We start from the raw sequence: 113,048 nt of genomic DNA on the forward strand, positions 1-113,048 counted from the left end.
CGCGTCCACCACAGGTGTCGCAGGGGGTGTCACGGCAGCCGACACCTCGGGCGTCGGCGCCACGACAACGGCGTCGGCCGCCGCGGGCGCTGCAACGGCCGCCGCCTCTGCAGGCGCCTCAACGGTAGCCTCGGCAGCGGGGGGCGTCTCCACCACAGGTACCGCTGCCTCCTGAGCCTGTGCCGACGCTGCGGCAAGTCCAAGTGACAGCAGCCAGAGCGGCGGCAGCCGGCGCACGGATGCAGTGCAGCGGGCAGCGGTGTGCCGGGTATTCGAGGGAACGATTCGCATGTGGTGTCCTTACGAGTGGGTTTCCATGTCGGCGCCACAGGGCGCCACGCGTCGTACGTAAAGCGCCCGCGGGCACTCTGCCCGCCGGCATCAGGTGCTACAGGGATCGAGAGCGCTGCTCCTGCTCGCGGGCGAGCGCGGCCGCGGGGTCCTGCTGGGCGACACTGGCGGCCAACTGCTGGCTGCTCTGTGCCAGCGGCTGCTGTGCCGCCTGTTCGCGCTCGACCGAAGCGCGCAGCATGGCCGGGTCACCCAGCGCGCCCTGCACGGCAAACAACGTGCGGCCGTCGTTGCCAGCCAGGAGATGATCGATGCGCGACATCCCCGCCTTCTGCGCGCTCAGCGCCAGTGCGCCGGCAGCATTGTCCAGTTCCTGCACGCTGCGCAGACCGCTTTGTGGTCCCATCTGCTGCAGATGGTGGCGGGCGCCCTGGAACAGGGCATGCCCCGGCGCGCCAGGCTGCGACATGTCGCGCACGGTGGCCTGCTGGGCCGGCGCCCCGACTTCGCCCCGCTCCAGCCGCGCCATCACATCAGGCGTCAGCTTCTGCTGCCACACCTCGAATCGCTGCTGGCGGGCCTCGATGCCGTTCAGGCCACCATTGATCGCGCGCGTCGCTTCGCGCACGTCCTCGCGCGCCGCTTCCGGCACCCGCGTCTGCCACTGCCACACGGCAATGCGGCCAGCGTGCTCGGGCTGCGCGGCCAGTTCCGGGTGGTTCACCAGGTCCAGATCCAGCGCCTTGCCGGCACGCTCGTAATTCTCCTTGCCGACCAGAGGCAGATAGCCACGGCCGTGATACTTCAACGCATCGCCAGGCGCGTCATTGCCCATACGCCCGCCATACATCAGTTCGGCCAGGTTCTCCGGCCGACCACGCAGCGCCTCCTGGCGCGCGCTCTCAAGCGCACCATTGCCATTGCGCCACGCCGCTTCCACCGGGATCTGCGAGATACCCCGGGTGAAGTTGAAACTTTCATTGAGCCGGCTCAGGCCACGGGACTCGTGCCCGGCCTGCGCCATGAAGTTGGCCAGTTCCCGGGACGAGGTCATGCCGGCCTCCGTGGCCTGCCGCAACAGCTGCGACTCCCTATCCTGCGACACGGTGAAACTCCTGCTCGATCATCGTTGGATACTCCCGCCTCCTCACCGGCATGGCACTCAGGGCAAGCTGACGTCGGCGACGACGGACGGATCGAAATCCTCGAACCGCACCCGGCCAAGTTCGGCAGCCGAGAAGTCACGCGTATGGGTGGCCTCGGTCTCGGTGTCGACCACCCTGCGCTGCACGCCATGCACCCAGCACGCCTGCTCGGCAGGTGCATACCGGAACGTGTAGACGCTGCTCCAGCGTTCGCGACTGCCGCCGTTGGTGATCACACTGAACGCACCATCCTCGATGGTCACGTACGCGAAGGGATCGCCGGCAATGCCTCCCCGGGTGGAACACGGCACCAGCTTGTCGTTGCGCGCCGCCAACTGCCATCGGCCCGTGGCGTCGCCCAGCAGCAGCAACAGCACCCGGTTGGGACCGTGCTCGCCGGGCAGCAAGCCCTCCGGAGGAGGTTGGTCGATCACCAGCAGCTGGTCCTGGAAACCATTGCCAGTCAGATCACCGCGCACGGCTTCCAGCAGGTTCGCGCCGGACGGAACGAACGCCAAGGCATTGTCCATGTGTACGCCACTCCCCTTCTCCATCCCCTGCAACTCCTTCAATCCCGTCCTGCCAGTTCCCGAGCGGAGGCCGGAAACGGGGCGATGCCTCGCACGTGTCCTGCGGCCGCCATGGCGGATGATAGCCCCGAGCCCACGGCAACCGCGATGGTGGCAAGCGTCACCCGCATCGCGGGGGGACACAGTCCTCATGGACGGAAAAGCTCCTGCGTTCGATGGCACCGGCGCGCCGGGATTTTGACGCGCACGCAGCTTACTTCGAGGAGGCAGCGCTCGTCGAAGGGGGCTTGGGATGAAAAGCGCACTTGATCACAGAAAAAGCGCGGTTAACGTGAATGGATGCCTACCCGCCCCTGACGTCGGGCACCGCGCTGGAGTGTGCCCGGGCGTTCAAAACCGGGGGGACGTCGTCCTTCCGCTAAGACTGGTAGTGCGCAGGCACGGCGCAAGCGCGAGCGCGTCGCGGTCGAACGCTGACCGTTGCACGCCCCTTCCGGTCCGAACCACAACTGGTCGATGGACTTCGTGTTCGACGCCCTGGCCAACGGCAGGCCGATCAAGTGTCTGACTGTGGTCGACGACTGCACCAAGGAGGCCGTGGAGATCGCGGTCGCCCGCCGCATCAACGGGCAGGGCGTGGCCGACATCCTGGAAACGGTGTGCCACTTCCGCGGCTATCCGGCCATGATCCGGACCGATCAGGGGCGGAGTTCACCGGACGAGCTCTCGACCAGTGGGCCGTTGCCAACGGCGTGAAGCTGCTGCTGATCCAGCCTGGCAGACCCACCCAAAACGCCTACATCGAGAGCTTCAACGGCAAGTTCCGCGACGAATGCCTCAACGAAAACTGGTTCACCTCACTGGAGCATGCCAAGGCGACGATCTCTGCTTGGCGACGCGATTACAACGAAGTACGCCCGCACAACTCGCTAGGCAAGAGCGCCCCCACCGAGTTCGCCGCCTTACTCCGCGAGCATGGATCCCTTGCAACCACGAACCCGGGCGATAAGCTCACAACCACGGACTCTACGAAGTAGACCTTGGCCCTAACGCAGGGGGCAGGTCAAATTGAGTTGACAAGCGAAACATGAGAGCAGGTAAACCTAAATTCTTCCAGCAATTGCAACCTGCGGCGCCTCACTGACTACCACTCAGAACGACTGGAATTCCGGTTCGCTGCATGCCGAGTAGATCACCTTACAACCTTCACTGCCGCGCTTAGTGCAAAGCCCCATCGCCAATGAAGTCGCGGCAGAGACAGATTCAGCGCGTCCAAACGTGGAACCGCCGAATGCGCTAGTTCGGGGAGAGACCAGCGCGACGCATTGATTCTTGTAAGTCTGAGTAACCTTGCAATCCGATGCCCCGTGCTGACTACAATTGGCCAAGGCCTCATTTGAGGCGTCAGCCTTTCTCACTTTTCCGACTGACACACCGACGTCACCATTGGAAGCCATGGCAATCGCGCCCCAAGTCTTATTCCAGCGTCCTGTTTGGATAGGGCCCGTCTGACCCGATCCCGCGTCCCCTCCCGGGATCGGCGCACACCCACCAACACCCTGACCTCCGATTGGATACTGGCCTGGCGGGCAACGCCCTTCAGCACCAGCAACGGGCGGGAAGCCAAGAAATAGCATGCAAGCTGCAGCGCCGAAGATAAGCGCACATCGGCGGCCAAGTATCGAGACCATATCGTTAGACCCTCAAACTTCCCATCAGCCGTTGTTCTTTGCGAGACCAAGACGCCCCGAGTCCACCACCGCCGAACCCGGCGATGAACTACCGCCAGTCACTCGCGAACCAACAACCTGCTCGGTAGTGGCACCATGTGTCCCGCCCTTCTCTGGAGCCGGAGGCGTGTAGCAACTACCCGGCGGCTGCCCGCTCGGCCCGGCGCCTGCGCCACCGGGCTACCACCTATCTGCGAATATGCCATGAAGCTACCCAAGGTGCCCTGGAAGAACATGGCCGCCATTGGGGGCGCAGTCAGAATCAAGGTCGTCAGGATCAATCCCATGCCGCCCTGCTGCATCGCCTGACTGGTCATACCGTCACTGGACGCGCCCATGAGCGGGAACTTGTTCACAAGCGCTGTCATCCAGAACGAGGCCGACACGCGGATCACCATGTCCAGCGCGATCGAGACCATCGCCGCCGGTACCGCCATGGAGAACATGGTTCCAATACCGTAGAACAGCCATCGCTGGAACAACTGCTTGGTCTGATCGAACAGCAGGCACAGAATGAACAGTGGTTCCAAGCCAATGAACAAGGCCATGGCGACCTCATACAGCAGCAACATGGAACCTGCCGTCACTGCAGGTCCGCCCGTGCCCAGGCCGATGAACCACATCGCACGGGTCTTGTCAGCCTGCAGCTCGGGATCATTGAGAATCTTGATGCCATCGATGCTGGACAGCGCCACCTGCATCCAGGCAAGGCTCTTGTCGATTTGCGCCTCGGGCTTTTCATCCTTGCCGGTCACAACGTGCGTGATCAGGCCCTTCACGTCTTCCGTCAGGAATTCATGGAGGTCGCGACCGAACATGCCCATGCTCGTCGCCACCGCCACGATCAGGGCCGTGAGCGTCACCCGCAGCACTCGCCCCCAGAGCCGTCAACGACGAAAAAGTTCCTACGTTTGAGGGGGCGATGCGTCAACATTTTTGACGCGGGCGCATCCTCCTTCGAGGACAGATTGCTCGTCTAACGGGACTTGAATTGAGAAGCGCTCTTGATTGAAAAGAGAGCAATTACCATGAGTGGCTTCCTACGCGGCTCAAGCGCCAATCAGTAGTCTTACCTAAAGACAGAAACCCCTAACGCGTCAGATTTTTTGGCTTGCGGCTCGTTCTACCAAGATTGTTCTTCGAGCGTGGAGCCGAACTCCCGAGCTCAGCTTCGGAAGTTCGCCTCATAATATCCCAAGCTACTCAGATCCATCTGCCAAAATGCAATAGGCGGTGGACGTCGGATGTATCAACGCAGCTCCCCGGCGCCCATCCACTAGAACTCCTGGAATTCAGGTTCAGCGCAATTCTCGAAGATCACTTGGCAATCGCTGCCCCCACCATTCTCACATTGTTTCAATGCACGGGCTTTTGATTCTTCAACTGTCGGCGAGCTACTGAAAAGAGTTCCCCCTGCCCCCGACTTGGGCACCACTGCAACCGCGCACTGATTCTTATAGGTAAAAGCAACTTTGCAGCCGCTAACCCCTCCTCGCGCACAGACTGCTTCGGCCTCTTTCGCAGCCAAAGACTTACTCTTCTTCCCTGTCGATGCACCAGATGCGCCGCTTGGGGATAGCGCAATGGCACCCCAAGTCTTTATCCAACGGCCGGTTGCTTTGGGCCCAGTGTCCGCAGCAGCTGCGCCACCAGGCATAGGAGCACACCCACCAACACCCTGACCACCGATGGGATACTGGCCAGGTGGACACCGCCCCTCTGCCCGGACCGACTCAGACGTGAGCGCAGCACCCGCCACCACAATTGCTGCGACCAAATATGCTGCCATTGAACGCCTGATCATATGGAAATCTCCTAACACCAAAAGCAGAGAATTTTACTTAACGGGCAGATCCGAACTTCCCGTCGGTCAAGCTATTTCCATCCTTAGCCATTGGAATGACAGGCGTGCTTGCACGACTTGTACTATTGCTATCGACATGCCCACCACTCGCCGAAGGCTTATCCGGCGTGTAGTAACTACCCGGCGGCTGCCCATTCGGGCCCGGCGCCTGCGCCACTGGGCTGCCACCTATCTGCGAATATGCCATGAAGCTGCCCAAGGTGCCCTGGAAGAACATGGCCGCCATTGGGGGCGCAGTCAGAATCAAGGTCGTCAGGATCAATCCCATGCCGCCCTGCTGCATCGCCTGACTGGTCATGCCGTCACTGGACGCGCCCATGAGCGGGAACTTGTTCACAAGCGCTGTCATCCAGAACGAGGCCGACACGCGGATCACCATGTCCAGCGCGATCGAGACCATCGCCGCCAGCACCGCCATGGAGAACATGGTTCCAATACCGTAGAACAGCCATCGCTGGAACAACTGCTTGGTCTGATCGAACAGCAGGCACAGAATGAACAGTGGTCCCAAGCCGATGAACAGGGCCATGGCGACCTCATACAGCAGCAACATGGAACCTGCCGTCACTGCAGGTCCGCCCGTGCCCAGGCCGATGAACCACATCGCACGGGTCTTGTCAGCCTGCAGCTCGGGATCATTGAGAATCTTGATCCCATCGATGCTGGACAGCGCCACCTGCATCCAGGCAAGGCTCTTGTCGATTTGCGCCTCGGGCTTTTCATCCTTGCCGGTCACAACGTGCGTGATCAGGCCCTTCACGTCTTCCGTCAGGAATTCATGGAGGTCGCGACCGAACATGCCCATGCTCGTCGCCACCGCCACGATCAGGGCGGCGCGCGCCATGTTGGTCACAAGGATCATCATCGAGTCCCGGCTGCGGCCGGTGACGATCCGATAGCCCTTTACCACTTTTCCACAGCGCAGTAGAAGAACAATTGCCCACTAAAGAAGGTGCACGAGTCGCAATGCAACCTTGATGAAGTCGTTCTCGCTCAACTTCTCGCCGAGCGGCTTCTTCAGCCGCGCGTTCTACCCCAGGCTCTTGAGCAGCTTGGCTCAGGTACGCTCATACCATCAAAGATGTCACGGCAGTCATGAGACTAGAACGACTCAAAGATCGGCTCAGAACAATCTGTATAAAGAACTTTGCACTGGCCGCCACCGATGTCCGCGCAATGGGACAGGACTCGATTTGCAGCCTCCTCCTTGGAGCCTGCAACCGAATAGGAGACACGGCCCTTACTCCCCCTCTCGGGATCAGCATATGCAACACACTGGTTCTTGTAGGTAGTTCCGACTTTGCAATCTCTAGCGCCATGGCTTGCGCAACGGGAAAGCGCCTCGGACGCAGCTTCCTGCTTTGAACGCCTTCCAACCGAAGCCCCCATATCACCTGTACTTACTGCGGTTGCAATAGCTCCCCAGGTTTTGATCCAGCGGCCAGTCGCGACCGGACCACTCGACCCTGCATCGCCTCCACTAGAGCCCGGTATTGGCGCACATCCACCAACCCCTTGGCCGCCAATCGGATATTGTCCGGGCGGGCAGCGCCCCTCCGCTTGAGCATCTTCTGTCACAAGCAAGAACAAAGCAGAGCAAATCCAAAAGAGGGAGATCACAATGCGCTTCACGTTAACTCTCCAAATACGCCTGAATCACTATCTACCAGGATGAGCAGCTCGCTGGCCAGTTTCCGCTATCTTTGTCGCATCCGACTGCGGCAATGTCATGCGGCTTGTTGACTGACTACTGTAGTCACCGGAGTCGACAGTTCGTCCCTTCTCTGGCGTCGCTGGCGTGTAATAGCTACCCGGCGGCTGCCCACTCGGGCCCGGCGCCTGAGCGACGGGGCTGCCACCTATCTGCGAATATGCCATGAAGCTACCCAAGGTGCCCTGGAAGAACATGGCCGCCATTGGGGGCGCAGTCAGAATCAAGGTCGTCAGGATCAATCCCATGCCGCCCTGCTGCATCGCCTGACTGGTCATACCGTCACTGGACGCGCCCATGAGCGGGAACTTGTTCACAAGCGCTGTCATCCAGAACGAGGCTGACACGCGGATCACCATGTCCAGCGCGATCGAGACCATCGCCGCCAGTACCGCCATGGAGAACATGGTTCCAATACCGTAGAACAGCCATCGCTGGAACAGCTGCTTGGTCTGGTCGAACAGAAGGCAAAGAATGAACAGTGGTCCCAAGCCGATGAACAGGGCCATGGCGACCTCATACAGCAGCAGCATTGAACCTGCCGTCACCGCAGGGCCACCCGTACCCAGGCCGATGAACCACATCGCGCGGGTCTTGTCAGCCTGCAGCTCGGGATCATTGAGAATCTTGATCCCATCGATGCTGGACAGCGCCACCTGCATCCAGGCAAGGCTCTTGTCGATCTGCGCCTCGGGCTTCTCGTCCTTGCCGGTCACAACGTGCGTGATCAGGCCCTTCACGTCTTCCGTCAGGAATTCATGGAGGTCGCGGCCGAACATGCCCATGCTCGTCGCAACCGCCACGATCAGGGCTGGCGTTCGTCTCTTGAATCAACAGGGCCATCATTGATGAGCCGATATCCCTTCAGCACGTACCACGAAGTGAGCCCAAGCTCAACAATCCAATTCTCGCTCATCGTATACGCGTCGTCAGAAACGCGTACCTCGCCACTCAATCCCGGGGCAATGCTAGATGCAGTCTCTGATCCGCTGTCATTCATCTTTCCGGCACCACGCAATCAAGCTACGGAAGCATGCGGATTCGCCCCTAATCCAGCCACCTGAGTCGGCGCACGACTATGGGGCACCTAACCATTTCGATCTGGCTCACATTCAATCGAGCCGGACGACCACAGACCCGCTATAGGACTTCTAGAATTTCTCGAAGATCGGCTCAGAGCAAGCGGAATAGACGGCAGCACAATCGCTTCCTCCTTTCGAGGCACATAGCCGGGAGGCAAACTCCTTAGCACTCTCGATCGTCGCGCCGGTACCAAACTGCGTGGTTCCATCTGTACCCGAGCTGGCTACAACGGCAGCCACGCATTGATTCTTATATGCAATTGTGACCTTGCATCCCACTCCGCCGGATTCAGCACAATTCCTCTGCGCCTCTTCAACAGCCTCCGTCTTCCGTACTCGCCCTGTTGAGGTGCCAGAGGCGCCCGAAGGCGCCAACGAAATTGCGCCCCAGGTCTTGATCCATTTACCCGTCGCTCTAGGCTCACTGGTCGCTGCACCTTCGCCTCCGGGAATCGGTGCGCAACCACCGACACCCGGGCCTCCGATGGGGTACTGCCCCGGAGGACACCTCCCCTCAGCGTGAGCCTCAAAGGCCGATGTAGCGATCATGAACACCAACGGCGCTAGCAAATGAATGATTCTCATCAGGCAACTCTCCTTACACAAACAACGCGAATCTCCGCGAACTAAATAGGCGCCTTGGCAAATCGGCCTGTATCCGACTGCGTATCGGCAACATGTGTAGATCCACACGCAGAGTAGATAACGGTACAACTGCGCCCTTTGCCTTCGGCCTCACAGAGCCGCAGTGATTCTGCCTTCGCATCGCGCTCATTCGGCGAGCGATACGCCACAGTCTTCACGTTCATTAGGCGAACATAACCAATCACCGGTCCGGCTAGTGCAACGCACTGATTGTGATATTCGAGAGCAATTTCACACTCTTGCCCACCCATCCGCCGACACTCAGAGAGCGCTAGAGACTTCGCTTCTCGCTTTGATTTTCTGGCCTCCGCCACACCAATCGCCAAAACCTGACTTGTTCGACGACCCGCATCCTGGGCTAGCGCACCCCACCGGGTTTCCCATCTACCCGTTGGCACCGGGCTACCACTCTCAGCACTGGCTTGTCCACCAGGCATGGGCGCACAACCGCCCACGCCCTGCCCTCCAATTGGGTACTACCCCAGTGGGCAACGCCCTTCTGCCGACGCCACGTTAGAAATGACAAGCAGAAAATGCATTGCAAAGCACTTCATGTACCCACCTCTACCATTCAATCTGCTTCAGGAAGCCAATGGTCTGCTCGTCAGTGAAACGCTTCTTCATGTCCGTCCTCGGTATGGGGACGGACTCTACTTAAGTTAGGCTGGCCCTGAAAACCGGGGGCAGGTCAAAACGGCCAACCAAGTCTGGTCGATGGACTTCGTGTTCGACCGCACCGCCGAGGGCCGGGTGCTCAAGGCCCTGACCATCGTCGACGATGCCACACACGAGGCGGTGGCGATCGAGGTGGAGCGGGCCATCTCCGGCCACGGCGTAACGCGGGTGCTGGATCGGCTGGCGCTGACACGGGGTCTGCCACAGGTGATCCGCACTGACAACGGCAAGGAGTTCTGCGGCAAGACGATGGTGACGTGGGCGCACGAGCGCGGTGTTCAGCTGCGCTTGATCCAGCCAGGCAAGCCGAACCAGAACGCCGACATCGAGAGCTTCAACGGCCGCCTGCGCGACGAATGCCTCAACGAGCACTGGTTCCCGACGCTGCTGCACGCCCGCACCGAGATCGAGACCTGGCGACGGGAACACAACGAGGAGCGACCGAAGAAGATCTTGGGCGGCCTGACCCCGACCGCCTATGCCCAACAGCTGGCGGCCAAAGCCGCTACGATGAAACCCGGACTCTAAAGAGCCCCGCCACTCAAAACCCGGGGGGCCGTCGAAGTGACTAGTGGCGACACCCAACCTTACCAACTAGATCTGCTGTGCCAGCTCACCACCAATGAAGTGGGCTGATCTTCAGCAGGCCGTTCCCATCACGCAAAGGCCGACTCAGGGATTCCGCCCGTGATTCAACTGACATAGCTCAGAAAGATTCAAATATTGGCTCAGCACAATCCGTGTACAACACCTTGCATTGCCCACCACCGTTCTTCGCACAGTAGGAGAGAACCCGACTGGTCGCCTCCTCTCTTGAGCCGGCGACTGAAATGGAAACTATCCCCTTACTGCCCGGCTCAGGGTCAGCATATGCGACGCACTGGTTCTTGTAAGTTGTATCGATCTTGCAGTCTTTCGCCCCGTGTGTCGCGCACCGAGCAAGCGCTTCTGAGACGGCTTCTCGCTTGGAGCGCCTTCCAACGGAAGCCCCCATATCGCCCGTGCTTGCCGCCCCCGCAATTGCCCCCCAAGTCTTGATCCAACGCCCAGTAGCAATAGGACTGCTCTGCACGCCTTCAGCACCGGAGCCCGGAATAGGTGCGCATCCACCTACTCCTTGACCACCGACCGGGTACTGCCCTGGCGGACAACGCCCTTCCGCTTTCGCCTCACCCGTCATAAAAAAACATAGGAGCAAGCCGGCAGGAATGAAGGGCAATATGTATTTCACACTTTTACTCCGTTATGTGTGGCGGCTATTGATTGCCGGGATGTGCAGCTCTGAGGCCGGTTTCGGCAACCCTGGTGGAATCTGATGATGGAAGAGTTGAACGTGCAGTCGCATGACGATCATGCGCACCACTGTCTTGGCCAGAATGCCCCTTCTCCGGAGCGGCCGGCGTGTAGTAGCTACCCGGCGGCTGCCCGCTCGGGCCAGGCGCCTGTGCCACCGGGCTGCCACCTATCTGCGAATATGCCATGAAGCTGCCCAAGGTTCCCTGGAAGAACATCGCTGCCATTGGGGGAGCGGTCAGAATCAAGGTAGTCAGGATCAATCCCATGCCGCTCTGCTGCATCGCCTGACTGGTCATGCCGTCACTGGACGCGCCCATGAGCGGGAACTTGTTCACAAGCGCCGTCATCCAGAACGAGGCCGACACGCGGATCACCATGTCCAGCGCGATCGAGACCATCGCCGCCAGCACCGCCATGGAGAACATGGTTCCAATACCGTAGAACAGCCATCGCTGGAACAACTGCTTGGTCTGATCGAACAATAGACTAAGGATGAACTGCGCCCCGAACCAATCAACTCAGCGCCAAAGGCAGAAGCTAGTAGACAAATGAATTACAGAACGACGTTTTATCTCCAAGAGTAATCACCTCGCGCTCACGTTGACCGAACCCGTGGACAACAGCGCCCACCCTTGGCGCAACTTCGCCATCTCAAGCGAAAGCGAAAGCGAAAGCGAAAGCGAAAGCGAAAGCGAAAATAGAAATGGCCCACGTCTTAGCGGGCCACCCCTAAAATAAAAAAAGCAGACCTTCAGTATGCAACCAAGCCCAGCCAGTGTCAGGAATCACATCAACGGAAAGACTTGAACTCAGACTCACTACAGGCCGAGTAGATGACGCTGCACTCGGTACCATTCGCAGCCGCCTTACATTGTTCCAATGCGTTACGCCTTGCAAGCTCCAAGGTTTCCGCGCGGGCAGCTATCGAGCTTGCCGAAGTCGCGCCTTTAGGAGTATCCGCAAGCGCCACGCACTGATTGTTGTAAACGATGAGAACCTGGCACTTCTGCCCTCCTCCCAAACGGCATTGATCCAGAGCCACAGAGATCGCCTCGGACTTGCTTTTGCGAGATTCCGAAACGCCTGTAGCGCTGACGACCCTCCGAGCATTGGCGCTGGAGTCTTCCGCAATCGCGCCCCATCGCTTTTCCCACTTCCCAGATGGAGCGGGTGCGGTCGGCGATGACGAAGAATCAGCTCCCCCCGGAATCGGGGCACACCCAAGAACACCCTGAGCACCACCCACGGGATACTGGCCTGGCGGACACCTGCCCTCGGCATATGCCGCTGCAGGAATCGACAAAATCGCCAAGAGCAACAGAGTCTTCATCATCTTCACCTTCAACGAAAAACGGGTCTTCATTTCACCAACGCGTTGCCCAAGGCACCCGGCGACTTGGATTCAACATGCTGATTTTGACCAGAACCCATCACCGAGCGCCCTTCAAGTTGCGGAGAGGGACCACTGGACCCCTGCGATGAATTCTTCTCCTGCGCGGGCGTGTAGTAGCTACCCGGCGGCTGCCCATTCGGGCCCGGCGCCTGTGCCACCGGGCTACCGCCTATCTGCGAATATGCCATGAAGCTGCCCAAGGTTCCCTGGAAGAACATCGCTGCCATTGGGGGAGCGGTCAGAATCAAGGTCGTCAGGATCAATCCCATGCCGCCCTGCTGCATCGCCTGACTGGTCATGCCGTCACTGGACGCGCCCATGAGCGGGAACTTGTTCACAAGCGCCGTCATCCAGAACGAGGCCGACACGCGGATCACCATGTCCAGCGCGATAGATACCATCGCCGCCAGTACCGCCATGGAGAACATGGTTCCAATGCCGTAGAACAGCCATCGCTGGAACAGCTGCTTGGTCTGGTCGAACAGAAGGCAAAGAATGAACAGTGGTCCCAAGCCGATGAACAGGGCCATGGCGACCTCATACAGCAGCAGCATTGAACCTGCCGTCACCGCAGGGCCACCCGTGCCCAGGCCGATGAACCACATCGCGCGGGTCTTGTCAGCCTGCAGCTCGGGATCATTGAGAATCTTGATCCCATCGATGCTGGACAGCGCCACCTGCATCCAGGCCAGGCTCTTGTCGATCTGCGCCTCGGGCTTCTCGTCCTTGCCGGTCACAACGTGCGTGATCAGCCCCTTCACGTCTTCCGTCAGGAATTCATGGAGGTCGCGGCCGAACATGCCCATGCTCGTCGCCACCGCCACGATCAAGGCGGCGCGCGCCATGTTGGTCACCAGGATCATCATCGAATCCCGGCTGCGGCCCGTGACGATCCGATAGCCCTGCACCAGCACCCACAGGGTCATCAGGGTCAGCGCGATGCCGCCGACCCACGTCATCATGTTCTCCATCAAATGGAAGCCGAACTTGCCAATCCTGTCGCGCAGGTAGTCAAGAATCAGCTTGAAGAACACGAAGTCGCCGATCGACTGGATACGCACAGCGTGCTCCATCAGATCCTGGAACCCGCCCGAAAAATCAAAGTTGGCAATCGACCTGATCGTCATTCCTGCAATCCCTTGGTAATACTGCTTTTCCACCGGTGGCGACGCCCATGCACTTGCTCCGCCTACCCCACCGCCGGCCTTAATCGATGGACAGTGCCGTCTTCAGCGCGACGGTCTTCACCAGATCGCTCGCAAGAGTCTTGGTGGGATCACCCTTGAGCGCCGCCTGTGCCACGATCTTCTGGTTGGCTTCCATGACTTCGATGTAGGCGTCGTAGGAACGCATGCGCCCTTCCCAGCTTTGTGCTGCCACTTCCAGATTGTTGGCCATGCGCGTCGCTTCGCTGTCCGAACCCTGGACGTTGCCCTGATCATTGCTGAGGATGCGCAGATCGAAAATTTCCTTCAGGCCCGACTCCATCTGGGGAATGGACTGCACGAGGAACATCACCGAATCGTTGTACTTGCGATTCTGCATCATGCGGATGTTCACGCAGATCTGGGTCTGCTGCTCCTTCATGTCACCGGTCGGATTGAACACAAGACTCTTGAAAAGATCGCCGGGCGAGAAACTGCTCTTGCTGCCACAGGTTTCCGCCACCAGATAGTCCGCAGGCACGGGTACCAACGGCTGCCCCTCCGGCAGGCCGATCTTGCGCATCTGAGCCTGCACCTTCACCAGCGCCTGAGCGTACTGGTCCAGCGTCCTTTTCCAACGCTCTGCCTGCTCGGCATACTCGGCAGCGTCGGCCGCGTAACTGGTGATCGAGTTCTTGTACTCATAGATGGCCTGCATCAGGTTCGAGTAATCAAACACCGGCCAGCCTGCGTTTGCCGTCGTGGTTGCCAACGACATCACGGCGCCCAATGCCAACGCGCTCAGTCGAGTGCTGCGCGGCATACCGGCCTTCTTCCTGTTCTTGCTCAGACTGTTCATCATCGTCTCCATAGTCGGTCGTTCAAGAGCGTCGGGACACCCGACTCATGCCACGGCCTCAGTACTCGCCGTCTTGCCCGAACCCTTTCGATTCTTGTAGAAATCTTCCAGCCACTGTTCCGGCGTGAGCTCGTCCACGGTGATCCGATTGCGGACTGCAGCCGTCTGCAACACCCGATGCATGATGTCGATGTTGTCGGTCGAGGCCGAGATCACCGACAGGATGTCGTCCATGCCACGCAGGTTGAGCTGGCAGACGCTGGACGCATGACCCTGCTTGACCAGGAAGCAGCGCGAGCGCTCGTCCAGGGCGGTAACCACCCTGAACTCGGCCTCGGTCAGCTTCAGGCCGTCCATGTAGTCGCTCTTGCTGGCGTTCGGGTTGGGCAGAAGGATCAGCGTGGCGGTCTGTTCAATCAGCGCGGCGGAGATGTCACTCTTCAGTGCATCTTCCGGGCTCTGCGTTGCGAAGATGCCTAGACCGTTCTGCTTACGGATGGTCTTCTGCTTGTTCTTCGCGAATTCCTTCAGGCCACCCTCGCCGTCCAGGATCTTCCAGAATTCGTCCATCACGTAGATCAGCGGACGACCATCGATCAGCGACTCCAGGCGGTGCAGCAGGTAATTGATGACCGGCACGCGCACTTCGGGGTTGTCGATGATGTCGGTGTAGTCGAAGCCGATGATGTTGGCCTTGCTCAGATCAACGGTGTCGACCGGATTGTCGAAGACCCAGCCCAGCGAATTGCCCGAGGTCCAGCGGCGCATGCGCGCGTACAGCCCATCGTCACCCATGTTGGGCAGGCTCTTCTGGAAATTGGTCATGCTGCGCAGATGCATCGGCGTATCGAGCATGCTTTCCACCGCGCGATAGATGTCTTCTTCCTCGCGGGCGCTGTACTCACGCTTGCCGGCCAGCACCTTGATCAGGTCGGCCAGGAACTGCACGTTGGCTTCGTTGTTCTCGCACTGGAACGGGTTGAAGCCGGTCGGCGCGCCGTTCTCCAGGGCCAGGTAGTTGCCTCCGCAGGCCCGCACGAAGATTTCCGCACCACGGTCCTTGTCGAAGAAGAAGATGGTCGGCGACGGCTCATACTTCTGCACCTGGCTGAGCAGGAAGTTGATCAGCGCGGTCTTACCGGTACCGGACTTGCCGATCACCATGGTGTTGGCGATCGCCTTCTCCCCCAGCGAGTTTTCCGACGGATGGGTCGCGTGGAAGTTGAAGTAGTACGGCTGGCCGTTGGTGGTCTGCAGCGTGGTGACGCAATCGCCCCACGGGTTGTTGTGCTGCTTGCCGGTCGCGAAGTTATGCAGCGGCGACAGGCCCAGGAAGTTCAGCGAGCTGACATTGGCCAGGCGGGTGCGGTAGCGCCAGTTGGCCGGCAGCTGGGAGTAGAAAGACGAGGTAACCGCCAGATCTTCCTTGGTCGACACAAAACCGGCATTGGACAGCTCGGCGCGCGTCGTGGCCACGTTCTGCGACAGTTTGGCCTGGCTGTCGCCGTAGACCGTCATGATGAAGTGGTACTCGCCCAGCACGAAATTACCCGACGACAGCTGGTCCATCGCCTGGTCCAGCTCGACGATCTGGCTGACTGCCTTGTCACCGGAGGAGATCATCATGCCCTTAGTGCGGTCGAGCACCTTGAGCGCGTCCTGACGCCCCATCGGGCTGAACGAATGGGTGATGACGTACTCGTAGTCCAGGTACTTCAGGCCGTTGAGGATGCCCGGGTAAGTCCCCTCGGCATACTCCTTGATGTTCAGGATGGCGCCGAAGTGGTTGGCACCATTGGGGGTATTGATGACGAAGTCACCGGTCTTGGACGAGAACATGTGCCGGCTGACCGGCAGGTAGTCCTTGATTGGTGCCGACAGCACCGGGACCGGCTCGTCAATGCGATTGATCAGGTAGCCGAACAGCTCCAGCGTTTCCGAGAACACCACGCCGTTCTTTGCCTCGTACATGCCCAGGCGGTACGGCGCGTAGTCGCGGATCACGGCCTCGACGTTGCCGGCCAGTTCCATCAGCTTTTCGACTGCCTGCTCCTGCTCCGCGCGCAGCTTGTCCACGTTCGCCGACTTCTCGACGAAGCGCTTACCCGCCACCACGGGGCGATAGATCATGGTCAGGTACAGCTCGTTCTGCATGATGCGCTGCGAGGACAGCATGCCCATGTACTGATCGGACACGTCCTGGTTGAAGCGCTGCTTGTAGTTGCTCTTGCCCTTCAGCGTGCGGCGACGACGGATGTCATGCACCCAGAACGCCACGTTCACGAAGTCGGGAGCACGCAGCGTCTGCAGCAGGCGGTTGAACGTGTTGTGGCGATGCTCCAGCTCCCACTCCTCACGGCCGACGAACGGCAACCCTTCCAGATGCCAGGTCAGCAGGTAGTCGCCGCCCGTGGTCTTGACCACGTTCGGGGCGACGTGCGACGACAATGGAATGAACTCGCTGATGGAGGTGTCTGGGCTGAACATACGACTGCTTCCAAAGAGGTACTGCCAAGAAGTTTCAACAGACCCGACGGGCGCTGGCGCCCGCCGGGCCGGATCCGGACCTCAATCCATTCGGGCCGGCTTGTCGCGGTAATGGTTGGGGTTGAACACCCACATGCCATCGTGTTCCTGCACGTTGCGGACTTTCAGCTTGAACATCAGGCGCAGGCCCAACAGGCGGAAGATCATTTCGTCACGCTTGGCCATCTGCCGCATGATGAAGACCGCCACCGGAATGGTGAGCAGGAACCAGAAGTTCGTGTACATGCTGAGCAGCAGCAACCCACCTGCCACCATGAAGAATGGCAGGTAGGGAACGCCCAGGAACATGGCCGGGCGCGTGCAGCCGCGGAACACGACGTTCTTATGCACTGTAGTACTGGATCGCGTTGTTGATCAGGTAGTACGTCGTGCTGCCGCCGGTGCACTTGCCGTCGCTGCCCTCGCCCAGCAGCATGCGCGCGATCTGACCAGCGGCACCGATCAGCACGCCACCGATCAGGATCGGCGCGACGTCACCGATGCGCTTGTGCGCGAAGGCGATCTGGTAGCCGGCGAAGATCACCGCAATGGTCACGACGGCGATGGAGGCCATGTTCAGCAGGCCGTTGATGTTGGAGAAGAAACCGCAGACCTTCTTGTCGGTGCCGCCGAAGTCGGTGCCGGTGGCGAACACCTGCGGGGCGAACAGTGCGCCAACGAAGATCGTGGCCATCAGCAGGGTCTTCAGCGTGCGCTGGGCCTGGACGAGGTCGAGATTGGATCGCTTCATGGATTGATTTCCTTGTTGATGGACTAACACAACTGAATCGGCCAGCCGGGGGACTGGCCGCACCACGACTTCGTCAGAACACGAAGGCCGCATCCCCTGCGGGAATCTGTTGCACCGGTGCGGCCTGCACCGGCGCGTTGTACGAATTGTCGGCACCCGCCACAGGCTGGTTACGCTCGCTCCAGGGCCGCAGCATCACCGGACCCTCGTTGCCGGCGCCAGCCGCGCCTGGCAACTGTTGCGGCATGGCCATGGCCTGCGCAGCACCCCGCTGAGGCAGCTGCTGCGGCGTGCCGCCGGCCTGCTGCTGCGGATAGGCGGCCCGTTGGCCGGGTTGCGCCTGGGGCTGCATCATTCTGTCCACCGAACCCAGCACCACCTTGGACAGCGCCTGGTCGGCGAGATTCAGCAAACTACCCCGCGCCATCGCCCCGGTGGACGGGTACACGACATAGGCGCGTGCGGGATCTTCGGACGGCACGTACACCGGGCCATTGGATTGAGCAACGATGCGCGCCTGCGCCGGCGAAGCGAGCTGCGGGTGATGCTCGACCTTCACCGCGCGGCGCTCACCTCGACTGACCACGTCGATCGGTGCGACAGCATTGCTGGCAACCTGCTGGCCGCGGCGGATCGAGTCGTAGATCTTCTGCACGTAGCCGTGACGGAAGCCGGTCTCGAAGTTGCCCGAGTAGTAACAGCTGAACGACTTGCCCCAGTCACCACCGGAGCGCTTGTAGCACTCGGCGAGAATGCGCGAACCGGCCTGCAGGTTCGGACACTGCTGGAAGGCCTTCTCGTAGGAATCCAGGCCGTACTTGCCCAGGTTGTAGCGATTGACCTGGGCCAGCCCGATGGAGAAGTTGTAGCCCTTCTCTTCCAGCATGCGCACCGTCGCCAGCGCTTCATCCAACGCCTTGGGCTGCCGCACCAGTGCACCGCCGACCACGCCGATGGCGTAGGGATTGCGCGACGATTCGACGTTGATGACGTGCTGCATCACATCCATCGATACGGCCATCTCCGGGCACGCCATCATTTCCAGTCCTGGCAGCATCCCTCAGCCCTCCTGCCCCTGGGCACGCCCAGGATTGAAGTCGATGCCGGTGATGTAGCGCGAGCCGGCATGCGCCTTGATATGCACCACGATGTCGATGGTCATCATCAACAGCCGCTTGATCACGTTGAACTCCAGGCCCGAACCCTCGGCCGACGCCTTCACCATCAGTGCCAGCTGGTCCCAGGTCTGCTCCGGGCTGCCGGCATGGCAGCTTGTGATCGAGCCCGGGTGGCCGGACGCGCAGTTGCGGATGAAGTAGAACGCTTCGTCACCGCGCAGCTCGGCCAGGATGATGCGCTCGGGCTTCATGCGCAGGCAGGCTTCCATGCAACTCTTGGCCGTGACATTGCTGGTGCTCTGCCCGCCCTTGGAATACAACAGGTGCACCACGTTGGGCTGGGTCAGGAACAGCTCGCGTGCGTCCTCGATGGTGACCAGGCGCTCGTTGTCCGGGATATGGTTGACCAGCGCCTTCATGAAGGTGGTCTTGCCGCTACCGGTCGCACCGGATACCACGATGTTCTTGCGGTACATCACCGCACGCCGGAAGAACTCGGCGTACTCTCGCGAATGACGCAGCTCCAGCAGCTCGCGATCCTGCTCGCTGATGCTGCCATCGCTTTCCAGGATCTGATTGAAGAAGCCGTCTTCGTGATACTGGCTGAGCGACTTGGTGTGCTTGGACGGCAGACGGATGGTGATCGACACCTTGCCTGCATCACATGCAGGCGGAATCACGAACTGCGCACGCTGGCCAGTGGGGAACGTGAGCGACACGACCGGATCGGCATCGGTGATGCGCTGGCCGGTGTTGCTCTCGTTCACCACCGCCGTGCAGAACTGCCGGGCCCGCTCGAAGGTCAGGCTCGGCACGTCCACCCGCTGCCACCCCGCCCGGGTTTCCAGGTACAGCTCACCGGGACGGTTGATGCAGATTTCCGTCACTTCCGGAGAGGTCATGTACTCGGCGATGCCCAGCACTTCGTACTGATAGCGCAGGAAATCGCTGGAGACGAGGGCGAGGGGTGACACTTCGGCGTCCATGATCGTTCGTTGGGTTACCGGCGGGGATGCAGCACGTTGGTGAAGTCGACGTCCTTGGCAACGTAGACGTTCACGATCGTGCCCTGGTTGATGGTGACGGTTGGCGGACGACGGTTGCTGCTGAGTGCCTCGTTGGCCAGGCGCTCCATCGTGCGTGCGGTAGCACTCTCGTAGGGCGACTGCACCGTCATGCCATTGTTGGCGATGGTCGTGGTCTCCGGACCGTGCTCGGCGGCCGCATACTTGAAGGCATCGGAAATCAGGCTGATCATCAGCGCCGATGCGATACGGCTACCCCAGTGCGCGCTGTACTGGCCCGGATGACCGGCGCCACCCAGCTGATCCACGCCCGGGCTGGACATCGCAACGTCGATGCCATTCGGTGTGGTGATGCGATCCCAGATCACTTCCACGCGCTTGCCCATCGGACCGCCGCCGTAGGCGCCATAGATCTTGGAACCCTTCGGCAGCAGCAGGTTGCGACCGTTGATCGAGTACACCGGCTCGGTCAGCAGGCACGAGGTGTAGCCGGCGAGGTCGGTGATGATGCGGGTTTCCAGCACGCAACGCAGGTAGGTGCCACGCACCAGCAGCGCATCGGGGCTTTGGATGTAGGTGGCGCTGGAGACATCCTCGACGTCCGGGCCGCGGCGAACCTTTGCGGGAGCGGTGTTGCCGTTCTGCGCCTGCAGCGTGGCGAGCATGGCCTGTTCGTAGGATGAAGGAGGACCCCCAGCCTGACCCTGCCCTTCACCCATGCCACCCACGCCACCGCCAGACCCGGCAATGCGGCGATCAAGCAGCGAGGGGCCACGCTCGATCTCGCGCTCCTGACGCGTGCCCATCATCGCTGGCGAAATGGCATTGCTCTCCTGCGGCGGCAGCGGTGGCAGCATCGGAATCGGGTCAGCGGGCTGCATCGCCTGCGACGGAACCGGATCCGTCTGCACGGCGTCCGGCAGCGTCGGCGTAGACACGCGCGCAACTTCCGGCACCTTCTGCACGGCATTCTTGTCATCCTGCCCCTTCCGGAACAGCAGGAAGCCCATGGCCACCAGCAGCAGCACGATACCGCCGAGGAACAGCAGCGCCTTGCGGTTCAACCGCTGCTCTTCGGCAGAGCGCAGCTGCGGTGCGGCCGCATCCAGATCCGGCGCAGGCTCGGCCTGGGTCGTGCCGAAGTAGGGATTCGACGGCGCGTCCGCGGCACCCTGTGCGCCGTACGGGCTCTGGCTTTCGTCGCGTCCGTTGTTCGGGTCGTTTCCGGGAGTGTTCTGCTGGCTCATTTCTTCACGTTCCTTCGCAGGCCGACGACGAAGTCGCCGTGGCGGATGACCAGGTACGGGTGCGTCCCGTGCACGATCAGCGTATTGCCTTCAACCGTGGTGTTGACCACGAAGTCTTCACCGTATTCCGTTTCACGACCGAACACCGCCGGGAAGATGCCGGTCTTGTACTCCGGCGAATTCGGCAGTTTCAGGTAGGTGAAACGACCATCGTCGTAGGCGTTGACCGGGATCAGCCACCCCATCTTCTTCGCCTTGCTGGTCGAATAGGAGTAGTTGAAGTTGTACTGCCGGTCCTTGGCCAGTTCCGAGCTCAACAACGGCTTGGCCTCTTCTTCGACCGCTTCCTGGGCGACACCGAACACGGTGTCGTTGGGATAGACGAAGGCGATCTTGTACTGCACGCCTGCACGGCGTGCCTGCTCCAGCTGGCGCCAGTCGGTGGCTACTACCTTCAGTTCGAAGATGTAGGAATGGGTCTCGGTGCGCACCATCATGTTGGTGTCGACGTCGACGTTCTTCGGCTTGAGGTAGAACACGTTCTCGCGACGGGTCAGTTCCCAGCCGCTGCTGAAGCCGGTGCTGTAGTCGAGGATCTTCTCGTTCGGGCTCAACTCGATCTGGGTGGTCAGGCCCAGGCCGGTGCGAACCGGATAGATGCGGTCCTTCTCGTACTCGTAGTGGTCAACCGCCTGCGCCATCGCCGCTGCTGAGAACAGCAACGACAACATCGACAGCAGCGCCAGCGCGCTTCCCCTGATATTTCGACTACTCATCGGTTGCTTGCTCCATCAGCAGTTCCGGTGGAATTGTTCTGCGCCGGCCTCATGGCCGGCTGTCCGGGCATGGCCTGCCCCGGCATTGCTTGCCCCTGCACCGGCTGACCCGGCATCGGTTGGCCCTGTACAGGCTGTCCCGGCATTGCCTGACCCGGTACCTGGCCGTTGGCTGGCACCGCGACCGGCTGGCCGGTGGCCGGGTCGATCATGGTGGCCGCGGCCGGATTGTTGGGATCGTAGACACCCTGCGCCTGCTGCGCGGCCTGCGCGGCCTGCTGCGCCTGTGCCTGCATGGCGCCGTCATCCGGCACCGGCACGCCACGCGAGTAGTCGTTGTCGACGCGGTACTCGGTGACCTGGAACGCCAGCGGATTGAGGATGCGATCCTGCTCGGACAACGCCAGGTTCTGGTTGTACTCGAAGCGCATCGTCACCAGCTGGTTGTCCAGGTAGGTAGAGACGCCGGTGCGCTTGTCCAGCAGGCTGCGCTGGATGCGCACCGAAGCGCCGCGGAAGCTGCCGTTCGGTTCTGCGCCCAGCGGCGTGATGCTGAGGATCTTGACCCGGATCGCGCGTTCGCGGCCATACATCACGAACGGGTTCTGCGGATTGTTGCCGGCATAGCGGACACGCATGGACTGCGCCACCGGATCGGTGGACATCACGAACACCAGTTCCCAGTCACGCAGCCCCATCACCGCCGAGTCGTACGATTCGCGCGCGAGCACGTACTGGGCGACGTTGCTGCGATTGATCGCTTCGTTGGTGGTGATCGTCTCGCCCTGGAAGGTGCCACTCAGGCGCGCGACGGTCGCGGTACCCGTGTAGGCATCGGCCATCACCAGGAACGGCACCTTCTCCTTCAGCGGCAGCATGTAGTAGTAGCCGCCCGCCAGGGCGAGCGACATCAACAACGAGCCCGTGGCGACCCACCACGCGCGCCGCTCGCTGCGGCGCGCCATGTCGGCCACGGTGATCTCGTAGCTGACCGCCTTGGCGACCGACTGCTCGACCTTGGGACTATTGCCGGGATCCTTCTTGCGGAACATGGATTCTTCCGTACTGCTGAAACATCAATGGGCGTGGCACCCCTGCGACAGGCGCGGGGAGCGGCACGTTCGATGATTTCGAGGTGGACTCAGGTGCCGCTGTTGGAATCAGCGCCCTGCGCCGACGCGGTCGGCGTCGAGCCAGCGCTCTGCACAACGATCTGGTTGCCAACGATGGAGACGGAGATGCCCTGCGCCGCATAGGCTGCGGTCAGATCGATCACGGCCTGCTGTGCGTTGGTGGTGTCGATGTTCGAGACCGCGCCATACAGGGTGAAATCCGAGCTGAGGCGGTAGTCCAGCGTGCGCCCGGAATCCTTGGCCCAACGCTCGAGCATGGCTTTGAGCGTGCCATCCATCGGCGAGGCCTGGTAGACGTAGCTGGAGTACAGCGGAATTTCGGTCGTCGTCGCAGCAAAGCGGTTGACCGGCTTCCAGCGGCCTCCGAAATCCGGAGCGGACTTGGTGGCGCAACCGGCCACCATCAGCGCCGCCACTGCGGCGATGGACATTTTCGCGATAAACGCCTGATTCATACGGGCTTCACTTTGACGTACGAAAAAGCAGTCCCGAGCATTGGTCCCCTGGTCGTCCGGCGCTGCATCGCGCACGCCGGAATCGGAGGGACACGCTGTGTGCAGCGCACCCACTCCGGCTCCCCTGCAGCCCAAAGGCTGCCAACCAGGTCGCGGGGCCATCGGCGCAGCCGACAACACATCCGCATACCTCACCAACGTCGAAACCATCCTTGTTTCCATGGCACAAACTCCTGGCCACCCTGCTGCTACATCTTCGACATCCAGCACACACTTCTGGACGACATGCACAGGGTCGCACAACCACGCGTCAATTCCATGTCAGACAAGTCTGAAAATCCATGAACAAATGCCAAATTCTTGACCGAAATCACGAATTCACATTCTTAACTTCGAATCAAATTCACAAATTAAGCGTCGTGAATTAGACGTTCAGCATCGGAACGTCCACCTTCGGCAGCAGCCTCGAAGTGAAGTAGCGGTCCTTGTAGTAGCGGATCTTGTCGCACTTCACCGGATGCGGTATGCCCTCATACAGGAACACCTCCATGTCCGGCCCCATTGCCTTCAGCTCCTGCGGCAGCATCAGCGCGCGCCGTTCCTCGGTGAAGTTGTGGGTCTTCTCGCGGGCATGGGTGACGTTCTTCTTGCGCACCGTGGTGTAGCCCAGCATGTCCGAATAGTCATTGGCATCCTGTTGCTCACGCGGCGCGTACAGGATCTGCAGGGCATGGTTGGTGATGATGGTGCGTGACACTTCCCGGCCGTAGGTGGCGTCGAGCTGGGACATGCTCTGGATGATCGGCAGCAGGCGGATGTTGTAGCCAGCCATGTACGACACCGCCGAGGCGATGATCTCCACTTTGCCGATCGAGGTGAATTCGTCCATCAGCAGCAGGCACTGATACTTCAGGTCCGGGTTGGACTTGGGCAGTTCCTTGGTGTTGAGGTTGATCAGCTGGCTGAAGAACAGGTTGATGATCAGCCGGCTCTCGGCCAGCTTGTTCGGCTGGATGCCGATATAGATGGTCATCTTCTTCTTGCGGACATCGGTCAGCAGGAAGTCGTTGCAGCTGGTGGCCTTGTCCAGCACCGGATTGATCCAGGGATTGAGCGGTTCCTTGAAGGTGCCCAGGATCGAGGCGAAGGTCTCATCGGCCTGCGACAGCATGTTGGCGAACGCCGAACGGGCGTTGGCGCTGAGGAACGGCCGCTCCGACAGGGTCTTGAGGTACTTCTTCAGGTCGGTGCCGTCGCCGGAGGACAGCCGGTACACCGCACCGAGCGTGGGCGTGCCGGCGCCGCCCGGGAAACCGCTGCTGCGCTCGTCGTCCCAGTTCTCGAACAGGTACAGGGTGAAGGCCATGAACGCGTTGCGCGCCTGGCTGACCCAGAATTTCTGGTCCTCGGCCCCGTCCGGATACAGCATCGCGGCGATGCTCATCAGGTCCGAGACGCGGAAGGCCGGATCATCGGAGACGTAGCTGAGCGGGTTCCAGCGGTGCGTGCGCCGATCTTCGGCGAAGGGATTGAACAGGTAGATCTCCTGGCCCTGGCTGGCGCGCCAACCGCTGGTCAGGTCGAAGTTCTCCTGCTTGATGTCCAGCACGACCAGTGATTCGCCGTACTCCAGCAGGTTCGGGATGACCACGCCCACGCCCTTGCCCGAGCGGGTCGGCGCGGCCAGGATCACGAACTGCTGGCCATCCAGGCGCACCAGCTTGCCGCCATGGCTGCCGACCACGATGCTCTGGCCGGTCTTCTTGAACATGCCGTGCTTGGCCAGGTCGGCGCCGGTGGCGAAGCGCGCATCGCCGTGCAGCGAGCGCTTGTCCTTCTTCAGCAGCAGCACCAGGCCGGCCACCAGCAGCACCAGCAGGGGCAGGCCGAAGCCCACGTAGCCAGCCCATTTGATCTTGCCCACGAAGGGCGCGACCTGCGGTTGGCCGATGGCGTGGACGTACTGGTAGTAGGTGTTCCAGGTGAACAGCTGGGTGTCCAGCCCCAGGAACAGCAGGGTCAGATAGCCGGAAAACACGAAACCGAGCAGCAGGGTCGCCAGCGTGATGATGGCGATGAGCAGATACTTCTTACTGGGCAACACCCGAATCCTCCATGATGCGCACGCGGCGCGACGGCCTAGCGGTGGCGCCAGCGCGACGCCTTCTTCCGCAGGTGGTTCTCGTTTTCCAGCCCGGGCTCCTCGCCCTCTTCACGCACCAATTGCAGCAAGCGTTGGCGCGCTTCGGCCAGTGATATCAGGTCGGTCAGACGATCCCCATCGTCGGCGACGACCGCATGGCCGACCACATCGCCGGGAGCGTACACCGGCTCGTAGGACACCGCTACCAGCTGATAGCGCCCACGGGTTTCCAGCACATGCCTGAATTCCTGCATCTCACTCCTCCTTGTCGGGGCAACACTGCGTCCCCTGCCTCGCCATCATGCCCGTGGCAGCGTCATGGGCGCATCCACAACCGCTGCGGCTCTTGCGCGAAACTGTGCGCGGATATCCAAGGAGACTGCAATGGACTGGGTAGCACTTGCCCGTACGCTGGCCACCGAGGCCCACGCGGGGCAGTTCGACAAGGCCGGCCAGCCTTATATCGGCCATGTGGCGCGGGTGGCGGCCGCCGTGCGCGGCGACGATGACGCCGAAGTGGTGGCCTGGCTGCATGACGTGGCCGAGGACTGCCCGGCGTTTGCCGCGCGGATCGAGGTATTTCCGGCGCCGCTGCGCGAGGCGGTGCAACTGCTCAACCGCGATGCGGCTCCTGACGCGGACAGCTACTACGCGCGCATTGCCGCCCACCCGCTTGCATTGAAAGTGAAGCGCGCCGATCTGGATGACAACGCCGATCCACAGCGGCTGGCGATGCTGGACGGGACCACGGCAGGGCGCCTTCGCGACAAATACGCTCATGCCCGGGCGGCGCTGGGCATCTGAGCCCGCCGCGAGGCGGCGCGGAGGGCCGGCGTGTCACCGATCAAACGCTGATTTACCCTGAGTGCTGCTGCTCCTGTTGCAGTGCAGCAGTACAATGGACGGCTCCCCCGCCCCATCGCGCCTCCGCATGAGCCCCAACTCTTCCCTGGCTGCGCGTCTGACGCCCCGCCAGCGCCCCCTGATCATCCTCGCCCTGTCGCTGGGTGGATTTGCCATCGGCACCAGCGAATTCGCCAGCATGGGGCTGATGCTGGAGATCAGCCGCGGCCTGTCGATTTCCGAAACCCAGGTCGGGCACCTGATCAGCGCCTACGCCATCGGCGTGGTGGTCGGTGCCCCGATCCTCGCCTTCGTGGGTGCCAGCTTCCCGCGCCGCAAGCTGCTGTTGGCGCTGATGGGCTTCTACGCGATCGGCAACCTGGCCAGCGCGCTGGCACCGAATTACGGCACGATGCTGGTGGCACGCTTCGTCGCCGGCCTGCCGCATGGCGCCTACTTCGGCGTTGCGATGCTGGTGGCCGCTGCGATCAGCCCTGCCGGCCAGCGCGGCCAGGCGATGTCGCGGGTGCTGCTGGGCCTGTCGATCGCGATCCTGGTCGGCAATCCGTTGACCACCTGGCTGGGCCAGCAGTTGAGCTGGCGCACCGCCTTTGCCCTGGTCAGCGTGCTGGCCATTGCCACGGTGGCGATGATCGCGCGCTTCCTGCTGCCGGACCCGGACGAAGTGCGTACCTCGCCGATGCGCGAACTGCGCGCCTTCAACACTCCCCAGGTGTGGCTGGCGCTAGCGATCGGTGCGGTCGGCTTCGCCGGCATGTTCTGCGTGTTCACCTACCTCGCACCCACCCTCGTGCAGGTCACCGGCGTGGCCGAATCGTGGATGCCGCTGGCAGTAGGCGTGTTCGGCATCGGCGCGATCATCGGCAACATCGCCGGTGGCTGGCTGGTGGACAAGTTCCATTTCAAGGCCGCCGCCGTGGTGCTGCTGTGGTCGATCGTGATGCTGCTGCTGTATCCGCTGGCCGCACAGTCGGTGTGGACCATCGGCCCGATGATCATCACGGTCGGCACCATGGGTGCGCTGGCGGCGGTGCTGCAGACGCGCCTGATGGACGTGGCCGGCGAAGCGCAGACGCTGGCGGCGGCCTCCAATCACGCCGCCTTCAATACCGCCAACGCACTCGGCCCGTGGCTGGGCGGCATGGCGATCAGCGCCGGCTTCAGCCCGGCCAGTACCGGCTATGTCGGTGCAGCCACCGCGATCGGCGGCCTGCTGCTGTGGTGCGTGGCGGTGATGCTGGACAGGAAGCGCAAGACCGTCGCCGCCGGCAACCACTGAAGAACGGACGACCGCATCCACAGGTCAACCGTTCGACTGAGCCGGCTTCGTCGCGCTCCTGACGCGCGATGAACACATTTCGTGGATGTGCATTTGGGCACAGTGCAGCCGACGCCGTTTTCTCGGCCTGCACCGGACCCGCAATGCACCACCCTCGCGCCCCTGCCCGCCACGATGCCATCGCCTTGCAGGCCGGCATGCTGGGCAGCGTGTTGGGGGTGGCGTTGTCCAAGGCCATCGCCTTGTCCGCGTTGGCAGCCGATTCGATGATGGGGATCGGGCTGTGGGTGGTGGCCTGCGCACTGCTGGCTGCCTGGGCGCTCGCAGCCTATCTGGCCTGCCTGGCGCTGAGCCGTCGTGTGTTCGTGCTGATGGTGGCGCTGTGCATGGTGCTGATGATCTGCATCGCCTGACCCAGCAGGGGCCGGACTATCGCGCATTTGTTACAGAATAACAAGTGCAATGGGTCCGATTGTGCATGCCCGGCGTCACGGATTTGAATTCCATGACCATCCTGGCATTACCCGAGGCCACCCCATGAACCTGCAGCCTTCATTCCGCGCCACCCTCACTGCCATCGCTCTGGCGTCGCTCAGCGCCTGCGCCACCTACGACGACAGCGCCATGCATCCGACCTGCCAAGAGTCACCCCATCTGAAGGATCTGCCACGCGAGGTCGCTGCCCGCGAGAGCCGTTGCAACAAGGGTGTGGAAGTGTGGTCGAGCGAGCGCGGCGGCAGTGACAAACCGCTGGACCTGAGCGGAAAGAAAAAGGATCTCTGAAATGGAGCGCTGCCGGTTGCCGCAGCTGTCTTGATCATGTCCATGCACCTGGCTGACTGGCCCATCACAACCGGCGCGCGACGATGAGGTCTCCCCACCCTGTCGAGATTCAGATGCCGGACACTGCCCACCCTGTCATTCGCGCGTTCGAGGCCGTGTTCGATCTGTCAGGGGGCGTGCAGCGCATCACCGCGCTCACGGTCACCTGCCGGCATTGCACATCGACCAGTTCGGCCAGTGAGGACAATCTGGTGCACTTGCCAGGTGGAGCATTGTTCCGCTGCGACGGGTGCGGCTGCCATCAGCCGGTCAGCCATGCCCGGCTGTCGGACTGGCAACCGGCGTCGTTGCTGGGTATCTGAGGACCGCGACGTGATAATGACTGCGGAACAGCGGAAAATACTCCAAGCGATCGCCGCTGCAGAACCGGTGCGCGGTGATGCCGCAACCTGGGCGGTGACCGCCGGATGGGCTGTACAGGCAGAGGACGGGGATATCGATCTCACCGAGGCTGGCCGGGATGCGCTCACCGCGCAGGCAGGTCGTGAGGGCTAGACCCGCCGCTCAGGCCAGCTCCGCCTCCCTTCGCGCTGCGCCGCGATAGCGGCAACCTGCGGAACAAGGGGTGCATCGCTGCCACGTCGGCGGCGAAGTGGCGAGGCCTTCATGTCGGCGGTGTGCAGAGCGTCATGACATGCGCTCGGCTATGCTGCGCCACCTTCCTGCGCCAATGGCGGCCATGCATCCTTTTCCCCTGCCAGTCTCTGCACCTGATCAGCTCGCCTACCGACTGCTGCAGGACAGTGACTGGGCCCGCTCGGCCACTGCCGCAAGCGCACCCGCCGAACTTCGCACGTTACTGGCGATGATCCTGGATTCGCCAGAACCCCTGTGGCTTGCCTGGGGCAAGGAAGACAAGGCGTTCTTCTTCAATGATGCGTACCTGCCCATGCTGGGGGAAAAACTGCACCGCGCGATGGGCAATCGCCTGGAGGATGTCTGGGCGGACGTATGGCCGGACGTGGTGCAGGCCGTCAACGATGCCTTCGCCGGCACCAGCCGCAGCTTCAAGAACCTCCCGTTGATGATGGATCGCGACGGCACGCTGCGTGAAACATTCTGGACGTTCTCCTATTCGCCGCTGCGCGTCGGCTGCGGCAGTGTGGCCGGCATCCTGTGCGTGGTCAGCGAACAGACCGAACGGGTGATCGAGCGCGACCTGCACAGCCGCCAGGTCGCGGCGATCACCGAGCAGGCGCGGGAGGCCCATCTGGAACTGGTGCGCGCCCGCGAGCAGCTGCGGCAGTCGCAGAAGCTGGAGGCGATCGGCCAGCTCACCGGCGGGGTGGCCCACGACTTCAACAACCTGCTGCAGGTCATCACCGGTTCGGTAGACATGCTCCTGCACACGTGGCCGGCAGACGACACCCGGCGCCGCTACATCCAGGCCATTGCAACAGCGTCGGACCGCGCCACCAAGCTGACCGCGCAACTGCTTGCATTCTCGCGTCGCCAGAGCCTGTCGCCGGAAGTCTTCGACCTCTGCGAAAGCGTGCACGCGCTCTCGGATATCATCACCACGGTACTTGGCGCGCGCATCCAGGTGTCGTTGACATTGCCCGATACACCGATGCCGGTACTGCTGGACCGGACCCAGCTGGACACCGCATTGATCAACATCGCGGTCAATGCCCGCGACGCGATCGAGGGACACGGCCGGGTGACCATCGAAGTGGAACGGGTAACCGCCGTGCCTTCGGTGCGCTTCGCCGCGCCGATGAAGGGCGACTTTGCCGCGATCAGTGTGACCGACACAGGAGCGGGCATCGACCCTGCGGTGGTTGACCGCATTTTCGAGCCCTTCTTCACCACCAAGAGCGTGGGCGCTGGGACCGGGCTCGGTCTCAGCCAGGTATTCGGCTTCGTCAAGCAGTCAGAAGGCGAGGTGGACGTGCAGAGCCAGGCCGGCGCCGGTACCCGCTTTACGCTGTATCTGCCACTGGCGCAGGCAGGAGAAACGGCGGAACGGCCGGCGGCGCAATCGGGGCTGCAGCATGGTCATGGCGTCTGCGTGCTGGTGGTGGAAGACAACGTCGACGTGGCCGAATTTGCGGTGGGCGCCCTGCGCGAACTCGACTACAGCGTGGTCCTTGCACGCAATGCGGACGAGGCCCTGGCCGAGCTGGAACGGGATGCCGCGCGCTTCCATGTGGTCTTCAGCGACGTGGTAATGCCGGGCATGAACGGCCTGGATCTGGCCCGTGCCATCCGCGCCCGCTTCCCGGAGCTTCCGGTGATCCTCACCAGCGGCTACAGCGAATTGCTGGCGCGGGATCCTGGCCATGGCTTCACCCTGCTGCGCAAGCCGTACTCATTGAAGCAGCTGGCCTCGGTGATGACCGAGACCGGGCACCGCGCCCAGGCCATGATGGCATCCCCCTAGCGCGCCGTTCACCACGGCAAACCGAACCAGCGTTCCAGCGAAGACTCCAGCCCCGACGTGTCGCCGCCAGCATCGCAGGCCCAGGCCACAATACCGTCAGGGCGGACCAGCACCGCACCCAGTCCCATCGCATCGCGCGCCGTGGATATCACGCAGGTAACCGAGCGTTGCCAGCGCGCAAAGACCGGGCCGAGTGAAACGCCGGTATCGAGCCCCAGCAGCACGCCCTTCCCTGCGCGCAGGAGCTCCCCCATGCGATCGCCATTGGCCAGCTGGACGTCAGGCGCGCTTTGGCCAACCCACGGATGCTCGCCGTTGAACACCGGTGGTTGTGCCACGCCCCACAACCGCTCAGCGAGATAGGTGGCACCGTCGCGGGTCGCGGCCAGGTCGGCGAAGACCGCCGCCAGCGCGCGCTGCCCTGGGCCTGGTCGCATCAACGCCACCTGCGCACGCGACCAGTCGAGCACCCGCGCGCCGATCGGATGGCGCTCCGCCTGATAGCTGTCCAGCAGCGTCTCGGCGGCGTCGCCTCGCGCCACGGCGGCCAGCTTCCACCCCAGGTTCATCGCATCGCCGATGCCGAGATTCAGGCCCTGCCCTCCCAGCGGCGAATGCATGTGCGCCGCATCACCAGCCAACAGCACGCGGCCGCTGCGATAGGCCGTGGCCTGGCGCGCGGCATCGGTCCATGTGGTGGCCAGATGCAACGCGGTGATCGTTGCCTGGCGCCCGGACACCCGCCGCAGCAACGCCTGGGCGGCGTGCAGGTCCAGTGGCCTGCGGTGGCCTGCGCCACCGTCGAAATCGGCCAGCGCCAGCACGCCCGGCGGGTTGAAATTGCACATGCCGTATTTGGTGAACCGACGCCCCGGGGTGAGCACCGACGGATCGGCCAGTTCAACCTGCAGCGTGTACCCGGTGAACTCGGGCGCCGTCCCTGCGAACTCGAAGCCGGAGTGCTTGCGTACCGTGCTGCGGGCGCCATCGCAACCGACCAGCCATCGGCCCCGCATCAGCCCGCGACCGGTCTGCACCTGCATCTGTGCGTCGTGTGCCTGCACTGCCTGCACCGAACAGCCACGCTCGATCTGCACACCCAGCGACACTGCGCGCTCGGCCAGCACCGTCTCCAGCGACTGCAGCTCCACCGCCATCTGGGTGGGTACCGGGGTCGGCAGGCGATCACGCCAGCGCCCGCTGTCCACGTCATCCAGCGCGAACGGAATGCCGGCGAAGTGGCCTCCCAGCGGCCGCGGTTGTGCCAACCAATGGGCGGTGCCGGGCGGCGGTGCGCCCTTGTCCGGCTTCAGCACCTGGCGGGCTGCGACCGCGTCCAGCAGGCCGCGCCGATCCAGCGCTTCCAACGTGGGCGCGTTCAAGCCGCGCAGGCCAAAGGGCAGGCGCTTCAGGGCTGAATCGGGCGACTCAGCCTGCTCCAGCAGCAGGACCGAACAGCCGGCCTGGGCCAGCTCGCAGGACAGGAACAGGCCGACCGGGCCGGCCCCGGCAATGACAACGTCGTACAGCATCAGGTTCCCCCGCCTGCGCCGGCCCGGCGCTCTGGTGCGCACAATGTTACACTCGGTGTACGTTTACACAAGCCAACCGCCATGACCCCGCCCCAAGGCCGTCGCGAGCAACGCAAGGCACAGACCCGACAGGCAATTTCCGATGTCGCCACCGCGCTGATCATCCGGCGTGGCTTCGAGGCGGTGTCGATGTCCGAGATCGCCAAGGCCGCCGGGGTCTCGCGCAAGACAGTCTTCAACTATTTCGCCAGCAAGGAGGACCTGGTATTCGACCGCGACGAGGAGGCGCGGGCGTTGCTGCGCGAGGGCATGGCGGCGCGCCGCGGCATGACGCCGCTGGCCGCCTTCCAGTCTCTGGTGAGGGAGCTGCTCGACAGCGGCCATCCCCTGTTGCGGATCAACTCCGGTGCAGCGGCCTTCTGGGCCACCGTGGCCGACAGTCCGGTGCTGGTCGCGCACGCGCGACGGCTGCAGGCACTGCTGGCCGACGACCTCACGCTGTTGATGGCAAGCGCGGTCGGGCGGCCAGCGGATGATGCCGAGGCACGCCTGGGTGCGGCGATGCTGCTGGCGTCGATGGTGGCGGCCTATCAGGGAGGCCTGGCCAGCCAGCAGGAGGGTGAGGATCCGCGCCAGGCGGTGCTGCAGCTGATCGTACGCGGCGGCACCGGCGTGCTGGTGGCCCTGGCCGGCACCCCGTATACCGACCCGGGCCCGCGTCCATAGTGCATCCGGGGGATAGGTCCCGAAGCACTGCAAATGCTAATCTTTCTCATTTGCAGCCCAGCCTCGTCCCTCATGCCCTTTCCAACCCCGCTCAAGCGCGCCCTCTGCCTGGCGCTGCCCCTTTCCCTGGCTACACCTGCACTGGCTTCCGAGGCCTTCGCTGACACCCCGAAGGACCTGGACAAAGTGGAAGTCCGCGGCCGCGCGCAGACCCTGTATCGCACCAACGATGCGGCCGTCGGCACCCGCACCGATACCCCGCTGGAACTGGTACCGCAGTCGATCCAGGTCGTGCCGCGCGAGCTGATCGACGACCAGGCGGCGCGCCAGGTCACCGATCTGTACCGCAGCATCAGCGGCATCAGCTTCTTCAGCTATGCCGGCGTCACCCTGCGCGGGTTCCGCCAGGAGAACGTGCTCTACGACGGCCTGCGCGGTGATCCCTATGCAGGCTTCTCGGTGCCGCAACTGTTCAATATCGAACGCGTGGAAGTGCTGAAAGGTCCGGCCGGTGCGCTGTACGGCGGTGGTGATGCGGGCGGTGTCATCAACTATGTAACGCGCAAGCCCAAGGCGCGCGCCGAACGCCGCATCGAGCTGCAGGCAGGCGACAAGGACTTCCGCGCCGGATCGATCGAAGGCACGGGCCCCTTGAATGCCAGCGGCAGCATTCGCTATCGCGCCGGCCTGTATGCCGACAGCGAGCAGGGCGTGCGCTGGAATGCCGACAGCGAAAGCGTGATCGGCGATGCCTCGCTGGCCTTCGATGTCGGCCAGACCGGCGAACTGGTGCTGCAGTTCACCGACATCACCCAGAACCTGGGCGGCAACCGCCTGCGCGGCGTGCCGGTGAACGATGCCGGCAGCTTCCTGACCGACCGGCGATGGAACCACAACGAGGCCAGTGACTTCCTCGACATGCGCGCCAAGGTCGCACTGGCGCAGTATCGTTTCGCACCGCGCGACAACCTGGACGTGGACATTGCCGCGCGCTGGTTCAGCAACAACGAGCACCAGATGTACCACGAGCCGATGGGGCTGATTGATCGTGATCGCGACGGCGTGGCCGAGTGGATGACGCGCCAGCTGCGCAACCAGATCCGCGACAACGAGGCCTTCACCGCCAGCGGCAATGCCGTCTGGCGGATCAACACCGGCCGTATCGAACACAAGGTGCTGTTCGGTGCCGACGTGTATCAGCTCGACGCCGACTTCACCGCGCAGACCGCCAACAGCGCCGACCTGGCACGCGGCGCCGGCCCTGTGCGCGGCATCGACCTGTTCAACCCGGTCTATGGCGCGAGCACCTGGCACGACTACAACCTGGCCGCACTACCCTGGCGCAGCACCGCCACCCGCAGCAAACGCTACGGCGGCTATCTGCAGGATGAGCTGGCACTGGGCACGCGCTGGCATGTGCTGGCCGGACTGCGCTGGGATGGCTTCAAGGATGAGGACCGCATGGGTCGCAGCAGCGTCGATGGCAATGCGCTCAGCTGGCGTCTGGGCAGCACCTTTGCCGCCCGGGACGGCGTGAACCTGTACGCCAACGTCGCCAGTGGCTTCGTGCCGCAGAGTGCCGCCAACCAGAATCCGTCGGCCGGTGGGCCCTTCGACGCTGAGCGCAGCAGGCAATGGGAAATCGGCCTGAAATCCCTGCTGGCCGACCGTGTGACCCTGAACATGGCGGCCTACCGCATCGACCGCAGCAACATCGTGCAGGCCACCGGCGAGGTGATCGGCGGGGTAAACCAACTCGCTGCACTGGGCCTGGTACGCAGCACGGGCATGGAACTGGACCTGCTGGCCGACGTGACCGAGCGCTGGGTGGTGAACCTGACCTACGCCTACAACGACGCACGGGTGAAGGATGCCGGACCGAACGGCATCACCAATGCCTCCGGCGACCGCTTCGCCAATGCGCCACGCAACAAGCTCGGCGTGTGGACGCGCTACGACCTGCCGTCAATCAACTCGGCCATCGGCTTCGGCGCCGACCATGTGGGCGAGCGTGTCAGCCTGGATGGGCAGGCGGTCAAGGCATACACGGTATTCGACATGAGCTGGAAGACCACGTGGAAGCAGTGGCAGTTCCAGGCCAACGTCAAGAACCTGTTCGACAAGGTGTACGCGGCCAGCGGCTTCATCGAGCGCAACGGGCATTTCCCGGGCGAGCCGCGGCGGGTGTATGTGCAGGCGGCTTACAGCTTCTGAGAAGGCCTTCCAGCAGAGCCGGGCGCCCGCTCGGCTCTGCTGCGTAACCTCAGCCCATCCGCATCGCAGGGTTGTCACGCGCGTGGACGTCGTTGTCCTGCTGGCGCTGCATGGCCGCCTGCTGTCGTTCCAGGCTGGCGGCCTCGATCTGCCGCAGCGAGTGTTCGACCGGCGTCTGCACTGCCGTGTCCGTAGGCATGACCGCTCGCAGATGCGCGGGATCGCTCATCTCGCCCTGCACCACGAACACGTTGCGGCCGGCCGGATGCTCGGCGGTCTGCGCGCTCAGCAGCACATGGTCGGCCCGTTCAAGCTGGTTGCGACGGGCCAATGCCATCACGCTCGCTACGAGGCGCTCGCTGTTCTCGTCGTGGGTACGCCCGGCGCCGGCATCGATCGCGGCCACGCCTTCGCGCACCTGTTGCATCAGTGCGTAGTCGCGGTGGCCCGGACCAATGTCGGCCAGGCGGGTCGGTGCCTGCGAGAAATCCGGCACGTCGTCCACAGCTGCGGTCAGCGGGCTGCGGGTGATGGTCCGGTACGGGTCGTCCGGGTGGAACTGGGTGCGTTTTTCCTGGCGCTCCAGACGAACCTCGCGCGCGTCGTTGAGCTCGGCGATGCGTGCGGGGTCTGTGATCTCCCGCATCGACATGTGGCCGCCGCCCGCGCTGACACTGGCCCACTTCCTGTCCGCTGCGAAATACATTGCGTAGTAGCTGTTGCCACCGATGACGTTCGGATCGACCGCCGAGCGCCCTTCCAATGCCTGAGTGGCTTCCAGCACGCTCAACCGGGTGAGGTACTGGCCGCCCTTCGCCCATCCCATCTGGCTGATGGCATCAACACTGGTATTGCCTACGCGCGGGCCGCCGGCATAGTCGTTGTTGAGCATGTTGGTCCAGATCTGCTCCAGCTTCTCGGGGCCGCTCTTCTGTTCAGCCGCCTGCAGCAACACGCGCGGCGTCCAGCAGTTGGGATCGAGTTCATGCCGTTCAAATGCGCGGTCGTGAGCCAGCATCACGTCTTTGCCGGGAAGATTCAGTGCCAGGTCGGATCGCCCCTGCTCCATCCAAAACAGGCGTCGCTCCAGGTCCTGGCGCAGAAGCGTCTGCCCAAACATCTCCCATTGGCGCTCGCTCAGCTGCGCGTCGGGAAAGCCGGAGCCCTTGCCTTCCTGATGCCGGGCATACTCCTGTGCATAGCTGTTTGCAACGCGGCCAGGCAAGCTGTCGTTGCGAACCACGCCCAGCGCAAGCGTCCCATAGCCATCCGCGTCCGGCAGCTGCGACAGATAGTTCCAGTACAACTCGCGGTTTCCAGCCTTGGCATAGCTGGCCAGAATCTTGAGATTTTCTTGCGTCAATCCGCCCATCGCCTGCTCCTGAATGCACTCACTTCCGGACCCGGGAGCGCGCGAGAACATCCCGCACCGCATCTTCCATCCGCTTCCAGTCCGCCAGGAAGGCCCGCTTGTAGTTCAGCGAGATGGAAAGCTTGTTCTCCACATCCGAGAAATAGTGGAAGCACCCCGCGGCGGCTTGTCCCTGCTCACTGATGACCTGATCGCCCTGCAGTCGAACGCCGTCCCCCCGGAACGCCGTGTTTTCGCATTTGATGAATGTGGTCAGGTTGCCGTTGGGAGCGCGCGCGATGTACCAGTCATCTTCATAGGCAGGATTGCGGGTGGGCGGTTGTCCATAGCGTGCTTCGTACTCCTTCGAGAAAACCGCCATCCTCGTTTCATCGATGGCGTAAGGCGTCAGGCCCATGACATCGGGCTGCGCAATCCGCAGATCGAGCCGATCCCGAGGATCCTTTCGCTCCACCGACCCCTCCTCGGTGGATGCCTGGTTGGAGGACAAGCGCTCCAATGATGTTTCGATTGGCGCACGATCGATGTAGTCGATCGCCACAGCAATCTCCTTCCGGAAATCATTCGTACGCGGATTGGCCCGGGCGCCCGGCGCCGTCGGCTTCATGTCCGGCCACTCGATGACCAGCGTCACGCCCTCGCCTGGCCACGGTGCGATCTGGCTGTCCAGGTAGTTGGCCGGAATGCGGAAGGTATTCGGCCCGAGCTTCACGTCCACGGGCGCATCGGTATAGGTGTGGCCGTTGATCGTGCGGCCGGTCTGCGTTGCGCCGGACATGGCGGGATTCCCTTCGTGTTCGGTGGACGGTGACCGTGCACATGCGCTGGCGCTCACCGCGACGGCAAGTGCAAGCGTCAGGCAACGGCTCGGGGACATCACGTGCGTGGGCATTCCATTGCAGGGTTCCAGCGCCACTATAAGGAGCCGGGCGTCAACCGAACAGGAACCGCATCGCAGCCCTTCATGGAACCAGGCAGCGCTCTACCTGCAGTGACAGCACTTGGCAGGCGTTGAACAGGCCCTCGACCACGGCGGCGGAGGGACAGCAGGCGGGATCGTCGCTCTCCCGCGCCACATGCGCAGCGTGCAGCACCGCGGTCAACGCCGTGATGCCCGAAATGCTGCGGGTCGCCAGGGCCATGTCGAAGGCGCGGCCGGGGCTCAGGCACATTTCACTCCAGGCCTCGCCATCAGCGCGCAGGTTCCTGCCGTGGCCTGCCAGATGTGCAAAGAATGCCGATGGCGTGACGAACTCGGTGGATTCGCGGAGCGCGTCCTCCAGCGTTTCGGCCAAGGCAGCGGGAAGTTCGCGCACGGCGGCGCCCAGCAGCGCATGCAGGCGGGGATGGTCGGGAAGACGTTCGGGCATGACGGCAACCTCACGATGTGGCCACCTGCAGATGCAAGGTGGCGGACGGTGCGGGTTGGCGTGCCGGATACGTAGTACGAAAGCCGACGGGCCCTAAGACCCCCACGCACCATCCGCCATGAACTGACAGAAGGTGCATTGTCGTGATCGCAACATACGTTGCAACTACGACGCCTTGTACTACGTAAGTTCGGGACGCCAATCCCGGCCACGGCGAATGCCTTGGCGCGGACATGGTTACCGCCCTGAACCGGCGGTGGAAAGCAGGGAAATCCTGATCGATCACGTCGCTACGTTAGTTGCGTCAGTGGATGTCGAGTTGTCCATTGACTGGCGTTCTTCGCCAGCAGGCGACTACCATCGACGCGTACTTTCCGGACGCCCTATCCAGCCGTATACGACATGCGCGCTCGCGGTGCCAAAGACCCGCCGATGGCTGTAGGCATTCGCGAAACCCGCATGCGGCAAGCGCAACGCCGCGCAGCCTTCAGCTATCGCCTTGGGTGCTCTGATAGCCGCGGTAGGTCTCGCCCCACTCGCGCATCGCCAGCAGCACCGGCGCCAGCGTGCGGCCGAACTCGGACAGCTCGTATTCCACTTTCGGCGGCACTTCCGGATACACGTGGCGGATCACCACGCCATCGGCTTCCAGTTCACGCAACTGGCTGGTCAGCATGGACTGGGTGGCATTGGGCACCCGCCGCGTCAGTTCCATGAAACGCCGCTTGCCGGTCATCAGGTGAAAAAGAATGATCGGCTTCCACACGCCGCCGATCACCGACAGCGTGACTTCCACCGCGCAACCGCTTTTGCCGTCCCACCGTTTGCTACGCATGCATACTCCGGAAAACCATAGTACCTACGGAAAATCATCGTTCTTGTTGCAATAGTGGCACGAGCCTAGCATGGCCCCATTCCATCAATGTGAGGCCATCCATGACGTTCAAAGCCCTGCTGACCGGCAAGACGAACAACCAGCTTTCGACCGAGCTGGTCGATTTCGACGAGGCGGACCTGATGGACGGCGACGTCCTGGTGCAGGTCGAGTACTCCACGCTCAACTACAAGGATGCGCTTGCGCTCACCGGCAAGAGTCCGATCATCCGGACATTCCCGCTCATTCCCGGCATCGATCTGGCAGGCGTGGTGCTGGAATCCAGCAGGGCCGACTTCAAGCCAGGCGACCGCGTCGTGCTCAATGGCTGGGACCTGAGCATGGGCCACCACGGCGGCCTGGCACAGCGCGCCCGCGTACGCGGCGAATGGCTCAACCGGATTCCCGGCAACCTGAGCACCCGCGATGCCATGGCCATCGGCACCGCTGGCTATACCGCGATGCTGTGCGTGCTGGCCCTGGAACATGCCGGGGTGACGCCCGAGAAGGGCGATGTGCTGGTGACTGGCGCCAACGGTGGCGTCGGCTCGATTGCGGTGGCGATCCTGTCGAAGCTGGGCTATCGCGTGGTAGCCGCCACCGGACGCCCGGAGCATGCTGAGTATCTGCACAACCTGGGTGCGGCCGAGATCATCGATCGTGCGCAGCTTTCGGAGCCGCGCGAGCGGCCGGTGAGTGCCGAACGCTGGGCCGGCGTGGTGGATGTGGCCGGCGGCCCTACCCTGGTCAACGCCATCGCCGAGACGAAGTATCGCGGTGCCGTGGCCGCGTGCGGCCTGGCGCAGAGCGACGCTCTGCACGGCTCGGTATTGCCCTTCATCCTGCGCAACGTGACCCTGGCCGGCGTGGATTCGGTGAATGCCCCACAAGAGGTTCGCCAGCGCGCCTGGGATCGGCTTGCGACCGACCTGGACCCGCAAAAGCTGGAAAGCACCGTGCAGCAGATCGGCCTCGCCGAGGTGCTGGATGTCTATGAGCAGATCATCCCCGGCAAGGTGCGCGGCCGCATCGTCGTGGATGTGAACGCCTGAGGCCTGTCGCGCTGGCGAGGGTGCAATGCCATCGCTGGCTCACGCGCGCGACTGACCGGAAAACGCAGCGTGCCACGCCAAGCCGCCTTATCATGGGGCGGCAAGGGCGCTTTACGCCCGGTGACGTACGCAAGGCAGTATCTGGATGTCTATGGAATGGCGCCCCTCGGTCTGGGGCCAGCGTGCCACCCGCTCGCCGGACTGGCAGTTGCGGCTGGATGGCGAACAGCTCGCGCTTTTGATCGACGGCAGGCAATACCACCAGCATGTGGCGAACGAACACAGCGTGCGGGTCGTTCGCGGCGTGCTCTGGTCCCGGGTCGAACTGACGACCGAGCACGGTGAAGCACTGTCCGTGGATGGGCTGCCGAACAGCCAGGGCTCCCGGCTTGCCGCTGCCGTTCAGCACGTGCTTTTCGCGCGCTCCAGACGAGGGCGCAAGGCACTGTTTGAGCACGTTCTGGCGCAGATCCAGGCGTGGCTGGCCGAGGCAGATGCGCTTACCGACCGAGGCACCACCGGCCGCCGCTGGATCACGTACGAACAGCAGCAGGCGTTGCTGGCCGAACGCCCGTCCCTGCCCCTCCCGTCAGCCGAGCTGGAGCAGCTGTTCCTCGACGAGGAGGTGCATGACGACCTGCACTCGGACCGCCACCGCATGGCACTGGATGCACTGCACGACTGGCAGCTGGATTGGCCCGCCATGTGGGCGGACGCCAATGAGGCAATGGCGACCCGTGAACTGGGTCTGGCCAAGCCCTTCCTGGACCGGGTCGAGAGCAGGCCGCTGACCGCGGAGCAGGCCCGCGCCGTCATCTGCTTCGACAACCGGGTGCAGGTCGTGGCCGCGGCCGGCTCTGGCAAGACCTCCACGATGGTTGCCAAGGCCGCCTATGCCATCGATCGCGGCTTCGTGGAGCCCGAACGGATCGTGATGCTCGCCTTCAACAAGGACGCCGCCAAGGAGCTGGAAGAGCGCGCGCAGCGATGCTTCGACCGGCTCGGCATGGGCGACACCGTGGTGGAAGCCCGGACCTTCCACGCCCTGGGCCTGTCCCTCATCGCCAAGGCCACAGGGCGCAAGCCCGATATCCCGGAATGGGCGGTCGACGCAACGCTGGGCTTCAACAAGCTGGCCGAACTGGTGGACGACCTGAAGGACCGTTCGACCCACTTCCGCACCCAGTGGGACATGTTCCGCCTGGTGTTCGGACGCGATCTGCCGCCGTTGGGTGCCGACATGATGGCCGATGGTTACGACCGCGATGGCACACCCTACATACGTACACTGCAGGGTGAGCGGGTGAAGAGCCTGGAAGAGTGCGTCATCGCCGACTGGCTGTTCTACAACGGAGTGGCGTACGACTACGAGCGGCGCTACGAGTTCGATACCGCGACGGATACCCACCGCCAGTATCGTCCGGACTTCTACTATCCGGACGCCCGGCTGTATCACGAGCACTTTGCGCTGGATGCCGATGGCCATCCGCCGAAGCACTTTGCCAACTACAGCGAAGGGATGCACTGGAAGCGGCAGCAGCATGCGGCACGCGGCACCGCACTGGTCGAAACGACGTCGTTCGGCCTGCGCAGTGGACAGGCCCTGCAGCATCTTGCCGAGCGGCTGGGTGCGTCTGGTGTCGAACTCGACCCGCACCCGGACCGCGAGCTGCCTGACCAGGGCGCCAAGCCGATGCCGGATGCAGACCTGATTGGCCTGATGCGCACCTTCATTGCGCATGCCAAGAGCAACTGCCTGACGCTGGATGACATGGCGGCGCGCCTGCGGCAGATGCCCGAGGATCAGTTCAAGGAACGCTACCGGCGCTTCCTGGAGATCGCCGGGCCGGTTTTCCAGGCCTGGGACAACGCGCTGGCTGACGAGCGCAGCATCGACTTCGAGGACATGCTCAACATGGCCGCCGGGCTGCTGGAACAGGGCCACTATGAATCACCCTACGATCTGGTGATGGCCGACGAATTCCAGGATGCCTCGCGCGCCCGTGCGCGCCTCTGCCGTGCGCTGGTCAGCCAACCGGGCCGCTATCTGTTTGCGGTGGGCGATGACTGGCAATCGATCAATCGCTTCGCTGGCGCCGACGTTTCGGTGATGACCGGATTCCGTGAATGGATGGGGCATGGCCAGGTGCTGAAACTGGAGCAGACGTTCCGCTGCCCGCAGGCACTGTGCGACGTCTCCAGCCGCTTCATCAGCCGCAACCCCGCGCAGATGGCCAAGAAGGTCCGCTCTGCTGCGCCGGCAGTCGGCCCGGTGCTGCAGGCGTTCCAGATGAACCGGCGTGAGGAGGTGCAGGATGGCGTTCGCCAGTACCTTTCGAAGCTGCACCAGCAACTGTTGTCAGGCGCGGTGGCGCAGGGCCGCAATGGACGCGTGACGGTCTTTGTTCTGGGGCGGTATCGCGCGGATCGCGGTGCAGTGCCTTCGGATTGGAAGACGGCCTTTGGCAGCACGATGGACGTCGAGTTCCTGACCGCACATCGATCGAAGGGGCGCGAGGCGGACTACGTGATCCTGCCGGGCATGATCAACCGCAGCTTCCCGAACCTGCGCGCGGATGACCCGGTGCTTTCGCTGGCGATGCCGGACGGCGATACCTATCCGCTGAGCGAAGAACGGCGCCTGTTCTATGTCGCGCTGACGCGTGCGCGACGGTCGGTTGCGATGTTCACCCTGCAGGGCAGGCACTCGCCATTCCTGGATGAGCTGGTGAAGGACGGGGCCGTAGAAGTGACCGCGATTTCAGGCGCGGCCATCCACGAAGAGCGCTGCCCGGTGTGCAAGGTGGGCGTGTTCGTGGACCGCAATGGGCCGCATGGGGCGTTCCGGTCGTGCTCGAGTTACCCGTTGTGCCATAACAAGCCGAAGGGTGAGCGTCGTGGGTGAGCGTATTCTCTGCGCTTTCCTGGCGATGTGCGCACTGCCCTCACCGTCACCGTGAGCTTCGCCCAGGCGGAGATCGACTACTCACTCCGGCTGCTAGACTTTGCCGACATTCAAATGGACGACCCCATGGAACGGTGGTATCTGGCAACACTGCTGGCGTTGGTCCTGCACCAGATTGATGCAGCGTTCTGGCACGAGTGGGCCCTGTTCGGCGTTCCCGGCGGCATCCAGGGGTTTCTGGCTTTCAACCTGATCGCTGTGGGCGCCCTGCTGCATGGCTATCGCCAGGTTGTGCTGGCCAAGCCCTCCGCGCGGGCGTATGCCAGCCTGTGCGGGACAGTTGGCGCCGGCACCGCCATGATTCATGTGGGCTTCGCCGCGGCCGGTCGTGACGAGTTCCTGCTTCCGCTCTCCATCGCAACGCTGGCGGCCTGCCTCGTGGCCGGCGTCGGGCTCCTCATGCAAGGCCGCCGTGCTACCCCGGCTCGCGTGCAGATCGATGGCGTGGACTGACGAGACGAAAAAGCCCCTGAATCCAGGGGCTCTTTGAATCAACTGGCGGAGAGAGTGGGATTCGAACCCACGGAAGGTTTGACCCTTCGCCGGTTTTCAAGACCGGTGCCTTAAACCGCTCGGCCATCTCTCCAATCGGGTCCCGGTCGCCCGGGCAGCGCCGTATTCTCGCACGTGACGGGCATTTGCCCAAGACCACCATGCCCCTGCCCTCCGCATCCGGCACGGTGGGGCCTTCGCCGTAGAACAGCAACGCCGGACATCGCCCGGCGCTGCCTTCAAGACCTCTCAGCCGGCATCCACCGCCAGCGCACCCAGCGCACTGGCCTTGATCCGCTCCTTGGCCTTTTCACAGGCGCCACCGCAATCCAGGCGCGAGGCCTCCAGCTGCGGCGGCAGGTGCTCGGCCAGGAAGTCGATGAACACGCGCACCGCCGGCAGCAGGCCGCGGCGCGAAGCGAACACGGCGTGACACACGCCCTGCGGCAGCGACCAGTCCGGCAGCACCACTTCCAGCTCGCCGTTGCGCACGGCGTCGGCGCACACGGTCTCCGGCAGCATGGTGATGCCGAAACCGTCCTTCACCATGCTCTGCAGCAGCGGGAAGTCGAAACCAGCCACGCGCGGCTGCAGGTCGACCCGGCGCACTTCGCCTTCCGGGCCATGCAGTTCCCAGCGCTGGCGGGCTTCGTCTTCGCTGATGCTGAGGGTGACATGCTGGGTGAGCTCTTCCGGGTCCTTGGGGCGGCCGGCGCGGTCCAGGTATTTGGGGCTGGCCACCAGCAGTTCCTGCACCTGGCCGAAGCTGCGCATCACCAGGCTGCCGTCGTCGTCCAGGCGCGAACGCACGCGCAGGGCGACGTCGTAGCCTTCATTGATGATATCCACGCGGCGGTTGCTGATGTTCAGCTGCAGCCGCACCTTCGGGTACTGCTCAAGGAACTTGGGCAGCAGCTTGGGAAGCTGCATCTGCGCCAGTGACACCGGCACGCTGGCGCGCACCACGCCGCGCGGCTCCGCGCTGAGGCGGTCCACCACTTCGCGGGCGGCCTGGGCCTCGGCCAGCATCGTCTGCGCATGGCGATGCACGCTGGTGCCGACATCGGTGACCGCGAAACGGCGCGTGGAGCGCTGCAGCAGGCGTACGCCCAGGTCGGTTTCCAGCTGGCTGATGCGGCGGCTCAGGCGCGACTTGGGAATACCCAGTGCGCGCTCGGCGGCGGCGAATCCGCCGTGGTCGACCACCATCGCGAAGTAATACAGGTCATTCAGGTCATGCATACCCGAGTTCCATATCTAGAACAATACGTGGCATTCAATCACCTTTATCCCGCCTTTGCAACAACCTATCGTTCTCTCCGTCGGCGGGGCCCCCCGCCCCTTCCTCCCAGAACACAGGTGACTGCCATGAAGCTTCTGCATCTCGACGCCAGCGTGCTTGGCGACAACTCCGTCTCGCGCCAGCTGTCGGCCGCCGTGGTCGCCCGCTTCGCCAGCCAGATTGATGGCCTGCAGGTCGATTATCGCGATCTTGACGCCAATCCGGTACCGCATCTGCGCAGCAGCTCGCTGGCCAGGACCGACGCGGCCGAGGCGACCGATGCTGAACAGGTGATGCAGCAGTTCCTGGACGCCGACATCGTGGTGATCGGCGCGCCGATGTACAACTTCAGCATTCCGTCCACGCTGAAGGCCTGGATCGACCGCGTGGCCGTGGCCGGCCGCACCTTCAAGTACACCGAGAACGGCCCGGTGGGCCTGGCCGGTGGCAAGCGGGTGATCATCGCCAGCAGCCGTGGCGGCATCTACACCGACTCGCCGGCCGACTTCCAGGAGCCGTTCCTGCGCCAGGTGTTCGCCTTCATGGGCATCAACGAGGTCGAATTCGTGCGCGCCGAGGGCATCGCCTATTCGCCGCAGCACCGTGAAGACGCCATTGCCGGTGCACTGGCGGCACTGCCGTCGCACGAAGCGGCCGAAGCCGTCGCTGCGTAACGCGTTCCAACGTTCGGCGCCCCTCTCTCCTCGTCTGGGCGCTGAACGCGGGCCGGGATCCCCTCCCCCATCCCGGCCCACCCTGGCGGCCCCGCAATGCGGGGCCGTCTTCTTTTGCGACGCGCTAGGCTGGGGGCATGAACTACATCGTGACGGCTGCGCACCGCAGCGAATTTCCCCAACCGATCACCCTTCGCCGTGGCCAGGCGCTGGTGGTGGGCGAACGTTATGAAGGCCCGGAGGGCTGGGACGACTGGTTCCTGTGCCGAGCCGAAGGGCAGCAGCCCGGTTTCGTGCCGGCGCCGGTGATCGGTCACGATGCGCAGGGTGACGCCTATGCCACGGAGGATTACTGCGCGCGGGAGCTGGATGTGGATCCCGGGCAGATCTTGCGCGGGCTGCGCCCCCTCAATGGCTGGGCGTGGTGCGTGCCGGAGACCGGCGAACCGGGATGGGTACCGCTGGAGAAGCTGCGCGCTGTGGAGTGATCGCGGGGGTTCATCCACGCATGGCGTGGATCTACTGGGGCATCGTTGAATTCATTCCCGGCGCGTGCAACATCCTCAAGTAGATCCACGCCATGCGTGGATACGGTGCCATGCAAGCATGGCACCCACCCAGCCAGAGAATCAGGCGATGGTTTCCAGGCCGCCCATGTACGGGCGCAGGGCCTCCGGCACGGTGATGCTGCCGTCGGCGTTCTGGTAGTTCTCCATCACCGCGATCATCGCGCGGCCAACCGCCACGCCCGAGCCGTTCAGGGTATGCACCAGCTCAGGCTTGCCGGTGGCCGGGTTGCGCCAGCGCGCCTGCATGCGGCGGGCCTGGAAGTCACCACAGTTCGAGCACGAGGAGATCTCGCGGTAGGTCTCCTGCGACGGAAGCCAGACTTCCAGGTCGTAGGTCTTGATGGCCGAGAAGCCCATGTCGCCGGTGCACAGCAGCACCTTGCGGTACGGCAGGCCCAGCTTTTCCAGCACTACTTCGGCACAGCGGGTCATGCGCTGGTGCTCGGCGTCGCTGTCTTCCGGGCGGCTGATCGAGACCAGCTCGACCTTCTCGAACTGGTGCTGGCGGATCATGCCGCGCACGTCGCGGCCACCGCTGCCGGCCTCGGCACGGAAGCACATCGAGTGGGCGGTCATGCGCAGCGGCAGGCGCTCGGCGTCGACGATCTCGTCGCGCACGATGTTGGTCAGCGGCACTTCCGAGGTCGGGATCAGGTACCGCGTGGAGTCGCCCACGGCGGTCTTGAACAGGTCGTCCTCGAACTTCGGCAGCTGGCTGGTGCCACGCAGCGAATCGGCGTTGACCAGCAGCGGCACGTTGGTTTCCTCATAGCCGTGCTCACCGGTGTGCAGGTCGACCATGAACTGGGCCAGCGCACGGTGCAGGCGCGCGATCGGGCCGCGCAGTACGGTGAAGCGCGAGCCGGACAGCTTGGCCGCGGTCTCGCCGTCCAGCCAGCCGTTGCGCGCACCCAGCTCAACGTGGTCGAGCACCTTGAAGTCGAACTGGCGCGGAGTACCCCAGCGCGCCTGCTCGACATTGTCGTTCTCGTCGGCACCGGCCGGCACGTCATCGGCCGGCAGGTTCGGAATCCCCATAGAGATCGCTTCGATCTTCTCGCGCAGCTCGTCCAGCGCCACTTCCGAGGCCTTCAGCTCGTCGGCGAATGCAGCGACCTCGGCCATGATGGCCGACACGTCCTCGCCCTTGGCCTTGGCCTGGCCGATAGCCTTGGAACGGCTGTTGCGCAGGCTCTGCAGCTCCTGGGTACGCACCTGGATGCGCTTGCGATCGGCCTCCAGGGACTCCAGGGCAGACACGTCGAGCTCGAAGCCGCGGCTGGTGCGCAGGCGTTCGGCGAGGTCGGCGGGCTGGTGGCGGAGCAGGGCTGGATCAAGCATGGCAGGTGTCGTGGTGGGTATCAGGGATGGGATTATCGCTTGTTATACGGATTTCTGCCGCCCGGTTCATTCCCGCCGTGGCAGAATCGGGGCATTCCGTACTGGTCCGGTCCATGTCTGCACCCCGCTCGTCGTCCGCCAAGTCGTTTACCGTGCATATCCCGCGCAACGCCCTGAAGATCGCGGGCATCGCCTTCGGCGTGGGCGTGCTGCTGTTCGTGCTGGTCTGGTACACCGGTCGCGACAAGGAATTCTTCCGCGCCGACCCGGCCGCACAGACCCCGCAGGAGACGGCGCAGGTGGAACCGCTGCCCGAACCGCTGGCTGCGGCCGCCGGTTCCAGCGACATGCCCGATGCCAAGCCGGCCCCGGTCGAGGAGGAAGCCCCGAAGCTGGTCGAAACCCCGCCGCCACCGCCGGCGCCCGTCGCTGAAGCGGCCCCGGTCGCACCGGCCCCGGCGCCGGCTGCCACAGGCAACAGCCAGCCGATGCCGATCGCCGGCCAGTCGCCTCCACCGGCCTACCCGGCCGCCGCGCTGCGCGCCGGCGAGACCGGCAGCGTGGTGGTGCGCGTGGACGTGGATGCCACCGGCTATCCGAACAATGCCACGGTGATCCAGCGCAGCGGCTCACGCGAGCTCGACCGTGCCGCGACCGATGCGGTGCGCCGCTGGCGCTTCACCCCGGCGCAGAGCAACGGCCAGGCCGTACCGGGCAGCATTGAAGTGCCGTTCGACTTCAAGACCCAGTAACTGAACGTTTCCCGGCAGGCAAACTGAACCCTGCCGGTCGCGTTGACGCAACGCTGACACTTCCCGCCACTGGCCCGCGCAACACTCTCCCCGTCGTCCATTGACGGAAGGAGTTTGCGATGACCGCCACCACCCACGAAGACCTTCATTCGCCGCAGCTGCAGCAGGACGCCAGCGAACAGCACAAGCCCACGTCGCCCTGGATGTGGATCGCGCTGATCGTGGCGATGTTTGCCGCCGCGCTGCTCTGGCTGCGTCACTCGAACCAGGAAGACGTGGCGCCGGCACCGGTCGGCGAGCGCATGCTGCCCGCGCCCGAGCAGGCGCCGGTCGCCGATGTACAACAGCCTGCGGCCCGCCAGGCCGCAGCGGCCGGCAACCAGCGCAAGGCCCCCCCTGCCGTACGCAATCGCGAGGCACGCCCGCTGGCAGGCAACAGCAAGCCGACCTACCCCGCTGCCGCGCTGCGCAATGGCGTGCAGGGCAGCGTGGTCGCCAGCCTGAATGTCGATGCCCGCGGCCAGGTCACCAATGCTGCGATTGTTTCGCGCAGCGGCGAGCGCAGCCGTGACCTGGATCGTGCGGTGCTGAGCGCCGTGCAGAACTGGAAGTTCCAGCCGGCGATGCATGAAGGCCGTGCAGTGGCCAGTGTGGTGCGGGTCCCGGTGGATTTCCGTACCGGACAGCGTTGATCGCGGACGAGGGGTTCGTGATGTTTAGACGGAGGCTTCGGCCTCCGTCCTTTTATGCGGAGAAGCGTGCCGACCAAGGTCGGCACCTACCGGGCGATGTGAGCGCGCCGACCGAGGTCGGCACCTACCGGACAGGGGGCGCGTGCCAACCATGGTTGGCACCTACCGGAAAACCTGATCGGCCGATCAGGCCAGGTTGAAGCCGGCGCTGCGTGCCAGGCCGTCGAAGTCCGGGAAGGAGGTGGCGACGTTGGCGATGTCGTTGATGCGCACTTCGCCGTCGCTGATCTGGCCGGCAATGGCAAACGCCATGGCAATACGGTGGTCACCGTGGCTTTCGATGGTGCCACTCCCCAGCCGAACGCCGCCGTGCAGGGTGGCGCCGTCTTCGGTCTCGTCCACCTGCATGCCCAGCGCACGCAGGCCGGTGGCCATCGCCGCAAGGCGGTCGGATTCCTTCACTCGCAGTTCGGCCGCACCGCTCACCACGGTCTGGCCCTCGGCGGCCGCGGCGGCCACGAACAGCGCCGGGAACTCGTCGATCATGTCCGGCACCAGTTCTTCCGGAATGCGTGCGCCCTTCAGCGGGGCGTAGCGCACCACCAGGTCGGCCACCGGTTCACCGCCCTGTTCTGCCGGGTTCTCTTCGCTGATGTCCGCACCCATCAGGCGCAGCGCATGCAGCAGGCCAGTGCGACGCGGATTCAGGCCGACCTGCTTCAGGCGCAGCTCGGAACCGGGAATGATGCTGGCGGCGACCAGGTAGAACGCGGCCGAAGAGAAATCGGCGGGTACCACGATATCCGTGGCGCGCAGGCGCTGGCCACCGCGCAGGCGGGCCTTGCCCGGCGAAAACGCGATGTCCACGCCGAATGCGGACAACATGCGCTCGGTGTAGTCGCGGGTCGGGTGCGGTTCGGTCACGCTGGTTTCGCCCTGCGCATACAGCCCGGCCAGCAGCACCGCCGACTTGACCTGCGCACTGGCCACCGGCGAGGCGAAATCGATGCCGTGCAGCGCTTGGCCACCATGCACGTGCAGCGGCGGCGTGCCGTCGTCCTGGGTGTCGATCCTTGCGCCCATCTGCGACAGCGGGCCGGTCACGCGGCGCATCGGTCGGCCGGACAGCGATTCATCGCCGATCAGCGTGCAGTCGAAGGCCTGGCCTGCCAGCAGGCCCGCCAGCAGGCGCATGCCGGTACCGGCATTGCCGCAGTCCAGCGGTGCCTGCGGTGCTTTCAGGCCGTCGATACCCACCCCATGCACGATGCGCTGCGACGGGCTGGGGGTTTCGATGCGCACCCCCAGCTGGCTGAAGATGCGCGCGGTGGCGCGGGTGTCTTCGCCTTCCAGGAAGCCTTCGATGTGCGAGGTGCCATCGGCCAGCGCGGCAAACATCACCGAGCGGTGCGAGACCGACTTGTCGCCGGGAATGGTCAGGCTGCCCTGCAGCGGCTGGCCCTTGCGGGCAATCCAGTGTTGCGCGTTGCTCATCGTTCGATCATTCCGTAAACACCGGCAGCGCCGGCGATGCATCAGGGAGCGGCGGCTGTTGCCGCCACAGCAGCACTCAGGGCACGGCCACCGGATAGGAGCCCAGCACCTTGATCTGCGCCGAGTGCGCTTCCAGTTCGGCCAGCGCGGCCTGCATCGGCGCGTCGTCGATATGGCCGGCCAGGTCGATGAAGAAGCCGTACTCCCACTTGCCGTGGTGTGACGGCCGCGACTCGATTCGGTTCATGCTGATGCCGTGGCGGGCGAACGGGCTGAGCACGTCGAACAGCGCACCGGGCTTGTCATGGATGAACACCAGCACCGAGGTGCGGTCGTGCCCGGAGGTCGGGAAAATGTTGCGACCCACCACCAGGAAGCGGGTGGTGTTGTCGGCATCGTTCTGGATCGGCTTGGTGACCACCTTCTTCAGGCCGTACACGTGGCCTGCACTCTCGCCGCCGATGGCCGCCGCGTCGTCGGCGTTGCGCGCACGACGCGCGCCTTCGGCGTTGCTCGACACCGGAATCTTCTCGGCCTTCGGCAGGTTGGCGCGCAGCCACGCCGAGGTCTGCATGAACGACTGCGGATGCGCGTAGATGCGCTCGATGTCCTCGATGCGGCCGCTGCGCGACATCAGGAACTGCTGCACGCGCAGTTCCACTTCGCCGCAGATCTTCAGGTTGGAGGTCAGGAACATGTCCAGGGTGATCTGGATGGTGCCCTGCCCCGAATTCTCCACCGGCACCACGCCGAAATCGGCGTTGCCCGCTTCCACTTCCTGGAACACCTCTTCGATGCTGGCCATCGGCAGGCCCAGCGCCGAGCGGCCGAAGTGCTTGAGCACGGCCTGCTGGCTGAAAGTACCTTCCGGGCCGAGGTAACCGATCTTCAGCGGCTCCTGCTGGGCCAGGCAGGCCGACATGATCTCGCGGTAGACGTGCACCAGCAGTTCATCGCTGAGCGGGCCTTCGTTGCGGTCCACCACCATGCGCAGCACCTGCGCTTCGCGCTCGGGGCGGTAGTAGTCGACGGCGGCGGCGAGCTTGCCCTTGGCCTTGCCGACCTGGTGGGCGAAGCGCGCGCGCTCGGCGATCAGGCTCTGGATGTCGCGGTCGATCTGGTCGATCTTCGAGCGCACATCGGCCAGCGCCAGCGGCGCCAGGGTGGGTGCCGGGTTCGAGGTGGCCTTGGCCTTGCCCTTCGCCTTGGTGGGCACGCTGTCCTTGGCCGGTTCGGCCTTCTTCGGCGCCTTCTTGCTGGATTTGCTGCTTGCCATCGGAATTCCTTGTTGCGGGGCACGCACCCGACGGTGCGCGCCGTTCATTGCTCAGCCGTGACGCTGCTGGAAATCGGCCATGAAGGCGACCAGCGCCTCGGCCCCGGCCAGCGGCATGGCGTTGTACAGCGAGGCACGGATGCCACCGACGACCTTGTGCCCCTTCAGCGCCAGCAGGCCAGCGGCCTTGGCCTCGGCCACGAAGCGGGCATCGAGATCGGCATCGGGCAGGAAGAACGGGATGTTCATCCGCGAACGGGCCGCGTGTGCAACCTCATTGCGGTAGAAGCCGCCGGAACCGTCGATGGCGCCGTACACCAGCGCGGCCTTGGCGGCATTGCGCCTGGCGAACTCGGCCACGCCGCCCTCGGCCAGCATCCACTTGAACACCAGGCCGGCCAGGTACCAGTTCCAGGTTGGCGGGGTATTGAGCATCGAATCGCGGGCGACATGCGAGCGGTAATCGAAGATGTCCGCGCGTGGCTGGCCACTGCGCTCGAGCAGGTCGCGGCGGATGATCATCACCGCGATGCCGACCGGGCCCAGGTTCTTCTGCGCGCCGGCATAGATCACGCCGTAGCGGCGCACGTCCAGCGGCTCGCTGGCGATGGACGAGCTGAAGTCGGCGATCAGCGGAACGTTGCCGGTGTCGGGCACATCACGGAACTCGACGCCGTGGATGGTCTCGTTGGCGGTGATGTGCACGTAGGCGGCATCGGGTGACAGCTGCCAGTCGGCGCGCGGCGGCAGCGTGCGATAGCCATCGGCCTCGCTGCTGGCGGCGATGTTGACGTCCACGTAGACACCGGCCTGCCTGACCGCGGTCTTGCCCCAGTGGCCACTGACCACGTAGTCGGCACGCTGGCCGGGGGCGGCGAAGTTCAGCGGGATCAACGCCTGCTGGGTGGTGGCACCACCGGACAGGAACAGCACCGCGTAGTCTTCGGGGATATCGAGCAGGCGACGCAGGTCGGCCTCGGCCTCGGCGGCCACGGACATGAATTCCGCGCCGCGATGGCTCATTTCCACGATCGAAGCGCCGGACCCGTGCCAGTCCAGCATTTCCGCCTGCGCCTGGCGCAGGACCGATTCCGGCAAGGTCGCAGGGCCGGCACTGAAGTTGAACGCGCGCGTCATGTCACACCTGTGGGGCAAGACCCCTAGTATGCCGCAGTGCACCAGCCTTGCGGCCTTGTGCGGCAAGGGAAATTTGGTTTCATCGGAATCCATCGGCAACGCGACCAGGTAGTGCCGGCCGCTGGCCGGCAACCTAACGGATTCGGGGCGGCGGTTGCCGGCCGCTGGCCGGCAACCGCCGCCCCGAATCCGTTAGGTTGCCGGCCAGCGGCCGGCACTACCGTCAGCGCGCGCCGAACCAGAGCAGCAGGCTGAGCAGCGCGGCCAGCAGCAGCGCACTGACCAGCAGCCACGGCCAGCGCCGCACCCTGCGCGGCGCGGCCGGCAGCACCGGCGCCTGTTCCACGTCCTCGCCCGACTCGTCCTCGACCGGCAACGACCGTCGGCGCGGATCATGCGGCACTTCCAGCACGAAACGGTGCTGGCCATCGAACACCACCTGGTCGCCGGCCTGCAGCCAGCAATGGCGCACGGCCACGCCATTGACGCGGGTGCCGTCGGCACTGCCGAGATCGCGCAGCAGCACGCGTTCGCCGTGCACTTCCACGCGGGCATGCTGCTCGGCAAAAGCCGGGTCATCGATGGCGATGTCGGCCTCGTTGCCACGCCCGATCAGGCGGGCCCGCGACAGGGTGAAGCTGCGGCCATGATGGAGACCGCCGACACCGCGCAGCAGCCGCTGCTGCTCGTCGCTGCCATCTTCGGCTTTCGGCGCAGGCGCCTGCAGCAGGCTTTCGACCTCGCCCTGCAGGACCATCTCCACGCCATCCACATACACCGCATCGCCTGCACGCAGCAGGGCCATCCGGCGTACCGGGCGACCGTTGACGTGGACGCCGCGGATGCCGTTGCCGACCTGCAGCCAGAGGCCGCGATCATCCATGCAGAACTGGGCCAGCAGCAGTGCGCCGTGGCCAGGATCTCCGAGCCGCACGCTGCCGTTGGCCTGGCGCACGATGCGCTGCACCCCGGGCCGCAAGGGCTGGTCGGGCTGTTGTTGTTGACTGAAGTGAACAAGCAGGTTCTGCACGCGGCGCAGCCTAGCAGGTTGGTCGCCAACGAAGAAGAACCCACGATGAGTGCTTGGCGCGGCGGCCCTTGATGCGCACAATGCTTGCCCTCTTCGACCATCCCCGCCCTGCGCCAGGAGCCTGCATGTCCACCATCGATGTCCGCCACGCCCACGCCCTGCCCGATGCACAGGCGCGCGCCGCGATCGAACAGGTCGCTGCCAAGCTGTCCGAGCGCTTTGGCCTGAAGTCGTCCTGGACCGCCGACGTACTGAACTTCTCCGGCAGCGGCGTGGACGGTGCGATCGAACTGCAGCCGGGTGCCGTGCGCGTAACCGCCAAGCTGGGCTTCCTGCTGTCGGCGATGAAGGGCATGGTCGAAGGCGAGATCCAGCGCGTGCTGAAGGAAAAGCTGGGCTGAACTCTGGCGGCGGCCGTCACGGCCGTGCAACGCCGGTGCGCGCTACTCTCGGGGGCAGGCCCAACTCCCACGGGAAGTGCGATGAACCACTACGAGAACGACGACCGCCGCAACGACGATGCCTCTTTCAGTGACCAGGCCGAGCGCTTCTCGCGCAAGCTGAGCGATTCGGCCCAGCAGGTCTGGCTGGCCGGGTTGGGTGCGCTGGGTCGCGCCCAGGCCGAGGGCAGCCGCTTCTTCGACGGCCTTGTGAAGGAAGGCGAAGCCTGGGAAGCCCGCCGCCGTGAACGCAACGGCGACCAGGGCCCGGGCTGGCGTGACAATGTCGAGACCTCGCTGGACGAGGCCCGCGAGAAGGCCTCCGGCACTTGGAACAAGGTCGAGAAGGCCTTCGATGACCAGGTGCAGGGCGTACTCAAGCGCCTGCATGTACCCACCGCCGACGAAGTGACCGCGCTGGAGGCGCTCATTGATGCCCTGCACGCGCGCTTGGCCAAGCTGGAAAACCGCGCCGCGTCCGGCACCGATGCCCCTGCTCCGGGCAGCCATCAGTCACCGGACAGGGTGCCCTGACCACGATTGTTGCAATGCAATAAAAATTGATTGACAATCGCGAGCAACCCGCCAATCGCTTCGGCTGCCGTTTGTTCCCTCCCCTCACGGCTTCAGGATTGGCGGGTTTTTCGTGCCCGCTGTACGCCGATCTGCGCGCTCCATCACGCTTTCTGTCAGGAACATCCTGACCCGGCCAGGCACGGCGACCTTTACACTGTCGTTCTCCGCTTTCGCCCCTTCCGCCCTACTCCTGCATGCTCCCCTGGATCCTGGCCCTGCTGTCGGCCCTGCTTAGCTGTTTCCTGGCCGTTATCTATCTGTGGTGGGTCAAGCGGCGGCAGAAGGAGATGCAACTCGGCCTGCAGGCCCTGGCGGGCATGCATTGGCGCGAATTCTCCGTTCTGGTCAAGCGCATGCTGCGCGAACAGCGCGGCCTGCGTGAACTGATCGATCCGGCGGAAGAAGCCCGCGAGCCAAGCAGCGATTTCATGCTCAGCGATGGCCCCAACCACTGGCTGGTGTCGTGCAAGCATGGCCTGGCCTACCGCATCGGCACCGCCGCAGTGAACGAGCTGGGTGCGGCCGCGCGCCTGGCCGGCGCCAAGGGCGGCGTGCTGCTGACCGAAGGCCGCATCGAGCGCGACGGCCGCAGCGCCGCCGAGAAGCAGGCGGTTGAAGTGCTGGACGGCCCGCGCCTGTGGCCATTGCTGCAGCCTTACCTGCCCGGCGACATCGAAGCGCGCGTGCGCGCCAGCGCCCGGCACGAAGCGCTGCGCCGCATCGCCATCGCCGCACTGGGTTCGGCAACGCTGGGGCTGCTGGTTGGCCTGGGCCTGCAGGGCCTGCGTGTGGAAGAGGCCGCGCCGGTTGCTGCAGCGTCGGTGGTGGCGACGCCTTCAACCGCGCCTGCGGCGGAACCTGCTGGCACCGCGGCAGTGCTCCCGGCCGCCTCTTCACCCGCGGCTGCCGTCGCCCCGGCGGCCGACCCGCGCAGCAACCCCAATCCGGATGCAGCCACGCTGGATCGCTACCAGGCCGATCTGGCCCGCGCCCTGGCCGGCAAGCCCGGCATCGCCAGCGGTGTCTGGCTGACCCGGCAGACGCTGGCGATCAACCGCACCGGTGAACTGGAAAAGGTCTGGCCGCAGGTCTGTGAGGAAGTGCTGCACTACCCTGCCCTGCGCAACGTGCGCATCCAGCTCAATGCCCGCCCTGGCGTGGATGAGCCGGTGCGCTGGCGGCAGTGCGCCACGTATTGATGGGGACCAACAGCCACGCATGGCGTGGACCTACTGAATCCCGACACACGAATCTCTGGTAGATCCACGCCATGCGTGGATGCCTTTGCAGAGTCGAGCCACGCTCGACTCATCACGCAACGCGCGAACAGCAGCCGACCATGGGCTGGGCTCTACAGGGCGCCCGCTCAGCCCAATGCTGCGAGATGGGCGATGTAACTGGAGCGGGATTCGCCGGCCGCCCTGGCCTGCGCATCCAGCCTGGCCAGGATGCGACGCGGCAGGCTGATGTTGACCCGTTCGATGGTGTCGTCCAGCAGAGATGGATCAATGCAGATGTAGGCAAGAATCCAGGCCGTACCACTGGGAGCCTCGGCGACGATCTTCTGTGGCGCAGAAGGACTGGGAATCGAGCGCCCCTCATCCAGGGCCGCATCGATCCAGGCAAGCGCAGACTCCTCGGCCGCGCTGAGTGCATCGTCAAGCGTGTCGGCTGCCGAGAAGCACCCCGGCAGATCGGGAACGATGACCCCCCACGCGGTGCGTTCATCGCCGGCCTCAATCAAGACTGGATAGCGCATGGGACCTCCTACGTCAGTCCTGCGAGCTTCCGCAACGCCTGAACCAGCCCCTTGCCCAGATCCTTTCTGGGGTGAGGCACGGTGATGATGCGAGGCCACTGCGGGTGCACGAATACATGATGGGATCCGCGAATCCTGCAACAGGTCCAACCTGCCGCCTCCAGATCCCGGATGAGGTCCCTGCTCTTCATGCAGGGACGATACACATCGTACACACGCACCAACAGAGTTCAAGACGACAGCCGTACCGGACCAGTAGATCCACGCCATGCGTGGATGGAATCCCTAGCGAGCGCCCGGCGCGAAGCGCGCAACCAGGTCCCAGGCATCCCCCAGGAACACCTGCCGCACGCGGGTGATCGGCTGTTCACCGCGCCAGGTCAGGCGCTCGATCACCAGGCAGGCGGTGCCCGGTTTCACGTCCAGCAGCCTGGCCGTGGCGGTGTCCGCACCCCAGGCACTGATGCGATGCTGCGCGCGCGTCCAGGACACGTTCTGCAGCAACCAGCTGCCCGGCGCGGTGGTACTGAAATCGACTTCCAGCACCTCGGGCACCCCCACCGGGCTGATCAGCCGATGCTCCAGCGCCAGCGGACGGCCATCGGCCAGGTGCAGGCAGCGCATCGCCAGCAGCTTCTCGCTGCCGGCCAGCTCCACTTCACCGGCATTGCCGGCGTCGGCCAGGCGCAGCTCGCGCTGCAGCAGGCGGTACGCGTACTGATGGCCGCGCGAACCGACCTCCATCGCGATATCGGGAATCTCCAGCGCTACCTGCTCCAGGTGCGGCGGCTGACGCGCCACGAATGAACCCGCACGACGGCGGCGTTCGATCATGCCGCTCTCGGCCAGTGCGGTCAGCACCTTGTTCACCGTCATCCGCGAGCAGCCGTACTGCTCCATCAGCTCGTGCTCGTACGGAATCCGGAAGCCCGGCGCCCACTCTCCACTGAGGATGCGGCTTTCCAGATCGCTGCGGATACGCTGGTTGAGCGTGGCGGACTTGCTGGCCTTCACGTAATGGGGTCTCGGTAGCGGGAGGCGATCAGCCCAGCACGCCACGCAGGGCGGCGGCGAAGGCGGTGGTGATCGCCTCGCGCTGCAGGTGGCGGCCCTCGGCCACGCATTGGCGGCCATGGCGCCAGACCGATCGCAGCGCGCCATTACGTGCGGCGAACACCCAGCTGTCAAGCCATGCGTCATCCTGTCGCGCCTGCAGCGCCGGGTGCGCGGCGTCCAGTTCGACCAGGTCGGCACTGGCACCGACCTGCAGGCCAGCGGCCACGCCCAGGGCCTGTGCGCCACCGAGCAGGGCGCCTTCAAACAGGAAGCGGCCGGTGCTGCGGGTGGCATCCGGCGCCAGCACGTTGCGACCGCGCAGGGTCAGGCGCTGGCCGTATTCGAGCAGGCGCAGCTCTTCGGCCGCGTTGATCAGCACATTGGAATCGGAGCCGATGCCGAAGCGCCCGCCCTCGCGCGCAAAGGCCTGCATCGGGAACAGGCCGTCGCCCAGGTTGGCTTCGGTGATCGGGCACAACCCGGCCACGGCACGGCTGGCCACGATGGCCGCGCGCTCGTCATCGGTGATGTGGGTGGCATGCACCAGGCACCAGCGCGCATCCACCGGCGCATGGTTGTACAGCCACTGCACCGGCCGCTGGCCGCTCCAGGCCAGGCAGGCCTCGACTTCGCGCACCTGCTCGGCGATATGGATATGCACCGGGCCGTCGGTGAGCGGCAGCAGCGCGCCCAGTTCCTCGCCGGTAACCGCGCGCAGGCTGTGCGGGGCGATGCCAAGCACCGCATCAGGCAGCGCGGCCAACGCCGGCTTGGCGGCATCCAGCAACTGCGCGAGGCCGTCCACGTCGTGGATCAGGCGTCGCTGCGCGGGGTTCGGCGGCGCCCCGCCGAAATCGGCATGGGCATAGAACACCGGCAGCAGGGTCAGGCCGATACCGGTCTGGTCGGCAGCGGCGGCAATCCGCGCGCTCATCTCGGCGCGGTTGGCATAGGCATGGCCATCGGCGTCGTGGTGCAGGTAATGGAATTCGCCGACGCGGGTGAAGCCGCTTTCCAGCATTTCCATGTAGGCCTGGGCGGCGATGGCCTGCACCGCGTCCGGACGCAGGTGGGCCAGGAAGCGGTACATCAGCTCGCGCCAGCTCCAGAAGCTGTCACCGTCACCGCCGCCGATCTCGGTCAGGCCAGCCATGCCGCGCTGGAAGGCATGGCTGTGCAGGTTGGGCAGGCCCGGCACCAGGATGCCGACGCGGGTGTCACCGCCCTGCGCGGCCTGCCCCTTGCTGATTGCCGTGATGCGACCGTCCTGTACCTGCAGGCGGACATCACGGGCCCAGCCATCGGCCAGGAGGGCGTGGGCGGCATGGAAACAGTGCGGGGAACGCGAATCGGACATGGCTGGACAACCCGAAATGGACACCTATATTGTATAGACATATAAGCATAGCCGCGTTGTGGATGCCATGCACGTCGATACCCTCTGGTCCAACGTCCACCTGATCACCCTCGATGGCGAGGGCCTGGGTGTCATCCGCGATGGCGTACTGGCCTGCGCCGAGGGCCGCATCGTCCACGTCGGCCCGGCCGGCAGCGATGCCCAGCTGCAGCCGACCACCCGCATCGATGGCGAAGGCCGCTGGATCTCGCCGGGCCTGATCGACTGCCACACCCACCTGGTCTACGCCGGTAACCGCGCCAACGAATTCGAGCAACGCCTGCAGGGCGTGAGCTATGCCGAGATCGCCCGTGCCGGCGGCGGCATCGTCTCCACCGTGCGCGCCACCCGCGCTGCCACGCCCGAGCAACTGGCCAGCGAGAGCCGCCCGCGCCTGCTGGCGATGCGCGCCGAAGGCGTGACCACGATCGAGATCAAGTCCGGCTACGGCCTGACCCTGTCCGACGAACGCAAGCAGCTGCAGGTTGCACGCACGCTGGGCGAGCAATGCCGGGTCAACGTGGTGACCACCTTCCTCGGTGCACACGCGATTCCGCCGGGCCGCGAGGCACAGGAGTACACCGACGAGGTGTGCGAGGTGATGATTCCGGCCATTGCTGCCGAAGGCCTGGCCGAAGCGGTGGACGTGTTCTGCGAGAACATCGCCTTCTCGCCCGCGCAGGCGCGGCAGGTATTCGAGGCCGCCCGCGCGAACGGACTGGCGTTGAAGATCCACGCCGAACAGCTGAGCAACCAGCACGGTGCCGAGCTGGCGGCCAGCTTCGGTGCACTGTCGGCCGACCATATCGAACATCTGGACGATGCCGGGATCGCCGCGATGGCCGCTGCCGGTACCGTCGCCGTGCTGCTGCCCGGTGCTTTCTATTTCACCCGCGATACCACCCTGCCGCCGATCGCCGCGCTGCGTGCGGCCGGCGTGCCGCTGGCGCTGGCCACCGACAGCAATCCGGGCACCTCGCCGCTGACCAGCCCGCTGCTGGCGATGAACATGGGCGCGACCCTGTTCCGCCTGACCGTGGACGAGTGCATCGCCGGCTTCACCCGTGAAGCAGCGCGCGCGCTCGGCCATGGTGAGCGCATCGGCCGCCTCGCCGTCGGCATGGACTGTGACCTGGCGATCTGGGACATCGACGCCCCTGCCGACCTGGTCTATCGCATTGGATTCAACCCGCTGCACGCGCGCGTGATGCGCGGACAGCCCGACCTGCCTGCCTCCTGGAGCAACACATGAGCAACACCCTGGTTCTTCGCCCCGGCCATGTCACTCTCGCCCAATGGCGGCAGGTCTATCGCGGTGCGCCGCTGTCGCTGGACCCGGTCGCGCTGCCGGTGGTGCGCGCCAGTGCTGCGGCGGTGGCCGCCATCGTCGCCAAGGGCGCACCGGTGTATGGCATCAACACCGGCTTCGGCAAGCTGGCCAGCGTGCGCATCGAGCGCGAAGACCTGGCCACCCTGCAGCGGAACATCGTGCTCTCGCATGCCGCCGGCGTGGGCGAGCCGATGCCGGCCAGCGTGGTGCGGTTGATGATGGCGCTGAAGCTGGTCAGCCTGGCGCAGGGCGCATCGGGCATCCGCGAGGAAACCCTGCTGCTGCTCGAAGCGATGCTGGTCAAGGGCGTATTGCCCGTAGTGCCGGCACAAGGCTCGGTGGGTGCCTCGGGCGATCTGGCGCCGCTCTCGCACCTGGCCAGCGTGATGCTGGGCGTCGGCGAAGCCTTCATCGGTGACGAGCGCGTGCCGGCGGTCGATGCGCTGGCACGTGCCGGCCTGCAGCCGATCGAACTGGGCGCGAAGGAAGGCCTTGCGCTGCTCAATGGCACGCAGTTCTCCACCGCCTACGCGCTGGCCGGCCTGTTCGAGATCGAGACCGTGTTCCAGGCCGCACTGGTCACCGGCGCGCTGTCGGTGGAAGCGGCCAAGGGCTCGGACACGCCGTTCGACCCGCGCATCCACGCCATCCGCGGCCAGCGCGGGCAGATCGCCACCGCCGCGACGCTGCGCACGCTGATGCAGGGCTCGGAGATCCGAGAATCGCACCGTGACAACGACGTGCGCGTGCAGGATCCGTACTGCCTGCGCTGCCAGCCGCAGGTGATGGGCGCGGCGCTGGACATCCTGCGCCAGGCCGCGACCACGCTGGAAATCGAAGCCAACGGCGTGTCCGACAATCCGCTGGTGTTCACCGATACCGGCGAAGCACTGTCCGGCGGCAACTTCCACGCCGAGCCGGTCGCCTTCGCCGCTGACATGCTGGCGATGGCGGTGTGCGAGATCGGCTCGATCAGCGAGCGCCGCCTGGCGATGCTGGTCGACCCGGCGCTGTCCGGCCTGCCGGCGTTCCTGACCCCGCGCCCGGGCCTGAATTCCGGCTTCATGATTCCGCAGGTGACCGCGGCTGCACTGGTCTCGGAAAACAAGCAGCGCGCCTACCCGGCCAGCGTTGATTCAATCCCGACCTCGGCCAACCAGGAAGACCACGTGTCGATGGCCGCGCACGGTGCGCGCCGCCTGATGCAGATGGCCGAGAACGCCGCCAACGTGATCGGTATCGAACTGCTGGCCGCCGCGCAGGGCTGCGACTTCCACGCCCCGCTGCGCTCCAGTGCCGCGCTGGAAAGCGTGCGCGCCAGCCTGCGTGCGCAGGTGCCGACACTGGAAGAAGACCGCTACTTCCATCCGGACATGGTGACCGCCACGAATCTGGTGCGCAGCGGTGCGCTGGCGCAGGGCCTGGGCGATCTGTTGCCGACCGTGGAACCGCAGGCATGACGACCCTTCCCGAATGGCTGACGGTGCACGAGGGCGACGCCCCACTCATCGTCAGCTTCCCGCATACCGGCAGCGAGCTGCCGCACGACCTGATCGGCGACTACCACTCGCCGTGGCTGGCACGCCGCGACGCCGACTGGTGGGTGCACGAGCTGTACGACTTCGTGCGTGGCATGGGCGCGACCACGGTGCGCTCGGCAATCTCGCGTTCGGTGATCGACCTCAACCGCGATCCCAGCGGCGTGTCGCTGTACCCGGGCCAGAACACCACCGGCCTGTGCCCGCTGACGACCTTCGACAACCAGCCGCTGTACCACGCCGGGCGCGAACCGGACGACGCAGAAATCGCCCGTCGCCGCGACACGTATTTCCTGCCTTACCACGATGCGCTGGCTTCGCAGATCACGCGTCTGCGTGCACGCCACGGCACCGTGGTGGTGTACGACGCGCACTCGATCCGCTCACACATCCCGCATCTGTTCGACGGGGAGCTGCCGCAGTTCAACCTGGGCACCGCTGGCCCGTCCGGCGCACCTGACACGTCCTGCGACAACGCCTTGAGCGACGTGGTGGAGAACCTGCTGAAGATCAGTGGCATGAGCCAGGTGCGCAACGGCCGTTTCAAGGGTGGCTGGATCACCCGCCACTACAGCAACATCGCCGGCGGCGTGCACAGCCTGCAGATGGAGCTGGCCTGCCGCGGCTACATGCACGAACCCCTGCCGGACCAGGTGGACGAGCACAGCTGGCCCACGCCGCTCGACCCCGACCACGCCGCACCGCTGCGCCACACCCTGGCGCAGGTGCTCAATGCCTGCCTTGAATTCGCTACGAACCGGAGCGCCGCATGACCCGCAACGACCCGTCCCGCACCATCGCCGCGCCGACCGGCACCACGCTCAACGCCAAGAGCTGGCTGACCGAAGCGCCGCTGCGCATGCTGATGAACAACCTGCACCCCGATGTGGCCGAGCGCCCGCAGGAACTGGTGGTGTACGGCGGCATCGGCCGCGCCGCACGCGACTGGGAGAGCTTCGATGCCATCGTCGAAACGCTCAAGCGCCTGGACGACGACCAGACCCTGCTGGTGCAGTCGGGCAAGCCGGTGGGCGTGTTCCGCACCCACGCCGATGCGCCGCGCGTGCTGATCGCCAATTCCAACCTGGTACCGCGCTGGGCCAACTGGGACCACTTCAACGAGCTGGATAGGAAGGGCCTGGCCATGTACGGCCAGATGACCGCCGGCAGCTGGATCTACATCGGCGCGCAGGGCATCGTGCAGGGCACCTACGAGACCTTCGTGGAAATGGGGCGCCAGCATTTCGGTGGCGACCTGACCGGGAAGTGGCTGTTCACCGGTGGCCTCGGCGGCATGGGCGGCGCACAGCCGCTGGCCGCCGTGATGGCCGGCGCCTCCTGCCTGGCCGTCGAGTGCCGCAAGAGCAGCATCGACATGCGCCTGCGCACCGGCTACCTGGACACCTGGACCGACAACCTGGACGAAGCGCTGCGCCTGATCGATGAAGCCTGCAAGGCCGGCACGCCGAAGTCGGTGGGCCTGCTCGGCAACGTCGCCGACGTGCTGGCCGAACTGCTCAAGCGCGGCGTGAAGCCGGACCTGCTGACCGACCAGACCTCCGCGCACGACCCGGTGAACGGCTACCTGCCGCAGGGCTGGACCGTCGAGCAATGGGACGAAAAGCGCGTGTCCGCGCCGAAGGAAGTGGAGAAAGCAGCGCGCGCGTCGATGGCCAACCATATCCGCGCCATGCTCGGCTTCCACGCACTCGGCGTGCCGACCGTGGACTACGGCAACAACCTGCGGCAGATGGCGCTGGAAGAAGGCGTGGAGAACGCGTTCGACTTCCCCGGCTTCGTGCCGGCCTACATCCGCCCGCTGTTCTGCCGCGGCATCGGCCCGTTCCGCTGGGCAGCACTGAGTGGCGACCCGGAAGACATCGCCAAGACCGATGCCAAGGTGAAGGAACTGATTCCGGACAATCCCCACCTGCACCGCTGGCTGGACATGGCCGCCGAGAAGATCAAGTTCCAGGGCCTGCCGGCGCGCATCTGCTGGGTCGGCCTGGGTGATCGCGATCGACTCGGACTGGCGTTCAACGAGATGGTCGCCAACGGCGAACTGAAGGCGCCGGTGGTGATCGGACGTGACCACCTGGACAGCGGCAGCGTGGCCTCGCCAAACCGCGAAACCGAAGCGATGGCCGATGGCTCCGACGCGGTGTCCGACTGGCCGCTGCTGAACGCCCTGCTCAACACCGCCAGCGGCGCGACCTGGGTCTCGCTGCACCATGGCGGCGGCGTGGGCATGGGCTTCTCCCAGCATGCCGGCATGGTGATCGTCTGCGACGGTACCGAGGCAGCGGCGAAGCGGATTGGCCGCGTGCTGTGGAACGACCCGGCCACCGGCGTCATGCGCCACGCCGATGCGGGGTATGACATCGCGATCGACTGCGCGAAGGAAAAGGGACTGGATCTACCGGGGATCCTGGGCTGATCGCAGGGGTGCCGGCCAGCGGCCGGCACTACCCGGAAACACCTGTAGAGCCGAGCCATGCTCGGCTCATTTTTCCGGGTGCATGATGCCTGGCCCGAAGGCAGCCGAGCATGGGCTCGGCTCTACATGCCAAGATGCGCCATCACCGCTGATGGATCACCGCGATGTACCGCACCTTTGCTGCTGCATTGCTCTGCGTCCTGTTCGCTGCTCCGCCCGCATCAGCGAGTGACCTCTCCGCCGGCCTCTCTACCCAGCTTGACGCCCAACTGCAGGCCAACCTCGAACGCTACGGCATCGCCGGTCAGGCGGTACTGGTCGCCCACAACGGCCAGGTGCTGTACCAGGGCGCCAGCGGCGAACGTGATCGCGCTACGCACACACCTGCCACCGTCGATTCCATCTTCGCCGCGCAGTCGATGGCCAAGCTGCTGACCAGCACGCTGGTGATGCAACTGGTCGATCAGGGCAAGGTGGATCTGGATGCGCCGGCGAGCCGCTATGTGCCGGACCTGCCGACTGCATGGCAGGCAATCCACGTGCGCGACTTCCTCAACCACAGCTCGGGTATCGGCGAGTACTACAACCGGGTGGATAACCGCTGGGTGAGCAAGGGCTACCCCGGTGTAGCGCCTGACCTTGGCACTGCGCTGAAGGTGGCCGGCGCTGTACCGATGCAGTTCGCCACCGGCAGCCGCGTGCAGTACACCCAGGCCAACTACCTGGTGCTGACGGCGTTGCTGGAAGCGCACTACCGCAAGTCCTACCCGGCCATCGCGCGCGAACGCATCCTGCAGCCATTGAAGATGGCCAGCACCTCGTGGGGCGTTGCCAGCGTGCCGGCCCGGCGCGCGGCGGTGCCGTACATCGGCAAGGATGGCCAACTGCAGCCTGCCAATGAAGATCCCTGGCCGGACTACGGCTGGGGCCATGCCGATCTGCAGACCACCGTGGGCGACATGAACCGCTTCCTGCAGGCGCTGGCGACCGGCACGCTGGTGCGTACGAAGACCCTGGAAAAGCTCTGGCAGCCGCAGAAACTGAGCGGTGGCGGCAGCAATTTCTTCTCCACGGGATGGGACACCACCCGCAGCGACGGCTACACCCAGGTCGGCCATGATGGCGGCACCCGTGTACGTGCGCGGCTGGCGTACAAGGACACGCTGGCCAGCGGCTACTGGGTGTTCGTGTACCTGACCAACGGCAGCGCCCGCAATGTCTGGTCCAGCACGCTGGTGGAGAGCACGATGGCGGTCGCGGCGCCGCAGGCGTTTCCGCACGCGGTGCTGTCCGAGGGGCTGGTCGCGTATGCGCTGGATGATGATGCAGGCGCTGCCCAGGCGATACGCAGTTGGTTGCGCGATAACAACCGGGTGGCGGGCAGCGAGCTGGAACGAGCGATCAACGCCAGCGGCTATGCCATCCGCGAGAGCCTTGGTGCACGCAGGGCGTTGAAGGTATTCGCCCTCAACACCGAGCTGTATCCGGATTCGGCCAATGTGTGGGACAGCCTGGCCGAGTGTCATGCGGCGCTGGGCGATGCAGAGATTGCCAAAGCGCTGTACGCGAAGGCCAAGGCGCTGGCGAAGCCTTCGCCGTAAACCCTGCTGTAGAGCCGAGCCCATGCTCGGCTGCTCTTCGTGGCGATCGCAGAGAACCCGCGCTGCGCGCGATAGCCGAGCATGGGCTCGGCTCTACAGGGCCACCACAGGTGGCCATACGCAGGTGGAGGGTGACGTGGGGGCCACCGACCTGTTAACTTGCTCGCCACTTTCGTGGTTTACAGCATTTCCGCATGTCGCTCTCGTCGTACCGCCCCATCCCCTCGCTGCTGTCTCTGACCGTTTCCCTTGGCCTCGCCTCCACTGCCGCTGCAGTCCCGCAGGCCACCACGCTGGATGCGGTGCAGGTCACCGCTGCTGGCGATGCCAGCGCGCAGGCGCGCGAGTCGCTGAAGCGCGTACCCGGCGCCAGCAACGTCATCGACGTGGCCAAAGCCGACAGCCGACTGTCCAGCAGTGCCGATGTGCTGGCCTACCAGCCGGGCATCAGCGCGCAGTCGCCGGGCAACGAGGGCACCAAGATCTCGATCCGGGGCTCGGGCATCAACCGCGGGCCGGGCGCGCATGCCTCGGGCATTGCGGTGTCGATCGACGGCCTGCCGCTGACCGGCCCAGGTGGCACGCCTTACGAACTGCTGGAACCGCTGTGGCTGTCGCGCGTGGAAGTCCTGCGCGGCGCCAACGGCTTCGAGCGCGGCGCGCTCGCGCTGGGCGGTGCCATCGACTACGTCAGCCGCAGCGGCCGTGATTCGGCGGGCGTGCAGCTGCACTACGAAGCCGGCAGCCGTGGCTACCAGAAGCGCGGCCTCAGCTGGGGCGGCGTCAACGGCGATGTCGACTACTTCCTGGCCTACACCGATACCGAGTTCGACGGTTACCAGCGCCATGCGCACGGCGACGGCAAGGGCGCGATGGCCAACATCGGCTGGCAGATCACGCCCGATCTGCAAACGCGCTTCTTCGTGCGCTACCGCGAAACCAATCACGAAACGCCCGGTCGCTTGACCCGCGACCAGATCCGCAACGATCCACATGCCGCGAATGCGGCCAACCTGGCCATCGATGCGCGCCGCCCGCAGCCGGGCAGCACTTGGGTGGGCAATGTCACCACGCTGCAGATCGATGAGGATTCGTCGCTGCAGGCCGGGCTGGTCTACCACACCTACCCGATGGACTTGAACGAGAGCCTGTACCGCCAGCAGCTGGACTACGCCAACCTCAACGCCACACTGGACTACCGCCACCGCCACCGGCTGTTCGGGCTGGATAGCGAGACCACGGTCGGCCTGCGCGTCACCCATGACCTGGATGCCGATGTGCGCGAGTCGCTGCGCTTTGCCAGCAACGGCTACGCTGCCGGCACGCGCACGCGTGACTTCCGCCACCACGGCACCGACAGCACACTGCACGTCGGCAATACCCTCGCCTTCAATGACCGCCTGCGCATGCAGACCGGGCTGGCACTGATCAACACCCGTCGCGATGTGCAGGTGACCTGGCCAAGCAGCGGCGGCCGCCTGCGTGACCACGACTGGGACTACGCACCGCGACTAGGCTTTACCTGGCAGCACAGCGCGCAGACCCAGTGGTTCGGCAACCTCAGTCGTTCAGTGGAGGCACCGCATCCGTGGTCGATGATCTGGGGCTCGAACCAGTACTTCGGGCCGGGCAATGGCCCGTCTACCGGCCGCCAGCGCGCGCCGGTGCCGATGCAGAACCAGACCGCCACCACGCTGGAACTGGGCGCGCGCGGTGACGCGGCGCTGGGCCGCTGGGAACTGACCGGCTACTACGCCCACGTGAACCACGAACTGCTGAGCGTCGAACTGCAACCGCTGCCGAACCTGTTCATCGCCGAGAACAATGCCAGCCCCACCGTGCACCGCGGTATCGAGGCCGGATTGGACAGCACGCTGTGGCAGGCTGCACCGGGCCGCCTGTCGCTGCGCCAGGCGTATACCTTCCGCGACTTCCGCTACCGCCACGATGCACGTTTCGGCAGCAACCGCCTGCCCGGCCTGCCGCGCCACGCCTACCAGGCCGAGCTGCGCTTCGATCATGCATCCGGCCTGTACGCGGCACTGAACACCGAATACGCCTCGCGCATCGCGGTGGACTATGCCAACAGCTACTGGGCCGACAGCCATGTGATCTTCGGCAGCCGCATCGGCTACGACGCCCCCGGCGGTCGCTGGCAGGCCTGGGCGGAGATGCGCAACATCGGCAACCGCCACTATGCCGCCACGGTCACACCGGGCTACGACGATGCCGGCAGGGATGTCGCCCGCTCGACACCGGGCGAAGGTCGTGGCGTCTACGCAGGTGTGCGCTGGCGCTTTGATTGATGGCAGAAGGCGGCGCCGGGCGTGATCCGGCGCCGCCGTTCCTGGGTCAGCCGATACGCCACGCTGGCAGGCGCTCGCTGCGCTTCCAGATGGAAGGCGCGAAGCCGATCAGCACCAGTGCCGCCAGCCACTTCGGCGACGTACTCAGCAGCGTGGAACCGAGCGAGCCGTCGCTGGGTGCGAGCTGCTCCTGCCAAGGGTTGTAACCCAGGTAGAGGATGCTGCCGGCCCACCACAGCAACGCTGCGCCGATGCCCACCAGCAACAGGGACAGCGTGCGGCAGGTCCAGCGCTGCGAGGTGGTTCCCCACTCGCGGGACACCGCTACCAGCAGACCCACCACCAGCAGCGACACCAGTGCCACCAGGCCGATATCAACCTTCGGTCCAATGCGCTCATAGGCGCAGGCGCGGCATTGCGCCTCTTCCGCGGCAGTGCCGGCTTCAGCGCCATCGCCCTGCCCGGCTGCCGGCTGCGCCAGTGCTGCAAACGGCAACCACACCGCCAGCAGCGTCACCATGATCCAACGAAACAACGTCCTGTTCCTGCGTACAGCGACATCCATGCGCTCTTCCTCGTCAGTGGTTGTGTGTCTCAGTGGGCGTTCGGCCATCCAGCGCCCCGGTTCCCGATGCAGTACGACAAGCTCCGGATAGGTGAAACCGCCAGGATACGAATCCTCGGCGACCGCGATCATAGCCCACTGTTCAGGGCGGCTGAAAACAGGTCGGGACCGGGCCATATGAAGGAAGCAACCGCATTACAGCCCCTGGATGACCTGCAGCAGGTGGCTCGCACCCGGCACGAGTTCCTGAGCAAGCCAGCCCAGCACCGCGAAGAACAGCAACAGGCCGATCAGCGGCCAGACCGTGTGCGACACGCATACCCGCCACCATCCCTGCTCGTGCATGCCCTGCATGCGCCGGTACAGGCCGCCGGCGATCGCCGCATCCACCAGCAGTTCGGCCATCAGCACCGGCGCCGACCACACCACCCACACGCTGACCAGCAGGACGGTCGCCACCAGCGCGACGATGCCGAGGACGGCCAGCAACGGCAAGCCCGCTTCGTCTTCAGCGAGCCCGGCCAACGGCAACTCTCCGGCGTCGCCACTGCTCACCGATGCCGGCTCGTTCCACGAGGCCGACGCACCACCACCGCCGGAACGGCCGCCGGCGCCGCTCCACGGTGATTCCACGGCACTGCCGCGAGGGGATGGGCTGCCACCGCCCACATCCGGCGACAGGCCATCCAGTACGTTGTCCCAACGCCAGCGGATCCAGATCCACATCAGCAGCAGGAACACGCCGTAGGCCAGCACGACGGCCATCGGGTAGCGAAACCACATCTCGTCGATACCGGCCAGGCGCAGCAGGTGCGAGGCAAGAAAACCTGCAGCGCCGGTCAGGGCGACGATCAGCGCCATCTGCAGGCGTGGCCAACCACGCTGCTGCAGGTGCCGGCGCGCACGCACGACTTCGCTGCCGCGGTTCATCGGCAATATCAGTGAACTGCGTGAAAAATGGCGCGAGCGCTTCACGCCGCCGCCAGGGGGCAGGAGGCATCGCGGCCAGGGACCTCGGGAACCTGATGCTGCATGCGGACATCCTTGCCGGGCACGCGTAGGCAGTGTTGGGCGGATTCTACCGCGGGCAGCTCCGCTGTCCAGACGGCGGTTCCAAGCGGCCGTTCCTCAGCTGCGATCAACGATCCGTTCGATGCGGTCACCCGCGAACACGAACTCGCTCTGGCCCTGCAGTTCCAGCTCAGTGCCCGCACGCGGTCCATCGGGAACATCCTGTGCGAACACGCCGCGCCAGCCAATCGTCGCCGTCGCCCGATCACCATCGAACACCAGCGCCAGCAAGCGCTGTTCGCGCTCCCGGAACAGGAGCGCAGACTGGCGTGCCAGTTCGCCAAAGGCATCGACGCCTTCGGTGACCATCGTCAGCTGGCCGCCGCTGTGGTTCTCGAAGCGTACGTTGTGCGCCAGCACCGCCAGCATGGCGTCGATATCGAAGCGGTTGTAGGCCTGCAGGTAGTGCTCGATCAACTGACGATGGTGCAATTCGTCCATGGCGGCATCCAGTCGTGGGCTGCTGGCGAGTCTGGCCTGTCGGCACCGGCCGATCAAGGCCGCGTGGCCGCCTTCAGCAGCTGCGCGGCCACCTGATCGAACGGGGCGATGTCCTGCAGCGCACGGCACATCGCCACCGCCCCCTCCACGCTGGCGATCACCAGGCTGGCCAGCTCAGCCGCTGCTGGCGGGGCGTGTCCTTCGGCGACGAATGCCGAGGCGAGGTGGCCGTGCCAGCGTGCGAACACCTCGGCGGCCGCCGCGCGGGGTTGGCTGGGTGTCGCCTCCACCGGCTCCTCCACGGCAGCGGCCAGCACCGGGCAGCCGGCGCGGAAATCGGAGCGCAGCAGACGCTCGCGCCACATCGCAAGGAACTGCTGCAGGCCCTGTACCGCCCCATCCTTCAACAGCTCCACCAGCAGCGCCTCCACCTTGTCGCCGGCCATGTGGGTGGCGCGCGCCAGCAGCTCCTGCTTGCCGCCGGGAAAGTGATGGTAGGTGGAGCCCAATGGCGCCTCGGCCAGCTTGGTCACTTCGCGGATGCTGGTGGCATTGAGGCCCACCCGCGCCAGCATCTGCGCCGCGGCATCGATCACGCGCTGTGGGGCATCGGACGGTCGCGGGCTCACGGCGGTCTCCTTGCTAAGACAGTCGTCATAGATTAGCGTACCGGCGATTCTATAACAGTCGTCATAGCCATGAATCTCTGGTTCCGTCTGCTCTACCTGCTGCTGTGCAGCCTGTTCCGGCCGAAGCTGGAGGCCCCGTTCGGGGTCTCGCGGCTGCAGTTCCGGGTGCTGCCCAACGACCTGGACAGCAACCTGCACATGACCAACGGCCGCTACTGGAACATCTTCGACCTGGGCCGGCTGGACCTGATCCTGCGCATGGGTCTGGGCCGGGTGGCGCTGCGCGAGAAATGGGCGCCGATCGTCGGCGCCGGCACCATCCAGTTCCGCCGCGAATTGAAGCCGTTCCAGCGCTTCACCCTGGAAACACGACTGGTGGGCTGGGTCGGCTCGCGCGGCATCATGGAGCAGCGCGTGCTGATCGGTGCCGAGCAGAAGATCGCCACGCGCGCGTTGCTGGTCACCGGCATCTACGACCGCCGCGCGCGCCAGTTCCTGGGCATGCCGAAGATGATGGAAGCGATCGGTGTGGTTGCCCCGCCCTCGCCGCCGCTCAGTGCGGCCGCCGAAGCGTTGCTGGCGGCCGATGCAGCGTTGAAGCAGGACAATGCCTGAGCTTCAGGGGGCGGCCAGCGGCACCGCGTGCAGATTGCGCGATACGACCTGGGTGCGCCCTCCCACATGCAGCACGTACTCGAAGGACTGCCGCATGCGGCTGTACGCGCCACCCTCCGGCACGCCGTAGTTGGCGCCCACGCTGAGGGTATGCCGGCCTGGCGGCAACGGCTTGAGCATCACCCAGTAGCCGTCGGCGGCGGCCAGCCGTGAGTCTGCGTCATCGTCATCCATGCGGAAGCAGCCTTCACTGCGCACCCGATGCATGCGCATGTCGCCCAGGGGTTGGCCATCCAGCAGCACCACTGCACTGATCAGATAATCGTTGTTGACCGCCGCCCCCGCCTGCAGCTCCTTGCAGGACACAGACTCATCCACCTGGTAGTGCGCCATGTTGATGATCGGCAGCAACAGGTACTTGCCCACCGGCACCACGCATTCGCGATGTGGCCGGAAACGGCCATTGGTGCCGGCCAGGTTCCAGACCGGGCCTTCCTGGCCCACATCGCATACACGGCCATCCGGGTCGAGATAGGGCGCGCCGCCCTGGGCGTCGGCCCAGCGCCACCAGCGGGCGGTCCATTCGGCCAGTGAAACTCCGGCCACCGGCTCACGCGTCAGCGGCGAAGGCGCCGCCGTGTCTGCACTGAACGCCGGCACGGCCGCCAGCAGCAGTGCCATCGTCGCGCCGCTGCGGCGCAGCCATCCCTGGATTCCCTTCCGCATCACCCACCCGATCGTCCCTGGCGGCCACGCTGCGTGGCCGGCTCCGGGGCCATTTTACCTCGACGGGCTGGACGCTGTGCATTGCGGGTGCTGTGCCTAGTCCGGCGCCATTGCGCGCCTGATTGCAGCCTCCGCCAGCGGCGCCATCACCGCATAGCCCTTCGCCGTGGGATGCACGCCATCCTCGGCCAGCTGCGGATCCAGCCCTCCGGCGGCATTGGTCATCGGCGTGTAGTAGTCCAGATAGACCAGCTGCTTCGCATCGGCATAGCGCTTCAATGCCGCGTTCAATGCGCGCACCTTGGGAGCAGGTGCCGTGCCCGGCAACCACGGGTAATCGCTGACCGGCAGCACCGATGCCAGTACCACGGCGATGCCATGTGCGCGTGCCAGGTCCACCATCGCGTGCAGGTTGTCTTCAATCATCGCCTGCGTGGACGGGCCGGTGTTGCCGGCAATGTCGTTGGTGCCGGCCAGGATCACCACCACCTGTGGCTTCAGGGCCAGCACGTCCTGCGGGAACCGCACCAGCATCTGCGCCGTGGTCTGGCCACTGATGCCGCGGTTGAGCCAGCCCTTGCCGGGAAAGAACGATGCGCTGCCTTCCCTGCCCCAGCCTTCGGTGATGGAATCACCGTAGAACACCACGCGTGGTTGCCCCGGTACAGCGGCAGGCAGTCGCGCGTTGGCGTCGCGATAACGCTGCAGTTGCGGCCAATCGGCCAGGCGCTGCTGCATGAAGCGCACTTCGTCCGCGCGCAGGCTTTCGACAGGCTCCAGCAGCAAAGGGTTGATCGCGGGCATCTCGGCCGCCACCCCGTGGGCGCTCAGCGCGATACCGAGGGCAACTGCGGCCAGGCCGCCGGACAAGGAACGCATGGGGTCTCTCCCTTGAATGTGCGGGCCAGTCTAGCGCGCGGCCCCGCGCTTACCGCGCCGCCGACCGCGCGGCCACGCCGGTCACCTTGGCCGGCATCCACATGCCGGGCGTCCAGCCACTGGCAGCCAGGATTGCCTTCGGGTTGTCCTGCTGGATCAGCGCACGCACTGCATCGCGCTTGTCCTTGGCCTGCAGGTAATAGGCCTTGGCGATGCGGTAGCCCACCCAGTACCCGAGGTCATAGGGCTCCTGCGAACCGGGCTTGTAGTTGTACAGCCACGGCGACAGATCGGTACTGTCCACATCCAGCGCAAAGGCGCTTTCAATGTGGACCTCGCGGCCGCGCGTCCATGCCGCATGGCGACTGTTGCCGACGTTGCCGGAAATCAATTCGGCGATGAATTCGGCGATGCCTTCGCCCAGCGAAACACGCAGCACCGTCGCATGCGGGTCGCCGGGCTCGAAATCGGTCAGGCCGGTCTGCTGGATGTGCACGTACTCGTGCGCGATCACGTGCACGAAACGGTCCTGCACGTTGGGATTCATGAAATCGGCTGCACACAGCGCTTCCAGGCCGATGATCACCCCACTCTTCGAGGTCAACCCGACCGGCCGACCACGGCCGACCGCAAGAGTCACCGGAGGAAACGCGGCCTGCGGATAGATCGCCTGCAGGTTGCCGAACACCTGCACCAGGCGCTGCTTCACCGCCGGCAGCTCCGCCAGGCAGCTGCGGCCCTGCACATACACCCCGGGCTGGCTGGCAATGGCTTCGGCCATGCGTTCGGGCGTGACCCGGCGCGCCTTCGCCAGTTCACTCAGGCCCGGACTGCCTTCGGCCAGGTAACCGGCCAGCTGGGCGACGCTGGGCTTGCCGCCGGTGCTGTCGTAGAGCGCGTAGAAGCGGCTGGCATCGGTGGTGAGGATCTGCGGCCCCGGCGGGGTACCCGCCGACGCCACGCCGACCGCCCCGGCACAGGCCAGGGCAAGCAGGCAACGCAGGAAACTGGACATCGCTCCGTCCTTGGTGGAGTGCATGCGAAGCGCGCAATCTATCACTCCGCCCCGGCCACCGCAGCGGGCACATGCAGGCCCTTCGGGGCTGTGCCAGACTCACTCAGGCACCTGCCATGGATGATGGAGCACGGCACGATGATGATCGTTCCCGCGTACTGGGCCGAAGCCCGCCTGCAGGCCCGTTTCCGTGGCCGGCCGGTGGTCGTGCGCCGCTTCGGCTGGTCCGATGAGGGTCCTGCCCAGGCCCAGGCCCACGCCGACCGCCGTGCCAACGAAGCACTCAATGCCATCCTTGCCGGCCAGGTGCTGCCGCGACGCGAAGTGCGCAGCAACTACGGTGTGGAAGGTGTACCTATCCGCGAGCAGATCGTGCAGCGCGACGGCGATGTCATCATCACCCGCAACAGCTATGGCGCGTTGTGCCTCAACAGCCCCGACGTGCTGTTTGCCGACATCGACCATGCGCAGCCACCGGCCGGATGCCTGATACCGGCCATCGTGGCTGCGATCGTGCTGCTTGCCGGCGCCGTCATCGGCACCCTGCTCTGGCACTGGCTGGTGGGCCTGGTATTGGGTGTGGCGGCCGTAGTGCTGGTGAATGCCGCGATGCTGATGCAGCGCAAGCGGCGCCTGGCCGCCGCCGGTGGCGCCGAAGGTGTGGCGCTGCAGCGGGTCGCAGCCTTCAGCGAACAGCATCCGGACTGGCATCTGCGCACCTACCGCACGCCGGCCGGACTGCGCGTGCTGGCGATGCATGCCACCTTCTCGCCCGAGGACGAGCAGCTCCAGGCATTCTTCAAGGCACTGGGCACCGACACCCTGTACGCGCGCATGTGCCGGCTGCAGCATTGTTTCCGTGCGCGACTGACACCGAAGCCGTGGCGCGTCGGCCTGAAGTACCGCATCCGGCCGCCGGTGGCCGCGTGGTCAGCCGAACAGGCCAACAATCCGGATCGACTGGCCTGGATTGCCGAGTACGAAAAGAAGAGTGCCGGCTTTGCCGCGTGCACCTACCTGCGCAGCTTCGGCGACACCTCCCGGGTGCATGCCAAGGCCGAGCATGTGCGCGAGCTGCACGATCGGCTGTCGCACGCGCAGGACCGGTTACCGCTGGCCTGAACGCAATGAGCGCTCAGTCCACGCCCTGCACGAACGGCTGCCCTGCCAGGGTAGTGCCCAGCCGCACCGCGATCTGCTGACCTTCCTTTTCGAAGGTCGTCGCGCACTGCTTGGCGCCCCTTTGGCATCCGACTTCCGGAAAGCCCTCGAGTGACTCAGGCGCGCCCTGAACCGGACTCACCTGCCACCCTGCCGCATCCATGAGGCGCTTGGCCTTGGCATAAGGCATGCCGGCGACAATGCCCAGCTGCGCCAGTTCGGAGGGGAGTGATTGGGCATGCAGGCTCGGCATCATCACCAGCGCCAACACTGCGGCAACACGTTTGGACTTCATAGGTGAAACCCATGGCAGACAGCAACAGGCCTGCAGCGTATCGCAGCGTCCGCACGCCATGGCACCCGCATCACATATGGTTACGCAATCGCAACCGCCAATGACACGAGGTCACCCTCCGGATCCATCAGGTACTGTTGAGAACCGCCACGGGGGCCTCGCGCGCCGCCCGCCGCGCCGGTACCCAGGCAGCCAGCTGCCCCAGGGCGAACACCAGCCCGACGCCCAGCACCAGGTACCCGGGATCGATGCGAGGTACCTCGTAGTAGCGCGAAACCCAGACATTCAACGCCAATGCCAGTACGCTGCCAGCGATCGCGCCGACGAAGGTCAGCATCAGATTCTCGATCATGAAGAAGCTGATCACATCGCGCCTGCGGGCACCCAACGCACGTCGTATGCCGATCTGCGGATAGCGCTTGCGGACCCAGAAGCTGGCCAGCCCATACACGCCCGTGCCGGTCACGATCAACAGCGAGATGCCGGCGCACAGGAAGATGATCGCCATGGTCTGGTCACGCCGGAAGTATTCCGCACGCAGTTCGCTGAAGCGCTGGACCCGGGGCAGCATCCGGTTCGCTTCGCGCGCGGCCAGCGCATTGCGGGCCGAGTCGAGGACCGCGGAAAGCGCGTCCGGCTCGCTGCGCACCGCGTACATCACACGGGTGCCGGCAGCAGCAGGCTGTCGCCTGTTCAGCGACCGCGCTGGCGCTCGATTTCCGCATGCAGTCCCTGCAACTTCACCAGGTACTGCTGGAAAACGCCCAGATCTTGCTCGACCAGGCTTGACCAGTCAGGCTTCGCATTCAGCAACTGCTCGACCTGCTGCTGCGGTGGGCGATCAAAGCCCTCGCCCAGGACGGCCAGGTAGCGCTCCCTGAATCCCTCCGGATCCTGCTGGTCCTGGGCGAAGAGCTGCACCGCAATCAGTCCGGCATACAGGTAATTGGCCAGGTAAAGCGGATCCTCATACATCAGCCGCTTGGATATCCAGGTGCTGCGCAGCTCGGGATACTGCTCCGATGCGCCCCCGTACCTGCCCAGCACCTTCATCGTCAGCGTATCAAGCGCGTCTGCGTTGCCAACCTCATCGGCGGCCACGTCCTGATAGATGGACTGTTCCAGATCGGCCTCTTCAGACGATACGAACAGCTGCAGGATGATGTCATCAAGCAACGACTTCAGGTAATACGCCTTGGCACGTGGATCACTGGCCTGCCGGTAGAGCTGATCGCGGAACTTCAGTTCGTTGTAGATGGCGAAGGCCTCGGTCAACCACTTGTTGCCGTTGCGCTGGAATGATGATGCGCCGCCGCGCTGCATCCACTGGCCATGCATGGCATGGCCGGCTTCGTGAGCGATCTGGACATCCCCCTCCAGATCGCCCTGGCGATGGCCAACGAACAGCAACGAACGTACACCGGGGGCGCTGATCGAAAACGCATCCATCGCGCGCCGCCCTGCCGATCCGCCCAGATCCATGCGTCCGCCCGCAGGATCGAGCAGCCCGCGCAGCCCTGTCACGTAATCCGGCCCCAGCACCTGCATTGATGCCGCCGCCGCATCACGCAACTGCGCCAGGTCAAGCGGCGGAGGAATATAGCCCGCATCAGGCAGGTCCATGTCCCAGATCTGTGGAGACGCCTGGCCCATGCGCTCAAGATGGGTCAACTGCATCTGCTGGTAGTTCCGCCGCAGCAGCGCGTGGCGCGCTACCGCCGCCAGTGTCGCGTCGACGGCGGCCTGATCCAGGCCCATGTGCCGGTAGCTGCGGTCAGGCGCAATTCCATCGCCCTGCAGTTCCGACGCATGCTCGTTAAGGCGGACCAGGCCCAGCAGCACCGTTGCCATTTCGCTGCGCCGCGACGCCATTCCCTGCCAGTAGGCATGCCATGCCGCTTCGCGCAGTGAACGGTCCGGCAGGCGGGAAAGGGCTCTCGCGTCGGTGCGACTGTCGAGCGTGCGGCCTTCATGTTCGAAACGCGCAAAGGGGGCCGACTGCAGCAGCTGCCGGTGCAGACGCCCGAAGCTGTCCAGCGCCGGGTCAGCCAACGTGTCGACCGCATCCACCAGCGCTGCATTGGCCGGCTGCACATCCTCCCGCAACGCCCGTTCACGCAGGTCGGCATGCGGCCCGATCCAGGCAGCGTGCGCGGGCGCATCACGCAATGCCTGCTTGGCAATCGCCGCGATGCGTCCACATGCGCTGGCGACTTCGCCCTGGGTGTTGGCCAGCCGGGCATCGTCGGCATTGCGCGCGGCCTGAAGATGCAGGTAGCCATGGTGCCGGAGGCACTCGCCATACAGCTGTTCGGCCTGCTGGAACCGCACGTACGCCGGCGCCTGAAGGGCTTTCAGGGCATGGGTCCTGCGCTCGAGGTTCTGCCAGGCCTCACGTTCCTGGGAGGCGCTGCCAAAGTAGCTGCGGTCATCTGCCCGCAGAGCCTGCGCTTCCACTCCGTGTGTCATCCCGGCCAACAGCGTCGCGATGACAAAAGTGATGGCGCGCATTCCATTGCGATGCATCGATGTCTCCTGGTCTGTTTCCACTCCCAGCTTAGCAGCCCGGGTGGACCCGGATGCCGCATGGCAGGTGGCTTCCCGATTCCCGATTGCGCATCCGGATCCAGGCCGTCTACCCACTCACATCCCGATACAGCAAGGCCGCCCTGGGGCGGCCTTCCCGTTCCATTACTTGGCGTTCTTCACGTAGGTATCGAACCAGTTCAGCATTTCCGACACCAGCTGCTCGTTCGACTCCAGCGCGGTATACCAGTGCGGTTCATTCGGCAGCATCACCAAGCGGGTGGTACCACCGTTGCCACGGATCGCCTGGTAGAGCTTGCGCGACTGGAACGGCTCGGTGCCCGGGTTGGCGTCGTCCTCGCCGTGGACCAGCAGCAGCGGCAGCTTGATCTTGTCGGCATAGAAGAACGGAGAGGCCTTCAGGTACACGTCCTGCGCCTGCCACACCGAGCGACGCTCGTTCTGGAAGCCGAACGGGGTAAAGGTCTTGTTGTACGAACCACTGGTCGCCACGCCAGCCTTGAACAGGTTGGTATGGGCGATCAGGTTGGCGGTCATCAGGCCGCCATGGCTGTGGCCGGTCACGCCGATGCGGTTGCGATCGACCACGCCCATGTCCACCGCCTTGTCCACCGCTGCCTTGGCGTCGGCTTCCAGCTGCTCCAGGTAGGTGTCGTAGGCGTTCTTCGGGTCACCCACGATCGGGAACGAGGCGTTGTCGATGATCGCGTAGCCGGCCAGCAGCATCAGGCGGTACGGCTGCAGGCGGGTGAAGGTCTGCTGCGAACCGGACACCTGCCCCGCCTGCGCGGCGTTGGCGAAGTCGGCCGGGTAGGCGTACAGGATCGCCGGCACGCGCTGGCCTTCCTTGTAGCCCGGCGGCGTGTACAGGGTGAACGACAGGTCCACGCCATCAGCACGCTTGTAGGTCACCAGCTGCTTCTTGATCTGGCGCACTTCCGGAGTCGGGTCGACCAGCTTGGTCAGCGCGGTCGCGGTGGACGCGAACTGCGCCTCGCCGGTCTTCGCATCGGCCACCGCCTCACCCTGCTGACGGATGAAGGCGTTCGGCGGATCGATCACCGACTGGTGCCAGGTCAGGTAGCGCCCAGGCGTATTGCTGAAACCAAGGAACTGCTCGTAGGCATCAGCGCTGCTGCGGAACAGGCGCTCGCTCTTCAGCGTGCCGAGATCGAGGCGGTCGAGGAACGGACGGTCGCCCTGCGGCGAGGCACCACGGCCGCTGAGGAAAACATGGTTGCCCTCACGGCGTACGACCTGCGCACCATTCGGCAGGCGGGTGAAGACCAGGTTGCCGGGGTTGCCGTACAGCTCATCGCTGGACATGTCCCACAGCAGGCGGCCTTCCTTCTTCGGCTGATCCACATCGACGATGCGGGTCTGCATCCAGTGGCGGTTCTCGTCGTTCTCGAACTGGAACGCCACGGCCGGATCGGCGGTCCATGCGAAGCCTTCGAAGCGTTGTGCGGTGCGGGCGATCTCGACCGGCTTGCCGTTGAACGGTGCCTTCAGCATCAGTACCCGATCGCGATGCGGCACGCTGACCTTCCAGTCGCCCTTGTCCAGCGCTTCGGCATAGACCAGGGTGGCCGGATCGGTAGCACGCCAGTCGAAACCGCGCGGGCCTTCCGGCACACCGTGCACCGGCACGCGGTCGGCCAGCGGCAGGCTGGCGATCGGCGTGGACTTGCCGCTGGCGATATCCAGCACGGCCACGTCGTTGGCGAAGCGCTGGTAGGTCACCGCGTGCGAATACGGTGCCTTGATCGATTCGGTCAGCACGTGCACGCCATCGGGTGCGGCACTGACGTCGTTGAACAGTGCCGGCTGGCCGACCGGACGCACGCTGTTGGCGACGGTATCGACCACGGCCAGCTGCGAGGCACCGTAGTAGGCGAACAGCTTTTCGTCATGCACGCTGGTCAGCGTATCGCGGGCTTCGTAGGTGCTGCTCTCGCCGCTGCTGCCCAGCGACTCCTGCGCATCCGGGCCGGTCGGCACGCCACCGTTGGACGGCGCCGGGCCCTGGTTGGCCGGCACCAGCTTCACCAGCAGGTTCTGGCTGCCGCCCAGCCACTGCACGGTATAGCCGAAAATCGGGTTCAGCTGCACATTCGGCACCTGCTTCACCTGGCCGGTAGCGGCATCGCCCACCCACAGCTGCACGCTGGTATCGACCGCGTTCTGGAACGCAAAGTGGCTGCCATCGGCCGACCACAGCGCGCCGGTGGCACAGCCCTGCGGCAGATTGACCTTGGTCTGCTGGCCACTGCCGATGTCGACCAGGGTGAAGTCGGCCACGCAGGCCGGGATGCCATAGCCACCGGGGGTGTCATGGCGGCTGCGGTTCTTCGGTTCCAGGCGCACGCCAGCCAGCTTCAGGTACGGCTGGGCGACACGGCTGATCGACGGGTAGGTCTGCGCAGTGGTCAGCAGCAGGCGCTGGCCACCCGGGGCCACGTTCGGCGCCGGCGGCGGCGGTGCCTTCAACACCTTGAGCAGGTGCTCCGGCGGCTTCGCGTAGTCCGCAAGCGCCGGGCCAGCGGCCAGCAGGCCGAAGGTGGCAACGGCAACGGCCGCCGCCAGAGAGGTTCGACGGATGAGCATCCTTATCCCCTGGGTGTGAATGGGTACCCGGAATCGGGCAAGGTCCCGAATCTAGCACCGCAGGGGTTGTCGTGAATGGGCCGGAAGGGCTAGTGGCCGGATGGGGCAAAGTGGGACACGCCCGGAGAGGCCGGCAATGGACCGGCATCTGCCAGGTGTGGTCTGTCGTCACTGCTGGGCGTGCAGGTCCCAGGCAGTCAGGTAATCGGGGTCGACCACGATCATGCCACTGTTCCGCATGCGGTACTCGCCGGGCTCGGCGGGCAGGTACTGGTCGAGCATCGGCGGCAGATAGCGCTCATGGCCGTCATTCTCGTCCGCCAGCACCACGCCTTCGTCGGCGCTGATGCGCAGCACCGTACCGGCGTATTGTTCCAGCCCCTGCACCTGGCCGTCACCGCCATAGCGGGTGACGCCCACCAGCACCACCTTGCCGATCATTTCCTCGACCTTGGCATCGTCCAAGGGCGGCAGCATGGGAGTGAATTCATCGCTCATCGGTGCACCTCCGTAGCCTGCTGGACATCGTGGATGAGGTTTCCGCTTCGCAGTGCGCGTCGCTGGCAGCCGAGCAGGTGCCCAGCCCGAAGCCTCGGCATCGAGAGTGCCAGTGCGCCCATGAACCCAAGGGTTCCTGGAGCACGATGCTGCCATCGCGGGCGGAAGGGACAGGTGAAGGCCGAAATCGGTCCTCGCCGATCAGAGGGTTGTACCTGCACCCACGCTAGAATGCGCCCATGCGCACCGTACATGCCCTCCGCTACATCACCCCGTTACGGGAAGGCGGCTCCCTGCCCGCCGTGGTCGAGACCGACGACGACGGCATGGCCGTGCTGAAGTTCCGCGGCGCCGGCCAAGGCCCGAAGGCGTTGATCGCCGAGCTGATTGCCGGTGAGATGGCACGCACGCTGGGCCTGCCGATTCCGGAAATCCTGTTCGTCGAGCTGGACCGCGAGTTCGCCCGCACCGAGCCCGACCCGGAAATCCAGGAGCTGATCCGCGCCAGCGAGGGCCTGAACCTGGGCCTGGACTACCTGCCGGGTGCGATCAATTACGATCCGGCGGCGATGCCGGTGGATGCAGACCTGGCCTCGCGCATCGTCTGGTTCGATGCATTCACCAGCAACGTTGATCGCACCACGCGCAACCCCAACCTGATGGTATGGCACCGCAGGCTGTACCTGATCGACCACGGTGCGGCCATGTATTTCCATCACGACTGGGCCAACGCCGGCGATGCCTGCGAAAAGCCGTTCGTGCTGATCCGCGACCATGTGCTGCTGTCGTTCGCCAGCCGCATCGCCGGGGTGGATGCCGAACTGGCCGCGCGCCTGAGCGATGCCGAGATCGAGCGCATCGTCGGCCTGGTGCCGGACAGCTGGCTGGTCAACGAGCCGGCATTCGACAGTCCGCAGGCCTATCGCCAGGGCTACATCGACTATCTCAAGCATCGCCTGAAAGTGCGTGCGGTGTTCGTGCAGGAGGCCGTCCGTGCCCACGCTGCACACGTATGACTATGCGGTCATCCGCGTGGTACCGCGGGTGGAACGCGAGGAGTTCATCAACGTCGGAGTGATCGTCTCCTGCCCCGGCGCGCGCCATCTGGAAGCGGCCATCGAGATCGATCCGGCACGCCTGCACGCGTTCGCTCCAGCGCTTGATCAGGATGCGTTGCAACCGTGGCTGGATGCGATCGTGGCCATCTGCCGTGGTGACGCCAGCGCCGGACCCATCGCGCAGTTGCCGGCGCGTGCGCGCTTCCATTTCCTTACCGCCAAGCGCAGTTCGGTTGTGCAGATGTCGAGCACGCATGTCGGCCGCACTGCCGACCCGGCGGGTGTGGTGGAACACCTGATGACGAAGATGGTGCGGGTACCGGCACCAACCGAGCAACATTGATTGGGTAGAGTCGACCGCTGGTCGACTGCCGTTCGCGGGAAGCAGGCGCACCGTCTTCGTGGCCGTACCGGTGCTCCCTACCCTCGCCCTGCACCACGAAACCAAGCCATACCAGCCCTTGTGGTTCTGCGCCGTGGTGGCCCGCTGCAGCAATGCAGGTGAGACCAGCGCTCCGCTTTGCAGGCCTGGGCGAGCTTCATCTTGTCCGGCGTTTCAGCGCCCACGATCTGGAACCGCTTCACCTGCCGCAGATTGGCCAGGTCCATGACGGTCGTCACCCCAGCTGCATCCACGCTAGGGACTCTGCCGCAACACCTCGACCGTGACGGCGAACGCCTCGATGCGATGCCATTCGATCCGCTCATACGGCAGCGATTCCACACCCATGCCGATCTGGTACCGCACCGCTTCCTCGGGCGCGGCGAAATCCCGCGATTCGTGCTGCGCTGTGGCCAGCACATAGGCAATCTGCCGATGGTCGGTATTGCCGTTGTCGATGCTGGTACGCACGATCATCTCGACCGACTGGTCCCGGGTCAGGCCGAAGCCCACCCCACCTTTTCCATAGCCTTCGCTCATCCTTCAGCTCGCCAGTTCCGGAACGCATCCGTTCGTCGGGGGAAGACCTACTTCAGCAGGTCCGATTCGGTAGGGGCCTCGCCCCTGCAGGTGTCATAGCGGCGCTGCAGCAGCGTGCGTGGCCCGGTTCCGCGCAGCTGGATGACCTTGTCCTCGCGCTCGCACGGGTTGACCTTCGCGCGCAGCACGAACCGCCCATTGTCGATATGGTCGATGTCGCGCCCGCCGATGGCCGCTTCCAATGCCTTGGCACGCACATAGCGGTTGACCTTGGCGTCGAACAGGTAGAACGCATGCGCCGGAACGTTGTAGACACCGTTGTTGTCCTGCCACACCTGCAGGTCCGGCACGCCATCGCCATTGAAATCCGAAACGGTCAGCAGCACGGCCGCCGCACCCTGGGCATCGGCGCCAGCGCGGGTCAGGCGCGGCTGCACGCCCGTGACCGCCACGTTGCGCCCGCCACGGGTCACGCCCATGCTCCGCACCCTGCAGGTCGTCACGTTGTCGGTGCCGCCGCAGTCGGCCACCTGGAAGACCACCTGCAATGCAGGCGTGATCCTGCCCTCGCCGGGCCGCAGGACGATCCTGCCCTGTTTGTCGGGCGCGGCATCGGCGGTATGCACAGCGGCCTGCGCCGGCGCCGGGGCCGCCCTGGCTTCCGCCACCAGCGCCGCCGCACCGCCGCCCTGCAGCTGGCGGGCACGCAGCAGGGTCATGTGCGTGCGGCATTGCTGTGAATCCAGCTGGGCAACGGCCGTGCTGCCTTCCGGGCAACGACTGTCGCGCTGGCGCAGCCATTGCCGCTGCAGATCGCGCAGCACCTGCTGATCACTGGCGGTCAGCGTGGAGCGCGCCGCACTGTAGGCGGCGTTGAGCGCATCGTCGTGCACCTTGAATTCAGCGTCGACACAACGACGACGGGCGTCCAGTGCGGTGACCGCGGCCGCCATGCAGGGCGCATAGGCAGGGCTCAGAAGGCGTGCATCGCCGGCAATCAGTTCGGCACCACTGGGCACCTTGCGTGCGGCGGGCTGGGGCTGCGCCTGAGCGCTTGCCCACAGGCAGGGGCCAAGCAGAAGCAGTCCTGCCAGCAACCGGGTGCCACGCCCCGATAGGCGTTCAGAGTTCAGCATGCGTTTCCTTCCCTGGGGGGGTTGGCCGGCCCCGTCCTGTTCCGATGATGGATGCTGCCCGGTCGCCAGCGCAACTTCGGCTACAGCGGTCACAGCCCCGCGTGCGTGTTCAGGCCGGCAACCGCTAGTTCGGCAGGGCAAACGCCATCACGTAATCGCCGTTCGGGGTTTCCATGAAATGGTGGCCGCCGGCCATGATCACCACGAACTGGCGTCCGTCCTGTTCATACACCATCGGCGTAGCCTGCCCGCCCGCGGGCAGCGCCGCGTGCCATAGCTCCTTGCCGGTCTTCAGGTCGATGGCGCGCAGCAGATCATCGGTGGCGGCGGCGATGAAGATCAGCCCGCTGGCGGTTACCACCGAACCGCCGTTGTTCGGCGTGCCGATCTCGATCGGCAGGCCGGAACGGATGCCGAACGGCCCATTGCCGCGCGCACTGCCAAACGGACGATCCCACAACAGCTTGCCGGTGCGCAGGTCGATGGCACGGATGCCGCCGTAGGGAGGCTGCTTGCACAGCAGACCCGTGAACGGCAGCCGCCAGCCAGCGTTGACCTGGATGCCATACGGCGTTCCCACCTGCGGATCGCCGGCCCCCTCGCCACCGCCCCTGTCGGCACGGATCTTCTCACGCGGCAGCCAGCCCAAGCGATCGGCTTCGGCACGTGGCACCAGCCGGTTGTAGTTGGGCATATCGTTGTAGTTGGCCACGATCACGCCGCGGCGCGTATCGATGGAAACACTGCCCCAATCCGAACCGCCGTTGTAGCCGGGGTATTCGATGGAATGGCGATCACTGCTCGGCGGCGTGTAGAAGCCTTCGTAATAGGCCTTGCGGAACTGGATGCGGCAGATCAGCTGGTCGATCGGGGTGATGCCCCACATGTCGCGCTCGGTCAGGTCATGCTCGCGGCGCAGCGTGTGGTACAGCGAGAACAGCTGCGTGGGTGAGCGCTGTTCCGGTTCGACACCGCCGACCGGCACCTTGCGCTCTTCGGCAGCGGTCAGCAGCTGGCCGTTGCGGCGGTCGAGGATGTAGAGATCACCTTGCTTGGTCGGCAGCAGGAGTGCCGGCACCTTGCCTGCCGCCGTCGGGTAATCGATCAGGCTGGCCTGCGAACCCAGGTCGTAATCCCACACGTCCTTGCGCACGGCCTGGAAATGCCAGGCCGGCTTGCCGGTGGCCACATCGATCGCCACCAGCGACGTCGCATAGCGGTTCTGGTTTTCCGTACGCGAGCCACTCCAGTAATCGCCCGCAGAATTGCCCAGCGGCAGATAGACCAGCCCCAGCGCCTCATCACCGGTCGCGGTGGTCCACATGTTCGGCGTGCCGCGCGTGTAGGTCTGCCCATGCGGCGGCAGGCCGCTGCGCTCGGGCTGGTCCATGTCCCACGCCCAGCGCAGCTTGCCGGTGATCGCGTCGTAGGCCTGGATCACGCCCGATGGCGCGTCGCGGCGCTGACCATCCAGCACCTGGTGGCCGGTGACGATCACGCCGCGCACGATGGCCGGGGGCGAGGTGATCGACACATAGCCGGGTGGCACCTCACCCATGCCGAGGGTGATGTCGACCTGGCCGTTGTTGCCGAAGTTCGCGCAGGGACGGCCGCTATCTGCATCCACTGCAATGATGCGCCCGTCCAGCGTGCCTTCGATGATGCGCGCCCAGCACGCCGGACGACTGCCCGGTGCAGCGCTGCGGCTCACGCTGGGTGGCGGCTCGGGCAACGCCAGATCGGCCGCGGCATCGGCCAGGGTGGCATCGGCCAGGATCGGCGCTGCCGGTTGCTCGTAGTAGCTCACACCACGGCAGGCCGCGGTGTACGGGATCGAGGCGTCCTTCACCTTCGGATCGAAGCGCCACACTTCCTTGCCACTGGCGGCGTCGAGCGCGATCAGGCGGTTACGGGCAGTGCACAGGTACAGACGGCCGCCGATCTTCAGCGGCGTGGTTTCCGCACCCCAGCGCTTCTTCGGCAGGTCACCGGTGCGGAACTGCCAGGCCAGCTGCAACGTGGCCACGTTGGCCGGGGTGATCTGCTGCAGCGGCGAATAGCGGGTGGCGGCATTGCTGCGGCCCCACGCCGGCCAGTCCCCTTCGGCAGGCAGGTCGGCCGGTTGCAGGCCGGTGGTATCCCGCGTGGGTTCCAGCCCGGCGCTGGCCGCGCCTTCCGGGAACGGCTGGTGGCCGTCCACTTCGCCGTGCGGCGCGAACGCCAACCCGAACGCCGCAACGAACACCAGCATCAGGACGCCCGCCACGCTGCGCGACAGGCGCTTTGAAACCGGTTCGCGAAGGGTCGGCGCGAGCAGCGCCAGCACGATGCCGAGCGCGGTCACCAGGCCCAGCCGCGGCACCCAGCGCCAGTAGTCGCTGCCCGATTCCCACCAGGTCCACAGCAGCGTGCCGACGAACACCAGCGCATACAGCAGCGCGCCGCTGCGGCGATTGCCGAACAACAACAGGCCACTGGCCAGAAGGCCGGCCCCGGCGATGGCGTAGTACGCAGACCCGCCCAGGCTGAGCAGCCACGCGCCGAGCCCGCCGATGACCAGGCCGAGCACGACCAGCAGCAGCGACAGCACGGTAACGAGAGGGTGCCGGGAAGCGCGGACGGGAGCAGGAGCGGACTGCGGCGTGGCGGACATCGTCGATCTCCGGGGGCAGCATGCGTCGTTATCCCACCGCCTGCGTGAAGCGCGCGCGTATGCGTGGCATCCGGATACGACGACGCCGGCACAGGGCCGGCGTCGTCGGGTGCCTCAGGCTCGCGGCAGGATCAGTCCTGTGCGGCGTCCTCGCTGCTGGCCGCAGCCGGGGCGCTGTCGGTCGTGGCCGGGGCGGCGACTGCCACCTCGTCCTCGTCCTCGTCGATCGAGGCATCCATGCGCTCCACCGCCTGCAGCTTCTCGTCCTTGGACAGGCGGATCAGGGTCACGCCCTGGGTGTTGCGGCCGACGCGGCTGATTTCCGAGCCACGCGTACGCACCAGCGTACCGCCGTCGGAGATCAGCAGGACTTCGTCGCGGGAGCCCATCAGCACTGCGGCGACCAGCTTGCCATTGCGCTCGGTGGTCTGGATGCCGATCACGCCCTGCGTGCCACGGCCCTTGCGCGGGTAGTCCGGCAGCGGGGTGCGCTTGCCGTAGCCGTTCTCGGTGGCGGTGAGGATGTACTGCACGCTGGCGTCGTCGGCACTATCGATCACCGCATCACCCGTGGCGGCGGCTTCCTCGACACCGTTGTCGTCCTCGTTCTCGTCCTCGATGCCACCGGCACTTTCGGCCACGATCAGGCTGACCACTTCCTCGCCGGCCGGCATCCTGATGCCACGCACGCCGGTTGCGGTACGGCCCATCGAGCGGACTTTGTCCTCGCCGAAGCGCACGGTCTTGCCGTTGGAGGCGAACAGCAGGATGTCGCGCTGGCCGTCGGTCAGGCCGACGCCGACCAGCGCATCGCCCTCATCGAGGTTGATCGCGATCTTGCCGCGGGCCAGACGGAAGGCGAACTCGCCCAGCGGGGTCTTCTTGACCGTACCGTTCTTCGTGGCGAAGAACACGAACTGGCCATCGGCGTACTCGCGCACCGGCAGCACGGCCTGCACGCGTTCGCCCGGTTCCAGCGGAATCCAGTTGATGATCGGACGGCCGCGGGCGTTGGAACCCGCTTCCGGCAGCTGGTAGACCGGCAGCCAGAACACCTTGCCCGAGCTGGTGAAGGTCAGCAGCGTGTCGTGCGTGTTGACCAGCCACAGCTGTTCGATGAAATCCTCTTCCTTGGTCGCCGCCGCACTGCGGCCACGCCCACCGCGGCGCTGTGCGCGGTACACGCTCACCGGCTGCCGCTTCACGTAACCTGCATGCGACACGGTGACCACCACGTCTTCCGGTGCGATCAGGTCGAGGATGTCCAGGTCTTCTTCGCTGTGGCGGATTTCGGTGCGACGTTCGTCGCCGAACTCGGCCTTGACGTTGACCAGCTCCTCGCGGATCACCTGCAGCAGGCGGTCGGGATCTTCCAGGATGTGGATCAGCCCGGCGATCACTTCCAGCAGCTGCTTGTACTCGTCGGTCAGGCGGTCCTGCTCCAGCCCGGTCAGGCGGTGCAGGCGCATTTCCAGGATCTGGGTGGCCTGGATCTCGGTCAGCTGGTAGCCGCCCTCGATCAGGCCCACGCCCTTGGGCAGGTCTTCCGGGCGCGAGGCTTCGGCACCGGCGGCACCCAGCATCGCACCGACCAGGCCCGGCTCCCACACGCGCGCCAGCATGCGCTCGCGTGCTTCGTTCGGGTTCGGCGAGGTCTTGATCAGTTCGATCATCTCGTCGATGTTGGCCAGCGCGACGGTCAGGCCTTCCAGCACATGGGCGCGGGCGCGCGCCTTGCGCAGCTCGAACACGGTGCGGCGGGTGACCACTTCGCGACGGTGGCGGACGAACGCCTCCAGCATCTGCTTCAGATTCATCAACTGCGGGCGGCCGTCGACCAGCGCCACCATGTTGATGCCGAACACCGATTCCATCTGCGTCTGCTGGTACAGGTTGTTCAGCACAACCTCGGCAGATTCGCCGCGCTTGATCTCGATGTAGATGCGCATGCCATCCTTGTCGGACTCATCGCGCAGCTCGCTGATGCCTTCGATCTTCTTTTCCTTGACCAGCTCGGCGATCTTTTCGATCAGACGCGCCTTGTTCACCTGGTAAGGAATTTCAGTGACGATGATCGATTCGCGGCCATTGTCGGCCACTTCGATATCGGCCTTGGCACGGATACGCACGCGGCCACGGCCGGTGCGGTAGCCAGCGACGATGCCGGCGGTGCCGTTGATGATGCCGGCAGTCGGGAAATCCGGGCCCGGGATGTACTCCATCAGGCCGTCGACGTCGATCTCCGGGTTGTCGATCAGCGCAATGCAGGCGTTGATCGATTCACTCAGGTTGTGCGGCGGGATGTTGGTCGCCATGCCCACCGCGATACCGGCCGAGCCGTTGACCAGCAGGTTCGGGAACCGGGTCGGCATGACCGTCGGCTCCAGTTCCTTTTCGTCGTAGTTGGGCTGGAAGTCGACGGTTTCCTTGTCGATGTCGGCCATCAGCTCGTGCGCGAGGCGCGACATGCGCGCTTCGGTGTATCGCATGGCCGCGGCGGAGTCGCCATCGATGGAGCCGAAGTTACCCTGGCCATCGACCAGCATGTAGCGCAGCGAGAACGGCTGCGCCAGGCGCACCAGCGTGTCGTACACCGACTGGTCGCCATGCGGGTGGTACTTACCGATGACGTCACCGACGATACGCGCCGACTTGAAGTAGGGCTTGTTGCTGTGTGCGTTGAGCTCGTTCATCGCGTACAGCACGCGGCGATGCACCGGCTTGAGGCCGTCGCGCGCATCCGGCAGCGCGCGGCCCACGATCACGCTCATGGCGTAATCGAGGTAGCTCTTGCGCATCTCGTCTTCCAGGTTGACCTGGATGATTTCCTTGGCGGTTTCTGCCATTCGGGTTCCGTTGTCTGGTAGCGGTCCAGTCCGGCGCAGCCCTCTGCGGGAGGGGGTCGCGCCGGAACCTCGATTCAACCTGTGGATACTACCACAACAGGCCGTTTTCCGCCTCCCTTTACGGGGATTTTACCGGCACAAATCAGGAACTTAGGGGGTTGCCGTCTAGCGGCCGGCACTACCGGGGGCGGAGGTCACGCCGCCCCTCCCCTGCGCCTCAACCGCCGAAGGCGGCGCGCATGTTCTCGGCGGTCGGGTTCAGGATCACCCCGCGCTCGGTCACGATGGCGTCGATCAGCTCGCCCGGGGTGACGTCGAACACCGGGTTCCAGGCGGCAATGCCTTCGGCCACGGTGCGGGTGCCGCCCACGCCATACAGCTCACCCGGGTCGCGCTGCTCGATCTCGATCTGGCTGCCGTCCACGGTCTCCATGTCCACGGTCGAGGACGGCGCCACCACCATGAACTTCACGCCGTGGTGGCGTGCGGCAATGGCCAGTTGGTAGGTGCCGATCTTGTTGGCGGTATCACCATTGGCGCAGATGCGGTCTGCGCCCACGATCACCCACTGCACGGCACCGGTCTTCATCAGGTGCGAGGCCGCCGAGTCGGCGATCAGGGTGGCATCGATACCGTCCTGCTGCAGCTCCCACACGGTCAGGCGTGCACCCTGCAGCCACGGCCGGGTCTCGCCGGCGAACACGCGCGCGATGCGGTGCTGGGCCATGCCGGCGCGAATGACGCCCAGCGCGGTACCGAAGCCGGCGGTGGCCAGCGAGCCGGTATTGCAGTGGGTCAGCACACCGCTGCCAGCCTCGATCAGGCCAGCGCCCAGTGCGCCCATGTGGCGGTTGGCCGCCAGGTCTTCCTCTGCGATCGCCTGCGCTTCGGACTCCAGCAACGCCTTCCAGTCGGCGCCGGCAGCGTTCAGGCAACGGCGCATCCGTGCCAGCGCCCAGGCCAGATTGACCGCAGTAGGGCGCGATGCGTTCAGGCGCTGCAGTGCCGGCTCCAGCTGCTGCAACGCGTGCGCACCGTCGGCGGCCTGCACCTCGCGCGCGGCCAGCACCACGCCCCAGGCGGCGGCAATGCCGATCGCCGGCGCGCCACGCACGGTCAGTGCGTGGATGGCGCTGGCAACCTCGTCACTGTCATGGCAGACCACGTGCTCGACCACGAACGGCAGCTTGCGCTGGTCCAGCAGTTGCAAGGCATCGCCGGTCCACAGGATCGGGCGGATGTGGTCGTAACGGGCGTAGTCGATGTCGGAGGCAGTGTTCATGGGCCCATTGTAGGGCCACGCCCCGCGTGGTTGGAGCCTGCCCCGGCTCAATTCACCGAGAATTCGGCGCGGCAGCCGCCATCCACCCAGATCCCGTTGCGGTTCCAGCCCCAGGTGCTGCCTTCCTCGCAGGGCGTGCTGGACAGCTGCTCGGAGACCACAGCACCCACCGAGATGCTCGCGCCGCAGAAGCGGCGCTTCTTCGACTTCGATTCGCAGGTCAGGCGGCGCGGCACATCGACGAAGCGGCCATCCTCGTCGGCCACCTCGAAATCGCCCTGGCAGCCACGGCTGGTCCAGACTTCATTGCGCTTGTAGCCCCATCCCTGGCCTTCCCGGCACGGCAGCACCGACAACTGGCGAAGCAGGCGCACCGGCGCGCCATCCAGGCGTACCGGGCAACTCTGCGGACGGCCATTGGATTCGCAGCGCACCACGCGGCGCACCAGGCGCTTGCCTTCCGTTGCCGCAGGTGCCGCACCCTGCGCACGGCGCGCCCGGAATTCGGCGCGGCAGCCAAGGGTGACCCACACGCCGCTGCGGTCGGTGCCCCACTCGCTGCCGCGGATGCAGCTGTTGCTCGAGAGCTGGCGCACCAGATCGACGCCGTTGGCCACGTCGATATCGCAGTGCACCCAGCCCATGTCGCGGGACTCGCAGGTCACCACTTCATCGTCGTAGCCCACCTGCTGGGCCGACGCCGGCGACGGCAGCCAGGCACCCCATAGCGCAATGGAGTACATCGGTGCAGCGACAACCGCAAACCACTTGACCAAAGCCTTCCCCAGCAGGAATGGATGAACTGCATGCCAGTGTCCGGCATTGGCCGTGATAAGAGCATCATCCTGCTTACCGACGCAAGCGCACAGAGCCCGCGTTTCGTTCAGCCTGCAATGTTCAGCAACACGCGGGCGTCACGCGTGGGCAAAGTCGTAGGCCAGCACATCGGCAATGCGTGGCGTGCGGTTCATCGCCATCAGCAGGCGATCGACACCCACCGCCACGCCGGCACAGGCCGGCAACGCTGGCAACGCCGCCAGCAGCGCCTCATCCAGTGGCGGCTGCACCTGCCCGCGTTCGTGGCGGCGTTGCTGGTCGCGCCGGAAGCGGGCGCGCTGCTCGTCGGCGTCGTTCAGTTCGTGATAGCCGTTGGCCAGCTCCACTGCACCCAGGTAGAGCTCGAAACGCTCGGCCAGCGGCGGCGTGCCGGCGCGGATGCGTGCCAGCGCGGCCTGGCTGGCTGGCCAGTCATGCACTACGGTCATCACCGCGTCATCGAAATGCGGCTGGATACAATGGGTCATCAACAGGTCGAGCCAGTCATCACGGGTCAATCCGACCGGGTCAATGTGCACCTCGCCCAACGCGGCACGCAGCGTGGACTCATCCGCCTCGAACGGATCCACGCCAAGGTGCTGCTGGAACAGCTCGCGGTAACTCAGCACGCGCAGGGTCGCACGGTGTCCAACCAGGGCCAGCGCCTGCCCGATCAGCTCGGCGGTCTCCTGTACCAGCCGATGGTGGTCCCAACCGACCCGATACCATTCCAGCATGGTAAATTCCGGGTTGTGGCGACCACCGGCCTCGCCATTGCGGAACACCCGGCCCAGTTCGTAACAGTCGCCCACGCCGGCAGCGAGCAGGCGCTTGAGCGGATACTCCGGCGAGGTGCGCAGCCAGCGGCGGCGTCCGCCGGCATCGACATGCCCGGTGAAGTCGGTATGGAAGCTGTCGATGTTCGGCTCGGTGTTGCCTGCCACCGACAGGATCGGCGTCTCCACCTCGAGCACATCGCGCTCTGCAAAGAAGCGGCGCACCAGCGCGTTGAGCGCGGCGCGCTGCTGCAGCGCGCGCAGCAGGGCCTCGCTCACAGGATGCCCTCCGGGCGCGGATGGTCGAGCGGCAGGGTCAGCAGATCGCGCGTATCGTCGATGTAGCCGCTGGCCAGGTACAGGCGGCGTGCCAGTTCGTTGTGGTGGTTCACTTCCAGGCGAAGGCGACTGACGCCACGACCGCGAGCGCGCTGTTCGCAGATGGCCAGCGCCTGCTTGCCGCGGCCACGACCGCGCGCACGATGGCTCAGGTACAGCTCGTCCAGCAGCATGAAGTGGCCGCCCTGCTCCAGGCTGAAGCCCATCGCGATCACCGCGTAGCCGACTACCTCGCCCGCCTCGTCCATCCACAACAGCACTTCGCCATTGCGCGGATCGGCCAGCAGCGCGTCCACGCCGCGACGCACCCGCGCGTCATCGAAGTCGATCCTGTCTTCGGCGTAGAACTCGCGCATCAGCGCGATCAACAGCTCCTCGTCGGCACGGGTGGCCAGGCGGAAATCCAGCGGGGCGGTCTGCATCGGTGTTCCTTTGTGTTTCATGCCGGGCGCGGGGACACCCGGCGGGATCGTCACTCGTGTTCGGCCAGATAGGCCAGCAGGCGGTCTTCGTCCCACACCGGCACGCCCAGCGACTGCGCCTTGTCCAGCTTGGAACCCGCTTCGCTACCGGCGACCACGAAGCTGGTCTTCTTCGAAACGCTGCCGGAGACCTTTGCACCGAGGGCCTCCAGGCGCTCCTTGGCGGCATCGCGGGTGAGCTGGGCCAGGGTGCCGGTCAGCACCACGGTCTGCCCATCCAGCGGGCCGGCCACGATCTCGGCCAGCGCCGGTGCCTTGGCCAGGATCTGCTGCATCGCCTTCTCGGCTGCCAGCAGCATCGCGCCATGGCCCTCGCTGTCCAGCCACTGGGCCAGGCCACGCGCGGTGTCGTCCGGCAATCCTGCGTTGACGAACTGCCCATGCTCGGCGTCGAGCACCGCCTGGGCACCGGGCAACGCAGCCACCAGTCTCTCCGCGCGCAGGCGGGTGATGCCGGGAATCTCTGATTCGACCAACAGCTGCGCCAGGTCCAGCCCCTCGCGCAGCCTGGCGCTGGGCGCGTGCACATCGCTGATGCGGACCTGGCCGACCTGCAGCAGGTCATCGATGGCCTGCTGGTTGCCCTGCTGCTCGAAGAAGTGGCCGAGCGACCGCGCCACTTCGCCACCGATGTCCGGCACACGCTTGAACAATGGCCACGGCAGGTGGCGGATCAGTTCCAGGTCACCGAACCACTGCGCCAGCGCCTTGGCCGTGCTTTCGCCCACGTGCTCGATGCCCAGCGCGAACAGCAGCCGTTCCAGCGTGGCGGCACGACTGGCGTCGATGGCCGCGATCAGATTGTCGGCCCACTTGGTCGCGATCTTCTTCGTGTTCCATTCGAAGCGGGCCGGCTGCGCCAGCGCCTGCGCGCGCCAGCCCGGATCGTTGCCGTCCAGCCTGAGCACCGCATTGAGCACCGCGCCACTGCCTTCAGCCGGCAGGTGCAGCTTCAGTGCGGCGGCCAGCGCCGAGGGATCTTCAGCGTCCAGCACCAGCTTCAGGTGCAGCAGCTGGTCACGACTGAGCCGGTACAGGTCGGCCACGCTCTTGACGATGCCAGCGTCGACCAGGGTTTCAATGTACTTGTCGCCCAGGCCGTCGATGTCCATCGCGCGGCGCGAAGCGAAATGGGCAATGGCTTCCTTGCGCTGCGCCGGGCAGGACAGCTCGCCCGAGCAGCGCCATGCGGCCGCCCCTTCCTCGCGCACGATCTCCGAGCCGCACACCGGGCAGCGCGTCGGCATCTGCCAGGGCGTGGTGCCCTGCGGGCGGCGATCGAGGATGACGCTGACCACTTCCGGGATCACGTCGCCGGCACGGCGCACGATCACGCTGTCGCCGACGCGCACGTCGAGGCGTGCGATCTGGTCGGCGTTGTGCAGCGTGGCGTTGGACACGATCACGCCGGCCACGGCCACCGGTGCCAGCCGCGCGACCGGTGTGGCCGCACCGGTGCGGCCGATCTGGATCTCGATCGCCTCCACCGTGGTGCTCTGTTCCTGTGCCGGGAACTTGTGCGCGATGGCCCAGCGCGGCGCACGCGAGACAAAGCCCATCGCCTGCTGGCCGGCACGGTCATCGAGCTTGTAGACCACGCCATCGATATCGAACGGCAGGCCGTCGCGGCGCTCGCCGATATCGCGGTAGTAGCCGAGCAGGCCGTCGGTGCCTTCCACCACCTTGCACAGCGCGCTGACCGGAAAGCCCCAGGCGCCGAGCTGCGCCAGCGTGCCCGAATGGGTATCGGGCAGCTCGCCGCCCTGCACTTCACCAGTACCGTAGGCAAAGAAGCTCAACCTGCGCTGCGCACTGATCTTCGGGTCGAGCTGGCGCAGCGACCCGGCCGCCGCATTGCGCGGGTTGGCCAGCACCTTGCCGCCGTGCAGGCGCGCACGTTCGTTGTATGCCTCGAAATCGGCACGCGCCATGTAGACTTCGCCGCGCACCTCCAGCACATCCGGCCAGTCCTTGCCGTACAGCCGCTTGGGAACATCGCCGATCTCGCGCAGGTTGGCGGTCACGTCCTCGCCGGTGCTGCCATCGCCGCGGGTCGCGCCGAGCACGAAATGACCATCCTCATAGCGCAGGCTGATCGCCAGGCCGTCCATCTTCGGCTCGGCCGAAAACTGCAGGCTGCGGCGGCCCAGGCGTTCATCGATGCGGCGCACGAAATCCGCCACTTCCTCATCGCTGAAGGCGTTGGACAGCGACAACATCGGCACCGCATGGCGGACTTCGGGGAAACGGCCGGAGGGACGCGCGCCGACCTGCTGGGTCGGACTGTCGGCCCGGGCCAGTTCCGGATGTTCGCGCTCCAGTGCTTCCAGCTCGCGCACCATCCGGTCGTAGTCGATGTCGGGGATCTCCGGGGCGTCCAGCTCATGGTAGGCGCGGTTGGCCTGGGCGATCTGCCGGCGGAGATCTTCGGCGCGTTCGGCGGGGCTGGAGCTCATCGGAATCCGCTGGTTCTGGGATGGCCGGGGATTCTACCGCGCCCGGCCGTCAGGCCCTGTAATGCCCCCCCTTCGCAGCGCCGAGCCATGCTCGACGGGCGCCCCCCCCTGCCCTGGTGGATGCCAACCATCTCCCCGCCCCGGCAGGTGCCCAACCTTGGTTGGCACACCTGCAGCCGACCATGGCTCGGCACTACAAAAAGCGGGCTTGCCGCCCACCGCAACCAGCGCTAGCGTGCGAAGGCTACTCCTCGGAATCCCACCCGTGACCCTGCCTGCTTCCCGTAGACGCTTCCTGCAACTGGCCGGTGCCGGCCTCGCCGTCGCTGGCAGCGGACTGCCGCGGCTTGGCCAGGCCCAACCTGCGGCCGCCGTCGCCCCGGCCCCTGCCGAAGGCGTCGTACTGCTGAACTTCAACGAGTGCCCCTACGGCCCCTCGCCGGCGGCCCAGCAGGCCGCGCGCGACAGTATCGCCAGTTGCGGCCGCTACCGCTTCGCCCTGGCCGCACAGGTGCGCGATGCCTTCATCGAGCAGGCACGTATTCCGGCCGACCACGTGCGCCTCTATCCCGGCTCAAGCGAGCCGTTGAACCGCGCCGCCACGGTGTGGACCGGGCCGCAGGCGGGATTGGTGGTGGCCGACCCGACCTTCGAGACCCTGGGCGAGGTCGCCGCTGCTCGCGGCGCCCATGTGCAGAAGGTGCCGCTGCGCGACGACGGCGCGCATGATCTGCGTGCGATGGTCGCCGCCGCGCAAGCGCGCCCGACCGGGCTGGTGTATGTGTGCAATCCAAACAACCCGACCGGTTCGATCAGCCCACCGGATGAGCTCGCCTGGCTGCTGGCCCACAAGCCCGCATCAACCCGCGTGCTGGTCGACGAGGCCTACCTGCAGTACAGCGAGCAGCCGAGCCTGATCGCGCAGGTTGCGCAGCGCGATGACCTGATCGTGCTGCGCACGTTCTCCAAGCTGTACGGCATGGCCGGCCTGCGCCTGGGCGTGGCGGCCGCACATCCCGACCGCCTGCGCGAACTGGCCAGCCTGGGCGACAACCCACTGCCCGTGCCAGCACTGGCCGCAGCACTGGCCAGCCTGCAGGATCCCCAGTTGATCGCGCAGCGGCGCCTGCAGAATGCCCAGGTGCGGCAGGCCACCATCGCGTGGCTGGGCAAGCGTGGTTTCAGCTGCGTCCCGTCGGAAGCGAACTGCTTCGTGGTGGATGTGCAGCGCGACGGTGCCGCCTTTGCCAAGGCGATGGCAGACAACGGCGTGATCATTGGCCGCAGCTGGCCGATCTGGCCACAGCGCGTGCGCGTGACCGTCGGCACCGAAGACGAGATGGCCGCATTCCGCCGTGCGTTCGCCAAGGTGGCCGGCGTACCGGCCTGACCCCGTTGGTGGGGGCGAACTTGGTTCGCCCCATCCACGCATGGCGTGGATCTGCTGTTGTGGATGCCGACCATTGGTCGGGGTGGGTGCCGACCGTTGGTCGGCACGCCATGGCGCTCACCAGCGCGGGGTCTTGGTCAGCGGCGGTGCCTGGTGCTGGCGGTCGTAGGCACGCAGCTCGTCGCGGATGTGCGCGATGCGCTGGCGGCCCAGGGCATTGCGGCTGTCATCCAGCACCACGCCATCGAGCAGCTCGGCCATGCGCTGCACGGTCGGCAGCATCTTCTCCCAGGCATCAAGCGCGGTCAGCGGCGCCGGCAGGGTCAGGAAGAAGGCGATGGCCGGGGTTTCCATGGCACGGATGTTGGCCATGTCGAAGCTGCCCGGCTTCATGATGCTGGCCATCGAGAAGATCGGGCCGCGCTCGGGGTGGCCTTCCACCAGGCGGTGGAACACGTTCATGTGGCCGAATACCAGGCCGGTCTTCTCCGCCGCCACCACGATGTCTTCGCCGCGCAGCTGCTCGCCGGCACGGGCGGCCACGAACAGCGAGACGATCTTGTCGAAATCCTGGGTGGTGCGCTTGCCGAGGTCGTTGGCCGCGCCCGGATCGGTGTCGGCCAGGCCAAGTTCGGCCTGCTCGCCTTCGCCGCCCATGCCCGGTTCGACGCGGCCCTCGGCCACCACGACGCCGTCCTCGCCCAGGACCGGTTCGCGGCGCTCGCCACTGGTCGGTTCCGCGTTTTCCACGCGGCGCCCCTGGGGCTTTTTCTTCGGACGGCCAAACAGGAAGATCGCGGCGATCAACAGCAGGCCGGCGGCCAGGATGCCGATGCGCAACAGTGCCGTGTCGGACATTCGATAGGTTCTCCGGCTAGTTCATTCAGGTAACTAGGATGGCACGTCAGGCCGCGCCCGCCAATCGCGCGGCTTCTTCCAGGTCCACGCTGACCAGGCGGCTGACGCCCGGCTCACGCATGGTCACGCCCGACAGCTGGTGCGCGGCCTCCATCGTCGCCTTGTTGTGGCTGACGAACAGGAACTGCACCTTCTCGCTCATTTCCTTGACCATGTTGGCCAGGCGGCCGACGTTGGCTTCGTCCAGCGGCGCGTCCACCTCGTCCAGCAGGCAGAACGGGGCGGGATTCAACTGGAAGATGGCGAACACCAGCGCCACCGCGGTCATCGCTTTCTCGCCGCCGGACAGCAGCGAGATGCTGGACACGCGCTTGCCCGGCGGGCGCGCCATGATGGTCACGCCCGTGTCGAGCAGGTCTTCACCGGTCAGTTCCAGGTAGGCGTGGCCGCCACCGAACAGGCGCGGATACAGGGCCTGGACGCCGGCGTTGACGCGGTCGAAGGTGTCCTTGAAGCGCCCGCGGGTCTCGCGATCGATCTTGCGGATGGCATCCTCAAGTGTTTCCAGCGCCGTGGTCAGGTCGGCGTGCTGCGAATCCAGGTAGTCCGAACGCTGCGAAGCCTCGCCGTACTCGTGGATGGCGGCCAGGTTGACCGGCTCCAGCCGGCGCATGCGTGCGTCGATCTGGTGCACGGCCTGCTCCCAGTCGCCCAGGCGGGCGTCCTCGGGTAGTGCATTGAGCACGTCCTGCAGCACGAAGCCGGCCTTTTCCACCGCCGCCTGCAGGGTGTCGGCGCTGAGCACCAAGGCCTGCTGGTCGAGCTTGCGCTGCGAAATGCGCTCGCGCTGGGCCAACGCCTGCTCGTCGCGCTGGTGGCGGGTCTGCTCGTAGTTGCGCAGCTCGGCGTCGATGCCGTCCAGCAGCGTTCGCGCCTCGGTCAGCACACGGTCGGCCCGCACGCGCTCTTCCAGCGCGTTCTGGTGTTCGGCCTGCAGCGATTCGACCGGCGAATCCCCTTCGTCCAGCTGCGAGTGCAGCTCGCCCAGCCGCGCGTCCAGCTGCCCGCGCTGGGTGCCCATGCGTTCCAGCGCCTGGCTCAACGAGTCCAGCTGCGCGCGCTGCGATTCCAGGGTCAAGGCCAGCGAATGCGCGCGCTCGCGTACCGCGCGGGCGGCATCGCGGGCCAGGTCACGGGCCTCGGTCAACTGCCGACGTTCGCCCTCCAGCCGCTGCCGGGTCGATTCCAGGTCGCCCATGCTGCTGACCGCACTCTCCAGCCGCGAGCGCGCTTCACGCGCCTGCTCGTTGTTGGCTTCCAGCGTTTCCTGCAACTGCTTCAGCTCGCCCTCGATGCGGTCGATGCGGGTGCGTGCCGCTTCCACCTTGCCCTGCTGGCCCTGCAGCTGGCCGGCCAGCTCGGACACCGCGCGGTGGGCCTGGTAGAGCGCGCGCTGCGCGTCCTCGCGCTGCTGCTCGGCCGCCTGCAGCTGCTCACGGAAACCGCTCAGCTGCTCTTCCAGCTCGGCCTCGCGGTCCTGCAGCTGCTCGATCTGCTCACGCAGTTCGTTGATCTCACGCTCGCGCAGCAGCGCGCCCTGCTCGGCGGCACCGGAGCGCGACACGCGCAGCCAGCCCTGGCCCAGCCGCTCGCCGCCCTGGGTGATGATCGAATCGCCTTCCGGCAGGCTGGCCTGCAGGGCCTTCGCCTCGGACAGGTCCTTCGCACCATGCAGGTGCGCCAGCAGCCGACGGATCGCCGCCGGGCCGCGCACGCGTGCCGCCAGCGAGGTCGGCGCCACCTTCAGTTCAGCAGCATCGTCGGCGACCAGCGCAATGTGGCCTTCGCCAAGTTCGCCCAGCGCGCCGACCAGGCTGGCCGGGTCATCGACCAGCACGCCTTCGATCAGCTGGCCCAGCGCACTTTCCACCGCGTTCTCCCAGCCGGCATCCACGTCCAGGCGTTCGCCGACGCGCGCCGCCGAATCCAGCCCGCGCGCCTTCAGCCAGGCCACGGCTGCACCCTGCTCCTGGCCCAGCGCGGCCTGCTGCAGGGTTTCCAGCGAGGCCAGGCGACCGCGCAGGCCGTTGGCCTGCTTGCGCAGTTCAGCCAGTTCGTTCTGGCCATTGCGCTGCTGTTCCTGCACTGCCGTCACGCCCTGCTTGCGCAGCTCGACGTCTTCGCTCAGTTCATCCAGTGCGGCCTTCTGCGTGTCGTGCTGCAGCTGCAGCTGCTCGAAGGCTTCTTCCAGCGCGTCCACGTCCAGGCCTGCGCGTTCGGCGGCCAGGGCCTCGCGACGCCGGTCGGCGTCGAGGATCTGCTTGTCCAGGTAGTCCACGCGCGTGCGCTCGACATCGCCGGCGCGCGAGGCTTCCGAACTCTGCGAGGTGTGCTGTTCCCAGCGCTGCTGCCAGCTGGCCAGCCGCTCTTCAGCCTCACGCAGGCTTTCCTGCTTGATCTCGTTTTCTTCCTGCAGTGCTTCCAGCTGCGGAGTGGCGGCCTCCACCGCCTCGCGCAGCACCCTCAGTCTGGCCTCGTCGCCGCTGATGTGCTGGCCCAGTTCAGCCAGCGCCTGCTGGGTTTCATCGCGCGCCTTGTGCAGGCGCTGCGACAGCTCGCGCTGGTGCTGGATCTGCTGTTCCAGGCGCGCCAGCGTACTGCCGACCTGGTAGACCGCAGCCTGCGCGGTGTTCAGCGCGTCGGCGGCCTCTTCGCGCCGCGCGCGCGAGGTCTCGATGCGCGCCTCGGCATCACGCTGGTCGGCGATCAGCTGCTGCAGCCTGGTCTCTTCCTGCGACAGGCCTTCGCGCAGCTTCGACAGGCGCCCGTCGAGGCCGCGGAATTCCAGCGCCTTCCACTCGGCATCCTTGACCCGGCGCTCTTCCTGCAGGGCCTGGTACTGCTCGGCCTGCTTGGCCTGGCGCTTGAGGTGCTCCAGCTGCTTGCTGATCTCGTCGCGCAGGTCGCCCAGCCGGTCCAGGTTCTCGCGGGTGTGGCGGATGCGGGTCTCGGTCTCCTTGCGGCGCTCCTTGTACTTGGAGATGCCGGCCGCCTCTTCCAGGTAGACGCGCAGGTCTTCCGGGCGCGCCTCGATGATCTGGCTGATCATGCCCTGCTCGATGATCGAGTAGCTGCGCGGGCCCAGGCCGGTGCCGAGGAACAGGTCGGTGATGTCGCGGCGGCGGCACTTGGTGCCGTTGAGGTAGTAGTTGCTGGTACCGTCGCGGCTGACCGTGCGCTTGACCGAGATTTCGTTGAACGCGGCGTACTCGCCGGAGATCGTGTGGTCGGAGTTGTCGAAGATCAGCTCGACCGTGGCCTGCGACACCGGCTTGCGGGCGTTGGAACCGGAGAAGATCACGTCGGTCAGCGAGTCGCCGCGCAGGCGGCTGGCCGAGCTCTCGCCCATGACCCAGCGCACGGCGTCGATGATGTTCGACTTGCCGCAGCCATTGGGGCCCACCACGCCGGTCATGTTGGTCGGCAGGTGCAGGGTGGTCGGATCGACGAACGACTTGAAGCCGGACAGCTTGATCGTGGAAAGACGCATAGGGGTTCCGGACTGGGGCCGGCAAGCGGCCTGCGTTTACCCTCCAAGTCATTGATCCTGTTGGGATCGATGCCCGTGGAACGGGTGTGACGCCCTGAGTATACCGATGTGGCCGTGTTCTACGAATGGGCGTGGAACATTGCCCGGCCCTGCCCCGCCGGCCGCACGTGGCCCGAGCTGGCGAAACGGAACCATAAAACAAAACGGGCACCCTTGCGGGCGCCCGTTCTGCGGTGATGCCAGGCCTTGCGGCGTGGGATCAGGCTTCGGCGACGACGACGACCTTGACGGTGGTCTCGACGTCGGCGTGCAGGTGGACCAGCACGTCGTATTCGCCGATGTTGCGGAAGGCGCCTTCACCCAGGATGACTTCGCTCTTCTCCAGCGGCAGGCCGGCGGCAGTGAAGGCTTCGGCGATGTCGCGCGGGCCGACCGAGCCGTACAGCTTGCCTTCGGTCGAAGCGTTGGCGGCGATGGTCACGCTCGCGCCTTCCAGCTTGGCCTTGCGGCCTTCAGCTTCTGCGTGGATGGCCTGGGCCTTGGCTTCGTACTCGGCGCGCTTGGCTTCGAACTCGGCCTTGTTGCTCTCGGTGGCCGGCACGGCCTTGCCCTGCGGCACGAGGAAGTTACGGCCGTAGCCCGGCTTCACGTCGACCAGGTCGCCCAGGTTGCCGAGGTTGGTGACTTTCTGCAGGAGGATCAGCTGCATGGTATTGCTCCAGATGAGTTATTCGTTAGCGAGGCGATGCCCCGCAACAAAGGCTGTCCGAATAGCTGGCACAGCGGGGGCGGCACCGGGCCGCCCCGCCGGCATCAGACGTCGTGGTTGTCGGTGTACGGGATCAGGGCCAGGAAGCGGGCGCGCTTGACGGCGGTCGCCAGCTGGCGCTGGTACTTCGACTTGGTACCGGTGACGCGGCTCGGCACGATCTTGCCGTTCTCGGTCAGGTACTGGCGCAGGGTGTTGAGATCCTTGTAGTCGATCTCCTTCACACCTTCAGCAGTGAACTTGCAGAACTTGCGGCGACGGAAGAACTTGGACATGGGAAGGCTCCTTAGGCGGCGGAAGCGGCGTCGTCGCCGGCTTCGTTGTCAGCGGTGGTGTTGGACTCGCCTTCTTCGTCGTCACGACGACGGCGCTCACCGCGCTCCGGCTTGTCACCCTTCTCGTCCTTGCTCTTCATGATCAGCGACTGCTCGGTGTCAGCCTCGTCACGCTTGATGACCAGGTTGCGCAGCACGGCGTCGTTGAAGCGGAAGCTCTCGGTCAGTTCGTTCAGAACGGCCTGGTCGGCTTCGATGTTCATCAGCACGTAGTGGGCCTTCACCAGGTTCTGGATCGGGTACGCCAGCTGGCGGCGGCCCCAGTCTTCCAGGCGGTGGATGGTGCCGTTGCCGTTCTCGACCAGCGACTTGTAGCGCTCGATCATGGCCGGGACCTGCTCGCTCTGGTCCGGGTGGACCATGAACACGATTTCGTAATGACGACTCATGTTTTTTCTACCTTTCGGATGTGGCCTTTCGGCCGGACAGCCCCCCGCCGTTGAGACCGCGGTGGGGCAAGGATTCCCGCCAGGAAGGCAGGAAGCCGCGCATTATGGCGCAGATGGGGATGGCGGGCAACCGGGGGCACCCGACCTTCTGAACCGGGATGCCCAGCCCCGGTACCGATCAAGGTCGGCACCCACCAGGCGGGTAGCGCCGGCCATGCCCGGCGGGCGCCAAAGCCGCGCGTCAGGCCTTGTCGGCGTCGGTGGTGAAGCTTTCGCCGCAGCCGCACTCGGCGGTGGCGTTCGGGTTGCTGAACGTGAAGGTCTCGCTCAGGCCATGCTTGCCGAAGTCGATCACGGTGCCGTCCACCAACGCCAGGCTCTTGGCGTCGACATAGATCTTCACACCGTCCTGGTCGAACACGGTATCGCCCTCGCGCTCGTCGCGGGCCAGGTCGGTCACGTGGCCCCAGCCGGAGCAGCCGGTCCTGGTCACGCCGAAACGCAGGCCCAGCGCGCCGGGGGTCTGGGCGACGAAGCGCTGCACGCGCTCGAAGGCAATGGGGGTCAGGCTGACGGCCATGGGGCTACTCCAGAGGTACGGGGACATTATAAGGAGCCGTTGCCACGAAAAATGCCTCGCAAGCAGAACGCTGCAACCGGTAAACTCCCGTGTTCACAGATCGAGTCGATCAGCAGAGGATTCAAGTCATGACGGTGGTCAGCGTTGAACATGCGCTTGCCGGGAAGATCCCGGAAGGCGGCGAAGTCACGGTACGCGGATGGGTGCGCACGGTGCGCGGTTCAGCGAATCTGGCCTTCGTGAATGTGAGCGACGGCTCCTGCTTCGCCCCGATCCAGATCGTGGCCAACGACACCCTGGCCAACTTCGACGAGATCAAGCGCCTGACCAGCGGCTGCTCGGTCATCGGCACCGGCACCCTGGTGAAGTCGCAGGGCAAGGGCCAGTCGTTCGAGATCCAGGCCAGCGCACTGGACGTGGTCGGCTGGGTCGAAGACCCGCTCACCTACCCGATCCAGCCCAAGCCGATGTCGCCGGAGTTCCTGCGCGAAGTGGCGCACCTGCGCCCGCGCACCAACCTGTTCGGCGCAGTCACCCGCATCCGCAACTGCCTGGCCCAGGCCGTGCACCGCTTCTTCCACGAGAACGGCTTCAACTGGATCAGCACCCCGATCATCACCACCTCCGATGCCGAAGGCGCCGGCCAGATGTTCCGCGTGTCCACCCTGGACATGGTGAACCTGCCGCGTGACGAGAAGGGCGCGATCGACTTCAGCCGCGACTTCTTCGGCAAGGAAACGTTCCTGACCGTGTCCGGCCAGCTGAACGTCGAGGCGTACTGCCTGGCGCTGAGCAAGGTCTACACCTTCGGCCCGACCTTCCGCGCCGAGAACAGCCACACCACCCGCCATCTGGCGGAGTTCTGGATGATCGAGCCGGAAATCGCCTTCGCCGACCTGGCCGAAGACGCACGCCTGGCCGAAGAGTTCCTGAAGTACCTGTTCCGCGCCGTGCTGAACGAGCGCAGCGACGATCTGGCCTTCATCGCCGAGCGCGTGGACAAGAACGCGATCACCAAGCTGGAAGATTTCATCAACGCACCGTTCGAGCGCATCGACTACACCGATGCGGTCAGCCTGCTGCAGAAGTCCGGCAGAAAGTTCGACTTCCCGGTGGAATGGGGCCTGGACCTGCAGACCGAGCACGAGCGCTGGCTGACCGAGGAGCATGTCGGCCGTCCGGTGGTGGTGACCAACTATCCGGAGCACATCAAGGCCTTCTACATGCGCCTGAACGACGACGGCAAGACCGTTGCCGCGATGGACGTGCTGGCCCCGGGCATCGGCGAGATCATCGGTGGCAGCCAGCGTGAGGAGCGCCTCGACGTGCTGGACGCGCGCATGGCCCAGTTCGGCCTGGATCGTGAGCACTACAGCTGGTACCGCGACTTCCGCCGCTATGGCTCGGTGCCTCACGCCGGCTTCGGCCTGGGCTTCGAACGCCTGGTGGTGTACGTCTGCGGACTGTCCAACATCCGCGATGCGATCCCCTACCCGCGCGCCCCGGGCAGCGCGGACTTCTAAGCCCCACACGTCCACGGAGGTACGGCTCCCATGACCCTGTTCTTCGCCCTGTGTTTCGTCGGCGTTGCGGTGGCCGGGTTCAGTGCCTTCGTGATCTTCTGGCCGCTGACCCTGGTGCACGTTCGCGACCGCCATCCGGCGCTCGCCGAGCGCTTCGGCAGCGGCGCCTTCCTCAAGCCCGATGCCCTGGCCTGGCTGTTGCGCCGCGACTATCGCCAGCAGCCGGACCGCTCGCTGTCCGGGCTGGCGACGCCGGCCTGGGTATCGCTGCTGACCCTGCTGGCCGGACTGGGCATGGCCGCCCTGCTCTGGCTGGCCTCGCTCTGGTAACCCCCATGAATGACATTTCCGCCTCGCGCGACAGCTGGTGGCTGGCCAGCCTCGGCAACACCCTGATCTGGGCGCGCCTGCGCGTTCGCCCGGCCGGCACCGCTGAGGTGCTCGACAGCGACGGCAATACGCTGAGCTATGACAGCGAAGACACCGCCCGTTCGCAGCTGTTCGACGCCGAATTCGTCGAGTATGACGGTCTGGACGAGGAAGACGCGCTGGTGCGCGGCTTCAGCCTGCACGAAGTGCAGCCGCCGCAGGCCGACAACGACGAAGGCCTGCGCGGCCGCATGATCCAGTCGCTGGGCGCGCGCGCCTGATCCAGGCATGTTCACTCCACGCGCCTTCGCCGAGACCGACCTGCTCTGGCTGGACCGCCTGCTGGCGCGTGATCCATTCGTCACGGTGCTCACCCCCGGCAGCGATGGCCTGCCGGAGCTGACCCGGATGCCGGTGCTGTACCGGCGCGAGGGCGAGCGCATCGAGCTGCGCGGGCACTGGGCCCGCGCCAACCCGCAGTCGCGCCACGGCGGTGCGGCCAAGGTGCTGGTCGACGGACCACACGGCTACGTCTCGGCCAGCTGGTATCCGGACAAGGAGCCTGCCGCACGGGTGCCGACCTGGAACTACGCCGCCGCCGAGCTGCGTGGCCAGTTGCACACCTTCGACGATACCGATGCGCTGGCCGGGCTGGTCGGCGCGATCAGCGACCACTTCGAAGCCAGCGTCGGCCAGGCCTGGCAGTTCGATGCCACGCGTGCCGAACATGGCCCGGAACTGCGTGCCATCGTCGGCTTCCGTTTCCAGGTTGAACACGTGCAGCTGAAGCTGAAGCTGAGCCAGAACCATCCCGACGCCAACCAGCGCGCCGTGATCGCCGAACTGGAACAGCTGGGCACCCCTTCCTCCACCGAGTTGGCGCAGTGGATGCGCTGGCACCGCGAACAGGCCGCCCGCAGCGGCTGAACACCCCCGATTCCCGCGACGTCGCAGCTGGATGGCTGCGGTGCGCCCCCACCCGACGCCAGGGACCCGAACATGAAAGACATCCACAAGCTGCTGCAGAACAACCGCGACTGGGCCGACCGCATCGAGAAGGAGGACCCCGACTTCTTCCACCAGCTGGCCAAGCAGCAGCATCCCGAGTACCTGTGGATCGGCTGCTCCGATTCGCGCGTGCCGGCCAACCAGATCATCGGCATGGCGCCGGGCGAAGTGTTCGTGCACCGCAACGTCGCCAACGTGGTCGCCCACACCGACCTTAACTGCCTGAGCGTGGTGCAGTACGCGGTGGACCAGCTGAAGGTCAAGCACATCCTGATCGTCGGCCACTACGGCTGCGGCGGCGTGCATGCCTGCCTGCACAACACCCGCGTCGGCCTGGCCGACAACTGGCTGCGCCATGTCGGTGACGTGGTGCAGAAGCACCAGGGCATCCTCGACGCCATCGAAGACGACGAACTCAAGCACGCCCGGCTGTGCGAGCTGAACGTGATCGAGCAGGTCGCCAACCTCTGCCGCTCGACCATCGTGCTGGATGCCTGGGCCCGCGGCCAGAAGCTGATGGTGCACGGCTGGGTCTACAGCCTGAAAGACGGACGCGTGCGTGAAATGGGCATCGACGTCGGTTCGCTGGAAGAGCTGCAGCCAGCGTATGAAAAAGCGCTGTCCTTCGTGCCGCGCAAGGGCCGTCGCGACTGATCCCCACACGGATGACCACCATGCTCGCTCCACCGATCAACCTGCACGCCTGGATCGAAGAGAACCGCCACCTGCTGAAGCCGCCGGTGGGCAACAAGATGATCGACAACGGCGATTTCATCGTGATGGTGGTCGGCGGGCCGAACTCGCGTACCGACTACCACTACGACGAAGGCCCCGAGTGGTTCTACCAGCTCGAAGGCGAGATGGTGCTGAAGGTGCAGGAGGACGGCGCGGTACGCGACATTCCGATCCGCGCCGGCGAGATCTTCCTGTTGCCGGCGAAGGTGCCGCACTCGCCGCGGCGCCCGCCCGGGGGCATCGGCCTGGTGGTCGAGCGCAAGCGGCTGCCGCATGAGATGGACGGCGTGATCTGGCACTGCGAGCGCTGCAACCACAAGCTGCACGAAGAGTATTTCCCGCTGCAGAACATCGAAACCGACCTGCCCAAGGTGTTTGCGCGCTACCACGCCAGCCTGGAACTGCGTACCTGCAGCCAGTGCGGGCACGTGGATCCGCTGCCGGTGCCGGCGGCGGGCTGAGCACCTGCCCCTGTAGAGCCGAGCCCATGCTCGGCTTCGTGGCCCGGCAGCCGAGCATGGGCTCGGCTCTACAGGTTCGGCGGCAGGCACGCCCCAGGCGCTACACTGGCGGTCCCGTTGCAGCCTGTTGCCCGACCATGTCCGACCTGCTCAGCCGCACCCACGCCATCGCCCTGGACGCCGCCGATCCGCTGCGCCCGCTGCGTGGCGAATTCCTGATTCCGCGCCATGGAGGCGGCGAGCAGACCTACTTCGTCGGCAACTCGCTGGGCCTGCAGCCGCGCGGTGCGCAGGCAGCGGTGCAGGAAGTGATGAAACAATGGGGCGAACGGGCGGTGGAAGGCCACTTCACCGGCCCGACGCAGTGGCTGTCCTACCACCGCCTGGTGAGCGCGCAGCTGGCGCGCGTGGTCGGCGCACTGCCCAGCGAGGTGGTAGCGATGAACACGCTGAGCGTGAACCTGCACCTGATGATGGTCAGCTTCTACCGGCCGACCACGCAGCGCCCGGTGATCCTGATGGAAGCCGGCGCATTCCCGACCGACCGCCACGCGGTGGAAGCTCAGATCCGCTTCCATGGTTTCGACCCGGCCGAGTGTCTGGTGGAAGTGCAGCCGGACGAAGCCAACGGCACGATTTCGCTGGCCGCGATCGAACGCGCCATCGCCGAGCACGGCCCGCGCCTGGCGCTGGTGCTGTGGCCCGGCGTGCAGTACCGCACCGGCCAGGCCTTCGACCTCGATGCGATCACCCGCGCCGCACGCCTGCAGGGCGCACGCATCGGCTTCGACCTGGCGCACTCGGTTGGCAACCTGCCGCTGCGCCTGCATGAGGTGGCGCCCGATTTCGCCGTGTGGTGCCACTACAAATACCTCAACAGCGGCCCGGGCGCGGTGGCCGGCGCGTTCGTGCACGAGCGCCACCATCGCGACACCACCCTGCCGCGCTTTGCCGGCTGGTGGGGCCATGAGGAATCGACCCGCTTCCAGATGGCGCCCCAGTTCACCCCCGCCATCGGTGCCGAAGGCTGGCAGTTGAGCAATCCGCCGATCCTCGGCCTGGCACCACTGCGTGCCTCGCTGGACCTGTTCGAGCGTGCCGGCATGGAGGCGCTGCGCAGCAAATCGCTGGCGCTGACCGGCCTGCTCGAAGCACTGGTCCGCGCACGCCTGCCGCAGGTGCTGGACATCATTACCCCGGCCGATCCGCAGCGCCGCGGCTGCCAGTTGTCGCTGCGCGTGATCGGTGGCCGCGAGCGTGGCCGTGCACTGTTCGAGCACCTGCGCGGCATCGGCGTGCTCGGCGACTGGCGCGAGCCTGACGTGATCCGCATCTCGCCCACCCCGCTCTACAACCGCTACCTGGACGTGCACCATTTCGTCGAGGAAGTGGAAGCCTGGGCCGGCCTGTAAGCCGACCCCTCCCCTGCTGCTGGACAGTTCGTTGATCGCACACGCCTCCCGCTCGTTGAGCATTATCGGTGCCGGCCTTGCCGGGTCCCTGCTGGCCATCCTGCTGTCACGGCAAGGCTGGCGCATCACCCTGTACGAACGCCGTGGCGATCCCCGCATTGCCGACTACGAGAGCGGTCGTTCGATCAACCTGGCGTTGGCCGAGCGCGGGCGCAATGCACTGCGCCAGGCCGGCGTGGAAGACGAGGTGATGGCGCGCGCGGTGATGATGCGCGGGCGCATGGTGCATCCACGCGACGGCGAACCGCAGCTGCAGCGCTATGGCCGCGACGACAGCGAGGTGATCTGGTCGATCCATCGCAGCGATCTGAACACCACGCTGCTGGAACTGGCCGAACAGGCCGGTGCCACCGTGCGCTTCCATCGCCGCCTGCATACCGTGGATTTCGATGCGGGCTACGCGCGTTTCATCGATGACCGTGACGACAGCCCGCACGACATCCGCTTTGACACCCTGATCGGTGCCGACGGCGCGGGCTCGGCACTGCGCGCGGCGATGAACCGTCGTGCGCCGCTGGGCGAGGACATCGCCTTCCTTGACCATTCGTACAAGGAACTGGAGATCCCGCCGGCCGCCGACGGCGGCTTCCGCATCGAGCGCAATGCGCTGCACATCTGGCCGCGCGGCCACTACATGTGCATCGCGTTGCCCAACCACGAAGGCACTTTCACGGTCACCCTGTTCCTGCCCAACCAGGGCGATCCCAGCTTTGCCACGGTCAACACCGGCGCGCAGGCCGAGGCGCTGTTCGCGCGCGAGTTCGCCGATACCCTGCCGCTGATTCCCAACCTGCGCAAGGACTGGGAACAACACCCGCCGGGCCTGCTCGGCACGCTCACCCTGGAACGCTGGCATCAGCAGGGCCGCGCCGTGCTGATCGGTGACGCCGCGCATGCGATGGTGCCGTTCCACGGCCAGGGCATGAACTGCGCATTCGAGGACTGCGTTGCACTGGCCCGCCAGCTGATGGAGGCCGATGACCTGGAAAGCGCGTTCGCCGCGTTCGAAGCCGAGCGCAAACCGAATGCACGTGCCATCCAGCAGATGGCGCTTGAGAACTACCTGGAGATGCGCGACCGCGTGGCCGACCCTGCATTCCTACTGCAACGCGAGCTGGAGCAGGAACTGCAGCGGCGCTGGCCGACCCGCTTCGTGCCGCATTACACGATGGTCACCTTCCTGCACACGCCCTACGCCGAGGCGCTGCGCCGCACCGAACTGCAGCGCGACCTGCTGGTTGCAGCCACCGCCGGTCACGATTCACTGGACAACATCGACTGGGCCGCACTGGAAACGCAGGTCCACGCGCAGTTGCCGGTCCTGGAGGGCGCGCACTGATGGCAGACAGCTTCCTGTTCTACGACCTGGAAACCTTCGGCCAGGACCCGCGGCGCACGCGCATCTCGCAGTTCGCCGCGATCCGCACCGATGCCGACCTCAACGAGATCGACACGCCGGTCAGCTTCTTCGTGCGCCCGGCAGACGACCTGCTGCCCTCGCCGATGGCCACCCTGGTCACCGGCATCACCCCGCAGCAGGCCCTGGCCGAGGGCATCAGCGAGGCCGAAGCCTTCGACCGCATCAACGAGCAGCTGTCGCGCCCCGGCACCTGCGCACTTGGCTACAACACCCTGCGCTTCGACGATGAGTTCGTCCGCTACGGGTTGTTCCGCAACTTCCACGATCCCTACGAGCGCGAGTGGCGCAATGGCAATTCGCGCTGGGACCTGCTGGACATGCTGCGGCTGATGCGCGCGATGCGCCCGGACGGCATCCGGTGGCCGCTGCGCGAAGACGGCGCCACCTCGTTCAAGCTCGAGCACCTGGCCGAGGCCAACAACGTGCGCGAAGGCGATGCGCACGAAGCGCTGTCAGACGTGCGCGCCACCATCGGCATGGCTCGGCTGTTCAAGCAGTCGCAGCCGCGCCTGTGGGAGTACGCACTGAAGCTGCGCGACAAGCGCTTCGTCGGCGGCCTGCTGGACGTGGCCGCGATGAAGCCGGTCCTGCACATTTCCATGCGCTACCCTGCCAGCCGCCTTTGCGCCGCACCGGTTCTGCCCTTGGCCGTACACCCGACCATCAACAACCGGGTGATCGTGTTCGACCTGGAAGGCGAGATCGACGACCTGCTGGAGCTGCCGGCCGAGGTGATCGCACAGCGCCTGTACATGCGGGCCAGCGAGCTGCCCGAAGGCGTGACACGCGTGCCGCTGAAGGAAGTACACCTGAACAAGGTGCCGGCACTGATCGCATGGAACCACCTGCGCGCCGACGATCATGCGCGCCTCGGCCTGGACGTGGCCGCGATCGAGGCCAAGGTGGAACGGCTGCGCGCGTTCGCTCCACAGCTGGCCGAGAAGGCACGCCAGGTCTACAACCAGCCCCGCGTCGCGACCGTGGCCGATGTCGATGCCTCGCTGTACGACGGATTCCTCGGCAACGGCGACAAGCCGCTGCTCGCGCTGGCACGCACCACCGCGCCGGAGCAGCTGGCCGCGCTGGAAGGCCGCTTCCGCGACCCGCGCCTTCCAGAGCTGCTGTTCCGCTACCGCGCACGCAACCATCCCGGCAGCCTCGCGCCGGCCGAACACCAGCGTTGGCAGGATTACCGCCGCCAGCGCCTGCTCGGCGACGGCGGCCTGGGCGAACTCAACCTGCCCCAGTACCAGCAACAGCTTGATGCACTGGCCGCCGAAGCGCCCGGCGACGCGCGGCGCCAGGCCCTGCTGCAATCGTTGCGCGACTGGGGCCAGCACCTGCAGGAGACGCTGTGAGCACCTATTTCTCGGACGCCAGTTTCAAGTTCCTGCGCAGCCTGGCGCGGCACAACGACAAGACCTGGTTCAACGACCACCGCCAGCAGTATGAAGACCACGTCCGGCAGCCGTTCCTGCGCCTGCTGGGCGACCTGCAGCCGGCACTGGCCGAGGTCAGCGAGCACTTCCGCGCCGATACCCGCGGCGTCGGTGGCTCGCTGTTCCGCATCCACCGTGACGCGCGCTTTTCCAACGACAAGTCACCGTACAAGACCTGGCAGGGTGCGCGCCTGTTCCATGAGCGCCGCCGAGAGGTGGCCGCGCCGTCCTTCTATGTGCACCTGCAACCCGGCGAGAGCTTCGTCGGCGCCGGCCTGTGGCATCCGGAACCGGAAACCCAGCGCCGCGTGCGCCATTTCATCCTCGACAACCCGGGCAGCTGGAAGGCCGCCGCGCACGCGCCGGCCCTGCGCAAGCGCTTCGATTTCGAGGAGAGCGAGAAGCTGGTGCGCCCCCCTCGTGGCTTCCCGGCCGACTTCGAGTTCATCGACGACCTCAAGCACCGCAACTGGGTGATGTGGCGCTCGCTGGATGACGCCACGATGACCGGCCCACGCCTGCTGTCCACGCTGGGCAAGGACCTGGCCGCGCTCGGCCCGTTCGTCGACTACCTGTGCGCTGCGCTGGACCTGGAATTCTGATGTCGCAGAATCTTCCGCTGGCCCGCCAGCGGCGCGTGCTCGGCCGCACCGGCCTGGCCGTTTCACCGATCGGCCTGGGCTGCTCCGGCTTCTGGGGTCATCGCCGCTTCCCCGAGCATGAGGCGGCTGCCGTGGTCGAAC

General features: G+C 65.4%; 106 protein-coding genes, 1 tRNA gene and 5 pseudogenes (2 of these 112 running past the window's edge). 42 read left to right on the forward strand and 70 right to left on the reverse strand.

Annotated elements, in window-relative coordinates; translation table 11 throughout:
* The 3 genes from ACM0PB_RS00465 to ACM0PB_RS00475 form a co-directional block, all read right to left on the reverse strand.
* A protein-coding gene (locus tag ACM0PB_RS00465) for a hypothetical protein (protein WP_414604871.1) crosses the window boundary here: on the reverse strand, positions 1-291 show its 5' portion. Its footprint begins 978 nt before the window's first position; only the first 291 of its 1,269 coding nucleotides appear in the window; its start codon is at positions 289-291; the stop codon falls past the left edge of the window.
* A 97-nt stretch (positions 292-388) separates the two neighbouring features.
* The gene (locus ACM0PB_RS00470) at positions 389-1,396 is read right to left on the reverse strand and encodes an XVIPCD domain-containing protein (protein WP_005417198.1); all 1,008 of its coding nucleotides are present in this window, start codon (positions 1,394-1,396) and stop codon (positions 389-391) included.
* A gap of 57 nt (positions 1,397-1,453) precedes the next feature.
* Positions 1,454-1,990 (reverse strand): hypothetical protein, encoded by a 537-nt coding sequence (locus ACM0PB_RS00475; RefSeq protein ID WP_032954278.1) that lies wholly within the window; start codon positions 1,988-1,990, stop codon positions 1,454-1,456.
* A gap of 405 nt (positions 1,991-2,395) precedes the next feature.
* Here ACM0PB_RS00475 and ACM0PB_RS00480 point away from each other — a divergent pair.
* A pseudogene (locus tag ACM0PB_RS00480) lies at positions 2,396-3,003 on the forward strand (IS3 family transposase); the annotation flags it as partial.
* A 114-nt stretch (positions 3,004-3,117) separates the two neighbouring features.
* Here the strand turns inward: ACM0PB_RS00480 and ACM0PB_RS00485 are convergent.
* The 8 genes and pseudogenes from ACM0PB_RS00485 to ACM0PB_RS00520 all read right to left on the reverse strand — a co-directional run bounded on the left by ACM0PB_RS00485 (position 3,118) and on the right by ACM0PB_RS00520 (position 9,435).
* Positions 3,118-3,657 carry a DUF4189 domain-containing protein gene (locus tag ACM0PB_RS00485; RefSeq protein WP_334272276.1) on the reverse strand — a complete coding sequence of 180 codons (540 nt, stop codon included), beginning with the start codon at positions 3,655-3,657 and terminating at the stop codon, positions 3,118-3,120.
* 98 nt (positions 3,658-3,755) lie between these two features.
* Positions 3,756-4,559, reverse strand: a complete 804-nt coding sequence (locus tag ACM0PB_RS00490; protein WP_495495110.1) for a type IV secretion system protein — start codon at positions 4,557-4,559, stop codon at positions 3,756-3,758.
* 413 nt (positions 4,560-4,972) lie between these two features.
* Positions 4,973-5,500, reverse strand: coding sequence for a DUF4189 domain-containing protein (locus ACM0PB_RS00495; RefSeq protein WP_315898891.1), 528 nt, complete (start codon positions 5,498-5,500; stop codon positions 4,973-4,975).
* A gap of 37 nt (positions 5,501-5,537) precedes the next feature.
* Positions 5,538-6,470: pseudogene (locus tag ACM0PB_RS00500) on the reverse strand (TrbL/VirB6 family protein); the annotation flags it as partial.
* 191 nt (positions 6,471-6,661) lie between these two features.
* The gene (locus ACM0PB_RS00505) at positions 6,662-7,180 is read right to left on the reverse strand and encodes a DUF4189 domain-containing protein (protein WP_372486468.1); all 519 of its coding nucleotides are present in this window, start codon (positions 7,178-7,180) and stop codon (positions 6,662-6,664) included.
* Positions 7,181-7,219: 39 nt separating this feature from the next.
* Positions 7,220-8,187, reverse strand: a pseudogene (locus tag ACM0PB_RS00510) (TrbL/VirB6 family protein).
* Positions 8,188-8,422: 235 nt separating this feature from the next.
* Positions 8,423-8,938 carry a DUF4189 domain-containing protein gene (locus ACM0PB_RS00515; protein ID WP_329845106.1) on the reverse strand — a complete coding sequence of 172 codons (516 nt, stop codon included), beginning with the start codon at positions 8,936-8,938 and terminating at the stop codon, positions 8,423-8,425.
* Positions 8,939-8,979: 41 nt separating this feature from the next.
* On the reverse strand, positions 8,980-9,435 hold the full coding sequence (locus tag ACM0PB_RS00520) for a DUF4189 domain-containing protein (RefSeq protein ID WP_414604763.1): 456 nt from the start codon (positions 9,433-9,435) through the stop codon (positions 8,980-8,982).
* 259 nt (positions 9,436-9,694) lie between these two features.
* Here ACM0PB_RS00520 and ACM0PB_RS00525 point away from each other — a divergent pair.
* Positions 9,695-10,201 (forward strand): annotated as a pseudogene (locus ACM0PB_RS00525) (integrase core domain-containing protein); the annotation flags it as partial.
* Positions 10,202-10,379: 178 nt separating this feature from the next.
* Here the strand turns inward: ACM0PB_RS00525 and ACM0PB_RS00530 are convergent.
* The 16 genes and pseudogenes from ACM0PB_RS00530 to ACM0PB_RS00605 all read right to left on the reverse strand — a co-directional run bounded on the left by ACM0PB_RS00530 (position 10,380) and on the right by ACM0PB_RS00605 (position 25,794).
* Complete coding sequence (locus ACM0PB_RS00530; RefSeq protein ID WP_334272293.1) at positions 10,380-10,853, reverse strand: DUF4189 domain-containing protein; 474 nt, start codon at positions 10,851-10,853, stop codon at positions 10,380-10,382.
* A gap of 76 nt (positions 10,854-10,929) precedes the next feature.
* Positions 10,930-11,475 (reverse strand): annotated as a pseudogene (locus tag ACM0PB_RS00535) (type IV secretion system protein); the annotation flags it as partial.
* Positions 11,476-11,759: 284 nt separating this feature from the next.
* Entirely contained in the window at positions 11,760-12,332 is a 573-nt protein-coding gene (locus ACM0PB_RS00540) for a DUF4189 domain-containing protein (protein WP_081275804.1), read from the reverse strand.
* A complete protein-coding gene (locus ACM0PB_RS00545) occupies positions 12,329-13,489 on the reverse strand; it encodes a TrbL/VirB6 family protein (RefSeq protein WP_235645641.1) in 1,161 nt (386 codons plus the stop codon). The genes ACM0PB_RS00540 and ACM0PB_RS00545 overlap by 4 nt, the downstream gene beginning before the upstream one ends.
* Positions 13,490-13,568: 79 nt before the next feature.
* Complete coding sequence (locus tag ACM0PB_RS00550; RefSeq protein WP_253902023.1) at positions 13,569-14,366, reverse strand: hypothetical protein; 798 nt, start codon at positions 14,364-14,366, stop codon at positions 13,569-13,571.
* Positions 14,367-14,411: 45 nt separating this feature from the next.
* Positions 14,412-16,853 (reverse strand): VirB4 family type IV secretion/conjugal transfer ATPase, encoded by a 2,442-nt coding sequence (locus ACM0PB_RS00555; RefSeq protein WP_414604764.1) that lies wholly within the window; start codon positions 16,851-16,853, stop codon positions 14,412-14,414.
* Between the two features lie 81 nt (positions 16,854-16,934).
* Positions 16,935-17,243, reverse strand: a complete 309-nt coding sequence (locus ACM0PB_RS00560; RefSeq protein ID WP_019660289.1) for a VirB3 family type IV secretion system protein — start codon at positions 17,241-17,243, stop codon at positions 16,935-16,937.
* A complete protein-coding gene (locus ACM0PB_RS00565) occupies positions 17,236-17,643 on the reverse strand; it encodes a TrbC/VirB2 family protein (protein ID WP_049444299.1) in 408 nt (135 codons plus the stop codon). Before ACM0PB_RS00565 ends, ACM0PB_RS00560 begins: the two co-directional genes overlap by 8 nt.
* 73 nt (positions 17,644-17,716) lie before the next feature.
* The gene (locus tag ACM0PB_RS00570) at positions 17,717-18,700 is read right to left on the reverse strand and encodes a lytic transglycosylase domain-containing protein (RefSeq protein WP_171955509.1); all 984 of its coding nucleotides are present in this window, start codon (positions 18,698-18,700) and stop codon (positions 17,717-17,719) included.
* A gap of 3 nt (positions 18,701-18,703) precedes the next feature.
* Complete coding sequence (gene virB11, locus ACM0PB_RS00575; protein ID WP_049415061.1) at positions 18,704-19,747, reverse strand: P-type DNA transfer ATPase VirB11; 1,044 nt, start codon at positions 19,745-19,747, stop codon at positions 18,704-18,706.
* Positions 19,748-19,761: 14 nt separating this feature from the next.
* Positions 19,762-21,033, reverse strand: a complete 1,272-nt coding sequence (locus ACM0PB_RS00580) for a TrbI/VirB10 family protein (RefSeq protein WP_053500185.1) — start codon at positions 21,031-21,033, stop codon at positions 19,762-19,764.
* Positions 21,030-21,809, reverse strand: a complete 780-nt coding sequence (locus ACM0PB_RS00585) for a TrbG/VirB9 family P-type conjugative transfer protein (RefSeq protein ID WP_014037652.1) — start codon at positions 21,807-21,809, stop codon at positions 21,030-21,032. Before ACM0PB_RS00585 ends, ACM0PB_RS00580 begins: the two co-directional genes overlap by 4 nt.
* Complete coding sequence (locus ACM0PB_RS00590) at positions 21,806-22,861, reverse strand: VirB8 family type IV secretion system protein (protein ID WP_019660295.1); 1,056 nt, start codon at positions 22,859-22,861, stop codon at positions 21,806-21,808. The genes ACM0PB_RS00585 and ACM0PB_RS00590 overlap by 4 nt, the downstream gene beginning before the upstream one ends.
* Before the next feature lie 89 nt (positions 22,862-22,950).
* A complete protein-coding gene (locus tag ACM0PB_RS00595; RefSeq protein ID WP_032954281.1) occupies positions 22,951-23,397 on the reverse strand; it encodes a hypothetical protein in 447 nt (148 codons plus the stop codon).
* A gap of 424 nt (positions 23,398-23,821) precedes the next feature.
* Positions 23,822-25,501: a type IV secretory system conjugative DNA transfer family protein gene (locus ACM0PB_RS00600; protein ID WP_061480696.1), complete on the reverse strand. Its 1,680-nt coding sequence runs from the start codon at positions 25,499-25,501 to the stop codon at positions 23,822-23,824.
* A 35-nt stretch (positions 25,502-25,536) separates the two neighbouring features.
* The gene (locus ACM0PB_RS00605; protein WP_005417248.1) at positions 25,537-25,794 is read right to left on the reverse strand and encodes a hypothetical protein; all 258 of its coding nucleotides are present in this window, start codon (positions 25,792-25,794) and stop codon (positions 25,537-25,539) included.
* A gap of 130 nt (positions 25,795-25,924) precedes the next feature.
* On the opposite strand from ACM0PB_RS00605, the gene ACM0PB_RS00610 reads away from it, so the two are divergent.
* From ACM0PB_RS00610 to ACM0PB_RS00635, 6 genes are all read left to right on the forward strand, one after another.
* Positions 25,925-26,344 (forward strand): HD domain-containing protein, encoded by a 420-nt coding sequence (locus ACM0PB_RS00610; RefSeq protein ID WP_005417250.1) that lies wholly within the window; start codon positions 25,925-25,927, stop codon positions 26,342-26,344.
* A gap of 127 nt (positions 26,345-26,471) precedes the next feature.
* Positions 26,472-27,683, forward strand: a complete 1,212-nt coding sequence (locus ACM0PB_RS00615; RefSeq protein ID WP_414604765.1) for an MFS transporter — start codon at positions 26,472-26,474, stop codon at positions 27,681-27,683.
* 143 nt (positions 27,684-27,826) lie between these two features.
* Positions 27,827-28,096 carry a hypothetical protein gene (locus tag ACM0PB_RS00620; RefSeq protein WP_005417254.1) on the forward strand — a complete coding sequence of 90 codons (270 nt, stop codon included), beginning with the start codon at positions 27,827-27,829 and terminating at the stop codon, positions 28,094-28,096.
* A gap of 124 nt (positions 28,097-28,220) precedes the next feature.
* Positions 28,221-28,466, forward strand: a complete 246-nt coding sequence (locus ACM0PB_RS00625; protein ID WP_005417256.1) for a hypothetical protein — start codon at positions 28,221-28,223, stop codon at positions 28,464-28,466.
* Positions 28,467-28,579: 113 nt separating this feature from the next.
* On the forward strand, positions 28,580-28,828 hold the full coding sequence (locus ACM0PB_RS00630) for a hypothetical protein (protein ID WP_005417258.1): 249 nt from the start codon (positions 28,580-28,582) through the stop codon (positions 28,826-28,828).
* A 377-nt stretch (positions 28,829-29,205) separates the two neighbouring features.
* A complete protein-coding gene (locus tag ACM0PB_RS00635) occupies positions 29,206-30,909 on the forward strand; it encodes an ATP-binding protein (protein ID WP_065186201.1) in 1,704 nt (567 codons plus the stop codon).
* 8 nt (positions 30,910-30,917) lie between these two features.
* Here the strand turns inward: ACM0PB_RS00635 and ACM0PB_RS00640 are convergent, their stop codons facing one another.
* Positions 30,918-32,441, reverse strand: a complete 1,524-nt coding sequence (locus ACM0PB_RS00640; RefSeq protein ID WP_065186159.1) for an FAD-dependent monooxygenase — start codon at positions 32,439-32,441, stop codon at positions 30,918-30,920.
* An 81-nt stretch (positions 32,442-32,522) separates the two neighbouring features.
* Here ACM0PB_RS00640 and ACM0PB_RS00645 point away from each other — a divergent pair, with 81 nt between their 5' ends.
* Positions 32,523-33,167, forward strand: a complete 645-nt coding sequence (locus ACM0PB_RS00645; RefSeq protein ID WP_065179539.1) for a TetR/AcrR family transcriptional regulator — start codon at positions 32,523-32,525, stop codon at positions 33,165-33,167.
* A 72-nt stretch (positions 33,168-33,239) separates the two neighbouring features.
* Complete coding sequence (locus tag ACM0PB_RS00650; RefSeq protein ID WP_065186160.1) at positions 33,240-35,381, forward strand: TonB-dependent siderophore receptor; 2,142 nt, start codon at positions 33,240-33,242, stop codon at positions 35,379-35,381.
* Positions 35,382-35,430: 49 nt separating this feature from the next.
* On the opposite strand, the gene ACM0PB_RS00655 is transcribed toward ACM0PB_RS00650, so the two are convergent.
* From ACM0PB_RS00655 to ACM0PB_RS00670, 4 genes are all read right to left on the reverse strand, one after another.
* Positions 35,431-36,753: a Smlt3024 family type IV secretion system effector gene (locus ACM0PB_RS00655; protein ID WP_065186161.1), complete on the reverse strand. Its 1,323-nt coding sequence runs from the start codon at positions 36,751-36,753 to the stop codon at positions 35,431-35,433.
* A 19-nt stretch (positions 36,754-36,772) separates the two neighbouring features.
* Positions 36,773-37,645, reverse strand: a complete 873-nt coding sequence (locus ACM0PB_RS00660) for a Smlt3025 familytype IV secretion system inhibitor (protein ID WP_495495111.1) — start codon at positions 37,643-37,645, stop codon at positions 36,773-36,775.
* Between the two features lie 70 nt (positions 37,646-37,715).
* Positions 37,716-38,123, reverse strand: coding sequence for a hypothetical protein (locus ACM0PB_RS00665; RefSeq protein ID WP_414604767.1), 408 nt, complete (start codon positions 38,121-38,123; stop codon positions 37,716-37,718).
* 487 nt (positions 38,124-38,610) lie between these two features.
* On the reverse strand, positions 38,611-38,958 hold the full coding sequence (locus ACM0PB_RS00670; protein WP_049471387.1) for a winged helix-turn-helix transcriptional regulator: 348 nt from the start codon (positions 38,956-38,958) through the stop codon (positions 38,611-38,613).
* 101 nt (positions 38,959-39,059) lie between these two features.
* Here ACM0PB_RS00670 and acuI point away from each other — a divergent pair, with 101 nt between their 5' ends.
* From acuI to ACM0PB_RS00685, 3 genes are all read left to right on the forward strand, one after another.
* A complete protein-coding gene (gene acuI, locus ACM0PB_RS00675) occupies positions 39,060-40,049 on the forward strand; it encodes an acrylyl-CoA reductase (NADPH) (RefSeq protein ID WP_065186163.1) in 990 nt (329 codons plus the stop codon).
* Positions 40,050-40,200: 151 nt separating this feature from the next.
* Positions 40,201-42,954: a UvrD-helicase domain-containing protein gene (locus ACM0PB_RS00680; RefSeq protein ID WP_414604769.1), complete on the forward strand. Its 2,754-nt coding sequence runs from the start codon at positions 40,201-40,203 to the stop codon at positions 42,952-42,954.
* 51 nt (positions 42,955-43,005) lie between these two features.
* Positions 43,006-43,467, forward strand: a complete 462-nt coding sequence (locus ACM0PB_RS00685; protein ID WP_231109099.1) for a DUF6713 family protein — start codon at positions 43,006-43,008, stop codon at positions 43,465-43,467.
* Between the two features lie 43 nt (positions 43,468-43,510).
* On the opposite strand, the gene ACM0PB_RS00690 is transcribed toward ACM0PB_RS00685, so the two are convergent.
* Together ACM0PB_RS00690 and ACM0PB_RS00695 are read right to left on the reverse strand one after the other, a co-directional pair.
* Positions 43,511-43,600, reverse strand: a tRNA-Ser gene (locus ACM0PB_RS00690).
* A gap of 155 nt (positions 43,601-43,755) precedes the next feature.
* Positions 43,756-44,748 carry a LysR family transcriptional regulator gene (locus tag ACM0PB_RS00695; RefSeq protein ID WP_005410175.1) on the reverse strand — a complete coding sequence of 331 codons (993 nt, stop codon included), beginning with the start codon at positions 44,746-44,748 and terminating at the stop codon, positions 43,756-43,758.
* Between the two features lie 126 nt (positions 44,749-44,874).
* On the opposite strand from ACM0PB_RS00695, the gene ACM0PB_RS00700 reads away from it, so the two are divergent.
* Both ACM0PB_RS00700 and ACM0PB_RS00705 read left to right on the forward strand, forming a co-directional pair.
* Positions 44,875-45,462, forward strand: coding sequence for an FMN-dependent NADH-azoreductase (locus ACM0PB_RS00700; RefSeq protein WP_180883927.1), 588 nt, complete (start codon positions 44,875-44,877; stop codon positions 45,460-45,462).
* A gap of 137 nt (positions 45,463-45,599) precedes the next feature.
* Positions 45,600-45,950: an SH3 domain-containing protein gene (locus ACM0PB_RS00705; RefSeq protein WP_414604768.1), complete on the forward strand. Its 351-nt coding sequence runs from the start codon at positions 45,600-45,602 to the stop codon at positions 45,948-45,950.
* A gap of 141 nt (positions 45,951-46,091) precedes the next feature.
* Here the strand turns inward: ACM0PB_RS00705 and serS are convergent, their stop codons facing one another.
* Entirely contained in the window at positions 46,092-47,372 is a 1,281-nt protein-coding gene (gene serS / locus ACM0PB_RS00710) for a serine--tRNA ligase (protein WP_164092730.1), read from the reverse strand.
* Positions 47,373-47,485: 113 nt separating this feature from the next.
* Between serS and ACM0PB_RS00715 the strand changes: the two genes are divergently transcribed.
* On the forward strand, positions 47,486-48,124 hold the full coding sequence (locus ACM0PB_RS00715) for an energy transducer TonB (RefSeq protein WP_005417291.1): 639 nt from the start codon (positions 47,486-47,488) through the stop codon (positions 48,122-48,124).
* 119 nt (positions 48,125-48,243) lie between these two features.
* On the forward strand, positions 48,244-48,816 hold the full coding sequence (locus ACM0PB_RS00720) for an energy transducer TonB (RefSeq protein ID WP_069139846.1): 573 nt from the start codon (positions 48,244-48,246) through the stop codon (positions 48,814-48,816).
* Between the two features lie 186 nt (positions 48,817-49,002).
* Here ACM0PB_RS00720 and aroA read toward each other — a convergent pair whose 3' ends face one another.
* The 4 genes from aroA to ACM0PB_RS00740 all read right to left on the reverse strand — a co-directional run bounded on the left by aroA (position 49,003) and on the right by ACM0PB_RS00740 (position 53,753).
* Positions 49,003-50,310, reverse strand: a complete 1,308-nt coding sequence (gene aroA / locus ACM0PB_RS00725; RefSeq protein WP_005417295.1) for a 3-phosphoshikimate 1-carboxyvinyltransferase — start codon at positions 50,308-50,310, stop codon at positions 49,003-49,005.
* Positions 50,311-50,386: 76 nt separating this feature from the next.
* Positions 50,387-51,586 (reverse strand): prephenate dehydratase, encoded by a 1,200-nt coding sequence (gene pheA, locus ACM0PB_RS00730; RefSeq protein ID WP_049414995.1) that lies wholly within the window; start codon positions 51,584-51,586, stop codon positions 50,387-50,389.
* Positions 51,587-51,637: 51 nt separating this feature from the next.
* Positions 51,638-52,723 (reverse strand): 3-phosphoserine/phosphohydroxythreonine transaminase, encoded by a 1,086-nt coding sequence (serC, locus tag ACM0PB_RS00735; RefSeq protein WP_005417298.1) that lies wholly within the window; start codon positions 52,721-52,723, stop codon positions 51,638-51,640.
* A 223-nt stretch (positions 52,724-52,946) separates the two neighbouring features.
* On the reverse strand, positions 52,947-53,753 hold the full coding sequence (locus ACM0PB_RS00740) for an FHA domain-containing protein (RefSeq protein WP_032954286.1): 807 nt from the start codon (positions 53,751-53,753) through the stop codon (positions 52,947-52,949).
* Positions 53,754-53,878: 125 nt separating this feature from the next.
* On the opposite strand from ACM0PB_RS00740, the gene ACM0PB_RS00745 reads away from it, so the two are divergent.
* The 3 genes from ACM0PB_RS00745 to ACM0PB_RS00755 all read left to right on the forward strand — a co-directional run bounded on the left by ACM0PB_RS00745 (position 53,879) and on the right by ACM0PB_RS00755 (position 55,968).
* A complete protein-coding gene (locus ACM0PB_RS00745; RefSeq protein ID WP_005417302.1) occupies positions 53,879-54,154 on the forward strand; it encodes a polyhydroxyalkanoic acid system family protein in 276 nt (91 codons plus the stop codon).
* Positions 54,155-54,235: 81 nt separating this feature from the next.
* Positions 54,236-54,727, forward strand: a complete 492-nt coding sequence (locus ACM0PB_RS00750) for a phasin family protein (RefSeq protein WP_414604900.1) — start codon at positions 54,236-54,238, stop codon at positions 54,725-54,727.
* 236 nt (positions 54,728-54,963) lie between these two features.
* A complete protein-coding gene (locus tag ACM0PB_RS00755) occupies positions 54,964-55,968 on the forward strand; it encodes a restriction endonuclease (RefSeq protein ID WP_065186168.1) in 1,005 nt (334 codons plus the stop codon).
* A 167-nt stretch (positions 55,969-56,135) separates the two neighbouring features.
* Here ACM0PB_RS00755 and ACM0PB_RS00760 read toward each other — a convergent pair whose 3' ends face one another.
* The 4 genes from ACM0PB_RS00760 to ACM0PB_RS00775 all read right to left on the reverse strand — a co-directional run bounded on the left by ACM0PB_RS00760 (position 56,136) and on the right by ACM0PB_RS00775 (position 58,941).
* Positions 56,136-56,528, reverse strand: coding sequence for a type II toxin-antitoxin system HicB family antitoxin (locus tag ACM0PB_RS00760; protein ID WP_005417308.1), 393 nt, complete (start codon positions 56,526-56,528; stop codon positions 56,136-56,138).
* Positions 56,529-56,536: 8 nt separating this feature from the next.
* Positions 56,537-56,719 (reverse strand): type II toxin-antitoxin system HicA family toxin, encoded by a 183-nt coding sequence (locus ACM0PB_RS00765; RefSeq protein WP_081280897.1) that lies wholly within the window; start codon positions 56,717-56,719, stop codon positions 56,537-56,539.
* Between the two features lie 94 nt (positions 56,720-56,813).
* Positions 56,814-57,542 carry a histidine utilization transcriptional repressor HutC gene (gene hutC / locus ACM0PB_RS00770; protein WP_005417312.1) on the reverse strand — a complete coding sequence of 243 codons (729 nt, stop codon included), beginning with the start codon at positions 57,540-57,542 and terminating at the stop codon, positions 56,814-56,816.
* 28 nt (positions 57,543-57,570) lie between these two features.
* Positions 57,571-58,941 carry a formimidoylglutamate deiminase gene (locus tag ACM0PB_RS00775; protein ID WP_414604901.1) on the reverse strand — a complete coding sequence of 457 codons (1,371 nt, stop codon included), beginning with the start codon at positions 58,939-58,941 and terminating at the stop codon, positions 57,571-57,573.
* Between the two features lie 67 nt (positions 58,942-59,008).
* On the opposite strand from ACM0PB_RS00775, the gene hutI reads away from it, so the two are divergent.
* The 6 genes from hutI to ACM0PB_RS00805 all read left to right on the forward strand — a co-directional run bounded on the left by hutI (position 59,009) and on the right by ACM0PB_RS00805 (position 68,192).
* A complete protein-coding gene (gene hutI / locus ACM0PB_RS00780) occupies positions 59,009-60,232 on the forward strand; it encodes an imidazolonepropionase (RefSeq protein WP_414604902.1) in 1,224 nt (407 codons plus the stop codon).
* Entirely contained in the window at positions 60,229-61,770 is a 1,542-nt protein-coding gene (gene hutH, locus ACM0PB_RS00785) for a histidine ammonia-lyase (RefSeq protein WP_414604903.1), read from the forward strand. The genes hutI and hutH overlap by 4 nt, the downstream gene beginning before the upstream one ends.
* Positions 61,767-62,621, forward strand: a complete 855-nt coding sequence (hutG, locus tag ACM0PB_RS00790; protein WP_005417319.1) for an N-formylglutamate deformylase — start codon at positions 61,767-61,769, stop codon at positions 62,619-62,621. The genes hutH and hutG overlap by 4 nt, the downstream gene beginning before the upstream one ends.
* A complete protein-coding gene (gene hutU, locus ACM0PB_RS00795) occupies positions 62,618-64,285 on the forward strand; it encodes a urocanate hydratase (protein ID WP_065186172.1) in 1,668 nt (555 codons plus the stop codon). The genes hutG and hutU overlap by 4 nt, the downstream gene beginning before the upstream one ends.
* Before the next feature lie 164 nt (positions 64,286-64,449).
* Positions 64,450-65,886, forward strand: a complete 1,437-nt coding sequence (locus ACM0PB_RS00800) for a serine hydrolase domain-containing protein (protein ID WP_065186173.1) — start codon at positions 64,450-64,452, stop codon at positions 65,884-65,886.
* A gap of 194 nt (positions 65,887-66,080) precedes the next feature.
* Entirely contained in the window at positions 66,081-68,192 is a 2,112-nt protein-coding gene (locus ACM0PB_RS00805) for a TonB-dependent receptor family protein (RefSeq protein WP_414604866.1), read from the forward strand.
* Positions 68,193-68,238: 46 nt separating this feature from the next.
* Here ACM0PB_RS00805 and ACM0PB_RS00810 read toward each other — a convergent pair whose 3' ends face one another.
* The 4 genes from ACM0PB_RS00810 to ACM0PB_RS00825 form a co-directional block, all read right to left on the reverse strand.
* Positions 68,239-68,757: a hypothetical protein gene (locus tag ACM0PB_RS00810; protein ID WP_065186175.1), complete on the reverse strand. Its 519-nt coding sequence runs from the start codon at positions 68,755-68,757 to the stop codon at positions 68,239-68,241.
* Between the two features lie 195 nt (positions 68,758-68,952).
* Positions 68,953-69,687 carry a hypothetical protein gene (locus ACM0PB_RS00815; protein WP_414604867.1) on the reverse strand — a complete coding sequence of 245 codons (735 nt, stop codon included), beginning with the start codon at positions 69,685-69,687 and terminating at the stop codon, positions 68,953-68,955.
* A 198-nt stretch (positions 69,688-69,885) separates the two neighbouring features.
* A complete protein-coding gene (locus ACM0PB_RS00820) occupies positions 69,886-70,269 on the reverse strand; it encodes a nuclear transport factor 2 family protein (RefSeq protein WP_065196072.1) in 384 nt (127 codons plus the stop codon).
* 53 nt (positions 70,270-70,322) lie between these two features.
* A complete protein-coding gene (locus ACM0PB_RS00825; protein WP_414603785.1) occupies positions 70,323-70,898 on the reverse strand; it encodes a TetR/AcrR family transcriptional regulator in 576 nt (191 codons plus the stop codon).
* Between the two features lie 69 nt (positions 70,899-70,967).
* Here ACM0PB_RS00825 and ACM0PB_RS00830 point away from each other — a divergent pair, with 69 nt between their 5' ends.
* Positions 70,968-71,513 (forward strand): thioesterase family protein, encoded by a 546-nt coding sequence (locus ACM0PB_RS00830; RefSeq protein WP_414603784.1) that lies wholly within the window; start codon positions 70,968-70,970, stop codon positions 71,511-71,513.
* A gap of 3 nt (positions 71,514-71,516) precedes the next feature.
* On the opposite strand, the gene ACM0PB_RS00835 is transcribed toward ACM0PB_RS00830, so the two are convergent.
* The 3 genes from ACM0PB_RS00835 to ACM0PB_RS00845 all read right to left on the reverse strand — a co-directional run bounded on the left by ACM0PB_RS00835 (position 71,517) and on the right by ACM0PB_RS00845 (position 74,133).
* A complete protein-coding gene (locus ACM0PB_RS00835) occupies positions 71,517-72,239 on the reverse strand; it encodes a hypothetical protein (RefSeq protein WP_414603792.1) in 723 nt (240 codons plus the stop codon).
* Between the two features lie 96 nt (positions 72,240-72,335).
* Complete coding sequence (locus ACM0PB_RS00840; protein ID WP_164229471.1) at positions 72,336-73,118, reverse strand: SGNH/GDSL hydrolase family protein; 783 nt, start codon at positions 73,116-73,118, stop codon at positions 72,336-72,338.
* Positions 73,119-73,167: 49 nt separating this feature from the next.
* Positions 73,168-74,133 (reverse strand): DUF2268 domain-containing putative Zn-dependent protease, encoded by a 966-nt coding sequence (locus ACM0PB_RS00845; RefSeq protein WP_065196069.1) that lies wholly within the window; start codon positions 74,131-74,133, stop codon positions 73,168-73,170.
* Between the two features lie 138 nt (positions 74,134-74,271).
* Between ACM0PB_RS00845 and ACM0PB_RS00850 the strand changes: the two genes are divergently transcribed.
* Positions 74,272-75,255 (forward strand): hypothetical protein, encoded by a 984-nt coding sequence (locus ACM0PB_RS00850; protein ID WP_414603782.1) that lies wholly within the window; start codon positions 74,272-74,274, stop codon positions 75,253-75,255.
* 13 nt (positions 75,256-75,268) lie between these two features.
* On the opposite strand, the gene ACM0PB_RS00855 is transcribed toward ACM0PB_RS00850, so the two are convergent.
* The 5 genes from ACM0PB_RS00855 to ACM0PB_RS00875 all read right to left on the reverse strand — a co-directional run bounded on the left by ACM0PB_RS00855 (position 75,269) and on the right by ACM0PB_RS00875 (position 81,241).
* Positions 75,269-75,589 carry a hypothetical protein gene (locus ACM0PB_RS00855; protein WP_414603781.1) on the reverse strand — a complete coding sequence of 107 codons (321 nt, stop codon included), beginning with the start codon at positions 75,587-75,589 and terminating at the stop codon, positions 75,269-75,271.
* Positions 75,590-75,716: 127 nt separating this feature from the next.
* Positions 75,717-76,247 (reverse strand): ABC transporter permease, encoded by a 531-nt coding sequence (locus tag ACM0PB_RS00860; protein ID WP_065178630.1) that lies wholly within the window; start codon positions 76,245-76,247, stop codon positions 75,717-75,719.
* Positions 76,248-76,282: 35 nt separating this feature from the next.
* Complete coding sequence (locus ACM0PB_RS00865; protein ID WP_414604868.1) at positions 76,283-78,115, reverse strand: M3 family metallopeptidase; 1,833 nt, start codon at positions 78,113-78,115, stop codon at positions 76,283-76,285.
* A 165-nt stretch (positions 78,116-78,280) separates the two neighbouring features.
* Positions 78,281-80,743 carry a S9 family peptidase gene (locus ACM0PB_RS00870; protein ID WP_065178628.1) on the reverse strand — a complete coding sequence of 821 codons (2,463 nt, stop codon included), beginning with the start codon at positions 80,741-80,743 and terminating at the stop codon, positions 78,281-78,283.
* Positions 80,744-80,911: 168 nt separating this feature from the next.
* A complete protein-coding gene (locus ACM0PB_RS00875) occupies positions 80,912-81,241 on the reverse strand; it encodes a hypothetical protein (RefSeq protein WP_061480047.1) in 330 nt (109 codons plus the stop codon).
* Between the two features lie 239 nt (positions 81,242-81,480).
* On the opposite strand from ACM0PB_RS00875, the gene ACM0PB_RS00880 reads away from it, so the two are divergent.
* Together ACM0PB_RS00880 and ACM0PB_RS00885 are read left to right on the forward strand one after the other, a co-directional pair.
* Positions 81,481-82,257 (forward strand): HipA family kinase, encoded by a 777-nt coding sequence (locus ACM0PB_RS00880; RefSeq protein WP_065186184.1) that lies wholly within the window; start codon positions 81,481-81,483, stop codon positions 82,255-82,257.
* Positions 82,235-82,642, forward strand: coding sequence for a DUF3037 domain-containing protein (locus ACM0PB_RS00885; RefSeq protein WP_061480045.1), 408 nt, complete (start codon positions 82,235-82,237; stop codon positions 82,640-82,642). Before ACM0PB_RS00880 ends, ACM0PB_RS00885 begins: the two co-directional genes overlap by 23 nt.
* A 294-nt stretch (positions 82,643-82,936) precedes the next feature.
* Here the strand turns inward: ACM0PB_RS00885 and ACM0PB_RS00890 are convergent, their stop codons facing one another.
* From ACM0PB_RS00890 to ligA, 9 genes are all read right to left on the reverse strand, one after another.
* A complete protein-coding gene (locus tag ACM0PB_RS00890) occupies positions 82,937-83,221 on the reverse strand; it encodes a hypothetical protein (RefSeq protein ID WP_414603780.1) in 285 nt (94 codons plus the stop codon).
* Between the two features lie 47 nt (positions 83,222-83,268).
* A complete protein-coding gene (locus ACM0PB_RS00895) occupies positions 83,269-84,357 on the reverse strand; it encodes a lysozyme inhibitor LprI family protein (RefSeq protein WP_414603779.1) in 1,089 nt (362 codons plus the stop codon).
* 124 nt (positions 84,358-84,481) lie between these two features.
* Entirely contained in the window at positions 84,482-87,010 is a 2,529-nt protein-coding gene (locus ACM0PB_RS00900; RefSeq protein ID WP_414603778.1) for a membrane-bound PQQ-dependent dehydrogenase, glucose/quinate/shikimate family, read from the reverse strand.
* A 131-nt stretch (positions 87,011-87,141) separates the two neighbouring features.
* Positions 87,142-89,856: a DNA gyrase subunit A gene (gyrA, locus tag ACM0PB_RS00905; RefSeq protein WP_065178624.1), complete on the reverse strand. Its 2,715-nt coding sequence runs from the start codon at positions 89,854-89,856 to the stop codon at positions 87,142-87,144.
* A gap of 217 nt (positions 89,857-90,073) precedes the next feature.
* On the reverse strand, positions 90,074-91,138 hold the full coding sequence (mtnA, locus tag ACM0PB_RS00910) for an S-methyl-5-thioribose-1-phosphate isomerase (protein WP_134709517.1): 1,065 nt from the start codon (positions 91,136-91,138) through the stop codon (positions 90,074-90,076).
* A 47-nt stretch (positions 91,139-91,185) separates the two neighbouring features.
* Complete coding sequence (locus ACM0PB_RS00915; RefSeq protein WP_005417382.1) at positions 91,186-91,914, reverse strand: DUF3011 domain-containing protein; 729 nt, start codon at positions 91,912-91,914, stop codon at positions 91,186-91,188.
* 138 nt (positions 91,915-92,052) lie between these two features.
* Complete coding sequence (gene epmA / locus ACM0PB_RS00920) at positions 92,053-93,009, reverse strand: EF-P lysine aminoacylase EpmA (protein WP_414603777.1); 957 nt, start codon at positions 93,007-93,009, stop codon at positions 92,053-92,055.
* Positions 93,006-93,491, reverse strand: a complete 486-nt coding sequence (locus ACM0PB_RS00925; protein ID WP_053497333.1) for a GNAT family N-acetyltransferase — start codon at positions 93,489-93,491, stop codon at positions 93,006-93,008. The genes epmA and ACM0PB_RS00925 overlap by 4 nt, the downstream gene beginning before the upstream one ends.
* Positions 93,492-93,541: 50 nt before the next feature.
* Positions 93,542-96,013: an NAD-dependent DNA ligase LigA gene (gene ligA / locus ACM0PB_RS00930; protein WP_414603790.1), complete on the reverse strand. Its 2,472-nt coding sequence runs from the start codon at positions 96,011-96,013 to the stop codon at positions 93,542-93,544.
* A 259-nt stretch (positions 96,014-96,272) separates the two neighbouring features.
* On the opposite strand from ligA, the gene ACM0PB_RS00935 reads away from it, so the two are divergent.
* Positions 96,273-97,397 carry a pyridoxal phosphate-dependent aminotransferase gene (locus tag ACM0PB_RS00935; protein ID WP_065178621.1) on the forward strand — a complete coding sequence of 375 codons (1,125 nt, stop codon included), beginning with the start codon at positions 96,273-96,275 and terminating at the stop codon, positions 97,395-97,397.
* A 117-nt stretch (positions 97,398-97,514) separates the two neighbouring features.
* Here ACM0PB_RS00935 and zipA read toward each other — a convergent pair whose 3' ends face one another.
* The 6 genes from zipA to ACM0PB_RS00965 all read right to left on the reverse strand — a co-directional run bounded on the left by zipA (position 97,515) and on the right by ACM0PB_RS00965 (position 103,878).
* Positions 97,515-98,255, reverse strand: coding sequence for a cell division protein ZipA (gene zipA, locus ACM0PB_RS00940; RefSeq protein ID WP_111127391.1), 741 nt, complete (start codon positions 98,253-98,255; stop codon positions 97,515-97,517).
* Positions 98,256-98,301: 46 nt separating this feature from the next.
* A complete protein-coding gene (gene smc, locus ACM0PB_RS00945; protein ID WP_065178619.1) occupies positions 98,302-101,805 on the reverse strand; it encodes a chromosome segregation protein SMC in 3,504 nt (1,167 codons plus the stop codon).
* A gap of 259 nt (positions 101,806-102,064) precedes the next feature.
* Positions 102,065-102,514, reverse strand: a complete 450-nt coding sequence (gene rplI / locus ACM0PB_RS00950; RefSeq protein ID WP_005417398.1) for a 50S ribosomal protein L9 — start codon at positions 102,512-102,514, stop codon at positions 102,065-102,067.
* A 104-nt stretch (positions 102,515-102,618) separates the two neighbouring features.
* On the reverse strand, positions 102,619-102,849 hold the full coding sequence (rpsR, locus tag ACM0PB_RS00955; RefSeq protein WP_002804494.1) for a 30S ribosomal protein S18: 231 nt from the start codon (positions 102,847-102,849) through the stop codon (positions 102,619-102,621).
* Between the two features lie 11 nt (positions 102,850-102,860).
* A complete protein-coding gene (gene rpsF, locus ACM0PB_RS00960) occupies positions 102,861-103,298 on the reverse strand; it encodes a 30S ribosomal protein S6 (protein WP_005417400.1) in 438 nt (145 codons plus the stop codon).
* Between the two features lie 241 nt (positions 103,299-103,539).
* The gene (locus tag ACM0PB_RS00965) at positions 103,540-103,878 is read right to left on the reverse strand and encodes a HesB/IscA family protein (RefSeq protein WP_005417401.1); all 339 of its coding nucleotides are present in this window, start codon (positions 103,876-103,878) and stop codon (positions 103,540-103,542) included.
* A gap of 128 nt (positions 103,879-104,006) precedes the next feature.
* On the opposite strand from ACM0PB_RS00965, the gene asnS reads away from it, so the two are divergent.
* From asnS to ACM0PB_RS01020, 11 genes are all read left to right on the forward strand, one after another.
* Positions 104,007-105,401 (forward strand): asparagine--tRNA ligase, encoded by a 1,395-nt coding sequence (asnS, locus tag ACM0PB_RS00970; RefSeq protein WP_005417402.1) that lies wholly within the window; start codon positions 104,007-104,009, stop codon positions 105,399-105,401.
* 30 nt (positions 105,402-105,431) lie between these two features.
* Entirely contained in the window at positions 105,432-105,731 is a 300-nt protein-coding gene (locus ACM0PB_RS00975; RefSeq protein ID WP_005417403.1) for a hypothetical protein, read from the forward strand.
* Between the two features lie 5 nt (positions 105,732-105,736).
* On the forward strand, positions 105,737-106,051 hold the full coding sequence (locus ACM0PB_RS00980) for a hypothetical protein (RefSeq protein WP_005417404.1): 315 nt from the start codon (positions 105,737-105,739) through the stop codon (positions 106,049-106,051).
* 7 nt (positions 106,052-106,058) lie between these two features.
* Complete coding sequence (locus ACM0PB_RS00985; protein WP_065178617.1) at positions 106,059-106,697, forward strand: FMN-binding negative transcriptional regulator; 639 nt, start codon at positions 106,059-106,061, stop codon at positions 106,695-106,697.
* Positions 106,698-106,769: 72 nt separating this feature from the next.
* Positions 106,770-107,432: a carbonate dehydratase gene (gene can, locus ACM0PB_RS00990; protein WP_005417406.1), complete on the forward strand. Its 663-nt coding sequence runs from the start codon at positions 106,770-106,772 to the stop codon at positions 107,430-107,432.
* A 20-nt stretch (positions 107,433-107,452) separates the two neighbouring features.
* Positions 107,453-107,974, forward strand: a complete 522-nt coding sequence (locus ACM0PB_RS00995; RefSeq protein WP_049439577.1) for a 3-hydroxyanthranilate 3,4-dioxygenase — start codon at positions 107,453-107,455, stop codon at positions 107,972-107,974.
* A 137-nt stretch (positions 107,975-108,111) separates the two neighbouring features.
* The gene (gene kynU, locus ACM0PB_RS01000; RefSeq protein WP_065178616.1) at positions 108,112-109,386 is read left to right on the forward strand and encodes a kynureninase; all 1,275 of its coding nucleotides are present in this window, start codon (positions 108,112-108,114) and stop codon (positions 109,384-109,386) included.
* A 31-nt stretch (positions 109,387-109,417) separates the two neighbouring features.
* Positions 109,418-110,785 carry an FAD-dependent oxidoreductase gene (locus ACM0PB_RS01005; RefSeq protein WP_279945916.1) on the forward strand — a complete coding sequence of 456 codons (1,368 nt, stop codon included), beginning with the start codon at positions 109,418-109,420 and terminating at the stop codon, positions 110,783-110,785.
* Positions 110,785-112,224 (forward strand): exodeoxyribonuclease I, encoded by a 1,440-nt coding sequence (gene sbcB, locus ACM0PB_RS01010; protein ID WP_005417410.1) that lies wholly within the window; start codon positions 110,785-110,787, stop codon positions 112,222-112,224. Before ACM0PB_RS01005 ends, sbcB begins: the two co-directional genes overlap by 1 nt.
* On the forward strand, positions 112,221-112,907 hold the full coding sequence (locus ACM0PB_RS01015; RefSeq protein ID WP_053500718.1) for a DUF2461 domain-containing protein: 687 nt from the start codon (positions 112,221-112,223) through the stop codon (positions 112,905-112,907). Before sbcB ends, ACM0PB_RS01015 begins: the two co-directional genes overlap by 4 nt.
* Positions 112,907-113,048: the 5' portion of an aldo/keto reductase gene (locus ACM0PB_RS01020; protein ID WP_065197222.1), read on the forward strand. It continues 851 nt past the right edge of the window; only the first 142 of its 993 coding nucleotides appear in the window; the start codon lies at positions 112,907-112,909; the stop codon falls past the right edge of the window. The genes ACM0PB_RS01015 and ACM0PB_RS01020 overlap by 1 nt, the downstream gene beginning before the upstream one ends.

The organism is Stenotrophomonas sp. AR029, from assembly GCF_047520695.2.
Classification (GTDB): Bacteria; Pseudomonadota; Gammaproteobacteria; order Xanthomonadales; family Xanthomonadaceae; genus Stenotrophomonas; species Stenotrophomonas sepilia.

Bases quoted from the DNA above. Each gene is read 5' to 3' on its own strand.
- ACM0PB_RS00475 (WP_032954278.1), bottom strand. From the start codon at position 1,990: ATGGAGAAGGGGAGTGGCGTACACATGGACAATGCCTTGGCGTTCGTT.
- ACM0PB_RS00485 (WP_334272276.1), bottom strand. From the start codon at position 3,657: ATGGTCTCGATACTTGGCCGCCGATGTGCGCTTATCTTCGGCGCTGCA.
- ACM0PB_RS00495 (WP_315898891.1), bottom strand. From the start codon at position 5,500: ATGATCAGGCGTTCAATGGCAGCATATTTGGTCGCAGCAATTGTGGTG.
- ACM0PB_RS00515 (WP_329845106.1), bottom strand. From the start codon at position 8,938: ATGAGAATCATTCATTTGCTAGCGCCGTTGGTGTTCATGATCGCTACA.
- ACM0PB_RS00520 (WP_414604763.1), bottom strand. From the start codon at position 9,435: ATGCCTGGTGGACAAGCCAGTGCTGAGAGTGGTAGCCCGGTGCCAACG.
- ACM0PB_RS00530 (WP_334272293.1), bottom strand. From the start codon at position 10,853: ATGACGGGTGAGGCGAAAGCGGAAGGGCGTTGTCCGCCAGGGCAGTAC.
- ACM0PB_RS00540 (WP_081275804.1), bottom strand. From the start codon at position 12,332: ATGAAGACCCGTTTTTCGTTGAAGGTGAAGATGATGAAGACTCTGTTG.
- ACM0PB_RS00545 (WP_235645641.1), bottom strand. From the start codon at position 13,489: ATGACGATCAGGTCGATTGCCAACTTTGATTTTTCGGGCGGGTTCCAG.
- ACM0PB_RS00550 (WP_253902023.1), bottom strand. From the start codon at position 14,366: ATGAACAGTCTGAGCAAGAACAGGAAGAAGGCCGGTATGCCGCGCAGC.
- ACM0PB_RS00555 (WP_414604764.1), bottom strand. From the start codon at position 16,853: ATGTTCAGCCCAGACACCTCCATCAGCGAGTTCATTCCATTGTCGTCG.
- ACM0PB_RS00565 (WP_049444299.1), bottom strand. From the start codon at position 17,643: ATGAAGCGATCCAATCTCGACCTCGTCCAGGCCCAGCGCACGCTGAAG.
- ACM0PB_RS00570 (WP_171955509.1), bottom strand. From the start codon at position 18,700: ATGCTGCCAGGACTGGAAATGATGGCGTGCCCGGAGATGGCCGTATCG.
- virB11 (WP_049415061.1), bottom strand. From the start codon at position 19,747: ATGGACGCCGAAGTGTCACCCCTCGCCCTCGTCTCCAGCGATTTCCTG.
- ACM0PB_RS00580 (WP_053500185.1), bottom strand. From the start codon at position 21,033: ATGAGCCAGCAGAACACTCCCGGAAACGACCCGAACAACGGACGCGAC.
- ACM0PB_RS00585 (WP_014037652.1), bottom strand. From the start codon at position 21,809: ATGAGTAGTCGAAATATCAGGGGAAGCGCGCTGGCGCTGCTGTCGATG.
- ACM0PB_RS00590 (WP_019660295.1), bottom strand. From the start codon at position 22,861: ATGTTCCGCAAGAAGGATCCCGGCAATAGTCCCAAGGTCGAGCAGTCG.
- ACM0PB_RS00595 (WP_032954281.1), bottom strand. From the start codon at position 23,397: ATGAATCAGGCGTTTATCGCGAAAATGTCCATCGCCGCAGTGGCGGCG.
- ACM0PB_RS00605 (WP_005417248.1), bottom strand. From the start codon at position 25,794: ATGCAGGAATTCAGGCATGTGCTGGAAACCCGTGGGCGCTATCAGCTG.
- ACM0PB_RS00610 (WP_005417250.1), top strand. From the start codon at position 25,925: ATGGACTGGGTAGCACTTGCCCGTACGCTGGCCACCGAGGCCCACGCG.
- ACM0PB_RS00615 (WP_414604765.1), top strand. From the start codon at position 26,472: ATGAGCCCCAACTCTTCCCTGGCTGCGCGTCTGACGCCCCGCCAGCGC.
- ACM0PB_RS00620 (WP_005417254.1), top strand. From the start codon at position 27,827: ATGCACCACCCTCGCGCCCCTGCCCGCCACGATGCCATCGCCTTGCAG.
- ACM0PB_RS00625 (WP_005417256.1), top strand. From the start codon at position 28,221: ATGAACCTGCAGCCTTCATTCCGCGCCACCCTCACTGCCATCGCTCTG.
- ACM0PB_RS00630 (WP_005417258.1), top strand. From the start codon at position 28,580: ATGCCGGACACTGCCCACCCTGTCATTCGCGCGTTCGAGGCCGTGTTC.
- ACM0PB_RS00635 (WP_065186201.1), top strand. From the start codon at position 29,206: ATGCATCCTTTTCCCCTGCCAGTCTCTGCACCTGATCAGCTCGCCTAC.
- ACM0PB_RS00640 (WP_065186159.1), bottom strand. From the start codon at position 32,441: ATGCTGTACGACGTTGTCATTGCCGGGGCCGGCCCGGTCGGCCTGTTC.
- ACM0PB_RS00645 (WP_065179539.1), top strand. From the start codon at position 32,523: ATGACCCCGCCCCAAGGCCGTCGCGAGCAACGCAAGGCACAGACCCGA.
- ACM0PB_RS00650 (WP_065186160.1), top strand. From the start codon at position 33,240: ATGCCCTTTCCAACCCCGCTCAAGCGCGCCCTCTGCCTGGCGCTGCCC.
- ACM0PB_RS00655 (WP_065186161.1), bottom strand. From the start codon at position 36,753: ATGGGCGGATTGACGCAAGAAAATCTCAAGATTCTGGCCAGCTATGCC.
- ACM0PB_RS00660 (WP_495495111.1), bottom strand. From the start codon at position 37,645: ATGCCCACGCACGTGATGTCCCCGAGCCGTTGCCTGACGCTTGCACTT.
- ACM0PB_RS00665 (WP_414604767.1), bottom strand. From the start codon at position 38,123: ATGCCCGAACGTCTTCCCGACCATCCCCGCCTGCATGCGCTGCTGGGC.
- ACM0PB_RS00670 (WP_049471387.1), bottom strand. From the start codon at position 38,958: ATGCGTAGCAAACGGTGGGACGGCAAAAGCGGTTGCGCGGTGGAAGTC.
- acuI (WP_065186163.1), top strand. From the start codon at position 39,060: ATGACGTTCAAAGCCCTGCTGACCGGCAAGACGAACAACCAGCTTTCG.
- ACM0PB_RS00680 (WP_414604769.1), top strand. From the start codon at position 40,201: ATGGAATGGCGCCCCTCGGTCTGGGGCCAGCGTGCCACCCGCTCGCCG.
- ACM0PB_RS00695 (WP_005410175.1), bottom strand. From the start codon at position 44,748: ATGCATGACCTGAATGACCTGTATTACTTCGCGATGGTGGTCGACCAC.
- ACM0PB_RS00700 (WP_180883927.1), top strand. From the start codon at position 44,875: ATGAAGCTTCTGCATCTCGACGCCAGCGTGCTTGGCGACAACTCCGTC.
- ACM0PB_RS00705 (WP_414604768.1), top strand. From the start codon at position 45,600: ATGAACTACATCGTGACGGCTGCGCACCGCAGCGAATTTCCCCAACCG.
- serS (WP_164092730.1), bottom strand. From the start codon at position 47,372: ATGCTTGATCCAGCCCTGCTCCGCCACCAGCCCGCCGACCTCGCCGAA.
- ACM0PB_RS00715 (WP_005417291.1), top strand. From the start codon at position 47,486: ATGTCTGCACCCCGCTCGTCGTCCGCCAAGTCGTTTACCGTGCATATC.
- ACM0PB_RS00720 (WP_069139846.1), top strand. From the start codon at position 48,244: ATGACCGCCACCACCCACGAAGACCTTCATTCGCCGCAGCTGCAGCAG.
- aroA (WP_005417295.1), bottom strand. From the start codon at position 50,310: ATGAGCAACGCGCAACACTGGATTGCCCGCAAGGGCCAGCCGCTGCAG.
- pheA (WP_049414995.1), bottom strand. From the start codon at position 51,586: ATGGCAAGCAGCAAATCCAGCAAGAAGGCGCCGAAGAAGGCCGAACCG.
- serC (WP_005417298.1), bottom strand. From the start codon at position 52,723: ATGACGCGCGCGTTCAACTTCAGTGCCGGCCCTGCGACCTTGCCGGAA.
- ACM0PB_RS00745 (WP_005417302.1), top strand. From the start codon at position 53,879: ATGTCCACCATCGATGTCCGCCACGCCCACGCCCTGCCCGATGCACAG.
- ACM0PB_RS00750 (WP_414604900.1), top strand. From the start codon at position 54,236: ATGAACCACTACGAGAACGACGACCGCCGCAACGACGATGCCTCTTTC.
- ACM0PB_RS00755 (WP_065186168.1), top strand. From the start codon at position 54,964: ATGCTCCCCTGGATCCTGGCCCTGCTGTCGGCCCTGCTTAGCTGTTTC.
- ACM0PB_RS00760 (WP_005417308.1), bottom strand. From the start codon at position 56,528: ATGCGCTATCCAGTCTTGATTGAGGCCGGCGATGAACGCACCGCGTGG.
- ACM0PB_RS00765 (WP_081280897.1), bottom strand. From the start codon at position 56,719: ATGAAGAGCAGGGACCTCATCCGGGATCTGGAGGCGGCAGGTTGGACC.
- ACM0PB_RS00775 (WP_414604901.1), bottom strand. From the start codon at position 58,941: ATGTCCGATTCGCGTTCCCCGCACTGTTTCCATGCCGCCCACGCCCTC.
- hutI (WP_414604902.1), top strand. From the start codon at position 59,009: ATGCACGTCGATACCCTCTGGTCCAACGTCCACCTGATCACCCTCGAT.
- hutH (WP_414604903.1), top strand. From the start codon at position 60,229: ATGAGCAACACCCTGGTTCTTCGCCCCGGCCATGTCACTCTCGCCCAA.
- hutG (WP_005417319.1), top strand. From the start codon at position 61,767: ATGACGACCCTTCCCGAATGGCTGACGGTGCACGAGGGCGACGCCCCA.
- hutU (WP_065186172.1), top strand. From the start codon at position 62,618: ATGACCCGCAACGACCCGTCCCGCACCATCGCCGCGCCGACCGGCACC.
- ACM0PB_RS00800 (WP_065186173.1), top strand. From the start codon at position 64,450: ATGTACCGCACCTTTGCTGCTGCATTGCTCTGCGTCCTGTTCGCTGCT.
- ACM0PB_RS00805 (WP_414604866.1), top strand. From the start codon at position 66,081: ATGTCGCTCTCGTCGTACCGCCCCATCCCCTCGCTGCTGTCTCTGACC.
- ACM0PB_RS00810 (WP_065186175.1), bottom strand. From the start codon at position 68,757: ATGGATGTCGCTGTACGCAGGAACAGGACGTTGTTTCGTTGGATCATG.
- ACM0PB_RS00815 (WP_414604867.1), bottom strand. From the start codon at position 69,687: ATGAACCGCGGCAGCGAAGTCGTGCGTGCGCGCCGGCACCTGCAGCAG.
- ACM0PB_RS00820 (WP_065196072.1), bottom strand. From the start codon at position 70,269: ATGGACGAATTGCACCATCGTCAGTTGATCGAGCACTACCTGCAGGCC.
- ACM0PB_RS00830 (WP_414603784.1), top strand. From the start codon at position 70,968: ATGAATCTCTGGTTCCGTCTGCTCTACCTGCTGCTGTGCAGCCTGTTC.
- ACM0PB_RS00835 (WP_414603792.1), bottom strand. From the start codon at position 72,239: ATGCGGAAGGGAATCCAGGGATGGCTGCGCCGCAGCGGCGCGACGATG.
- ACM0PB_RS00840 (WP_164229471.1), bottom strand. From the start codon at position 73,118: ATGCGTTCCTTGTCCGGCGGCCTGGCCGCAGTTGCCCTCGGTATCGCG.
- ACM0PB_RS00845 (WP_065196069.1), bottom strand. From the start codon at position 74,133: ATGTCCAGTTTCCTGCGTTGCCTGCTTGCCCTGGCCTGTGCCGGGGCG.
- ACM0PB_RS00850 (WP_414603782.1), top strand. From the start codon at position 74,272: ATGATGATCGTTCCCGCGTACTGGGCCGAAGCCCGCCTGCAGGCCCGT.
- ACM0PB_RS00855 (WP_414603781.1), bottom strand. From the start codon at position 75,589: ATGAAGTCCAAACGTGTTGCCGCAGTGTTGGCGCTGGTGATGATGCCG.
- ACM0PB_RS00860 (WP_065178630.1), bottom strand. From the start codon at position 76,247: ATGTACGCGGTGCGCAGCGAGCCGGACGCGCTTTCCGCGGTCCTCGAC.
- ACM0PB_RS00865 (WP_414604868.1), bottom strand. From the start codon at position 78,115: ATGCATCGCAATGGAATGCGCGCCATCACTTTTGTCATCGCGACGCTG.
- ACM0PB_RS00870 (WP_065178628.1), bottom strand. From the start codon at position 80,743: ATGCTCATCCGTCGAACCTCTCTGGCGGCGGCCGTTGCCGTTGCCACC.
- ACM0PB_RS00875 (WP_061480047.1), bottom strand. From the start codon at position 81,241: ATGAGCGATGAATTCACTCCCATGCTGCCGCCCTTGGACGATGCCAAG.
- ACM0PB_RS00880 (WP_065186184.1), top strand. From the start codon at position 81,481: ATGCGCACCGTACATGCCCTCCGCTACATCACCCCGTTACGGGAAGGC.
- ACM0PB_RS00890 (WP_414603780.1), bottom strand. From the start codon at position 83,221: ATGAGCGAAGGCTATGGAAAAGGTGGGGTGGGCTTCGGCCTGACCCGG.
- ACM0PB_RS00895 (WP_414603779.1), bottom strand. From the start codon at position 84,357: ATGCTGAACTCTGAACGCCTATCGGGGCGTGGCACCCGGTTGCTGGCA.
- ACM0PB_RS00900 (WP_414603778.1), bottom strand. From the start codon at position 87,010: ATGTCCGCCACGCCGCAGTCCGCTCCTGCTCCCGTCCGCGCTTCCCGG.
- gyrA (WP_065178624.1), bottom strand. From the start codon at position 89,856: ATGGCAGAAACCGCCAAGGAAATCATCCAGGTCAACCTGGAAGACGAG.
- mtnA (WP_134709517.1), bottom strand. From the start codon at position 91,138: ATGAACACTGCCTCCGACATCGACTACGCCCGTTACGACCACATCCGC.
- ACM0PB_RS00925 (WP_053497333.1), bottom strand. From the start codon at position 93,491: ATGCAGACCGCCCCGCTGGATTTCCGCCTGGCCACCCGTGCCGACGAG.
- zipA (WP_111127391.1), bottom strand. From the start codon at position 98,255: ATGTCCGACACGGCACTGTTGCGCATCGGCATCCTGGCCGCCGGCCTG.
- smc (WP_065178619.1), bottom strand. From the start codon at position 101,805: ATGCGTCTTTCCACGATCAAGCTGTCCGGCTTCAAGTCGTTCGTCGAT.
- rplI (WP_005417398.1), bottom strand. From the start codon at position 102,514: ATGCAGCTGATCCTCCTGCAGAAAGTCACCAACCTCGGCAACCTGGGC.
- rpsR (WP_002804494.1), bottom strand. From the start codon at position 102,849: ATGTCCAAGTTCTTCCGTCGCCGCAAGTTCTGCAAGTTCACTGCTGAA.
- rpsF (WP_005417400.1), bottom strand. From the start codon at position 103,298: ATGAGTCGTCATTACGAAATCGTGTTCATGGTCCACCCGGACCAGAGC.
- ACM0PB_RS00965 (WP_005417401.1), bottom strand. From the start codon at position 103,878: ATGGCCGTCAGCCTGACCCCCATTGCCTTCGAGCGCGTGCAGCGCTTC.
- asnS (WP_005417402.1), top strand. From the start codon at position 104,007: ATGACGGTGGTCAGCGTTGAACATGCGCTTGCCGGGAAGATCCCGGAA.
- ACM0PB_RS00975 (WP_005417403.1), top strand. From the start codon at position 105,432: ATGACCCTGTTCTTCGCCCTGTGTTTCGTCGGCGTTGCGGTGGCCGGG.
- ACM0PB_RS00980 (WP_005417404.1), top strand. From the start codon at position 105,737: ATGAATGACATTTCCGCCTCGCGCGACAGCTGGTGGCTGGCCAGCCTC.
- ACM0PB_RS00985 (WP_065178617.1), top strand. From the start codon at position 106,059: ATGTTCACTCCACGCGCCTTCGCCGAGACCGACCTGCTCTGGCTGGAC.
- can (WP_005417406.1), top strand. From the start codon at position 106,770: ATGAAAGACATCCACAAGCTGCTGCAGAACAACCGCGACTGGGCCGAC.
- ACM0PB_RS00995 (WP_049439577.1), top strand. From the start codon at position 107,453: ATGCTCGCTCCACCGATCAACCTGCACGCCTGGATCGAAGAGAACCGC.
- kynU (WP_065178616.1), top strand. From the start codon at position 108,112: ATGTCCGACCTGCTCAGCCGCACCCACGCCATCGCCCTGGACGCCGCC.
- sbcB (WP_005417410.1), top strand. From the start codon at position 110,785: ATGGCAGACAGCTTCCTGTTCTACGACCTGGAAACCTTCGGCCAGGAC.